The organism is Chryseobacterium sp. 27AL (assembly GCF_057815395.1).
In genome coordinates this window covers 1-115,343 of record NZ_JBYRIW010000010.1, presented here as the reverse complement: position 1 = coordinate 115,343, position 115,343 = coordinate 1, and the positions used below count along the sequence as shown (strand labels likewise).

The 115,343-nt window shown below is 35.6% G+C and carries 97 protein-coding genes, 1 tRNA gene and 1 pseudogene (1 of these 99 running past the window's edge); 31 read left to right on the top strand and 68 right to left on the bottom strand.

Features of this window, described 5'->3' with window-relative positions; translation table 11 throughout:
• Nucleotides 1-418: the end of an alpha-ketoacid dehydrogenase subunit alpha/beta gene (locus AC3WV0_RS14020; RefSeq protein WP_488846723.1), read on the top strand. The gene continues 1,655 nt to the left of window position 1, outside the view; the window shows 418 of its 2,073 coding nt (coding positions 1,656-2,073); its start codon lies off the left edge, out of view; it ends in the stop codon at nucleotides 416-418.
• Nucleotides 419-514: 96 nt separating this feature from the next.
• Complete coding sequence (locus AC3WV0_RS14015) at nucleotides 515-1,546, top strand: bestrophin family protein (RefSeq protein WP_488846722.1); 1,032 nt, start codon at nucleotides 515-517, stop codon at nucleotides 1,544-1,546.
• 28 nt (nucleotides 1,547-1,574) lie between these two features.
• Here the strand turns inward: AC3WV0_RS14015 and AC3WV0_RS14010 are convergent, their stop codons facing one another.
• Nucleotides 1,575-2,033, bottom strand: coding sequence for an Lrp/AsnC family transcriptional regulator (locus tag AC3WV0_RS14010; protein WP_488846721.1), 459 nt, complete (start codon nucleotides 2,031-2,033; stop codon nucleotides 1,575-1,577).
• A gap of 150 nt (nucleotides 2,034-2,183) precedes the next feature.
• On the opposite strand from AC3WV0_RS14010, the gene AC3WV0_RS14005 reads away from it, so the two are divergent.
• Nucleotides 2,184-3,410 (top strand): aminotransferase class I/II-fold pyridoxal phosphate-dependent enzyme, encoded by a 1,227-nt coding sequence (locus AC3WV0_RS14005; protein WP_488846720.1) that lies wholly within the window; start codon nucleotides 2,184-2,186, stop codon nucleotides 3,408-3,410.
• A gap of 43 nt (nucleotides 3,411-3,453) precedes the next feature.
• On the opposite strand, the gene AC3WV0_RS14000 is transcribed toward AC3WV0_RS14005, so the two are convergent.
• Nucleotides 3,454-4,458, bottom strand: a complete 1,005-nt coding sequence (locus AC3WV0_RS14000; protein ID WP_488846719.1) for a glycosyltransferase family 2 protein — start codon at nucleotides 4,456-4,458, stop codon at nucleotides 3,454-3,456.
• Nucleotides 4,459-5,012: 554 nt separating this feature from the next.
• The gene (locus AC3WV0_RS13995) at nucleotides 5,013-5,447 is read right to left on the bottom strand and encodes a cold shock domain-containing protein (RefSeq protein ID WP_089999403.1); all 435 of its coding nucleotides are present in this window, start codon (nucleotides 5,445-5,447) and stop codon (nucleotides 5,013-5,015) included.
• A gap of 488 nt (nucleotides 5,448-5,935) precedes the next feature.
• Here AC3WV0_RS13995 and AC3WV0_RS13990 point away from each other — a divergent pair.
• The 3 genes and pseudogenes from AC3WV0_RS13990 to AC3WV0_RS13980 form a co-directional block, all read left to right on the top strand.
• A pseudogene (locus AC3WV0_RS13990) lies at nucleotides 5,936-7,172 on the top strand (ATP-binding protein); the annotation flags it as partial.
• On the top strand, nucleotides 7,146-8,153 hold the full coding sequence (locus AC3WV0_RS13985; protein ID WP_488846728.1) for an ATP-dependent nuclease: 1,008 nt from the start codon (nucleotides 7,146-7,148) through the stop codon (nucleotides 8,151-8,153). The pseudogene AC3WV0_RS13990 and the gene AC3WV0_RS13985, both read left to right, overlap by 27 nt.
• Nucleotides 8,135-10,267 (top strand): UvrD-helicase domain-containing protein, encoded by a 2,133-nt coding sequence (locus AC3WV0_RS13980; RefSeq protein ID WP_488846718.1) that lies wholly within the window; start codon nucleotides 8,135-8,137, stop codon nucleotides 10,265-10,267. Before AC3WV0_RS13985 ends, AC3WV0_RS13980 begins: the two co-directional genes overlap by 19 nt.
• Before the next feature lie 301 nt (nucleotides 10,268-10,568).
• On the opposite strand, the gene AC3WV0_RS13975 is transcribed toward AC3WV0_RS13980, so the two are convergent.
• The 13 genes from AC3WV0_RS13975 to rpsO all read right to left on the bottom strand — a co-directional run bounded on the left by AC3WV0_RS13975 (nucleotide 10,569) and on the right by rpsO (nucleotide 25,217).
• The gene (locus tag AC3WV0_RS13975) at nucleotides 10,569-11,126 is read right to left on the bottom strand and encodes a hypothetical protein (RefSeq protein WP_488846717.1); all 558 of its coding nucleotides are present in this window, start codon (nucleotides 11,124-11,126) and stop codon (nucleotides 10,569-10,571) included.
• Between the two features lie 241 nt (nucleotides 11,127-11,367).
• On the bottom strand, nucleotides 11,368-12,204 hold the full coding sequence (locus AC3WV0_RS13970; RefSeq protein ID WP_488846716.1) for a DUF3828 domain-containing protein: 837 nt from the start codon (nucleotides 12,202-12,204) through the stop codon (nucleotides 11,368-11,370).
• An 11-nt stretch (nucleotides 12,205-12,215) separates the two neighbouring features.
• Complete coding sequence (locus AC3WV0_RS13965; protein WP_488846715.1) at nucleotides 12,216-13,778, bottom strand: glycoside hydrolase family 24 protein; 1,563 nt, start codon at nucleotides 13,776-13,778, stop codon at nucleotides 12,216-12,218.
• A gap of 64 nt (nucleotides 13,779-13,842) precedes the next feature.
• Entirely contained in the window at nucleotides 13,843-14,334 is a 492-nt protein-coding gene (locus AC3WV0_RS13960) for a hypothetical protein (protein ID WP_488846714.1), read from the bottom strand.
• A gap of 2 nt (nucleotides 14,335-14,336) precedes the next feature.
• On the bottom strand, nucleotides 14,337-15,605 hold the full coding sequence (locus AC3WV0_RS13955; protein ID WP_488846713.1) for an N-acetylmuramidase domain-containing protein: 1,269 nt from the start codon (nucleotides 15,603-15,605) through the stop codon (nucleotides 14,337-14,339).
• 41 nt (nucleotides 15,606-15,646) lie between these two features.
• The gene (locus AC3WV0_RS13950) at nucleotides 15,647-15,904 is read right to left on the bottom strand and encodes a hypothetical protein (RefSeq protein ID WP_488846712.1); all 258 of its coding nucleotides are present in this window, start codon (nucleotides 15,902-15,904) and stop codon (nucleotides 15,647-15,649) included.
• Between the two features lie 128 nt (nucleotides 15,905-16,032).
• Nucleotides 16,033-16,896 (bottom strand): hypothetical protein, encoded by an 864-nt coding sequence (locus AC3WV0_RS13945; RefSeq protein WP_488846711.1) that lies wholly within the window; start codon nucleotides 16,894-16,896, stop codon nucleotides 16,033-16,035.
• Nucleotides 16,897-16,985: 89 nt separating this feature from the next.
• Nucleotides 16,986-17,933 carry a YqhG/Tai3 family protein gene (locus AC3WV0_RS13940; protein ID WP_488846710.1) on the bottom strand — a complete coding sequence of 316 codons (948 nt, stop codon included), beginning with the start codon at nucleotides 17,931-17,933 and terminating at the stop codon, nucleotides 16,986-16,988.
• Nucleotides 17,924-19,762: a glycoside hydrolase family 24 protein gene (locus AC3WV0_RS13935; protein WP_488846709.1), complete on the bottom strand. Its 1,839-nt coding sequence runs from the start codon at nucleotides 19,760-19,762 to the stop codon at nucleotides 17,924-17,926. The genes AC3WV0_RS13940 and AC3WV0_RS13935 overlap by 10 nt, the downstream gene beginning before the upstream one ends.
• A gap of 8 nt (nucleotides 19,763-19,770) precedes the next feature.
• Nucleotides 19,771-20,574 carry a PAAR-like protein gene (locus AC3WV0_RS13930; protein ID WP_488846708.1) on the bottom strand — a complete coding sequence of 268 codons (804 nt, stop codon included), beginning with the start codon at nucleotides 20,572-20,574 and terminating at the stop codon, nucleotides 19,771-19,773.
• Between the two features lie 20 nt (nucleotides 20,575-20,594).
• Nucleotides 20,595-21,653 carry a LysM peptidoglycan-binding domain-containing protein gene (locus tag AC3WV0_RS13925; protein WP_488846707.1) on the bottom strand — a complete coding sequence of 353 codons (1,059 nt, stop codon included), beginning with the start codon at nucleotides 21,651-21,653 and terminating at the stop codon, nucleotides 20,595-20,597.
• A gap of 813 nt (nucleotides 21,654-22,466) precedes the next feature.
• Nucleotides 22,467-24,698, bottom strand: coding sequence for a polyribonucleotide nucleotidyltransferase (locus AC3WV0_RS13920; RefSeq protein ID WP_488846706.1), 2,232 nt, complete (start codon nucleotides 24,696-24,698; stop codon nucleotides 22,467-22,469).
• A gap of 249 nt (nucleotides 24,699-24,947) precedes the next feature.
• Nucleotides 24,948-25,217, bottom strand: a complete 270-nt coding sequence (gene rpsO, locus AC3WV0_RS13915) for a 30S ribosomal protein S15 (protein ID WP_089999419.1) — start codon at nucleotides 25,215-25,217, stop codon at nucleotides 24,948-24,950.
• A gap of 170 nt (nucleotides 25,218-25,387) precedes the next feature.
• Between rpsO and AC3WV0_RS13910 the strand changes: the two genes are divergently transcribed.
• The 5 genes from AC3WV0_RS13910 to AC3WV0_RS13890 all read left to right on the top strand — a co-directional run bounded on the left by AC3WV0_RS13910 (nucleotide 25,388) and on the right by AC3WV0_RS13890 (nucleotide 28,769).
• Nucleotides 25,388-25,942 carry a pyruvate decarboxylase gene (locus AC3WV0_RS13910; protein WP_488846705.1) on the top strand — a complete coding sequence of 185 codons (555 nt, stop codon included), beginning with the start codon at nucleotides 25,388-25,390 and terminating at the stop codon, nucleotides 25,940-25,942.
• A gap of 291 nt (nucleotides 25,943-26,233) precedes the next feature.
• Nucleotides 26,234-26,377, top strand: coding sequence for a bacteriocin-like protein (locus tag AC3WV0_RS13905; protein ID WP_488846704.1), 144 nt, complete (start codon nucleotides 26,234-26,236; stop codon nucleotides 26,375-26,377).
• Between the two features lie 32 nt (nucleotides 26,378-26,409).
• Nucleotides 26,410-26,553 (top strand): bacteriocin-like protein, encoded by a 144-nt coding sequence (locus tag AC3WV0_RS13900; RefSeq protein ID WP_488846703.1) that lies wholly within the window; start codon nucleotides 26,410-26,412, stop codon nucleotides 26,551-26,553.
• A gap of 139 nt (nucleotides 26,554-26,692) precedes the next feature.
• Nucleotides 26,693-28,015, top strand: a complete 1,323-nt coding sequence (mgtE, locus tag AC3WV0_RS13895; RefSeq protein WP_089999421.1) for a magnesium transporter — start codon at nucleotides 26,693-26,695, stop codon at nucleotides 28,013-28,015.
• Between the two features lie 25 nt (nucleotides 28,016-28,040).
• On the top strand, nucleotides 28,041-28,769 hold the full coding sequence (locus AC3WV0_RS13890; RefSeq protein ID WP_488846702.1) for an ABC transporter substrate-binding protein: 729 nt from the start codon (nucleotides 28,041-28,043) through the stop codon (nucleotides 28,767-28,769).
• A gap of 357 nt (nucleotides 28,770-29,126) precedes the next feature.
• Here AC3WV0_RS13890 and AC3WV0_RS13885 read toward each other — a convergent pair whose 3' ends face one another.
• Nucleotides 29,127-29,576 (bottom strand): GAF domain-containing protein, encoded by a 450-nt coding sequence (locus tag AC3WV0_RS13885; protein WP_312903037.1) that lies wholly within the window; start codon nucleotides 29,574-29,576, stop codon nucleotides 29,127-29,129.
• A 12-nt stretch (nucleotides 29,577-29,588) separates the two neighbouring features.
• The gene (locus tag AC3WV0_RS13880; RefSeq protein WP_488846701.1) at nucleotides 29,589-31,016 is read right to left on the bottom strand and encodes a TonB-dependent receptor; all 1,428 of its coding nucleotides are present in this window, start codon (nucleotides 31,014-31,016) and stop codon (nucleotides 29,589-29,591) included.
• 53 nt (nucleotides 31,017-31,069) lie between these two features.
• Between AC3WV0_RS13880 and AC3WV0_RS13875 the strand changes: the two genes are divergently transcribed.
• Nucleotides 31,070-31,837 carry an MBL fold metallo-hydrolase gene (locus tag AC3WV0_RS13875; protein WP_488846700.1) on the top strand — a complete coding sequence of 256 codons (768 nt, stop codon included), beginning with the start codon at nucleotides 31,070-31,072 and terminating at the stop codon, nucleotides 31,835-31,837.
• Between the two features lie 76 nt (nucleotides 31,838-31,913).
• Nucleotides 31,914-31,993: transfer RNA gene (locus AC3WV0_RS13870), tRNA-Leu, on the top strand.
• Nucleotides 31,994-32,100: 107 nt separating this feature from the next.
• Here the strand turns inward: AC3WV0_RS13870 and AC3WV0_RS13865 are convergent.
• The 15 genes from AC3WV0_RS13865 to AC3WV0_RS13795 form a co-directional block, all read right to left on the bottom strand.
• Nucleotides 32,101-32,385 (bottom strand): transposase, encoded by a 285-nt coding sequence (locus AC3WV0_RS13865; protein ID WP_488846699.1) that lies wholly within the window; start codon nucleotides 32,383-32,385, stop codon nucleotides 32,101-32,103.
• Nucleotides 32,386-32,536: 151 nt separating this feature from the next.
• On the bottom strand, nucleotides 32,537-38,953 hold the full coding sequence (locus AC3WV0_RS13860) for a hypothetical protein (RefSeq protein ID WP_488846698.1): 6,417 nt from the start codon (nucleotides 38,951-38,953) through the stop codon (nucleotides 32,537-32,539).
• Nucleotides 38,954-38,957: 4 nt separating this feature from the next.
• The gene (locus tag AC3WV0_RS13855; RefSeq protein WP_488846697.1) at nucleotides 38,958-45,542 is read right to left on the bottom strand and encodes a hypothetical protein; all 6,585 of its coding nucleotides are present in this window, start codon (nucleotides 45,540-45,542) and stop codon (nucleotides 38,958-38,960) included.
• A gap of 45 nt (nucleotides 45,543-45,587) precedes the next feature.
• Nucleotides 45,588-46,238 (bottom strand): hypothetical protein, encoded by a 651-nt coding sequence (locus AC3WV0_RS13850; protein WP_488846696.1) that lies wholly within the window; start codon nucleotides 46,236-46,238, stop codon nucleotides 45,588-45,590.
• A 5-nt stretch (nucleotides 46,239-46,243) separates the two neighbouring features.
• Nucleotides 46,244-46,894, bottom strand: coding sequence for a hypothetical protein (locus tag AC3WV0_RS13845; RefSeq protein WP_488846695.1), 651 nt, complete (start codon nucleotides 46,892-46,894; stop codon nucleotides 46,244-46,246).
• 7 nt (nucleotides 46,895-46,901) lie between these two features.
• Nucleotides 46,902-50,327 carry a hypothetical protein gene (locus tag AC3WV0_RS13840; protein WP_488846694.1) on the bottom strand — a complete coding sequence of 1,142 codons (3,426 nt, stop codon included), beginning with the start codon at nucleotides 50,325-50,327 and terminating at the stop codon, nucleotides 46,902-46,904.
• On the bottom strand, nucleotides 50,327-52,531 hold the full coding sequence (locus AC3WV0_RS13835; RefSeq protein WP_488846693.1) for a hypothetical protein: 2,205 nt from the start codon (nucleotides 52,529-52,531) through the stop codon (nucleotides 50,327-50,329). The genes AC3WV0_RS13840 and AC3WV0_RS13835 overlap by 1 nt, the downstream gene beginning before the upstream one ends.
• A gap of 82 nt (nucleotides 52,532-52,613) precedes the next feature.
• Nucleotides 52,614-53,222 (bottom strand): hypothetical protein, encoded by a 609-nt coding sequence (locus AC3WV0_RS13830; protein WP_488846692.1) that lies wholly within the window; start codon nucleotides 53,220-53,222, stop codon nucleotides 52,614-52,616.
• Entirely contained in the window at nucleotides 53,116-53,403 is a 288-nt protein-coding gene (locus tag AC3WV0_RS13825; RefSeq protein WP_488846691.1) for a hypothetical protein, read from the bottom strand. The genes AC3WV0_RS13830 and AC3WV0_RS13825 overlap by 107 nt, the downstream gene beginning before the upstream one ends.
• Nucleotides 53,404-53,602: 199 nt before the next feature.
• Nucleotides 53,603-54,292, bottom strand: a complete 690-nt coding sequence (locus tag AC3WV0_RS13820) for a response regulator (protein WP_488846690.1) — start codon at nucleotides 54,290-54,292, stop codon at nucleotides 53,603-53,605.
• On the bottom strand, nucleotides 54,282-55,046 hold the full coding sequence (locus AC3WV0_RS13815; protein WP_488846689.1) for a sensor histidine kinase: 765 nt from the start codon (nucleotides 55,044-55,046) through the stop codon (nucleotides 54,282-54,284). The genes AC3WV0_RS13820 and AC3WV0_RS13815 overlap by 11 nt, the downstream gene beginning before the upstream one ends.
• 622 nt (nucleotides 55,047-55,668) lie before the next feature.
• Entirely contained in the window at nucleotides 55,669-55,983 is a 315-nt protein-coding gene (locus tag AC3WV0_RS13810) for a hypothetical protein (RefSeq protein WP_488846688.1), read from the bottom strand.
• 298 nt (nucleotides 55,984-56,281) lie between these two features.
• A complete protein-coding gene (locus AC3WV0_RS13805; RefSeq protein WP_488846687.1) occupies nucleotides 56,282-57,103 on the bottom strand; it encodes a phosphatase PAP2 family protein in 822 nt (273 codons plus the stop codon).
• Between the two features lie 340 nt (nucleotides 57,104-57,443).
• On the bottom strand, nucleotides 57,444-57,971 hold the full coding sequence (locus AC3WV0_RS13800; protein WP_488846686.1) for a hypothetical protein: 528 nt from the start codon (nucleotides 57,969-57,971) through the stop codon (nucleotides 57,444-57,446).
• A 25-nt stretch (nucleotides 57,972-57,996) separates the two neighbouring features.
• Nucleotides 57,997-59,097, bottom strand: a complete 1,101-nt coding sequence (locus AC3WV0_RS13795) for a zinc-dependent alcohol dehydrogenase (RefSeq protein WP_488846685.1) — start codon at nucleotides 59,095-59,097, stop codon at nucleotides 57,997-57,999.
• Between the two features lie 559 nt (nucleotides 59,098-59,656).
• On the opposite strand from AC3WV0_RS13795, the gene AC3WV0_RS13790 reads away from it, so the two are divergent.
• From AC3WV0_RS13790 to AC3WV0_RS13780, 3 genes are read left to right on the top strand one after another with little or no spacing between them, the layout of a single operon-like run.
• A complete protein-coding gene (locus tag AC3WV0_RS13790) occupies nucleotides 59,657-60,757 on the top strand; it encodes a glycosyltransferase family 1 protein (RefSeq protein ID WP_488846684.1) in 1,101 nt (366 codons plus the stop codon).
• Nucleotides 60,750-61,856 (top strand): UDP-galactopyranose mutase, encoded by a 1,107-nt coding sequence (gene glf, locus AC3WV0_RS13785; RefSeq protein WP_488846683.1) that lies wholly within the window; start codon nucleotides 60,750-60,752, stop codon nucleotides 61,854-61,856. The genes AC3WV0_RS13790 and glf overlap by 8 nt, the downstream gene beginning before the upstream one ends.
• Nucleotides 61,840-63,033 carry a hypothetical protein gene (locus tag AC3WV0_RS13780; protein WP_488846682.1) on the top strand — a complete coding sequence of 398 codons (1,194 nt, stop codon included), beginning with the start codon at nucleotides 61,840-61,842 and terminating at the stop codon, nucleotides 63,031-63,033. The genes glf and AC3WV0_RS13780 overlap by 17 nt, the downstream gene beginning before the upstream one ends.
• 67 nt (nucleotides 63,034-63,100) lie before the next feature.
• On the opposite strand, the gene AC3WV0_RS13775 is transcribed toward AC3WV0_RS13780, so the two are convergent.
• The 6 genes from AC3WV0_RS13775 to AC3WV0_RS13750 all read right to left on the bottom strand — a co-directional run bounded on the left by AC3WV0_RS13775 (nucleotide 63,101) and on the right by AC3WV0_RS13750 (nucleotide 69,552).
• A complete protein-coding gene (locus AC3WV0_RS13775) occupies nucleotides 63,101-64,015 on the bottom strand; it encodes a helix-turn-helix domain-containing protein (RefSeq protein WP_488846681.1) in 915 nt (304 codons plus the stop codon).
• A 17-nt stretch (nucleotides 64,016-64,032) separates the two neighbouring features.
• Nucleotides 64,033-64,770: an SDR family oxidoreductase gene (locus AC3WV0_RS13770; protein WP_488846680.1), complete on the bottom strand. Its 738-nt coding sequence runs from the start codon at nucleotides 64,768-64,770 to the stop codon at nucleotides 64,033-64,035.
• A 10-nt stretch (nucleotides 64,771-64,780) separates the two neighbouring features.
• Nucleotides 64,781-65,758, bottom strand: a complete 978-nt coding sequence (locus AC3WV0_RS13765) for an aldo/keto reductase (protein ID WP_488846679.1) — start codon at nucleotides 65,756-65,758, stop codon at nucleotides 64,781-64,783.
• A 345-nt stretch (nucleotides 65,759-66,103) separates the two neighbouring features.
• Entirely contained in the window at nucleotides 66,104-67,516 is a 1,413-nt protein-coding gene (locus AC3WV0_RS13760; protein ID WP_488846678.1) for an MBL fold metallo-hydrolase, read from the bottom strand.
• Between the two features lie 261 nt (nucleotides 67,517-67,777).
• Nucleotides 67,778-68,335, bottom strand: coding sequence for a GNAT family N-acetyltransferase (locus tag AC3WV0_RS13755; RefSeq protein ID WP_488846677.1), 558 nt, complete (start codon nucleotides 68,333-68,335; stop codon nucleotides 67,778-67,780).
• 350 nt (nucleotides 68,336-68,685) lie between these two features.
• The gene (locus AC3WV0_RS13750; protein ID WP_488846676.1) at nucleotides 68,686-69,552 is read right to left on the bottom strand and encodes a T9SS type A sorting domain-containing protein; all 867 of its coding nucleotides are present in this window, start codon (nucleotides 69,550-69,552) and stop codon (nucleotides 68,686-68,688) included.
• Nucleotides 69,553-69,999: 447 nt separating this feature from the next.
• On the opposite strand from AC3WV0_RS13750, the gene AC3WV0_RS13745 reads away from it, so the two are divergent.
• Complete coding sequence (locus tag AC3WV0_RS13745; RefSeq protein ID WP_488846675.1) at nucleotides 70,000-70,611, top strand: DNA alkylation repair protein; 612 nt, start codon at nucleotides 70,000-70,002, stop codon at nucleotides 70,609-70,611.
• 427 nt (nucleotides 70,612-71,038) lie between these two features.
• On the opposite strand, the gene AC3WV0_RS13740 is transcribed toward AC3WV0_RS13745, so the two are convergent.
• The 4 genes from AC3WV0_RS13740 to AC3WV0_RS13725 all read right to left on the bottom strand — a co-directional run bounded on the left by AC3WV0_RS13740 (nucleotide 71,039) and on the right by AC3WV0_RS13725 (nucleotide 73,207).
• Entirely contained in the window at nucleotides 71,039-71,734 is a 696-nt protein-coding gene (locus tag AC3WV0_RS13740) for a VIT1/CCC1 transporter family protein (protein WP_488846674.1), read from the bottom strand.
• 2 nt (nucleotides 71,735-71,736) lie between these two features.
• On the bottom strand, nucleotides 71,737-72,504 hold the full coding sequence (locus AC3WV0_RS13735; protein ID WP_488846673.1) for a phosphatase PAP2 family protein: 768 nt from the start codon (nucleotides 72,502-72,504) through the stop codon (nucleotides 71,737-71,739).
• Nucleotides 72,505-72,704: 200 nt separating this feature from the next.
• Nucleotides 72,705-72,908, bottom strand: coding sequence for a hypothetical protein (locus AC3WV0_RS13730; protein WP_488846672.1), 204 nt, complete (start codon nucleotides 72,906-72,908; stop codon nucleotides 72,705-72,707).
• 59 nt (nucleotides 72,909-72,967) lie between these two features.
• On the bottom strand, nucleotides 72,968-73,207 hold the full coding sequence (locus AC3WV0_RS13725; protein WP_488846671.1) for a hypothetical protein: 240 nt from the start codon (nucleotides 73,205-73,207) through the stop codon (nucleotides 72,968-72,970).
• A 161-nt stretch (nucleotides 73,208-73,368) separates the two neighbouring features.
• On the opposite strand from AC3WV0_RS13725, the gene AC3WV0_RS13720 reads away from it, so the two are divergent.
• The 4 genes from AC3WV0_RS13720 to AC3WV0_RS13705 all read left to right on the top strand — a co-directional run bounded on the left by AC3WV0_RS13720 (nucleotide 73,369) and on the right by AC3WV0_RS13705 (nucleotide 76,248).
• Nucleotides 73,369-73,668, top strand: a complete 300-nt coding sequence (locus tag AC3WV0_RS13720; RefSeq protein WP_488846670.1) for a helix-turn-helix domain-containing protein — start codon at nucleotides 73,369-73,371, stop codon at nucleotides 73,666-73,668.
• A gap of 336 nt (nucleotides 73,669-74,004) precedes the next feature.
• Nucleotides 74,005-75,066, top strand: coding sequence for a 3-oxoacyl-ACP synthase III family protein (locus AC3WV0_RS13715; protein ID WP_488846669.1), 1,062 nt, complete (start codon nucleotides 74,005-74,007; stop codon nucleotides 75,064-75,066).
• A 244-nt stretch (nucleotides 75,067-75,310) separates the two neighbouring features.
• Nucleotides 75,311-75,505 carry a cold-shock protein gene (locus AC3WV0_RS13710; protein ID WP_029295183.1) on the top strand — a complete coding sequence of 65 codons (195 nt, stop codon included), beginning with the start codon at nucleotides 75,311-75,313 and terminating at the stop codon, nucleotides 75,503-75,505.
• Between the two features lie 275 nt (nucleotides 75,506-75,780).
• Nucleotides 75,781-76,248: a hypothetical protein gene (locus AC3WV0_RS13705; protein WP_488846668.1), complete on the top strand. Its 468-nt coding sequence runs from the start codon at nucleotides 75,781-75,783 to the stop codon at nucleotides 76,246-76,248.
• A gap of 17 nt (nucleotides 76,249-76,265) precedes the next feature.
• Here the strand turns inward: AC3WV0_RS13705 and AC3WV0_RS13700 are convergent, their stop codons facing one another.
• The 4 genes from AC3WV0_RS13700 to queG all read right to left on the bottom strand — a co-directional run bounded on the left by AC3WV0_RS13700 (nucleotide 76,266) and on the right by queG (nucleotide 80,116).
• Nucleotides 76,266-77,561 (bottom strand): cryptochrome/photolyase family protein, encoded by a 1,296-nt coding sequence (locus tag AC3WV0_RS13700; RefSeq protein WP_488846727.1) that lies wholly within the window; start codon nucleotides 77,559-77,561, stop codon nucleotides 76,266-76,268.
• 15 nt (nucleotides 77,562-77,576) lie between these two features.
• Nucleotides 77,577-78,041 carry an SRPBCC family protein gene (locus AC3WV0_RS13695; protein ID WP_488846667.1) on the bottom strand — a complete coding sequence of 155 codons (465 nt, stop codon included), beginning with the start codon at nucleotides 78,039-78,041 and terminating at the stop codon, nucleotides 77,577-77,579.
• A 115-nt stretch (nucleotides 78,042-78,156) separates the two neighbouring features.
• Nucleotides 78,157-78,825 carry a TIGR02117 family protein gene (locus AC3WV0_RS13690; protein WP_488846666.1) on the bottom strand — a complete coding sequence of 223 codons (669 nt, stop codon included), beginning with the start codon at nucleotides 78,823-78,825 and terminating at the stop codon, nucleotides 78,157-78,159.
• 340 nt (nucleotides 78,826-79,165) lie between these two features.
• Nucleotides 79,166-80,116: a tRNA epoxyqueuosine(34) reductase QueG gene (gene queG / locus AC3WV0_RS13685; protein WP_488846665.1), complete on the bottom strand. Its 951-nt coding sequence runs from the start codon at nucleotides 80,114-80,116 to the stop codon at nucleotides 79,166-79,168.
• Nucleotides 80,117-80,199: 83 nt separating this feature from the next.
• On the opposite strand from queG, the gene AC3WV0_RS13680 reads away from it, so the two are divergent.
• From AC3WV0_RS13680 to AC3WV0_RS13670, 3 genes are all read left to right on the top strand, one after another.
• Nucleotides 80,200-81,414, top strand: coding sequence for an outer membrane beta-barrel protein (locus tag AC3WV0_RS13680; protein ID WP_488846664.1), 1,215 nt, complete (start codon nucleotides 80,200-80,202; stop codon nucleotides 81,412-81,414).
• A gap of 63 nt (nucleotides 81,415-81,477) precedes the next feature.
• Nucleotides 81,478-81,777, top strand: a complete 300-nt coding sequence (locus AC3WV0_RS13675) for a rhodanese-like domain-containing protein (RefSeq protein ID WP_488846663.1) — start codon at nucleotides 81,478-81,480, stop codon at nucleotides 81,775-81,777.
• A gap of 30 nt (nucleotides 81,778-81,807) precedes the next feature.
• Nucleotides 81,808-82,431: an HD domain-containing protein gene (locus tag AC3WV0_RS13670; protein ID WP_488846662.1), complete on the top strand. Its 624-nt coding sequence runs from the start codon at nucleotides 81,808-81,810 to the stop codon at nucleotides 82,429-82,431.
• An 85-nt stretch (nucleotides 82,432-82,516) separates the two neighbouring features.
• On the opposite strand, the gene AC3WV0_RS13665 is transcribed toward AC3WV0_RS13670, so the two are convergent.
• The 14 genes from AC3WV0_RS13665 to AC3WV0_RS13600 all read right to left on the bottom strand — a co-directional run bounded on the left by AC3WV0_RS13665 (nucleotide 82,517) and on the right by AC3WV0_RS13600 (nucleotide 100,927).
• A complete protein-coding gene (locus tag AC3WV0_RS13665; protein WP_488846661.1) occupies nucleotides 82,517-83,302 on the bottom strand; it encodes an alpha/beta fold hydrolase in 786 nt (261 codons plus the stop codon).
• A 14-nt stretch (nucleotides 83,303-83,316) separates the two neighbouring features.
• A complete protein-coding gene (locus AC3WV0_RS13660) occupies nucleotides 83,317-84,306 on the bottom strand; it encodes an NAD(P)H-dependent flavin oxidoreductase (protein WP_488846660.1) in 990 nt (329 codons plus the stop codon).
• An 81-nt stretch (nucleotides 84,307-84,387) separates the two neighbouring features.
• The gene (locus AC3WV0_RS13655; protein WP_488846659.1) at nucleotides 84,388-85,758 is read right to left on the bottom strand and encodes a peptidylprolyl isomerase; all 1,371 of its coding nucleotides are present in this window, start codon (nucleotides 85,756-85,758) and stop codon (nucleotides 84,388-84,390) included.
• 88 nt (nucleotides 85,759-85,846) lie between these two features.
• The gene (locus AC3WV0_RS13650) at nucleotides 85,847-86,770 is read right to left on the bottom strand and encodes a PfkB family carbohydrate kinase (RefSeq protein WP_488846658.1); all 924 of its coding nucleotides are present in this window, start codon (nucleotides 86,768-86,770) and stop codon (nucleotides 85,847-85,849) included.
• Nucleotides 86,771-86,797: 27 nt separating this feature from the next.
• Nucleotides 86,798-87,355 (bottom strand): gliding motility lipoprotein GldD, encoded by a 558-nt coding sequence (gene gldD / locus AC3WV0_RS13645; RefSeq protein WP_488846657.1) that lies wholly within the window; start codon nucleotides 87,353-87,355, stop codon nucleotides 86,798-86,800.
• A gap of 288 nt (nucleotides 87,356-87,643) precedes the next feature.
• Nucleotides 87,644-88,687 carry an A/G-specific adenine glycosylase gene (gene mutY / locus AC3WV0_RS13640; RefSeq protein ID WP_488846656.1) on the bottom strand — a complete coding sequence of 348 codons (1,044 nt, stop codon included), beginning with the start codon at nucleotides 88,685-88,687 and terminating at the stop codon, nucleotides 87,644-87,646.
• A gap of 32 nt (nucleotides 88,688-88,719) precedes the next feature.
• Nucleotides 88,720-89,166, bottom strand: coding sequence for a hypothetical protein (locus AC3WV0_RS13635; RefSeq protein ID WP_488846655.1), 447 nt, complete (start codon nucleotides 89,164-89,166; stop codon nucleotides 88,720-88,722).
• A 67-nt stretch (nucleotides 89,167-89,233) separates the two neighbouring features.
• Complete coding sequence (locus tag AC3WV0_RS13630; RefSeq protein ID WP_089999478.1) at nucleotides 89,234-90,598, bottom strand: DUF5458 family protein; 1,365 nt, start codon at nucleotides 90,596-90,598, stop codon at nucleotides 89,234-89,236.
• Between the two features lie 21 nt (nucleotides 90,599-90,619).
• Nucleotides 90,620-91,168 (bottom strand): hypothetical protein, encoded by a 549-nt coding sequence (locus AC3WV0_RS13625; protein ID WP_488846654.1) that lies wholly within the window; start codon nucleotides 91,166-91,168, stop codon nucleotides 90,620-90,622.
• 156 nt (nucleotides 91,169-91,324) lie between these two features.
• Nucleotides 91,325-93,421, bottom strand: coding sequence for a M13 family metallopeptidase (locus tag AC3WV0_RS13620; protein WP_488846653.1), 2,097 nt, complete (start codon nucleotides 93,419-93,421; stop codon nucleotides 91,325-91,327).
• A gap of 253 nt (nucleotides 93,422-93,674) precedes the next feature.
• The gene (locus tag AC3WV0_RS13615; RefSeq protein WP_488846652.1) at nucleotides 93,675-95,702 is read right to left on the bottom strand and encodes a M13 family metallopeptidase; all 2,028 of its coding nucleotides are present in this window, start codon (nucleotides 95,700-95,702) and stop codon (nucleotides 93,675-93,677) included.
• 496 nt (nucleotides 95,703-96,198) lie between these two features.
• A complete protein-coding gene (locus AC3WV0_RS13610; protein ID WP_488846651.1) occupies nucleotides 96,199-98,889 on the bottom strand; it encodes a trifunctional glycoside hydrolase family 18/polysaccharide deacetylase/glycosyltransferase family 2 protein in 2,691 nt (896 codons plus the stop codon).
• A complete protein-coding gene (locus AC3WV0_RS13605; protein WP_488846650.1) occupies nucleotides 98,846-99,586 on the bottom strand; it encodes a glycoside hydrolase family 18 protein in 741 nt (246 codons plus the stop codon). Before AC3WV0_RS13605 ends, AC3WV0_RS13610 begins: the two co-directional genes overlap by 44 nt.
• Nucleotides 99,587-99,676: 90 nt before the next feature.
• Nucleotides 99,677-100,927 carry a CinA family nicotinamide mononucleotide deamidase-related protein gene (locus AC3WV0_RS13600; RefSeq protein WP_488846649.1) on the bottom strand — a complete coding sequence of 417 codons (1,251 nt, stop codon included), beginning with the start codon at nucleotides 100,925-100,927 and terminating at the stop codon, nucleotides 99,677-99,679.
• A 112-nt stretch (nucleotides 100,928-101,039) separates the two neighbouring features.
• Here AC3WV0_RS13600 and AC3WV0_RS13595 point away from each other — a divergent pair, with 112 nt between their 5' ends.
• Nucleotides 101,040-101,516 (top strand): DUF7832 domain-containing protein, encoded by a 477-nt coding sequence (locus tag AC3WV0_RS13595; RefSeq protein ID WP_488846648.1) that lies wholly within the window; start codon nucleotides 101,040-101,042, stop codon nucleotides 101,514-101,516.
• Nucleotides 101,517-101,608: 92 nt separating this feature from the next.
• Here the strand turns inward: AC3WV0_RS13595 and AC3WV0_RS13590 are convergent, their stop codons facing one another.
• Nucleotides 101,609-102,148 carry a lipocalin family protein gene (locus tag AC3WV0_RS13590; protein ID WP_488846647.1) on the bottom strand — a complete coding sequence of 180 codons (540 nt, stop codon included), beginning with the start codon at nucleotides 102,146-102,148 and terminating at the stop codon, nucleotides 101,609-101,611.
• Between the two features lie 194 nt (nucleotides 102,149-102,342).
• Here AC3WV0_RS13590 and AC3WV0_RS13585 point away from each other — a divergent pair, with 194 nt between their 5' ends.
• Nucleotides 102,343-102,723: a SpoIIAA family protein gene (locus AC3WV0_RS13585; RefSeq protein ID WP_029296622.1), complete on the top strand. Its 381-nt coding sequence runs from the start codon at nucleotides 102,343-102,345 to the stop codon at nucleotides 102,721-102,723.
• Nucleotides 102,724-102,780: 57 nt separating this feature from the next.
• Here AC3WV0_RS13585 and AC3WV0_RS13580 read toward each other — a convergent pair whose 3' ends face one another.
• Both AC3WV0_RS13580 and lipA read right to left on the bottom strand, forming a co-directional pair.
• Complete coding sequence (locus AC3WV0_RS13580) at nucleotides 102,781-103,977, bottom strand: MFS transporter (protein WP_488846646.1); 1,197 nt, start codon at nucleotides 103,975-103,977, stop codon at nucleotides 102,781-102,783.
• A 214-nt stretch (nucleotides 103,978-104,191) separates the two neighbouring features.
• Nucleotides 104,192-105,058, bottom strand: a complete 867-nt coding sequence (gene lipA / locus AC3WV0_RS13575; protein ID WP_089857254.1) for a lipoyl synthase — start codon at nucleotides 105,056-105,058, stop codon at nucleotides 104,192-104,194.
• A 108-nt stretch (nucleotides 105,059-105,166) separates the two neighbouring features.
• Here lipA and AC3WV0_RS13570 point away from each other — a divergent pair, with 108 nt between their 5' ends.
• On the top strand, nucleotides 105,167-105,799 hold the full coding sequence (locus AC3WV0_RS13570) for a hypothetical protein (RefSeq protein WP_488846645.1): 633 nt from the start codon (nucleotides 105,167-105,169) through the stop codon (nucleotides 105,797-105,799).
• 12 nt (nucleotides 105,800-105,811) lie between these two features.
• Here AC3WV0_RS13570 and AC3WV0_RS13565 read toward each other — a convergent pair whose 3' ends face one another.
• Nucleotides 105,812-106,372 carry an RNA polymerase sigma factor gene (locus AC3WV0_RS13565; RefSeq protein WP_089999487.1) on the bottom strand — a complete coding sequence of 187 codons (561 nt, stop codon included), beginning with the start codon at nucleotides 106,370-106,372 and terminating at the stop codon, nucleotides 105,812-105,814.
• A 311-nt stretch (nucleotides 106,373-106,683) separates the two neighbouring features.
• On the opposite strand from AC3WV0_RS13565, the gene tyrS reads away from it, so the two are divergent.
• Nucleotides 106,684-107,979, top strand: a complete 1,296-nt coding sequence (gene tyrS, locus AC3WV0_RS13560) for a tyrosine--tRNA ligase (protein ID WP_488846644.1) — start codon at nucleotides 106,684-106,686, stop codon at nucleotides 107,977-107,979.
• A gap of 130 nt (nucleotides 107,980-108,109) precedes the next feature.
• Here tyrS and AC3WV0_RS13555 read toward each other — a convergent pair whose 3' ends face one another.
• Nucleotides 108,110-108,562, bottom strand: coding sequence for a hypothetical protein (locus tag AC3WV0_RS13555; RefSeq protein ID WP_488846643.1), 453 nt, complete (start codon nucleotides 108,560-108,562; stop codon nucleotides 108,110-108,112).
• Between the two features lie 235 nt (nucleotides 108,563-108,797).
• Between AC3WV0_RS13555 and AC3WV0_RS13550 the strand changes: the two genes are divergently transcribed.
• The 3 genes from AC3WV0_RS13550 (at nucleotide 108,798) to AC3WV0_RS13540 (ending at nucleotide 111,400) form a co-directional block, all read left to right on the top strand.
• Complete coding sequence (locus AC3WV0_RS13550; RefSeq protein ID WP_488846642.1) at nucleotides 108,798-109,436, top strand: alpha/beta hydrolase; 639 nt, start codon at nucleotides 108,798-108,800, stop codon at nucleotides 109,434-109,436.
• A 112-nt stretch (nucleotides 109,437-109,548) separates the two neighbouring features.
• Entirely contained in the window at nucleotides 109,549-110,874 is a 1,326-nt protein-coding gene (locus AC3WV0_RS13545) for a PDZ domain-containing protein (protein ID WP_488846641.1), read from the top strand.
• 1 nt (nucleotide 110,875) lies between these two features.
• On the top strand, nucleotides 110,876-111,400 hold the full coding sequence (locus tag AC3WV0_RS13540) for a hypothetical protein (RefSeq protein WP_488846640.1): 525 nt from the start codon (nucleotides 110,876-110,878) through the stop codon (nucleotides 111,398-111,400).
• Nucleotides 111,401-111,612: 212 nt separating this feature from the next.
• Here the strand turns inward: AC3WV0_RS13540 and AC3WV0_RS13535 are convergent, their stop codons facing one another.
• Both AC3WV0_RS13535 and bglX read right to left on the bottom strand, forming a co-directional pair.
• Entirely contained in the window at nucleotides 111,613-112,650 is a 1,038-nt protein-coding gene (locus AC3WV0_RS13535; protein WP_488846639.1) for a L,D-transpeptidase, read from the bottom strand.
• 154 nt (nucleotides 112,651-112,804) lie between these two features.
• On the bottom strand, nucleotides 112,805-115,078 hold the full coding sequence (gene bglX / locus AC3WV0_RS13530; protein WP_488846638.1) for a beta-glucosidase BglX: 2,274 nt from the start codon (nucleotides 115,076-115,078) through the stop codon (nucleotides 112,805-112,807).
• Between the last annotated feature and the right edge of the window lie 265 nt (nucleotides 115,079-115,343).

The window sequence follows — 115,343 nt, the reverse complement described above, 5'->3', positions numbered from 1 at the left end:
AAAAGGGAAAGTAATCATTGAAGCAGAAAAAGATGAAACAGAAAAAGGCAGGACTTTACTAGTGGTAACCTACGGAATGGGCGTTTACTGGGCAAAAGAAGCTGTGAAAAACTTTAACGGAAGAGTGGAAGTTATCGATTTAAGAACTCTAATTCCTCTAGATGAAGAACTTGTTTTCGAAAGAGTAAAAGCGCACGGAAGATGTATCGTTCTCACCGAAGAACAATTAACCAATTCATTTGCAGAAGCTTTTGCGCACAGAATTTCCAGAAACTGCTTTAAATACCTTGACGCACCGGTTGAAACGATGGGTTCTTTAGATACGCCCGCCGTACCTATCAACCTCGCTTTAGAGAAGGCCATGCTGCCCAATGCTGAAAAGCTGAGCGAAAAGATTAACAAAATGCTAAAATATTAATCAGAAAATGAATTCAACCTCTAAATTCTTTTTAGAGGTTTTTTTGTACGCTTTTTGTTACTTTGAATAAAAATTTCATAAAAAGCATACAAACCTATGATCACTACAAAATACGTCAATTACAAACAGATACTCAATTTATCCGGATTTCATGTTATTCTGATTTCTATTTGGTGTACGTTGATTGCTGTTCTTTTTCACTTCTTTAATTGGCATTGGATGATCATTCCATGGGTTCCGGTAGCACTTATCGGTACTGCAGAAGCTTTTTTGGTTGGTTTTAAAAACAATCAGGCCTACGACAGGTTGTGGGAAGCAAGAAAAATCTGGGGCGGAATCGTTAATTCCAGCCGCATGCTCGGCTCAATGGTATATGCTTTTGATGTTGAGAATGAACAGATAGGAAAATTTGAACTCGAAGATCGGAAAAGAAAGATCGTTTGCAGGCATATCGCATGGCTGTATGCGTTCCGGGATCAGCTTCTGATTCCGACAGAATGGGAACATATAAAAGTAGAAGAAGAGCTCCCCAAGAAAACAGACCATAAACGCAACCGGCTGATCAAAGCAGGATTTCCTGATTATACCAGGACTCCCCTCTTTTTAAACAAATATTTATCCGAAGAAGAAGCGGAACAAAAATCACATTACAAAAATTTCGCAACCTACCTTATTGCTCAGCAGTCAAAAGATGTCAATGAATTGAAGAATATAGGTGCCATTTCAGAATTCAACCAGATGCAGCTTCAGGAATGCCTGAATGAATTTTATACCCTGCAGGGACAGGCCGAAAGAATCAAAAAATTCCCCTTGCCGAGACAGTTTGCCAGTACAGCCTTTGTATTTAATGTTATTTTCATCATGCTGCTTCCGTTAGGTTTAGTAAGTGAATTTGCGCAGCTGGGCGACTGGGGAATCTGGGCTTCTATCCCATTTTGTATCATGATCGGCTGGATGTATATTATTATGGAGCTGGTGGGCGACTATTCTGAAAATCCTTTTGAAGGATTAATGTTTGATATCCCGATGCTTTCTATATGCAGAACAATTGAAATTGATCTCCTGCAAATGACCGGAGAAACCGAATTGCCGGATCCGATTGCCTCTAAAAATGGTGTTCTGGTTTAAAAAGAATAAGGACGGCTATTGTTAAAATTTATAAAACAATAGCCGTTGTATTTTTAACCTCAGAAATCATGAAAGAACTGTGGGTGCTGGCAATATGCTTTAGCGTAGTAAGTTTCGTCAACATGAAATTACGGTAATCTTCCATATCCCTGACTGCAATTTTTAAAATATAATCATAGTCCCCGCTTACATGAAAGCACTCCGTAACCTCATGCAAATTCATGATTTCCTTTTCAAACTGTAGCACATAATCCTTTTTATGCTGCGTCAATTTAACGTGGCACAGCACAATAAAATTCCTGTCGATTTTGTGCCGGTCGAGTATGGCTACATACTTTGAGATTACACCTGTATTCTCCAATTTTCTAATACGCTCATAAACAGCCGTTACGGACAATCCGAGTTTGTAGGACAGTTCTTTGGTGGTCTGCTTGGAATCTTCCTGCAAAAAAAGCAGCAGTTTTTTATCAATATCATCTAAAGCCATAGATAAATTTTTGTTAAAAATTTACATTTACCAAATATAATAAACTTTATTTCTATTAAATCAAATAATCATAGATTTATATTCCGTTAATTCAATTTTATGTTGTAAAAAACCTGGAATAAGTTCATTTTAGCAAAAAACTAAAAGGATATGAAAGATTTTAACGCCGCAAACGAAATTCAGGATTTACAGTACTTTGGTGAGTTCGGAGGAGTAAATCCATCCATCTCAGACAGTTCCACCTATACCTTCCTTTCTGCCAAAACGATGTTTGATACATTTGAAGGAAATGCAGACGGATGCTATCTGTACTCAAGACATTCATCACCGATGAATCTGTACCTTTCACAGGCTCTCGCCAAAATGGAAAATACGGAAGCGGCCAATGTGACGGCTTCAGGGATGGGAGCGATCACTTCAGTGCTTCTCCAGACCTGTAAAAGCGGGGATCATATTATTTCCAGCAGAACAATTTACGGCGGAACCTATGCCTTTATGAAAAATTTTCTGCCTCCCTTTAATATTGAAACAACCTTCGTCGACATCAATAATTTTGAGTCTGTCGAAAATTCTATACAGCCCAACACAAAGATTATATATTGCGAAAGTGTGAGCAACCCTCTTCTGGAAGTTGCCGACCTGAGAAAGTTGTCGGAAATCTGTAAAAAGTATAACTTAAAACTGATTGTTGATAATACTTTCTCACCACTTTCCATCTCACCTGCACTGCTGGGAGCGGATATTGTGATCCATTCCCTTACAAAATTTATCAATGGAAGCAGTGATACGGTAGGCGGCGTTTATTGTGGAACGCAAGAATTTATCAACGATACCAAGAACGTGAATACCGGCGCATGTATGCTTTTAGGCCCGACGATGGACAGCCTTCGCTCGGCAAGCATCCTAAAAAACCTCAGAACGCTTCACATCAGAATGAAACAGCACAGCCACAACGCGATGTATCTGGCTGAAAGATTTGAAAATGACGGACTAAAAGTTTCTTATCCCGGACTGAAATCCCATAGAAACCACGAACTGATGAAAAGTATGATGCACACGGAATACGGTTTTGGAGGATTACTGACACTGGATGCAGGAACTACTGAAAAAGCCAATGAATTAATGGAGTTAATGCAAAAAGAAAACCTGGGTTATCTTGCGGTAAGCCTTGGATTTTATAAAACCTTATTCTCTTGTTCAGGAAGCTCTACCTCTTCTGAAATCCCTGAAGAAGAACGGGCTGAAATGGGAATCTCCGACGGGTTGATACGATTTTCCATCGGCCTCGATCATGACATTGAAAGAACATACGAAAAGATGAGAGAATGCATGCTAAAAACAGGCGTTCTCAACCATGAAACCATCTCCATATCTTAATTATTATCTTAAAAGCTGTTGTTCATCCGACAGCTTTTTTTTATCACATTTTATGAAAATGTTTCGGAAAAGCATCTTCAGGCTTCATTTTGAAAATATTCAGCAACACCCAGGATTTTAAAAAGCCATATCCGTAAGAAAACATCTGGATATAAGTTGAAATCAAGGCCATTCCGGCAATGCTGATATTTTTAGTCACCCACAACGCATGGAAAAGCACCATAAAAGTATACAATCCGTAAAAAGCAAGAATGATCCCTTTTCCCATCATGAAATATTCAAGGAAGCCCATGATGTAACCTAATAAAAATAAAGTAGGAAAAGCGAAGGAGATCTTTACATAATTAGGGTGCCTTTGGTTCAGAATAGGACGTGCACAGCCAAACTGATACACCTGTTTGGAAAACTTTCCGAAGTCTACCCTTCTCTTGTGATAAACAGCAATATTGTCAAAAAAAGCTGTTGTAAAACCATTTTCCCAAAGCGTCATCGAAAGATCCGGATCCTCCCCGATTCTCATTTCCGAAAAGCCTCCAACCTTTTCAAATACTTCTTTCTTTACGCCCATATTAAAACTTCTCGGCTGAAATTTTGATACCGCTTTTTTACTGCCGCGGATTCCGCCAGTCGTAAAAACGGAGGTCATGGAATATGAAATTGCTTTCTGCATCAGGTTGAAACCTTTATGAGCCTTATCCGCACCACCGAAAGCATCACAGGGAATTTCAAGAATATCTTTTTTGATATTTTCGATATAATCTTTTTCTACGATAACATCACTGTCTACAAAAACCAGCCATTCATTTCCTGCTCTCCTGGATCCAAAATTTCGGGATAATCCCGGCCCGGAATTTTCTTTTCTGAAATATCTGATATTCAGAAAACTTTCAAAATTTTCGATTGTCGGACGCAGATCTACAAGCGAACCATCATCCACAATAATAATTTCAAAGTCTTTATCCGACTGTGAAGTAAGAGAATTCAGGAGCTCAAAAAGCTCATCTTTACGGTTGAAAATAGCAACGACAATGGAAATGGTAGGCTTCAAATCTGAAAATTTTTCAAAAATACTTATTCACGGAAGAATGCGCAAAGCATTTATGATAATTTATAAATTGAAAATTGATTTTGTTGATAGCATAACAGCTATGTAATTATTTTTACAAGAATATCCCGGATTTAAAATAAATCCACAAGATCACTGATATAAAAAACGATACTACCGACAAACTGAAAAACAACCATTGAAAAACACTTTTAAAATAGTACTTCTCAAGAACATGCAGAATGAAAAATATAATCAAGGAAACAGCCAGCCCCAAAACCGATCCAATAACAGCCGACTGCATGTAATTCTCTGAAACAAGTGGATTTCTAAATACCAGAAAGAAAAAAACTGCTGAAAAAAGATACAATATTAGACTTATCTTTTCCCTGACATATTTTGTTTTCCTTTTCTTATTTCTTGTAAATCTCGTTGTCCCTGAATTAAGCAGATTGCTACCAATATCTAATAAATCAAAAAAGTCGAAATTCATAGGTTGAATTTCGACAAATTTAAAAATTTATTCGGTACATCGGAAACTGTTGTCTCCGACACTTTTATTTAACGAGCTGAATATCTACTGCTGAAAAACCTTTTGGAGATTTCTCTTTTTCGTAAGATACTTTGTTTCCTTTTTTTACAGGTTCTGCGCAGTTATTACTGTGAAAGAAAATATTTTCCTTCGATTTGTCTTCCGTAATAAATCCGTACCCTTTTTCACTGAAAAAAGTAATGATTCCTGTTTTTCTGATTTCTTCCGCTTCGATGGGAGCTGCTCCCAAACGGATATCATCCACGTTGATCTCTGCTTTTTCCGCATGATCCGGTGGAGTTGAAGTCAATTGACCGTTGGCATCTACATACATCAACATCTCGTCAAGACTTTTACCTTTGTTGTTGCTCGTTTTACGCTCTTCACGCTTAAGAGCTTTTTCCTTTTGTTTTTGAATTTTCTTTTTGAAATTTTCTTTTTTAGAAAAAGAATCCGCCATATATTATTATAAAATTTAGTTGTTACTGAAATAAAAACTTTCCGCTATACGAAAAGAAATAAAAAGTTTTGAATAAGATCTCTGATTATGCCTCAATAAAGAGCTTAAAATGAAATAGTATTAAAATCTGTCAGCTGTAAAAGCAAAAAAACTGCTTGGAAATAGAAATTCTAACTTGTTACAGAGAAAGGTAATTACCTCTTATTAGGTACAAAGATACGAAAAAATGCCTAAACTTCCTAGTAATTAATTGGATCTCAATTTGTTTTTGTTGTAAATCTTTGTTTAGAGTACACCTACGCTTAGAAACGGTCACATCTCACCAAACTCAAAAATCTAATGAATTTTACACTCCCTGCCATTCCGAGGAACGAAGGAATCTCTTGTAAAATAGAATCAAGTGTACGGTTTTCCGTAATTTCATTTTATTAGTTAAAAATATATTTGATAAGTTAAAATTTTGATAAATTAGAAAAAAATTAACAACCATGAAGATAGAGTCTATTTATATAAAAAATTTTAGGCTACTCAAAGATTTTAAAATAGATCTGGAACAGTCTCTTTCCTTAGTTCTAGGTAAAAATAATACTGGAAAAACTTCACTTTTAACTTGTCTAGATAAATTCATCAACAATTCAGATAAGAAGAAAATTGTTTCTGAAGATTTTAATCTTGATTACAAAAAAGAAATTGAAGAATTAATTTCTACAACTATTGAACTTAATGAAGAAGATTATAATAAAGCTATTCACGGTATAAAATTAAGACTTGTAATTTCTTATGAAGAAGGAGAAAATACATGTAACATTTCAGATTTGATGATGGATTTGGAGCCTGATCAAAATAAAATTGTTTTAGGCTTCGAGTATTACTTAAACTATGACCAATATAAAGAGTTACGAAAAGAGTATAGATCTTTTATTCTCGCTGAAAATAAAAAAGTAAAAGAATGTGAAGAAAGAGAAAAGGATAAACCTGAAGAAGAAAGAAAAAAATATATTCCAAAAAACTTTGATTATTTTTTTTAAACTAAATGTAGAAAAATTTTTTAAACATAGATGGAAAAGCATTAATTATGATTATGAACATTCAGTAATTGATGAAAGTAATTTTAATGATTTAGAAGATTTTAAAGCTAAAAGTAATTTAAGCAATATCATCAATTTTAAATACATAAGCGCTAAGAGAAATGTAGCTAATAGAGAAAATGAGAAAACATTATCTACGCAAACATCTGAAATATATGAGCGAAGCGAAAAAAATGATGAGGATGAAAAGAAAATCGAAGAATTTAAATCTGTAATTGAAGATACTGACGAAATTTTAGGAAATGTTTATGAAGCTTTATTTAGTGATATTACTGAAAAAGTAAGTTTATTTGGAGGAGTAAGAAAAGATGAGTCTATAATAAAAGTAATTTCCACTTTACAACGAAAAGAATTATTAAAAGGAAATACAACTGTTATATATAAACACAGTAATGATTCTGAATTCCCTGAACATTATAATGGTTTGGGTTATATGAATCTTATAAGTATGATTTTTGAGATTGAAATTCTAATAAGTGAATTTAAAAAAGGAAAAGATGAAATTCCAGCTGATATTAATTTACTTTTTATTGAAGAACCAGAAGCTCATACTCATCCACAAATGCAATATGTTTTTATCAAAAACATTACTGAACTTTTAAAGAATGGGATTGTTCTTCAAAAGGATGCAAGTGGAAAGATTATAAAAAACCAACCTTTCCAGTATATCATTAGTACACATTCATCTCATATAGTTGCTAATTGTCAAGAATTTAATTGTATAAAATATTTAAAAAAAGAATCTATTAATGACATTAAAGCAAAAAATATAAAAGATTTAGAAAAAGAATATAATGATGCAGGAGAAGAAAAAAATTATCGTTTTTTAAAACAATATTTAACACTCAATAGAGCAGAATTATTTTTTGCTGATAAAGCTATTTTTATTGAAGGCGATACAGAAAGAATTCTATTACCTGCAATGATGAAAAAATTAGACTTAGAAGTTGAATTAGATATAAATGAACTTCCTTTATTATCGCAAAACATATCTGTTATAGAGGTTGGTAATTATGCAAATATCTTCGAAAAACTAATAAGCTTTGTTGGATTAAAATCTTTAATAATTACAGATTTAGATTCTGTAAAAAAAGATTTTATACGGAATAGCGACGGAACTATTAAAAAAACAAAAAAAGATAAAGAAAGAAAATCTGATTTTAGCTGTAGAGTTTCTGAAGCAGAAAAAACAAGTAATCCTACTTTGCTTTTCTTTTATCCTTCAGATGCAATTTCTTTTCGAAATATTTTGCTAAAAAGTTTTGAAGAAAAAAGATTTTCAAAAAATTCAGTATGGCGAGAACAAGTTGATGGATATTTACAAATTATTACGCAGACAGAAGAAGAAGGATATTGTGCCAGAAGTTTTGAAGATAGTTTTTTTCATTTAGCACAAAACAAAACTTTCATAAAAGATAATAGAAGTAAATTCATAGGTCTTAAAAATCTTAAATATTTTTACGACAATTCAAGAGACGCATACTTTTTAGCAGAAAAATGCGTAGATAGCAAAGGCTCTTTTGCAATTGATATATTGAGATGTACCAACGAAACATATTCTAATTGGCAAATTCCAGCCTACATTAAAGAAGGATTATTATGGTTAAGGAAAGACTAGATATAAAAGATCAGCCAGAAGTATTATCAATTTTTGAACACATTGATAATGGTCACAATTTTCTATTAAGTGGTGGTGCAGGAAGTGGTAAGACGTATTCTTTAGTCTCTGTAATCAGGCAAGTCATTAAAGAAAATCCTAACATTAAAATTGCCTGTATGACATATACAAATGCTGCAGTAAAAGAAATTGAGGATCGTGTAAACCATAAAAATCTAAAAGTATCTACAATTCACGATTTTCTCTGGGATAACATTAAAAACTTTCAATCAGAATTAAGGTCAACTTTAATACAATTAGCAAAAGACGATACTATTACTAATATTGTTATAGATAATCCTGAGGAAACTTTATCTGAAAACATTGAAATTCAATATAAAGAATATATAAGATTGAGAGAAGGGATTATCTCTCACGATGAAGTATTAACTATTTCTGAACATATGTTTGCAAATTATCCTAAATTATGTGATATTTTAAAGGATAAGTTCAAATTCATATTTATTGATGAATATCAGGATACAAATGAACAAGTAATTAGAATATTTTTAGACCATTTACAAATATCTAAAAGAGTATCTATCATAGGTTTATTTGGAGATGCAATGCAATCTATCTATGATGATGGAATTGGTACTATAAATTCTTATTTAGAAGAAGGTAGCGTAAAAGAGGTTATTAAAAGTCAAAACAGAAGAAATCCAAAAAAGATTTATGAACTCGCTAATAAGCTTCGCACTGATGGGATTACACAGGAACATTCTTCTGATTTAAATGCTCCAAACATTTTACCAAATGGAAATGTAAAAGATGGTAACATTTTATTTTTATACTCTGTAGATAGAGATATTGAAAAAATAAAATATTACTTAAAAAACCTTAATCAAGGTTGGGACTTTGATAATTCCAAAACAACTAAAGAATTAAATCTTACACATAATTTAATTTCTGCACAAGCTGGATTTTCAACGCTAATGGAGATTTATGATGAAGATCCCGTTATTAATCTAAAAAAAGACTTAGTTGAGAAAATTAAAATTGATAATTTAAACATTGAGGACGAGAAAACATTTGATGAAGTAGTTGATGAATTAGCATTACAATCTCGATCATACTTATTAGACGAAATAAAATTAGATGTATTAGCCAAAAAAGAATTTGACGAAATAAAAAATTTGCCTAAAGAAAATTTTTCAGATTTAGAATTTGAAAGCGAATTATTGATTGAACTAAAAGAAAAAACATTAAAGCAGAAAAAGATACCTAAAAAAAATCTATATAAATACAATACCATTGACGAATTTGTGGGAGAATTGAATTTTATAACTAGTGTTTTAAAGAAAGATAAAATACTATCGAATGAAACTCATAGATTATTCTATGAGAAAATTAAGGATAAATCTTTCAATGAAATAAGAAAAATTTATATTGATAAAGAAAATCTTATTGATGACAAAAGAGAATTAGATGATCAGGACTCAAAAAAAGGATCGAAGAGAGATAATTTTATTAAGCATTTGTTCAAAATTCAAAATGTATTAAGATTTTATTCTGATAAAAACTTCCCTGAGTTTTTTAGGGTGATGAAGAGAAATGGAATTACGATCAAAACAATTAATGATAAACGAGTTCTTAAAAATAATATTGAACAATTACTAACTAATCAAAATACAACTATAGGACAGGTAATAGATAAGGCAGACGAATTGGGAATTGTAAAAAAAGATGATAAAATAGATGAGTTTATTCATTCGTCAGAATACATCTACGACAGACTAAAAGAAGTTTCATATCAAGAGTTTATTAAACTATATGATTATTTAGAGGGCTTAACTCCTTTTTCTACTCAGCACAAAACTAAGGGAAATGAATTTGATAATGTCTTGGTAATATTAGATAATGGGAATTGGACAAAATATAATTTCAATTATTTATTTACCAATAGAATAGATAGAGCAAGTGTCTTTGAAAGAACTCAAAAATTATTCTATGTTTGTTGTACTCGTTCAAAAGAAAACTTAGCAGTTTTTTTTCAAAATCCTTCATCTCAGGTTCTTGAAACTGCAAAAAATTGGTTTGATGAAGTTGTTAATCTCGATCAATATACTCTATAACGTAGATTTACAATCGGCTTTATAAAAAAACTAAAACCCTCGCCCATTGGCCAATGTTTCCCCATTCCCTCATTTAACATAAAATAATGATTATCAATTATTCACTATAAAAAGACCCATCAATCAAAATAAATTTTATATTTGTCCGACTAATTAAAAACGCAAATGCCTATGTCTACAACATTTCCATCGGAAAGCAATCCGAATCCGACAAAAACAACAAAAAACAGCAAGCGAAGTAGGTCACGCCAGAAATGTCGCCAACCTGCATAAACTCATTCAGCAGGTTTCCGTGTATCCATTATACGATCCGCCAGTTCCTGAACTCAGCGTCGACAGTCTTCAGACCCTTTACAACACGGCCACTGCGAAATTGAACGAGGTCGAAGAAAAACGCATTGCCAACAAAAATGCCATCACCCTGCGCCAGACAGCATTTGAAAACCTCAAAACGACCTGTGAAAGTATCACCCTTTTTATCATCCACATAATGCAGCTCCACTTTTCCTATTTTGGGAATAGTTGAAGATTTAGGATTGATGATTAGGCCCCCACCTTCCGGCTTATGAAGATATGCTTCAAGACGGTAGGTATTTTGGATTGAAATTTCGCCAAATGTAAAAGTTCCATCTCCGATTTTTTTAATATTTGTTGAAGTAAACTTACCGTTGCTTCTCTTTTTGAAAAGCTCCCAGGTTACCCTTTCAGGATTTCTATCTGCATATGGAGTGTCCTCGTACCAGCCTGCAACGTGATAGGTATTTTTCTCTCCGACAACAGGAGTTGGGTTTCCCGAGATCATTGAAACGCCATGCTTACCCTTGTTTGCAAGCTGTCTTTTCACCTCTGCTTCACGCATTTTTTTCTCTTCTGCTAGTTCCTTTTGATATTAAGGTGATTAAAATTTGTTAATCCACTAACAAAAGATTTTTATTTCGAAAGAATTGAGTCAATATCCAATTGTACTATTGAAACATCTTGGAAGAATCTGCACTTTTTAGCGTTTTCCTTAAGACTAATCAAAAATTAAAATTTAAAACAGCTTCATTATTCCTCTCCTATTTTGTAAGACGTGATTTTGCTCTGCGTAGCTTATTTTTCTATAATTTCGTCTTATTTAATTTTATTTTATTTTTACTTGAAATTAGATTGTCTATGTATGTATTTTCTAATGTATAAATTTCATTTTCTTTATTTATTTTAAGGAGATTATTGTCCTCCATATTAAATATTATACTATTAACACTCTGTTCCTTAAATTTTAATCTAAAAGATTTTTCTTCCACATAACTTGAAATATTAAAAACTGCTGAATCTTTACTAATATTTATAGTAACCGTTGCCCATCCTCTTGGATCAGCTGATTCATCTTTTAATCTCAAAAAACTTCCTTCATAACTTCCATACCATTGGTTTTCTTTGGGATTGGTTTTTGTTGTTATATTTTTATTAAAATTCAAATAATCATCATTTAAAATGCTACTAATTAACAAATTACCATCTTTGTTTTTAGATAATAAAAGATCAATATCAGTTCTTTTTTCGCCTTTTTCTCCAAATAAATAAAAACTAACTCTATATTCATCTTTATTTTTTAAAGGTTGAATTTTCAGTGTTTTTTTAATGACATCTCCTGAATAATCCTGTGCTTTTATAAAAGGATCATAGTCTAAAACGAGATTATCATTGTCTCTAAGACTATCAATTATTTTAATAATTCTTTCAGAAACATATAATTTCATCTTATTTTTGTCCTGTATATTATTATCATTACCATAAAAATTGAGATAAAAATTTTTGATAATACTCATTGCTTTTGTATTGTCATTTTCTACATTTGTGGTAGAAGTATTTAAATTTTTATGAATAGTTACAGGCGTTTTTTTGCAGCTTATCATTATAAGCAAACCAAAAATTAATACGGTTATTTTTTTCATTTTTTTATTAGTTATTCCCATCTATATATTGCATATTTCTTTTCAATAGAATATTGTGTTGCTACCCAAAATGACTTTTGTGTAAAATCAGATATCCATTGCTCTCCATTGTACATCGCAATATGTCCATAAGGGTGACCATTTACAGCTCCAAAAGCTGCAATATCTCCTCTCTTTAATTGAATAGAGTTAATATCTGTACTTATTTTTTTAAATCCTTTTGATACAAGTGTATTTTTATCATAATATTCTTTAGCATGACCTGATATTCCACTAATTCCACCTGCATTAATAGCTTGTCGAACATATAATGCACATTTACCAATTGATTTAGATAAAGCATTAGCATTTATATGGTTTACAGCTTTATCAATGTCATAACCAGCTTTATTTATTTTATCTTTTAAATTAATTTTCTGTTTGCAACAATTATATCCAAATTCTTCTAAAAATCCGTCTTTAAGATATAATGGACTTTTATTGTTTAATTCTTCCTTATAAAATTGATTATAGTGTTCTAAAATAGTTTTCATAGGTGTTACTGGTTGTGGATTCCCATTAAATAGATAGCGACTATTATCACCTTTTTCAGGTAAACTGGCCCAAATTCTACTTGCACAGTTTCTTATTGCTTTTTCTAAATTATCATTTATAATTAAATCAATAAGATTTGAACAACCTGGATGATATTTAAGTAAAACAATTGCAAATCTGTCTTGATTCTCTTTACTAAAGGAAGTTATCTTATATTTTTTTCTTTGCAAAACAAAGTTTTCATCTTCCCATGTATATTTCATGGTTTGATATGCACCCGCTGCGGTAGAACCTCCATAATTCTTTTTAGGATGATCACTTAAATCGGTTATTACGTTTCCTCCAAATGCTGTTGTATAACCTCTATCGAAATTATGTTTTATATATATAATGTTTCCTTCTTTATCTTTTGATTTAATTAATTCTCCAGTTCCCTCACCTACACGTAACATTCTTAAAAACGCCCTAACCTTAGCCTCACACTCACAAACCCCATTTTTATCATTCTGTTTCACCGTCGGTGGAGCCTTCACCTCCACAGCACTCCTCCCAGACTTCTCCATAGCATCAACACCCACCTGCTTTTTATATTTCCCTTTTATAACAACTTCCTCAATCAATATTTCTTTACCGTAAATCTTATTGGGATCTATACTGCTGCTTACAGTTTGGGTAAAAATATAGTCAGGATTTTTTACCTCAGCATTTTTACTTACAGATTTATCTTGGGCGGTTTCTGCCACTACATAATATTCATGGATCTTGTCTTGGCTTCCATCCATGACTGCATTGGCAATTTTGGAAAATTCAACAGGCAGTTTAAACTCATGCCATAAAAATCCGTCCTTATTTAGATTTCGTGTAATGCTGGCTACCTTATTTTTCTCATTCTTGGTACTATGTCCGGGCCCGTTAACATCATCTTCATACAAGCTAAGCTTTATTTTTTCTCCCGGCATATTTTGGGTGTAAACCTTTACCTTAATGCTTTGTCCGTATTTGAGGACAGTATTTTCTTTGATAGGAGTATCATCACGCATAAACAATTCTACATTTTAAATTCTCTAATATCAATTAATTCAATACTGCTTGTTCCAACAATATTTAATTTATTTTTGTTGATTTACATTTTTTCTTATCATTATTAATTTTTCTATATCTTGTCTTTTCTGAAACCTTTTCATTAATAATTTCCTCACACTCTAATTTTTCAGTATATTCTTTTTTGTCAATTGTGGTACGAATAATTTTTTCGAGAATAATAGGATAAGTTTTTGATAGATAAATGTCTTCATACTGATTTGCATTATCTCCAATCTCAATGTTTATAACAATATTTTTTTTATCATATAAAACTTGTGCATAACTACTTTCACTTATTAACTGATTTTTAATCGGTTGAAAAAAATTGACAATCACCTTTTTTGGACGACTTAGTATTTCTAAATCATAATCTTTATTAATATTAATAGCTATTGTATCTAGCTTTTTCATACTATTTATTTCACAAAGACTCTCCTCGTGAGAAACTTTAAAACTTTCTTTTTTACAATTTGTAAATAGAAATATTATTGTTAAAAAAATTATATTTTTCATGCTTATAATTTATTATATTCATTTTTCATTTTTGTATGATAATGATTTTTTGCATAATCTTCACCATTGTACAACTCTGCAACTTTATTCCAGTTTTTATCTTTCATAGCTTTTATTATTGATGCTCCAGTAACATCTTTTAAAAAAACTTTAAAATATGCAAAGTGTTGTACCTCACATCTATTCATTGCTTCCTCTAATTCATTGGGAGAACTATATAAATAACTATAATATTTTCCCATAACCTGAAATTTTCCCCAAGAACAACTTTTTATTGCAGCATCATTATTTATTTTTTTGGCTTTACTAAGTTTCTCAAACTGTTCTGTTTCAGAACCATATTTAGCATTTGGATCTTTATAAGTTCCAACATTATGAACAAGATCTGGAGAAGCTTTCTTCAATTTTTCTAATTCGTCTTCAGATTTTATCTTTGTTAAGAAACGATACATATAATGTCTCTCATAAAGTATTTTAGCCCTTTGTTCTCCTTTATAATTAATAAATGACCTTCTTCCACCAGACTCTATAATTGCAACTGTTTTAAATACTTTAGCTTCTACTCCAATATCTTTTGCTAGGTTTTGATAATGTTCATCCGTAACTGAACTACCTTTTCCATTGCATGGCATTTTAGCTATGCCTTGTAAAAAGCAATAGCAATTCTTTGAATTTTTATTAATTTCCTGTTTTTGAGACGACTGAGCTGCTACCCCAACCATACTTCTCCCATGATTTCTATTCACCGTAATCTCCTTATCCTTCTGCGCTTTTCCCTTTACTTCCGCCCAATCATGGAGAAGATAGCCATCTGCATGATGGATCAGAAGATTCTTTTCCTCTCTTTTGGATGGAGGTTTTTGTTCTGCTGGTGAGCCTTGTGCTTTTGGATGGAATTTCTTCTTTTCCGGAGCTTTGTATAACGGATTGTGGACATTCACATTCTCAGAATCATGAATCTTTCCTTTGTAATACTCTACTGTTACATAAAACTCAAATTCTTTTGTGTCGGCTTCACCTTTCATGGCTTTTTGCATCAAACCTTTTGTTAGAGCAAATTCTGCGACGGCCAATCCGTTATGACCCACTTTTGCTGTTGTTGTTTCTATAGCCTGGTTGCCGGCGCTGTGTCCGCCTCCTTTTGCATCATCCTCCCAAAGCGTAAAAACCAGATACTTTCCGCGCATCCCCGTTGTATGCGCTTTTGCCCGAAGCTTGTCATAGAAACTGAAAGTATCACCCTTTTTATCATCCACATAATGCAGCTCCACTTTTCATATTTTGGGAATAGTTGAAGATTTAGGATTGATGTTCAGGCCCCCACCTTCCGGCTTATGAAGATATGCCTCAAGACGGTAGGTATTTGGATTGAAATTTCGCCAAATGTAAAAGTTCCATCTCCGATTTTTTTAATATTTGTTGAAGTAAACTTACCGTTGCTTCTCTTTTTGAAAAGCTCCCAGGTTACCTTTTCAGGATTTCTATCTGCATATGGAGTGTCCCCGTACCAGCCTGCAACGTGATAGGTATTTTTCTCTCCGATAACAGGAGTTGGGTTTCCCGCGACCATTGAAATGCCATGCTTACCCCTGTTTGCAAGCCGTCTTTTCGCCTCTGCTTCGCGTGTTTTTTTCTCTTCTGCTAATTCCTTTTGATATTAAGGTGATTAAAATTTGTTAATCCACTAACAAAAGATTTTTATTTCGAAAGAATTGAGTCAATATCCAATTGTTCTAGTGAAACATTTTCATTAATTTCTTTATTATGCCATTCCTCATCTCCTGTATTTGCACTTGTTCCTAAGCTAGCCACAAACAATTTTTTTATTAAAAAAATATTTTTATTATAAAAAACAGGAATAACTATTTTTCTAAAGGGTTTTCGATATTGATCAATATACTTTAAAATAAGGTTAAATGTTTGATTGTATTTCGTATTTGTGTCTATATCAATAAAATCGCAATCAAAACTTTTGGTTAACAAAGATGTATTTTTCGATTCTGATCCTAAAATAATTTGTATAGTATTGTTTTTAACAATTATCAAATCTTCAAATTTATCTTTATTAAGATTAATATTATAATTTTTAGTTTCAGAATTTAGATTTTCTGATATTAAGTTTTGATCAATATCTACCATTTCTTCCTTTGGTTGAAGAAAATATTTTTTACAAGCAGGAGAATCACAACCTAATAAAATATTGTTCTTCCCATCAAATAAGGAAATATATGAACCTCCATTTATTGACAAATTATAATTTTTACCTTTATATCGATATCCTTTTAGCTCGATATTGCAGGGAGTTAATGGATAAGAAAAATGCAGATCATTTTCTGTAATTTCTGACGATAATTTTATTATTTCATCAATATCTTTTTGACTTAAAGACCAATTTCCTTCTTTTTCTGTAATTTTTTTTCCTGTTGAATAATCCCCTACACATTTTGCAAGATAAAATTTATCTTCGAATTTTTGTTTGGATTTTATATTTTCATCTTTATCCTGCCCTTTACAAGAAATAAAAATACATATTGTTGATAGTAAGAAAAATATATTTTTCATAAGTATTGCTTAAATAAATACTTTACATTTTAAACAAAAATTCCGAGATTATGTATGCAAAAAGTCTTATCATTTTAATTACCAACAAGCTAATTATTGCATTTATTTAAAATTATTTCTTGTTTTGGATTTTTGTTATTTAAAAATGGATTTTCCAAAAGCTCTCTCTGATTGGTTTTTACATTATAAAATCCATACCATTTAAATACAATTTGTTTATTACTTATTACTTTAATTTCTGCTATTTTTTCTCTTGAAGAGTACTCTTCCCAATTAAGATCGGCATTTTTTCCGGAAACACCTGTAATGAAATCATATTTTATTTCATATATATTATTAAGTTTTTCGGATGAAGTAGATATTGATACCCAGTGTTTTTTTTGAGTATAAAAGCTTAATTGACCTTCATCATCTGCGATATAATATGAGGGCAAAGCATCATCACATGAATTGTAACGGTAATAGCCATTTATAACAGTCTCAGTACTATCATAATTTGTAGATAGACTATCTACATTAAAATTATTATAAGTTTCGTTATAATTTAAAATACTGGGTATGTCATTAACTTTTATATCTGTTATTTTAATAGTATTATCTATTTTTTTTAATGTTATATAAATGTAATTTTTAGAATTATCAAAACTATTACTTATAGAAATTTCAAACTTATTATTATCTTCAACAGATTTTGAAATGCTTAAATTTTTTCTCCAATCTGATTCTACATCTTGTGCATTTATTACAGGGTCATAATCTAGATTTAAATGCTTGATTTTATTATATAAATCAATTGTCATGTATTTTTTCCTTAATTGATCAAGTTTTGTTTCAACATCTTTATCACTTTTTTCCATTTCTGAAAAATAAGATGTATAAAATTTTTTTAATTCCTGTAATGCATTATCATCAATTTTTATTCTTTCTATTTTTTTCTCAGAGGAACTAGTCGTTTGACTACATGCTTGAAATGAAAAAAAAGCTACTAAAAGCAGAATTATTTTTTTATTTATCATTTTTAATTTTTTTATTTCCATCTAAAAATATTATATCTAGGGGGATTTTTTCTATATCCTGGTCCAGGCCACATATCTATTTGTTTAAAATCAGAAACCCATTGGCTTCCATTATACATACAAATATGACCATGTGGATGATTTGCTATACTTTGTATTACACTAATATCACCTTTTTTTGGTGTATAATTCTCAGTACTAATTTGTGTAAAGCCTAATTTTGGTAAAAATACATCATAATTTTTTGCTGAAATTGGCCTTCCATTTGTTGATAATCCTCCTGCCTCAATTGCAATTCTTACATATTTAGCACATGCGGAAATTGATTTAGGCTCTACATTAGAATTAATTTTTGCTACTGCTTTATCAATATCATATTTCTTCTTTGTTATTTGTTTACTATCATTATTTTCTTCACAGCAGTTATATCCAAAGTATTTTTTTAAAAAACCTGGTTTAATGTGTAATTTAGCAATACTTCCTTCCTGGCCAGTTAATTCTTCGTTTAAAAACTTATTATATAATTTTTTTACAGTCTCTATACTTTCTTCTCTTTGTCCATATCCTGCACCGGGTAAACTGGCCCATTCTTTAGCACATTTATTAATTGCTCCTTCAAGGTCATTGTTTTTAATATCATTAAAAGCTCTTTTCTTTTTAATTAGTAGATAAGCACAATAAATGTCTTGGCTTTCTGGTGAAAAATCTTCAACTTTATTATCACTTCTCCATTGTGAAAAATTTTCACTGTCCCAATTAGTTCGTGTTATTTGATAAGCTCCTGCTGCTGTTGAATTATGTTCTTTTATGTATATTTTTGGATGTGATTTAAAATTAGAAAATTTAGATCCTCCAACAATACGAGAATATCCTCCTTCGTCAATTGTTCCTTCTCCTTTTCTAATCATCCTCATAAACGCCCTAACCTTAGCCTCACACTCACAAACCTCATTTTTATCATCCTGTTTCACCGCCTGTGGAGCCTTCACCTCCACAGTACTCCTCCCAGACTTCTCCATAGCATCAACCCCCACCTGCTTTTTATATTTCCCTTTTATAACAACTTCTTCAATCAGTATTTCTTTACCGTAAATCTTATTGGGATCTATAGTGCTGCTTACAGTTTGGGTAAAAATATAATCAGGATTTTTTACCTCAGCATTTTTACTTACAGATTTATGTTGGGCGGTTTCTGCCACTACATAATATTCATGGATCTTGTCGTGGCTTCCATCCATCACGGCATTGGCTATTTTGGAAAATTCAACTGGCAGTTTAAACTCATGCCATAAGAATCCGTCCTTATTTAGATTTCGTGTAATGCTGGCTACCTTATTTTTCTCATTCTTGGTACTATGTCCGGAGCCGTTAACATCATCTTCATACAAGCTAAGCTTTATTTTTTCTCCCGGCATATTTTGGGTATAAACCTTTACCTTAATGCTTTGCCCATATTTGAGGACAGTATCTTCTTTGATAGGAGTATCGTCGCGCATAAACAATTCTACACGATCAATTTTCTTGTTTCTTCCCGGGAGTACTTTTACTTTCAATCCGGGAGGAGCGGACTTTTCAGGTTCGTACAGATAAGCTTCTATTAAGATTTCTTTACCTACAAGCTTTTGATTGTTAATGGTTAAAGGTATTTTATAACCTTTCTTAGGTGGCGTTCCCGGTTTCTGACGTAGCTCACGGAAGCTTCCTTTATCGCGTACATATATTTTCCAATTGGTAATACCTATCTTTTCTGTATCATTAATATCATAAAATCTACTTACTTCATAATAAACAGTTTCTCCCAGATGTATTTCTTCCGGACCTTTGATTTTTGAGATTCCTTTTTTTGCCATAATCTATTTTATTCAAAATCAATTGTATTATCATTTTCCATCTCATCAATAAAACTCCTCAAATCAACCAACGAATTGATATAGCTGTGGAAATTCCTGTCCGCATTCTTGAAGTTCTGTTTGGTCAGCTCTTCCCGCTGGCCGTGATCCATTACTTTTATTTTTCCGCCGATGGTGCATTGGAGCTCTGAGATTTCGGTAATAAGAGCGTTGTCCATAACTTTTACATTCTGGTAGAACTTCTGCCATTTATCTGCAGGAGAAAAAGTACAGGGCTTTCCGTTTTGAAGCGAACAATTTCCAAACGGTACTGCAGGAGGGTTGAATTGCACATCATTTTGGGTCACGGCAAGATAATCGTCGGAAGAACCATCGTCATTGATATAATGCTTCTTGTGGCTACTAACCTTAAATTGTGGAAACTTAGCCCCTTTGTCGCAGATGGCTTTCCCTTTCTGGATTACAAAAAGTTTTCCGTCGTGTTCACTCGCCGCTTTCTCTTTAGGTTCATTTTTATTTTCTTTTTCATGCTGATCTTCATTAGATTCTTTTTTGTTATTTCCGGAAATTTCCTTTGCATTTAATTTATCAGCATTTTTCGCTCTCTTACTTTCCATTTCACCGTTAATTTTCTCTACTTCATGGACATCAGGGATGGTAAGGATCATTCCTTCACGGATGTCATTTCCGATACCTTTCTCTATAGGACCATTAAAATTGTGAAATGTTTTCAGCGTATAGGGATCAGGTAATCCTATATCCCGGGCGATAGACGATAAAGTCTCGCCCTTTTTTACTTTATATTCTTTCATTTGTGTGTATTTGTGTCGAATTAATGTTTCAAACGTATCTGTATTTCTTTAAATTCCTTTGTGTGATAATCTAATGATTCTACTTTTATTTCGGCCTTTTGCAGTATTTTTTGGCTTTTATACAGATGGTATTTAGCCGTAATGGTAGATTCAGGCAATTCACATTCATCATTCTGCTCCTCTTTACTTTTTATATTCCCGAAGATTTCGTGCAGACTGCGGTTATCAATAGATTGAGATTCCTGCTTTATGGTGATCAGCTTATCATTGATGTCGATTTCATACACATTTTCGTGCAGTAATTCATCAAATAAGAAATGAGCTGAATTCTCAGATTTCCCTTCAGCATATATTTTAAAATAAACCGAAAAATAAAACTGAAGAAAAATTTCCTTCCTAAGACAAGAGGTCAGAGTATCCCTATCTTCTATAACAGTATTTATTTCATCAATATATCTTAGAGACAGAGCATCTTCATAAAGATTGTAAAGGTTCTCTTTTAAGGTTTTCCATTTATTATAAATCTCTTTGTAGTTATGAACATACGACAACAAACCATTTTTATTAATCCCTACCTCTACATAAGAAAACACAGATGCACATTTCAAGGCCAGATTATATACCTTTAATTCGGGGCTTTCACCATTTAATAAAAGCTTTTCTTTTTTGTATTTAAAAATATAATTAGAGTCATGCTTATCCAGATATTGTAATAAAACTTCAAATTGTACGTGATCTGTTCTATTTTCAAAAACATCTCTTATTTCAACGATATAAGTGTGATCAATAGATTGAAAATCAGGCAATAAATTTCCGTTTTCAATCTGATGGTGATTTTTTATATTATTTTCTTCACTATTTAAATTTCTTTTTCCTAAAATAGTGCGGATATCATTTTCATCAGGGATAAAAATTTCCTGTCCGGCAAAAAGAGTATTGCCCAGATGGTTGCTGTCTTTAGGTACATGCTGATAGTGGAAATATTTCAATAGCTCTATATCCGGAATCTGATACTGTTCAGCAATCTGTTCCAAAGTTTCTCCTTTTTTTGCAATATGGGATTTCAGATAAAGTCTCATACTGTAAAAATTGTTTTGGAAGTCAGCCTTGAAATTAATGCTGAAAGAATAAAAGTATCCCGAAAAGGAAAGTTTTGTGAAAGCATATTTTCCATGCGTTTGTGTTTATGTTTGGTCAAAAATATAAAAATTAATTTAAATTTTTTGCCGCAAACATAAAATCCGGTAAATTCAAGGGTATCAATGTTTTTTTGAATGTAAATAAAAACATAACTAAATATTTGCTTACGCATACATTTAAGCAGAGATAAAAAGACGTTTGATGAGGTTTGAATTAGAAAAATCTTTTAATTCCCAAAAGGGTAATAATTAATACACCAACTCAGAATTGCAATCCGAAACATCTTGGTCTTTACAGAGCGCAGGATCGATAACATCTTATATTCCTCCGAGATAAAGTTACATTCCTGCAATGTAACTTTACTTTTTTATGATATGGTTTTACTTTCTTGTAATGTGGTTTCACTTTCTTGCGATCCGGTTTCACTTTTTTGCCATCTGGTTTTACTTTTTTGCTTCATTGTTTCACTTTTTTGCCTTATTGTTTTACATTGGCACGATATAAAGTTACATTTTAGCAATACGGTAGAATATTCTTGCATGATAAACTCATATTCCTGCGTCCTAAAATGTAAAGACAGTAATAGACATTCAAATGCTAAAGCAATTCTTCCGGAGATTCTTCATTCCATCGCATTTCATTCAGCATGACACACCAGATAGCGCAGATTTACAATCCTTGCTTCTATACAATGCTAAACAAAAAACCACCGGAAATCCGGTGGTTTCAAATATCATAGATAAATACTAATCTTATGCTTCAGTTGAAGGATTGTTGTCCTCAGCAGGCTTTTCACCCTGTGGTTTTTGCCCTTCAGGTCTGTTTGGTCTTCCCTCACCTTCCTGTCTTGGTTTCCCTTCCGGCTTCGGAGGTCTTGGCAACAACACTTTTCTTGAAAGCTTCATTTTCTTACGGTCATCATATCCCATAAATTTCACTTCCACTTCATCTCCTTCTTTATAAGGTACTTTATCAAGACGCTTCCACTCGATCTCCGAGATGTGAAGAAGTCCTTCCGTACCTTTTGCAATCGCTACGAAAGCTCCGAAATCCATGATCTTCACCACCTTTCCGTTGTACACCTGTCCTACAACCGGTACAAAAGTGATTTCGTTGATTTTTGCCACCGCCGCATTGATCTTCTCTCTGTCGGTACCCGCAATTTCGATACGTCCGATCTCACCGATTTCTTCAATGGCAATAACTGTATCCGTATCTTTCTGCATCTGCTGAATGATTTTTCCACCAGGCCCGATTACCGCACCGATGAAGTCTTTCGGAATCTCCATTACGACCATTTTCGGAGCGTGTGGTTTTACATCAGCTCTTGGCTCAGCAATTGTTTCCGTGATTTTATTTAAGATATGTAATCTTCCTTCTTTAGCCTGCATTAAAGCTTTTTCCATGATATCCATAGAAAGTCCCTGGATCTTGATGTCCATCTGACAAGCAGTGATACCATCGGCAGTTCCCGTTACTTTAAAGTCCATATCCCCAAGGTGATCTTCATCTCCCAAAATATCAGAAAGTACGGTAAATTTACCTGATTTTGTATCAGTGATCAATCCCATGGCGATACCGGAAACAGGTTTTGTAATCTGTACCCCAGCATCCATTAATGCTAAAGTTCCCGCACAAACCGTGGCCATAGAAGACGAACCATTTGATTCAAGGATATCGGAAACGATTCTAATCGTATATGGATTTTCTTCAGGAATTACGGCCTGTAAAGCTCTCTGAGCTAAGTTTCCGTGTCCTACTTCTCTTCTTGAAGTTCCTCTCAAAGGTCTTGCTTCACCCGTAGAGAACGGAGGGAAGTTATAATGTAAAAAGAATTTTTCGTCATGTTGCGCGATAACGCTGTCGACCATGTTAGCATCTTTTACAGAACCCAACGTTACAGCCGTTAATGACTGCGTTTCACCTCTTGTAAAGATCGCAGAACCGTGGGCTCCCGGAAGATAATCGATCTCAGACCAGATCGGACGGATTGTTTTCGGATCACGGCCGTCAAGACGGATGTTATCTTCTAAGATCATCTGACGCATCGCTTCTTTTTCTACGTCATGATAATATACTTTTGCGAAAGGAGTTACTCTTTCAAGCTCCTCAGCATTATCTACATACTGAGCAAGGAACTCATCAAGAACAGCCTTGAATTTTTCTCCTCTTTCTTCTTTTGCAGATGGCGTTTTTGCTACTTCATATACTTTATCATAGCATTCTTTCCATACTTTTTCACGGATCGCTTCGTCGTGAACTTCATGCAAATATTCTCTTTTCGGGAAAGCTTTACCTACTTTTTCAGCTAATCTTTCCTGACCTTCAATTTGTTTTTTGATTTCAGCATGTGCGAAGATGATAGCTTCCAGCATTTCCTGCTCAGAAATCTCTTTCATCTCTCCTTCTACCATTACAATAGAATCTTTGGTAGCACCCACCATGATATCAAGCTCAGAATCTTTTAGCTGCTCATAACTTGGGTTAATAGCCAGCTGACCGTCAAATCTTACCACTCTTACTTCAGACATTGGTCCGTTGAAAGGAATATCGGTAATGGCAATTGCTGCAGAAGCGGCCAAACCTGCCAAATCATCAGGAATTGTCTTCCCGTCATAAGAGATCAATGAAATCATCACCTGAACTTCTGCGTGAAAATCTTCAGGGAAAAGCGGACGCAATACTCTGTCCACCAATCTCATTGTTAAAATTTCCTGATCAGAAGGCCTAGCTTCTCTACGGAAAAAGTTTCCGGGAATTCTTCCTCCTGCATAAAATTTTTCTCTGTAATCTACCGTTAATGGTAAAAAATCCACTCCTGGATTTGCTTCCTTATTGGCTACAACCGTTGCTAAAAGCATTGTTCCGCCACATTTTACAACTACGGATCCATCGGCCTGTTTTGCCAGCTTACCCGTTTCAATAATAATTTCTCTGCCGTCTGCAAGAGTAATCGTTTCTGTAAACGCTTGAGGTATACTCATAAAAATTGTCTTCTTGTACTCCGTATTGAGTACGATTAATATTTAAACTCTTTAAATTTTCGATGCAAATTTAATGTAATTATTTGGATATAACACTTTGTCGGCCTAAAATCCCTACTAAAATCAAGGCAAATTTATGTTTTTAGTAACGCAGCTTCTCTTGTACTTTAATGTGGTAATCTTAAAAACGATAAATGAGGTAAATAAAAAAGCAACTCCTTTCGAAGTTGCTTTTGAAAATCTTGTAGATTATTTTCTTAAACCTAGTTCAGCAATAATTGCTCTATATCTTTCGATATCTTTGTTTTTAAGATAATCCAGTAATCTTTTTCTTTTACCTACCAGTTTTACCAAAGATCTTTCAGTGTTGTAATCTTTGTGATTGCTCTTTAAGTGAGCAGATAAATGGTTGATTCTGAAAGTGAAAAGAGCTACTTGTCCTTCAGCACTTCCTGTGTCTTGTGCAGATTTTCCATGTTTTGCGAAAATTTCCTGCTTTTTTTCTGTATTTAAGTACATTCCAATATTATTTAAATGATTATTATGTAACGGCTGCAAAATTACGATTTATTTTGGATTCTGCAAACATTATTGATTTCGTAAATTGAAATTGATAGAAAAAAATGTTAAATATTTCTTAAAAAAATTATGCTATCCCATTAAAAGGCAGTAATTTTGCATAGGAATTAATGATGAGAAAATCTACTACTTTCGCCATATTCGCTATTCTTATTTTATCGGGCTTTTCTTTACTTAAAGCGCAGAAGAGTTATGACGCTAAAATAAAAAAAGTGTTGTACTTCAATCCACAGGTTGAGCCTGATATTGAAGAGATAAAAGAGCCTACCAATACCGCTTTTTTCAGTGCTGTTTCAGATAATTTAAGTGAAAGAAAAAACAAAATGCTGAAAACGGAAACCCAGATTTCTTTTGACAGTATCGACAAAAAGACAATTGCGGATTATTGTATTAATAATGATGCAGATTTTGCCATCGTGCCCAAAGTAAAATATTTCAAAGTTGGAATCGGAAAATATGTTTTTTCCAACCAGGTAATAGTAAGCATGAAACTTTTTGATGCTTCCGGAAATCTCATTACAGAAACCGATTATGATACGTATAAGAAAAACATGCGACTTCTGGGATCTACGGTAAATTCAGTGAAGATCGGTACAAACGGCGCCATTAAAGGAATTCTCAAGCAATTGCGAAAAATAAAACCTTCTGACGAAACCGGTTTTTAAATTTATTCTTCAATAAGCTTGCCGACAGAAACATCTCTTTATCAAGATATTATGCACACCATTGATTTTCATAAATTTATATTCATTCTAAAGTGAATAATTTAAAAAAAATTATTATTTTAGTTATAACAATTCATTCAAACTTATCTCAATTCAAATTCTTCTTACACTCGCATCATTGTGAGTGTTTTGTGTTTATTAATTTTCTACCTCTAAAAAAAATATCATCATAACGTGAATAATCCAAATATTTTGATTATCTTTATAATGAACACAATAAAACTTAATCATATGAAAAATTTAAAGAAACTTGACCGCAACAGTCAGAAATCAATCAATGGCGGTTCGCTGCAAAAATGTCAATATCATTTTGAATGTCCGGGAGGATCCTGTTGTCAGAATGTCTGTGTGTATTACAATTGTCCGGAAGTGTAAATTTAAACAATAATCACCATAATCCATTTACTATGAAAAATTTAAAAAAATTATCGAGGAAACAGCAAGAAATAATCAATGGAGGAGCCGTTACCAAATGTACGACCCATTCCGACTGTGTTATAGGATGGTGCTGCAACAGAACGTGCGCTCCGTATGCCTGTATAGAAGATTAAGCGTAAAACAAATTTTATTAGAGCATCTGTTTACAGGTGCTTTTTTTATTGATACCAGTTTAATTAATTCTTAAATTTATAGCAGCCATGGCTTGTTTTAAAAATTTGAACTATTTTTGCATAACCAAAATCTGAACGTTTGAATTCTAAAGACGAACTTATCTTTAATCCTGCCGATATTGCCGAAACTCTGAGCGAACTTCACGCTGACGAGAGGCTTTTGGCATTCCTGAAAGTTCCGAAAGAATACAAAGCAGAGGTTTTCTCACATCTAGACCCTGATTTCCAGGAAGAAACCATCCGAAGCATCGGAAGCGACGAAGTATCCGAAATTCTTAATGCGATGACGCCCGACGACAGAACGGCTCTGTTTGAAGATTTTCCGGATGAACTGATTAAATATTCTATTAACCATCTGAATCCTCAGGAAAGGAGGATTGCATTGAAATTATTAGGCTACGATTCTGATTCTATTGCACGTCTGATGACGCCTTATTACATCCAGATCCGGAAAGAATGGACAATCAAAAGATGCCTTCAGCAAATCAAAAAAGTCGGAAGCAAGGTAGAAACCATGAATTACCTGTATGTCGTGGATGAAAGAAACCGGTTGATCGACGATATTGCTCTTGGAAGCCTTCTTCTTGCGGAGGAAGACACTTTGGTTTCCGAAATCACTGATAATCATTTTGTTGCTATTACAACTACCACTTCAAAGGAAGACGCTGTTCAATATTTCGAAAAATATGACAGGGCCGCACTTCCAATTGTTACAGAATCCGGTGTGCTGGTAGGAATTGTAACGATTGATGACATTCTGGATCAAATTGAGCAACAAAACACTGAAGACATCCAGAAATTCGGGGGTCTTGAAGCATTGGACGTTCCGTATACCCAAACTTCGCTGATTGAAATGGTGAAAAAGAGAGGAATGTGGCTGATCATTCTTTTTTTCTCTGAAATGCTGACTGCTTCTGCGATGGGATATTTTGAAGATGAAATTCAAAAAGCGGTGGTATTGGCGCTGTTTGTTCCTTTAATCATATCCAGTGGCGGGAATTCCGGTTCGCAGGCTGCCACATTGATTATCAGGGCGATGGCACTCCAGGAAATCGGACTGAAAGACTGGTGGTACGTGATGCGAAAAGAGATATTCACCGGATTATTTCTTGGAGGAATTTTGGGAATTATCGGTTTCTTAAGAATTATGATCTGGCATCAGGCAGGTTTCTTTAATTATGGAATATACTGGCCGTTTGTTGGTTTAAGTGTCGGTGTTTCTTTAGTGATGATTGTTCTTTGGGGAACTCTTTCAGGTTCTATGGTTCCGTTTATTTTAAAGAAATTAAAACTTGACCCCGCTACCTCTTCTGCTCCTTTCGTGGCAACATTGGTTGATGTCACAGGACTTATCATTTATTTTTCAGTGGCCGGGCTTTTCTTAACCGGTAAACTTTTGTAATTTAGGCAATCACTAAAATATCAGAATGAAAGTTGTTTCTCTTGTCCCCTCAATTACTGAGGCTTTATTTGATTTAGGTTTAACGGAAAATAATGTGGTGGGAAGGACAAAATTCTGTATCCATCCTGCAGAAAAAGTGAAAAATGTAACGGCTATTGGCGGAACGAAAAATATTAATATTGATAAAATAAAAGCTTTACAACCCGATCTTATTCTGGCCAACAAGGAAGAAAATGTGAAAGAACAGGTTGAAGCTTTAATGACTGATTTTAAAGTAATGGTGACCAATGTCGAGACTATTGAAGATAATTATTATTTGCTTAAAAATTTAGGGCAAATTTTCAACAAACAGGATAAAGCGCAAATGTTCAATCTTAAAATTTATGATGTTTTACAACAAACCAAAATTAATAAGAAGATAAAAGCAGCTTACCTCATCTGGAAAAATCCTTATATGACCATAGGATCTGATACTTTCATCCATAGAATACTGGAAGAAATAGGTTTTGAAAATATTTTTAAAGGTAAGAAACGTTATCCTGCAATTGAAATTGAAGATCTTAATGATGCAGAAGTTATCATGCTTTCATCTGAACCGTTTCCTTTTAAAGAAAAGCATATTGAAGAACTAAAAGCTTTTTATCCTGATAAAAAAATCATGATTGTAGATGGGGAAGCTTTTTCATGGTACGGAACACATATCGCAAAATGCAGCGACTATTTTAAAGAACTAATTCATGTAGTTACCAAATAAAGGCCTGAAATTTAACCCACAAAATCACAAAAGATAGTTGTTGATTATTGAAGTAAGGTATTTTATTTTAATAAGCGCACAAAGTCAGTATGACCAATCTTTGAATACTTCCAAATTAGTGAAACTCCATACCAATACCTAGCCCGGATAGCAACGGTTACCCCACAGCAGACGTAGGCTTTGCGGCTGGGCGAGGAGTAAAAGTGGATAGCCGGAACAGCTTCTTACGAATACAACAAACTGATAAACAATACCATAAGATCTAAATATCGGTTTTAATGACCTTAGTACCGGAGAAATAAGACAAAAAAACTCCGGCTAAAAAACCGGAGCCGCATTCTTATTGAAATAGTGTTATTATAAAATTTTGGAGACTTCGTTGCAAAGCCATTCCAGCAATTCACGGTCTTCATCCGTAAAAGGATTGATCGTGTGAGAATCGATATCAATTTGTCCTATATTTTTTCCGTCTTTGAAGATAGGAACAACAATTTCTGCTTTTGTATCAATGGAGCAGCTCAGATAGTTGCTTTCTTCATGTACATCAGGAACTACAAATGTTTCGTTAGAAACGGCAACCTGCCCGCAAATTCCTTTTCCATAAGGGATAATCGTGTGATCCGTGGGAGCTCCAACATAAGGCCCCAATTTCAGTTCGTCTTTATCTCCATTTTTGAAGTAAAAACCGGTCCAGTTGAAATATGATATTTCCTGATCTAAAAGATGGCAAACTTTTTCAAGTTTCTCTTCGGTATTATGTTTTGGACTTTCTAATATTGATGAAAGTCTTTTTTTTAATTCTGACATTTTATATTGTTTTTAAGAGAATTGTTTTAACGAAAGTTCTTCTTTATAGCCGAACATTCCGCGTTCTTTAATCATTTCCGCGACGCCTTCAGGAAGCTGAGTTTCCCAGCCTTTGATGTTGCATCCGATCTTTTTCAAAATATCTCTTGAATAAATTTCCAGGAACTCCGGATTGTAGTTGGTAATGTCTACAATACGTTCGTTGTGCTTGAAATATTTATACAATTCTTTCAGGTTTTCTTCTACTTTTAATGTGGAAGAATCCAGCAGTTCATGGGTTTCAGGGTCTTTATACGGATACAGATATACCCTCATTCCGTTTCGGAAAAACTTACCAAAAGCTTCCAAAATTCCTCCGGAAAGATTTCTGTAATATTTTTCATCAAACACCATCAGGAGATTATTAACACCCATGGCCACTCCGATATTTCCGTTTGTATACGATGCAAAGTAATCAATAAGTCTATAATATTCTGAATAATTTGAAATAATAACAGTATAGCCCAATTTTCCTAATACATCAACCCTGTCTAGGAAATCTCTCTCATCGATATCTCCGTCTGCACGAAGATTCGAAATGGTGATCTCAATCAGAACCTCGGTTTCGTCAGGTGTACATAGGGCATCTTTAAGAAACATGTCAAGACCGTTTTTCAACATATCAATATTTACCTTCGTTACGGGCCTGAAGCTTCCTCTTACCGCAAAAATATTTTTTTTGTATAAAATATCTGCGGGAAGCATATTGTTTCCTTCTGAATTAAAAATTACAGCATCTGTCATTCCGTTTTTCACTAACTGAAGTGACATCAACCTGTTATCTACGTATGAGAAGGCCGGTCCGCTAAAATCAATCATGTCAATTTCAAGATTGTCTTTAGCAACATCATCGTATAAAGATTCAATTAAATTCCGCGGATTATCATAATAATGAAATGCCCCGAAAATAAGATTTACTCCAAGATTTCCTAAAGTTTCCTGCTGTAACGTGGCATCATTTTCTTTAAATTTTACATGAATAACAATTTCATTGTAATCTTCATTCTCCTTCACCTGAAAACGGATTCCTACCCAACCGTGACCTTTAACTGTCTTGTCAAAATTAATGGTTGTAACGGTATTTGCGTAAGAAAAAAACTTTCTGTTCGGGTTGTTTTCTCTGGAAATTCGCTCTTCAATTAAAGCTACTTCATAGCGAAGCATTTTTCGAAGTCTGTTTTGGGTAACGTATCTGTTTTTTACCTCTTTTCCATAGATCGCATCACTAAAATCCTTGTCGTAAGCAGACATAGCCTTAGCGATTGTACCGGAAGCTCCCCCTGCTCTAAAAAAGTGTCGAACAGTCTCCTGCCCTGCTCCAATTTCCGCGAAAGTACCATAAATAGTAGGATCTAGATTAATTGTTAATGCTTTTTGTTTAGGAGTTAGTTTCTGATACATTAGGACATTAAATTTTTCGTAAATTTACCAAAATTAAAACAACCTCAAAAGAAATGAAGTTGAAATTTTTAGGAACGGGAACTTCCCAGGGTGTACCCGTTATTGGATGCACCTGCGAGGTATGTACTTCAGAAAATCCCAAAGACAGTCGTCTCAGATCTTCTGTAATGGTGACCACCGATGAAAGTAAAAAAATACTGATCGACTGCGGTCCCGACTTCAGACAGCAAATGCTTGACAATAAAGAAAATACGGTTGACATCGCATTGCTTACCCACGAACACAACGACCATGTGATCGGTCTTGACGATATGCGTCCTCTGATTTTCAAAAGTGGAAATGATATGCCTCTTTACTGCTATTCGAGAGTGGGAAATGAGGTAAAGAAACGTTTTCCTTATGCCTTTACAGATGAGAGATATCCCGGAGCGCCTGCTTTTGAACTTCATGAAATTAAAAATAAGCCTTTTACTGTTTTAGATACTGAAATTACGCCTATTGAAGTAATCCATTTTAAAATTTCTGTGTTTGGATATAAGTTTAAAAATCTTGCTTACATTACCGATGCCGGCTTTATTTCAGATACGGAAAAGGAAAAACTTAAGAATCTGGATGTATTAATTTTGAATTGTATCAGAAAATTTGATCCGCATCCGGCTCATTTTATTCTTTCTGATGTCATTAAATTATTCGAAGAGCTAAAACCAAAGAAATTATTTTTAACACACATCAGTCATCATCTGGGGTTGCATGATGTTGAAGATAAATTACTTCCACCCGGTATGCATCTTGCCTACGATGGACTGGAAATAAATTTTTAATTTTTTCCTTAAAATATTTTTTGGGATTCATAAAAAGTTTCTATATTTGCACACCGATTCAAAGCACGGAACACTAGCCCAGGTGGCGGAATTGGTAGACGCGCTGGTCTCAAACACCAGTTCTTAGGAGTACCGGTTCGATCCCGGTCCTGGGTACAAGACCGGAAAGAGGTGATAATTCACTTTCTTTCCGGTTTTTTTTCGTTACTAACTCATTGTTTATCTGATTCGTAATTATGTTGGATCAGTTTCAAAAGTTGGGACTATGCAAAAAGTTTGGATAATCTGAACAGAAAAAACGATTTATCTTTTACCCCTCGCAGTTGTAATCTGAAGTTTTTGATTTTAGCATTAAAGGATTCGGCAGCAGCATTGGTGCTTCGGTTTTTAAAATAATTGAGGATGTCGTTGTAATGATGCGTAATTGTGTTTTTGAGGATAGAAAACGATTTAAAACCCGACTCTTCCACATCATTGAACCAATGAACCAGCTTCAACATGGCAACAGATTTAGGAATATTTTCTAAAACTCTTTCTTGATCCGTCATTTTTCTTTCACCATGAAGAAGCCATAATTTGTTTAGATTTAAAAAAATAAAAAAGATATATAAAATAATTTCATAGGTATTGCTTTCGATTCATTTTTTTACTACATTTGTCTCATAGGATTGCCTCGCCCTCGGGTGAGGTTGTCTTTTTTTATAAGGTTAGTATTTCCTCTCTGGTATAATGTGATATTACATTATTGATGACCAATCCTATTTTTTTCATTCCTTTATCATTTCCTGCCAATAAAGCCTGTTTAAATACTTCAATATTTTTAGAAATAAAAACAGCATCGTTTCCAAGATTGATGATACATTCTCTTGCTCCGGTCTTTCTGGCTTTTTTTACAGAATTCTTTAAGAAGTGATGTGAACTTCCAGGAATACTTCCATCCCACATTCTCGTATAGGAATAGTAACATCCGAACCCTTTAGTTCTTAAGTTATAAACATGAGGATTCTTCTTTATATCGGTATTGATTTCAGGAAGAACAAGATACTCATCCTGCATTTGTTTCCAAAAGCTCAAAGCTTCAGGATTATTCATATTAAATGCTCCGGTATTATCTTGATGACCACCTGTCGTATTGTAAAAAGTAAAAGGAGGCATCAATAGATTTTCATCCTTCGTCAGGTCTGAAGTGCCAAAATATGGTTTGTAACGGGCAAGATTGATATCGTCCTCAATAATATAAAGCAAATCATTCCCTATGGTAAAGATATTTTCCTGAATGCTCATCATTCCTGCCGTATTTTCTGTAATCACTTTGAAATGATGATAAATTGGATTTCCATCAGAATCCTGAACAGATAGATCTCCTGAACCCCAATTGGTATCAGCCAGACTTAATGATATCAGAGCATCATTGGTCTGAACATCAGCGATCTCTGTCCAGTTTCCCTGACTATTCATCTTATACAAATGATATTTTCCCTTATAGGCTTGTTTATCCCAATAAAATTTCACATCAGACAGTAAATGTTGGCTATTTTGGGGAAAAGCTGTATATGTTAATACGGGTGAGTTAGGAAGTACATTTTCGGTAATAGTGGTGACCATCAGTTTTGAAACTTCGGAAGGTGCGTAATCCGTTACAATAACAGGAGCTTGTCCATTATATTGCGGCTCCGCATATTCAATTTCTGCCTCTACTGTCACCCTGTAATACAAGGGATCACTGAAAGGAACTTCCGGCAGATCCGAAAAATCATCTAAAACGGTCCATAATTCATCTCCAATGATTCCTGCCTCCTCAAGATTTACTTCTTTAACCAATGTCATCGAACGAACTGATACCGCATCTGCCATATTCAATGCCCTATACAATTTTGCCTTTTTGATGTTATGGACACTATCATAGGAATTGATCTTCACATCCATTCCGGAAGAGATTCCTAAAACAGCATTTTCAAGTTTTGGAATAACACTTCTGATCTCAGGTGTTTTCACCGGATAGGAATTGACAAGTCTTACTGGTCCTACCGCAGGACTCAGCTCACTTTGTTCCATTTGGGAATTGGATTCCTTTACTGCGTAGAAATATACACTCTTAGAATTCCCGTCTAGGGTAAAGTCTACAAATAGTGTTTGATGCGGGTTGGTTCCCAAAACCTTTGCCATCGGTGCCATATCGAAGTCGGGAGAAGACGGATTCAAAAGTGTTCCGTTCCGATCTCTTATTACTTGCGTTTTTGGAATTGGCTTATAGTCTCCTGATTTGATATATTGATAAATAATTGGTATTTCAGTCAAAGGGACGTAGGTGTTCTGGACAGTTTGTTTTACAAAATCATAAAATTTCAATTCGCCATACCTTCCTTGAGAATCAACTGGAATCACAACCTTATCAAAATTATTAACATCCTGGATAGAAATATGTGGGACATTTACATTAAAGTAAATATTATGTTCATCAATAAAACGGTTAATATTTTCAAACAGGGCAAGGTTATTAGGAATCGGTAAACGGTATCCATTATATTCCTTAAACAGATGAGTAACAGCATCAATCGTTACATTCGCCAGGTCAAGCAAGCGGTCGTTGATGAATTCATCACTATTATTGTTTCTTATGTCCTCTACAGAATTTGCTTCTACATCTTCCCCGTATTTGGTTTGCTTGTAAAGCGAGCTTAGCAGAATATCATCATTCGTTCTTAAGAAATTTACACTGAAAGGCTTGTGCTCGTATTGGGTTGTAAAAGCATATGTAGAACGTCCGAAGTAATCAGGTCTGGTAGCATACAATGCTCCAATTGGTTGCTGAGGAGCTTGAGGAATCTGAATTTTCCTTGAAAACATCAGAGTCGGAGTAGAAATTTTAGATCTGTTATTACTCGTAATATCATTATCTAAACTTCTTAATCCGAAAATGGTATATTTCTCCAAAACATTTTCATCCTGCGAATAAATATTCTGTACATCTAAACGGCAAGGAGCATTATGATAGAGATATACTCTGTAACCAGGATAGAAGTTTACAAATGGCTCATAGATCGGTGTTATGGATGAATCAAATAGCTCGTCACTTTCATAACTTTCATCAAATGCATAAATGGTTAAATCCCCAGTTCCAATCGTATTCTGGTCAATTCTCAATACTTTTAAAATTTTTCTTTCCTCCGATGGCTTATCTTGTCGTGGAATTCGGATTGTTCCCTGATACCACTGCACGCTCACCTGTCCGGGAAGTGAATTATATTGAGGATGATTTTGTAAGGTATATCCAGGAAAAGTGATCTTATAAACTCCCTGAAAAACAGGTGTGATATTATCTGTAAATTCTACAATCTGAGCTTGTTTATATATTCCCCTGAACCTTCTGTAGTAGACATTTGTTGTGATATCAGGATCCTGACCTGAATAAGATACTACTTCTTCGGTATGCTCCGACCAGTCCGCAGCTCCGATTTTCACTTTTAACGGATGAGGATTTACATTTCCCCAAGTTGTTTCATTCTGCATATTTTCAACCACCATAAAAGATTGTCCGGCTGAAGGTGTAACAAAATTAGCAGGATCAAAAGGAATATTTCCACCTTGACCAAATGCATCAGCAACCTGTTTCTTTAAAATATGAATTATAGGAAGGTCAGGATTTGACCCCTGAATGATGTTTTGAATAATAAATTCGTCCGTTCCTACGGTAAGAACTCCACCTATATAATTAGGAATATCTGCTGATCCAATAGAGGGCGATAACACCTGTGAAGAATTTGGTGTATTTGGATCCCCTGTGCTGAATAAAGTTAGATTCCCTGTCTGGATCACAGATACCAAAGGGTTACCCGGCAGATCAGAAATACTTGAAATGGTTCCGAATATCTGTTTTGGAACTTGCGGACGGTAGAATAATTCCACTTCATCAGCAAACATTACCGGATTAGCGATCGTTTGATTGAAATCATTGACCTCCTGCCCATTGACTGATCTAAGATAGGAGATCATATCCTGAGAGGTGTCATAATCGAACGTAAGACGGATAAATGTCTTGTCCTGGATCGCTGTATTCGCAGTAATTATTTCAAGGATATCCTGTTCGTTCTGTGAAGTGAACAGTAAAGGATTTTCTTTTTGTATGAGAGTAGCATTAATATTTGATGGGGGTAATAGAATATTGGCCGGTCTTATTTCCGTTGTAACACCCCAGGTCTTGTACGAGGATCTTGATCTTGAAAACCAGTTAACCCCGTATGAACCATAGATATGGGTGGCCGTTTCCGTTTCCTTATGCACAAAGGCAGGTTGTCCTACATCTGGCAACGCAATCGAAACCGTTTCGTTGTGCGCAATGTTACCTAAAGAGTCCACATTCTGATATTGGATATCATTCGGTAATTCCGGAGATATCCATTGTGTCTCGCCCTCCCGTTTGTACTCTATACCCACAAATACCGGATAGGTAAATTTCGACATATCAAAGTTTTGGTTTGAAAAAAAGAACGGACTATCTTCTGGTTCATCAGGAGTCAATTCTTTCGCGAACAAGCTCAAAAATCTGGCCGTACCATCATGTGTGTATCCCTCATCATCCGTTATATTCTGCGTGTTTCCGGTACTTGGGTCAGAAGATATGATTCCCGGGACGGGTTCCAACAGGTCGACAGGAAGAGTAATTCGTTGGTCATTTAAAGATGTTGGCAAAGAGAGTGATAAATGTACTACGGTCTGTGCACCGTTTCCATCTTTTAAGTCTGCATCAGTAGTATACTGCGCAGCATAGACAAACTGAGTCCCATTATAAACTTCCGCAGAAAAATCCAAATGACCTAATCCAAGCATACGGGCAACGTGATAATCCAGGGAAGCCATCTGAAGGATGCTGAGATGTGAGATCTCCAGATTATTTTCATCATCAATAACTTCATTATTGTCATTCTCCAAATGGTATACCTCAATCGCAAGAGGATTGTTGGGATCATTGCTTCGTCCTATGTACTCTTTTACCGAATGTTTGATCTGATTTCTTTCGTCTTCCAGATTTCCATTCCATTTGGTAATATAATTTTTAATGTTTACAAATTCGCCATCATTATATCTTGGCCATACTGCGTGTATAGGATGATTATCGGGATCAGGATCCAGCCATTTCCTGATTTGATCGTCATCAAGAGATAAACTGTATTTTCCAATCTCCTGCCATCCGCCTGATCTGTTAGCAGAAAGAATAAAGTCATTATAGAATTCAAAGTCTATTGCTGTGATATAAGTTCCTGATGAGGAAAACCGGATGCTTCTTCCGTTTTCGGAAAATATTTTTTGCGATAGTCCATTTACGTCAAGATTTTGTCTATAAGTAGTATTTTTCGGAAGGTTGATCTGATTGGTTTCTACCGAGAGTATCTCGGTTTTAAATGTACCTGTGGAGCCGGTAGCATACATTCTCGTAGCGAAGAACAGATGTTCTTTTATTTCTATTTCAATCAGATGATTACCATATTGTTGAATAAACCCTGTCGGATTACCCAATGGATCTATCGAACTTCTGATTTGCTGGTATCGGGTCTGGTTCCTGAAATAAACATAGAATTTCTTATTATTTACCTGATACAGCCAGATCCCCATATTATCCACCGTTGCATTAGGCGGAACGGAAAAATCTAATCTGGTCGATACAGGGTTGTAAGGAACTCTGAATATTTTTACAAAATCATCCGCGCGGTTAAACCCTTCCGGAGCTCCGGAATAATGGTCTCCTTTTGGTAGATGCTCTGCAACAGCTCCTTTGAGCATCCATCTTAAATGAATCCCTGCCGAACTGTCCTGGCCTGTTGAACCGGCTGCCTGAAGATAAAGACAGGCAGATTGTTCCACCCCTTCTAAAATGGTTCCTTCAGATTTGCAAAGCTCGCTGACTTCCGGAGTTTCTACAGAATTTTCGTAAGAGATCTCTTTCTCCCTTGCTTCAACTTCCTGAGGCTTTCCTGTACGAAAATCCTCGGTATAACTTTGGCTAATAGTAAATTTATCTCGCTCTAATTCTTTTGTTACGCAGGTATTGGCATCTCTATCCATATAAATAGATAAACCGCTTCCTCCATCAGCAAAGGAACTTGCATACAACGAGGCCGTAAGGAAACCTGAAGATTCCAAAAACGACAACATATTAAAGGATGTACCTTCTAGATCTTCCGCAATTTGTTTTTTCCAAATAATATTTAAAGACAGATCTGTTTTATAAATGATATCCTCAATTGCAAAATAGAGATGGTCATTTGAAAGACAAAATGCATTTAAATCATTTCCCGTTATGATATAATTGGATGCCGATGCTGCGACGTTTTCCGCAACTTCCTGATTTTTATTTAAAAGTACTACACCGATTAAACCATCTCCATTTTCTACTTTTGCAGCCAATATACGATCATCATTCATCTCTATCCTAAAGATATTACGGAGATCTTCCCGCGCATTTAGGAAATAGATGTTCAGAACTGAAAAATCCCAACTGTACAATTCCGCAATTGCAGCTCTTCCCTCATAATTTCCGGCAAGATACAAAGTGTCTTTCTTAACCTGTAGATCATTCGCATTAATTATTTTGGATAGAGACACTTTTTGATGTAACTGACACGAACTGTCAAACCGTGATAAGGTTTGGAAAGTGATTCCGGAAGATTCATCGTATTCCAGACTAAGGACAAAAAAATAAGTATCGTTCTCCTTTGTGTTTGCAATTTTATGAATATGATATCCAACGTTCAAATGACTAAATGCCCTTGCTCTGTTAATATCACCATCACTATTGATTGTCAGGAGATTCAATGTACTGTTATCGGTACTTTTAGCCGTAATGATATATTGACCATAGAAAGCCGCTTTAACATCCGATTCCTTCGCAGGTATTGCCCCTACCTGGATCATTTCCAATTCTATTTCACCAAACGACATTTCGGAATGAAAAAATTCTTTTGACCACACCATTTTTCCATTGGTATCCGTTTTAGTGACATTGAAACGATCTCTTATTCTGCCCCCCGGGGAACCAATAGAATAAATATATGATTCACTATTCTCTACAAATTCTTTTGAGAATGACAGCGTGCGATTATATTGATTTACGAATGACATAGTCTTAGTTTATTTTAATGTTTTCTACGGTTATCGTCGAAGAGTTTATATATTCTGTCCCATTCCATGTTTTATAGATAAATTGGAAGTCAAGTTCTACATCATCGATCCATTTATTGTTATTCATAATAATTGCTTTGGCAAAATCTTTTGAATAAAGAAAATGGAAGTTTTGATTTACGGTAGCCGTACCATCTTGAAGCACTTCGATCATTCCCGGTTTAATACCGTTTCGGTTGACCTCACTCAATGGAATTTTCGGATGGTTGAACGGTTCAGGATTTCTGATCAGTAAAGCCACTACTTTTCCGGTATTGACGTCAATAATCTTATTAAATTCTGTGGTAACAGCATCTTGCAAAGGAGAGAACCCGAATAAACCTTCCATAATTCTATCAAACGGATGCTGATACTGCAATGCAATCTGCTCGCTTAGCGAATTACTTTGTCCTTTGATGGTATCAAATGCAGCCTGTATCTTATTCTGATCGATAGCTTTTTCCAATGGATAAACCGCCTGCTTGATCTGATCTTCACCATTTTCGTTCTTATAAGAGATAAAACAGCTTTTTACCTGCTCTTCAAATTTGCTGTACCGTGAAGTTTGAAATACAAATTTGTGTACTTCTTTAGCGTATTTTGCCTTCTCCTCTTCGTTAATATTTTGAATATCAAAAGCATTTTTCCCCCAATAGAAATTAAGTACCTGAACAGTATATAGCTTTTGTGGTTTCAGTTTTTTTGGAGTAATAATCCGATAGCTTGATTTAGGTTTTATAAGCTCTATATCTCCTATACAGGTATTATTTAAAAGCATATTAAAATACTGGTTATAAACCGGAGGTACAGGTGGATTATCATCCTCTTCCCAAGATTCTATAGTTTGAGGAATTTCTATGTCTTCCACAACCGTATCCAGCCTTGGCGGATTGATAATTTCCGTTCCCTCAACCGGATCCTTTATTATGATTTTCATCGTTCCACCAAGCTCAGGAAATAGTGTCATACCATTAGTATCTTTAATGGCCTTCCATCCTTCAAGTAGCTTTGAAACAAAGGTTTTGTTAAAATATAGTCTGATCTCAGTAGTTTCATCATTATAAAACAATGGTTTTGCATTGGCCACATTTCCGTCCGCATTAGGATAAGACCTTTCATAATCAATATAGTTTCTCAAATTGGTATGAGGATACAGATCTGGATGTGGTGTTTGAGTATCATCAATAATATTCCAGTTCTGATCGCGTATAACTCCTATGGTATCTTCAAGGATATTGCTTGAATTTTCAATAGGAATATCTCCATATGTTGACTGATGATCCAGATGGAAGAATCCCAATGGTCCTGCTGTACGGAATCCATAAGCATATTCATAATTACCCTGACCTTGACCATTATCAACTTCATCTTTTAATTTAAATTTTACATAGTATTTCGTATCCGGCCTCCAAATTGGCTGAACAGATTGAGTAATACTGGCTACTGTGCCCTGGACGTCTGAAGTAATTGCTCCTTGTCCCGGTATGTTAATATTGTAAGTATAATTATCTACAGTTAGCCATTGGATTTCATGGAAAAGTGTGATACATTTCTTATCTGGCTTACAATTCCCTAAATCTTTAATAATTGCAACCAATTCATCACATGCTTGATTATAGCTTACCTCATTGAGTGAATACAACATCCATCCTCCTTGGAGTATTGATTGAATATAAGTAATTTGCCTATCAAGTATTGAATTTAAATAGCTGTAGCTTGGATTCTGTTTTATAAAATCAAAGTATGCGCTCAAGAGAGGAGACTCGCTTATCGGAGGTTTGTCCGCGAAATGTCCATGGTTCTGATAAGAAAGATAATCGGCCAGATCACATAGCATCTGATCTTCGCAAGGACGAACAATTTTCAGCCAATTTAAAATTTGTTCATACTTAGATTTTAGTATTTCAAAGCGATCTATTATCCCATTATAATCATTTGGATATCCAGATATAAATCGTTCTAAATTTCTAAGATATCTTGCATATTGCTCCATATTAAGCACAAATAAAGATGAGTCAATACCGCTTCCGCTTAATATTTCAAGAACTACTCTAAAGACTTCCAGATTATTTTTTATAAATTCCGCATAGACTTCCTTCAATGTCTCAGGATCAGGCTGGTCACCACGATACGGATACATTTGATTAAAATTATTGTTATAATAGCTTATCAGATCAGGATAAATTCGACATGCGATCTCGTAGTACTCGTTCACTACGCCCTCACATCCAATCGATTGCAATTTTTGAAGCTGTCTGGATAAATTATTGTACAATTCTGGGTTACTTGGCTGTACATTATCAATATTTCCACCATGTTCCAAAGCAATTTGATAGCCTTCATCCATTAATATAGCCATTTGCTCCATAATTTTATTAATAGCTTGAACATCCGGCGTATCCGGTGTTATGACAACTCGTGTAATTCCTTGCTGAACGTCTGTTGTCTGGTACCAAACAGCATCCTGATCTGTGAGTTCGTCTTTAGTTCTGTAAACTTCCAGAAGATTGTTATACTGTGGATCATAAATCGGACTGTCCGGATCTTTTGCGTAAAATGCAATCGTTAAGCCTGTGCTGTAGGTGCTTAACTTTAGCTTAATATCCAAGGATGGAGCAGGAAGCATAATGATCAGTGGTGTCCTATTTGGAAATTCCAAAGACTGATTGAAACCGAAGACATTAGGCTCATCTGAAACTACTGCCGAATCCCCTTGCATGGTAACACTTCCATCAGCATTCACGATATACTGCACATCCCCCTGCAATTGATAGGAGGCTCCTTTACTGTGGAAGAAGTTAGAGGTCGATGCGTAATATACCGTACCCAGTGGTTTGTCCAAGAAATCGGAAATGGAATGTTCTATGGTCTGCCCTTGACAGAAAAGTGTTGAAGGCATTATGCCATATTGTTCAGGGATGAACCAACCCGGCTGCCCTTGCTCCGTATAAGAGAACGGCGTTGTTGCTAATAAACGGATTGCATTATACTGGTCATCCTTTTTCTGCCATTGTCCGACTTTAAGACCAACAAAAGTATTGGCATCTTCCGGATATAAAGCGACATATGGATTATAGTCTTTCCATTGTCCGGTCAGCTCGCTATAGGCTTTGATTTCGATACTTTCCACAGAATACTGGTGTTTCACCTGTCTTAGTTCCAAACCTTTCATTACTTTTTCAGGTGGAATCAGGTCTGTGTACAATCCTGCAGGATTGCTGTACCCCCCAATTATGTTGGCAGTCGCGGTATTAGGCAATAATCCTTTGGTGGTTTTGATATCAATATAAGTATCCAGTGGAACAACTTTAGTTATTAAATCCGGATTAATTGAATTTGGATTGGTAAATCTTACCAGATCAAAGGTCTCATTGGTTAGCATACTGACCCCTTTCACAAGACCATCTTCCTGTCCAGAAATTTCGGTGAATGGATTAACCGGAGTTCTGTCTACCTGTTTGTTGAACTCCCATTTCAGTTCTATCTGCGCTTTGAACTTGATCTTGAAGAACAGTACTTTTATTTTAAATTCTACCGTAAAGCGTCCATAGATCAGGAATGGTTTCGGAGATTCTACTGCCAGTAAAATTGTTACTGCAATATAGATCCTGAATATTTTTACGTTAATGTCAATCGCCAATCCAGCCTCAATATAAGCGCCCATTTGTGGTTTCTGGAAACTGATTCTTCCACCTAATTCGAGATATGCCAATACAAAGATTTTAACCGGACCAAATTTTCTGTCAAACCTGAATTCCCCTCTTGCTCCTGCTTTTATTCCTTTTCCGGAAATCATCAGATATGATTTCAAGGTGAAAAGCTCCATCAGTAGTTTTGCGGTAATAGGCTGTTGCTCTGTTCCGAAATTGATGTACCAAGCAGAAGGATTATTAAAGAAGAAGCCAGCCTGAATCTCCGCATAGAGCTTAATAATATCCCCGGAACTCTCAGGGAACTTATAATCTGCTCCGAAACCAAATTCCAGGGAATTATCACCGAAAATGAAGAATGCGAAGAACGGCGGATCATCAGAAAAGCTTACACGTTTGGAAAGAAGTTTCATACGTGCATCAACCATTACCATTGAAGGCAATGACAGTAGCAGCATCGCATTGGCGGAAATAATATTTCCCATTGCCATTGTGTCACCAATGATAGCACCTACTCCCAATGAGAAAGGAAAGCCATAATCCTCTGTCTGGTCGGGACGACTGAATTTTTTGACATTGACTCCTCTTGTTGGAGCGGTATAATATTGATACCATGTGTTGGTCTCGTTCATACCAATGGCTTTTTTCTCAGCTACGTAACGATAACCTAAAAGTCCCCGGAAACCATACAGCGAAACTGGTCCCAATGCGATGGGGTTTGGTAATTCTATAGCGGCATCAATAAGAAATGCAGGATATTTTGGAGCCAATCGCATATCCACTTTTCCATTGATCCTAGGTTTCTTTATTTTAAGGTCTACACCTCCCTGATATTCCTGTAGTGGATCACCAGGTTCAGGAATAGTTAGCCAACCTTTGATGGCAACACTTGGATCACCGGAATTGGCTGGAATAACCATATCGATATGAATGGTCTGGATATGAAGATAGGAGTCATGTGGTTTGTCAGGTCCGTCATCTATGGTGTAATAGTACTTAATACCATCTCCACGGGCATCGATACCCGCAACACCAATACTTACCCCGCCATCAAAACCGAAGTAGTTGTATTTCCTGATCTTTCCTTTATATTCTCTTTCGTGGGAACCAAAGTGAATGGCTGTCACGGAAAGCTCTGTGGGACCTATTTTTAATTTTACAGGCTTAGGAAGTGTGAGGTTCCCTCCGTTTACGCGGAAGTCTATACGCCCATCACTATAAATACGAAGAGCAGAAATACTGATGGTTTGTCCTTCCAGCAGATCGCCGAGGAAGTCTAAGAACTCTATTTCAGCAGTTGCTCCAATGAATAGGTCGTCTCCTTCTTTACCCAATTCTATTGAATTAAGATGTAATTTAAATACATTTAAAAAAGTTATGGTTGGATTAAAAGGTGGAACCGCGGATGCAGTTAAAAGAAAATCTCCATTTCCTTCCAAATGTCCTACCACATCTAAAACAGCCTGATCACCGTCTGCATCTTTAAATGTTGGAATTTCAAGACGCGCTCTGATATTGGAGGATACAATATCGCCTTGTGAAAATGTTATATCAAATGAATTAAATCCTAATTTCCATGCTTTGGCTTCATCTTTTCCTAAATTTATCCAAAAGAAATCACTTTCTCCCGGAGGATTTCCTGTGTTAATTGCCTCTAAGGCTATAGTTCCAGAAATGCCTCCAGTACCAATTAACAGTCTTTTACCAGAAATTTTTAATGTTTGAGAAGCATTAGGATCCTTAGAAAACCATTTTTTTGGAAGAATGATATCCGTCTGTTCCGTGTAGACTCCCATAAACTCAAGAGGTCGCCCGTCTGCGTTTGCCTCTGGAAAATTAGTTTTTGTACTGAGATCAATCTTCAGATTATGAATATTAACAATTAATCCTGTATTTCCTATTTGTACTGGAGTAATTGTATTGATAACAATATCCATGTTATATCCAAAACCTTGTGTCGTATCTGCATAAAAAAGCGCTTCAGCAAAAGTGAAGAGAGCTTTTGGTTCTTGCTCAATCGCCGGAGCACTGGGATTTGTAACTGGTATTGGTTCGTATGAAACATCTGTATTATTAATTATAGTCCCTTCCGGATAAACTGGCACCAACATATTACGAGGAAATTCTATCCCGGCAATTAAAGTAAGTGTGGCTCTGAACTTTGGAACTATTATATCTTTAATAAAATCATCTATGTTTTGTGGTACAAAACTTTGATAATAGCTTTTAATATTGGTAAATGTTTCATTGAGATCATTTGTGACCAAATAAGTTCCGCAGGCAATTATAGAACTATAATTATTCCCACTGATTGCATAAATTTGAGTAACAATTTCGCTTAACTTAGTATCGTCTTCTGGTGCAGGAATATTACTTCCTAAATAATCATTGATGTCAGAAACAAATTGTTGTAATGGAGTTACCGTATCGTTATCTGGTACTACAAATAAATTAATAAACTGAGCAAGCGCCTGCTCTTCAGTGATATTTAAAACACGAAGTGCTGTTTCGAAAAAAGCTTCTGGGGTAAAGGAAAAACTTCCCAAATCAAATGCACGAAGATATGCCAGTATTTTCCATTGATAATCAATTGTGATAGGAAAAGAAGAAATAGAAGAGTCTCCTCCTGTAAGGTCGGGATTAAGCACTAAATAAATACCTGTGCCGGGAAGCTCTATGTCTAATCTGTCGGATGACACAATAGACAAACTATAAGAAGCGGCATCACCTCTTGGGCTTTTACTATATTGCAGGTCTTTATAATGTATCTTATCAAATAGCCATAAGATACCATCCTTTACAAAGCCTAAAATTTCAGGAATATCATCCTGACTCATAACAGAAGATAATGAAGGATAATATCTTCTGGTTACTGGTGGTTGAGATGTTCCGTTTGGCATAGTCAGAGTTTTTATTATTACTTAATTCACTTTATTGTTGTAGGATTACAATGTATCCAAATAGTTTTTCAATGCCTGATTAAAATTTGCCATTTCTGTCAAATTATGTTGGTTATATAATGATATCTCGTTCTGCAAAAAAGTAGCATACGGAATGTTCAAGATTTTCATTATTATTGCCATTCTTGATGATGCAGGGTCATTATAAAAATCTATTTGGTCATCGTCGCTCAAGCTCTCTCCATAATTATATAAGCTTTGTAGTGTTGCATTTTGATTGACGAAATTAATAGCAGCATTCATTAATTGATTTAAGTAAGGATATGCCTCGTTGAATGAGGCAGTATCTGAAACAGGATTGTCTAATAGAAAATAATGACCACTTTGCCCAATTACAGTATCTCTATAGCTTTTATAAAAAGTTTTAGAATTTAAACTATGACCAAAATCCAAATTAGGAACTGTTTGCCAGACCTGATGAAATATTTGCTCTACTTGTTTAAAACAAATACCAACACTAATTCCATTAAAAGTTACATCAAAAGGATAATCTTCTTTCAGTCCAAAAAAGATAGTAATTTCTTTTGTAGAATCATTTTTTATATAATTACCACTACTATCCAAAGTAAATCCACCTGGAGTAAGGTTTGATAAATTAGATAATAAATTCTCCTTATTGTATGTTATATCGCTCATAATCATCATAATGTGTCCAGATAATTTTTTAATGCCTGAAAGAAAGCGGCTTCTTCTACATCTGATTGTTGATTATAATGATTTACCACATCTGTTGCATAACTTAAATAATTACTATTATTTAACAATTTCAAAATAATCATTTTTCTTGCAGGTAATGGTTGATTATAAAATTTTGCCTGCTCTTGTATGGTCATAGTTTCAGCGTAAGTAAATAAACTTTGTAATGTAGAATGTTGATTTACAAAGTTTAGAGCTGCGTTCATTAATTGATTCAAATATGGAAAGGCTTCGTTAAATGATGCAGTATCGGAAACAGGATTGTCCAATAGAAAATAATGACCACTTTGACCTATAACATTGTCCCTAAAACTTGTTTTAAATGTAGCTGATGATAAATCGTGACCAAAGTCTAAATTGGGGAAATTTTGCCATATTTGATGAAATATCTGTTCAACTTCTGGAAAAGACATTCCCACTCCAATAGCACTAAATGTTGCATCAAAAGGAAAATCCTCACGAATGCTGAAGTAAATGTCAATTCGTTTGTTATTTTCAACCTTAAAAAAATGACCTTCACTGTCCAAACTATAACCAGTTGGCTTTAGTAAATTTAAATGAACTAGTAAATCTTCTTTATTGTATGTTGTACTCATATTATTTCTACGGTGTTAATTTTATAATATCATTGATAGCATTACCTGTGGCATTATCATATAACTTTAAGAATGTTGGACTTCCATTAAATTTTAATCGCTTACTTTTATTTGTTAACTCAAATGCATTGTCGTAGGCTGAAAGCAACTTTTTATTTCTTACGACATATCCTTGAGCAGCACTTTGCAAAGCTTCCAACTGTCTTGCACTTAAGTTTGTAGTACTCTGTAATTTAGTTTCTAATACAATTATATCCTCAATAATCTCCTTACCAAATTGGTCTGTTCCGTATTTAACAAATAATTGGTCTGCTACGAAGAAATTTTCAGTATTGCCTATTTTTAGCTGTACGCTAGAAAACATTTGATATTCATCCAAATTCTTTCCGGTAAGCGTTAAAATCTTTGAACGCACAAGAGTATGTACGGGCGATCCAATTTTAGATAAGCCGGTGGTACATAATGTCTCAAACTTTTTACCTATGCCAAAAATATGCTTAGCAAATATACTTTTTCTCCAGTCTAGCCAGCGAGCATTGGTATTATCCCTTGCGGCATAGGCAAAAGCAGGATTTTCCAGCATTGGTTTCATAACATTATTAATGTCGCTTGGGCTTTGCTTAATGCGTGCCCTTACGCCCGGACCACGGTCTGAGTGTCTCATCTCGTGTAGTACGTTATCTATCATATCATCCGCCATATTATCAAACTGTCGCAGCACAGGAACATTGTTTGCAAACTCACCAAGAGTATCGCCGCTCATTTTCGTCCACGCCTTTATAAAACCTGGACCACCGGGAAGCGGAGACAAGGCTCCGTGTTGTTTTAAAAATTTTTCTCGTAATATTCTGTCCAGCCCTGCAACAGCTTCTTTAAGACTACTATTGCTGTAATAAGCAATATATCTCGGTGCCATTACCGCATCTGCCAGTAAATCTACATTAGTAATCTCATCTGTTATCTCAAGATTTCGGAACTGTTTCCAGTTATCCACCGCAGCTCCATTATTTGCCGTAAGTTTTGCCCAAAAAGCATTATCACGCTGCACCATCCCAAAATCGTTGAAAAAGTTGATTTTTTCTGCATCATTAGATAATCGGTTGACAATATTTGCGCTGTCTGGTATCTGATTCATCATATGAACGTAGTCATCCAAGACATTTACATCAGCCAGTTTATTAATGTCAGTTTTTAATCTGAGATATTGGTCGAGATCCCATTCTGCAGGATAACCCAAATCCTTAAGCTGTTTAGCTTTCTTTCGGATCATTTTGCTTGCAACCAAATCCATCCCGAGCGATCCCATCTGCATCCAAAAAAGAATATTGTCAATGGCTTTGCAACGCTGATATGCCACATTTGGATCTTCCGGAATTTGACCTTCAGGATTATTATCATTGATTTGACCTGTTACCGCTTGTTGATATATCTGACAGCCATTGGTGTAATATTGTAAAAAAATCTGAGTAAAAGAGGCAGATAATTCTACTGCACCGGCAACTCCCTGCAGTGCATAGTAACCGGACCTTACAGCAAAAACAGCCTCCTCTCCAACTAATGTCCCTCTGATAACTTTTCCTATCTTGCTTAAATGTCTTAAATGTCGAAGTTTACTTAGATTTCCAATACCTGTAAAAGTAAGAGCAATATCAAACGCCAGACCGATACCTGTCCAAAGATCTTCTTTATCTCCTTTGTCATCAATATATTTCAAAAAGAATAGCGGCAAGAGAGCCGTAGTTTCACCATTTGGTGAAGCATCTAAACCAATCATTGGGATTTTTATAGCAACATTATCTTCCTTATATTCATTGAGAGTTATTGCCTGATAAATATTATAGCTCCCTACAGTTACCCAAGACCTTCTTACACCAGATTGAAATTCTTTAGTTGTTGGTACTACCTCTATCTTCTCTTCCTGAGCATCGATATTTTGATTATTGAATATGAAATTCATATTATCCATATAAAAACCAAAAAAGAGCTCGGATTCGTATTTTATTGTAACGGGTTTATTGTTGTAGGTATTTGCTAGAGCTTCAGTGTTAGTGTCGGAATTTATTGGGTTGTATTCAGATACAAACCATAAGATATACATAGTCATCATAAAATCCTTTCGATTGTCTGAACCGAAAAGCAATATCTTATCATCAATTCTTCTGTATAGTGCTTCAAAAAGCGTAACATTGTTGTTGCTCCATTTTACCGACTCAGACAAAAGAAGTCCCAAAAACTCGTCTGCTTCTTGAAAAGTTATCGATTTTATAATCGTCAAAGCAATCAGCTCATCTTTATTATACAAAGCATTATTGACCAGCATTTTTAATATATCTATCCTAAAATGAACAGGTATGATTCCTATCGCGGAAGAAGGTAGGATACCAATAAGATATTTAATCCTTCTATTACTTCTTTCTACTAATGTTCCTGTATCGTCAGGAAATATCTGTGCAGACGTTCTGAAATAGACGTTGATGTAGAAATTAACTAATGCATTGTAATATTGATTTATTACACTTTCATAGTCCGAAGAATAAGTAGTAGGTAAGATTGGATCAATATCAAATTTTGTCTTGTCGGAATGAATATAAAAATATCCCCAATTCAATAAGATTTCTCCCACAATCTGATCACAAAGTGGTAAATTATTATAAGGGACACTGTTATTATTGTATTTTTTTTCATCAAATGCATTATAAATAGCTTGAAATGTATTGATTGCGATTTTCTCAATATGTTCTTTACATCTAACTATTCTCCAACAAATAAAAATATTGGCGATACACAAAGTATCCTTTTGTTCATCAGAAACGCCCCAACCTGAAATATGCTCTCCAAAATTTTTCACATAAAATCTTTCTGAGGCTTCACTCGACCGGTCTATTTTGATTTCATCGACTTTCGAATACTCGGGACTAGACAAATTATTATTTACAGGAGGATAATCACTTGGTGAATTATACCTTAGTGGTTGATTAATATCCGGGTCATTTTTTATCTTAAATTCATACTTTTTATTATAGTAGTATTCGTTGTAAGGCTTTTTGGGAAATAGTACATTTACTGTCAGTAAATCACCTTCATTACCTAATTTAAATCCCCATTTACTATTTTCTTCAAATAAATTAATTGGAAAATAATGTTTAAACCCCATTCCGATTTCTGTTCCTGATAAAAGCTGGTCTAATTGTAATGCTCCATTTTTATATTTATAAAAGGAATTAACCTGATAATATCCCGGTCTACAATTTTTTTTGTCTTCTTCTTTAAAATCAGATTTTCCAAAGTACGAAAATGATAAAGTTTTCGTGTCTATAACCAAATCAAATTCCCATAACATACCTGTATTGAAATAAGAATCATTAATTACCGAATACGATTCTGTAGATTTTTTTACCGGTAAACCATTATAAGTTAAAATAACATTTTCCATTATAAATCAGGCATTTCAAAGTTAGTATCTGGAATTGGTTCCAATGATTTTACATATTGGCTGTATGCTGCTGAAAAATAAACAAACTCATCAATCGTATAAACTGCTAGCTCTTGTATTGGAGCAAATATTTTCAAGTCGCCATCTGAATTTTCAGCAGTAATCATCAAAACGTATTTCTTAAAATTTATATTTTCAGGAGAAGAATATTGATCTTGTTCTGATTGCAGTAAATTTTTAAAAAAGATCTTACTATTTGATAAAGATTGCTGCAACATCAGATTTTTAAGACTTAAATATTCATCCTTTGAAATTCCTAAGATCTTTTTTGATGGTTTTGTCAGATCATTTGTATTTATTAGAAGCCCTTGGACTGCAAAATCGTTATCTGTAAAAGATTGCGAAAATAAATAATAGGGAGGTTCTGGCCGAAAGAAATTGTTTGTAATTTCTGGTTGATAGTTTATAGTTCCAGAGGAAACACTATCTATATTGGTACTTGTACTCTCAAAATTATTCCCTGTTTCTTGACGAATATAATCTAATAATGTTTCAAAAGTTACTCTTTCAAAATAATTTTGCCCATCAATATCTATTGCATCAAAAACTCTGCGTATTTTCACTAATCCAATGTCTTTAGTTTTTAGACTATTAGGGAAGTTTATAATTTGATTTAAATATTCCGTCACTATTGGCAATTCTAATCCAGAGCGGCTAACATTAAATGATTTTGCCGTCAACAATCCAAAATTATCATCAATATCTTTTACGAAATGAAATTGTTCACTGTCATTTTCTTTTATTATCAATTGGTTTCCTTCATAATTAATTTGTACTATCGACGACACAGTACTGCCACTTACTATAGGAAATTGAAGAGCAATAGGTTTAGTATATCTTATAATTTCTTGAATTTGATCTTTTTCAGAAAGCACAGGTTCCAGTATGTTTTGATTCCTAACGAAATTATCTTCATGATCTGAAATAAGCGAGCCTGTTTCAACATATATACAAGTTTCTTCTGATCCATCTGTCAAAAGTTCAAGATATAATTTATCGGAGATATTAGTTACTTTATGAATAGGCCAAGCATATGTATCAAAGGTTTTTTCAGTAAGATTTAGGATATCATTACCTATTTTTAGATTATTTGAATCAATTTCAGAAATCACATAATTGCCATAAAAATTATATGACCTTAATCGCTCGCTTTGTATGTAAAGATAAACAGTATTTTTTGTGTAAAAATTCTGTATTTGGCTATAAATCCCTTCAATAGATGTGATTGGAGATGATGAACTACCCACATATAACTTGCCATCCCCCCCTGCATGTAATCCATAAAATGAAGCTACATCAATAAACTGAGTGCATGTTTCTCTAATCAGTTTATTCTGAAAATCCGAATTAGAGGCTTGGGTTGTAAGTTTATGATTTGACGAACGAGCAAATTCTAAATTAAATTGAAAAGGGTTGGAGTCGTTCTCTATGTAAAAATCACCTTTATTTAATACAATATCTAATCCAATTTCGCCAGTAGCAGTTCCCAATTGCAGTCCTCTTGGTATTAAAGGAAGCTCGAACGCGAATTTTGGAATTTCATTTTCTGTATTGGTATCATATTCAGTAATCTTATAAAAATATTTATCTATCAGGTCAGAAAGTTGTTGAGAGCCACCAGGTGCTGGAAAGCCTATAAATTCCTCCAAAAAAACTGGTTGATTTGACGGATCGCTACTATAGAATTTATTAAACTCTTTCCAGATATACTTTACAAAATCACTTCCCGAGCTTTCGCTACCACTAATTTTTAACCTGTTAACCCCTTGTACAACAACATCACTAAAAAAATCGCTCTTATTGAGTCCTCTATATACAAAATACTTTATAGCTAACCCATTGATTGGTTGCTTAAAAGGTTTTAAAATAATATTGACCTTGTCATTATTTCCTATTTGTGGTTGAACGAATATTTGTCCTTGGCAAATTGCAAAGACCCTTTTTATTCCCGAAAATGTCACTTTAGATGTAGTAGTAAAATCTAAATTAGACATTGATGCAAAACTATTTGCTTCGACCTGTGAAAATAAATTATCTTCTAGAAAAAAATGAGAAATCATTTGAAGAGAAGCTCTTACATTTTTTCCTTCATTTGAAGTTGTTAATTTTTGATATTGGGGACTATTTTCGACTTGAGGAGGCATAAAAATACTATTTGTTACGGTTAAAAATTATTCAAAAACACCTTATTAACCAAGTTTTACATCAATCACAGTAAATAACTTATTAATAATATTCTTCAGAAGAAACATAATCAAAATACAAATCATCTTTATATTCTCCTGCAGCGGTGGCTGGAGTTACAAAATCAAATGCCTTTAATCCTTTTTCTTTAAATATTGGCGGTACAAAAATACTTGTGCGAATTCCTTTTACTTTAAAAAGCGGCGTAAGTCCGGCTTGCGCGATAACCTTCGTATCCATTCCTTTATAAGAAGTATAACCTAAATCTAAATTTGCATCAGCTATATCTAATTTTGGCAAATTGATATTAGCATTGGCTTTCAATTCTATTTTTGCATTTTTTGCATTGGAAATAAGTATGGTCGCGGTTTCAGCTTCTACAAGCTCCGTAATTACCACCCACTTCTTATTCCATTTACCGTCTTTATAAAGTTTCAAAACTTCTTCGCCAATTTTTATGGTGTTCTTTATAAGATTGGTTCTGGTTTTATTCGCCTTAAAAAGAATAGAATTTTGCCCAGAGAACTCAACAATGAATCCTGCATCAAGGTTTCCCAAACTGCTTCCTGGCGGAGTAACAGTTCCTGAAAGCTTGGTAGTAACCGATACGGATCCTTTTTGAAGAATATTCAAGATCTTCAGGAGTTTCATCTTCTCTGATTTCAAACTGGATATTAAAGTCATCAAAACCAGCAACTCTGGAAAAAACATTGTCGTGTATCACACCAATGTCTCCTAATTTCAACGGCGTTCCTGGTAACCATGTTGCCATGTAGCCGAACTTACGGTTCATTTCGTCTGTGTACTGTTCTTGTGGTCCTTTTGCACTCATATTAATAGCTTTTATGGTTAATTAGCAGATAAATCAATTATAGAAAATTGTTTCGTCTCAAAGAATCTGAGAAACGTGGCGTGCATCACAGGCAATGGAACTCTCTGCTAACTTTTAAAATAAAAAAACAGATCATCAGGACCTGCATCAAAGTTCAAATTTAATTTCCAGAAAAACAATACGTATTTCTACCTGATTTTCAGTCTTCAGAATATTTCATTTCCTTAGAAATCATATTGAGGTCCAGAGCTAAAAGAATAATGCCTAGAAAAGTTTTACAGCCTGTTTTTTTGATCAGGTTATTTTTGTGACCTTCTACTGTACGATAACTGATATTCAATTTATCAGCTATTTCTTTACTTTTAAGTTCCATAGCAGACCAATAAATTATTTCCAGTTCACGTTTGGAAAAATCCAGTTTTATCTCGCTTTTATCAGAAGAAGAAGAAGAAGAAGACGCCAAGTCATTCATTAGTCTTTGGATACAGTTTTTTAACCTGCCTTCGAAATAGAAGCCTCCCTGTTTTATTTCCCTGATGGCGCGCAATAATTCATCAGGATCAGAAGCTTTTGTAAAATAACCATGAACCCCATTTATAAGAGCTTGTTTCAAATAATGCTCGCCTGATAAATGTGATAAAATAATAACATTGATATGCGGATAACTTTTCTGAAGTAATTGAAGGCATTGCAGACCATCCATATTGGGCATTTGGATATCCAGTAATATAATATCTATCTGACATTGATAGGAATTGAGTTTTTCTAACAATTCGGAGCCATCTCCAGCATCCAAAACTACCCTGATATCTGAAGTATCGTGGATAAGTCTTACCAGACTCCTTCTAAATATAAGATGATCATCTGCAATTGCAATATTAATCTCCATTTTTTATAAATATTATAAAATGATTACCAGTATCTACATCCACTTGATGCAAATTACCGTGTAGATTCTCTATTCGGGTTAGAATATTTTTTAGACCATATCCCGAGGAATACTGTATTTCATTATAAAAATCGTACTTCTGACCATCATCTATATACGTCATTATATTATAGTTCTTGGCCGAACTAAGGGTTATTTTAATATTTTTCGATTTTCCGTGCCTACAACTATTGGTAACAAATTCCCGTAAAATCAGCAAAGCTTCATATGATGCCTGCTGAGAAAGCTCAACAAATCCCAAATTATGAACTGTATAAATAAATTCATTACGGCCACTTCTCCTGCGAAGATAATCTTCCAGGGAAGGGACAAAACCAGATCTAACCAATATAGGCGGCATAAGGTTATACGTGATTCGTTTGATTTTTTCTTGAGTACCTTTCAATTCATCTGCCGCCTCATTAATAATCGCTAAAACTTCAGGGTCGTTGATCCTGTTTTTTAATAAGCTAAAATAAATATTGATGGATGATAAATTTCCCGAAACGGTATCATGTAGATCGGCTGCGATTCTTGCTCTCTCTTCCTGCTCTCTGCTAAGAATCGCTCTTACCCTAAGAAAAGCTTCACTTTTCTTTAGTTTGAACATCCTGTTTTGATAAAATAATGCTAACAGAATTACTCCAATGGCTAGTAGAACCATTGTCGCTGTACCCAGCCAAAAAAATAACTTTATCTGCGAGGAGTTTTCCAAACACCAATTATTAGTAAAATTCTTAAAATTAATGTAGCAATAATATTCAGTAGCCAATAATCCATAAACTTTTCAGCATCAATGTTCAGAATAATATCGCTAAGTAAAAATAAGAAAAATGTTGTGGCGTGGTATATAAAGAGAGCAGAAATATAATAAAAATAAGGATTATTCCATAAGCTTGGAATTTCCATTTTCCTAAAAACATCTCTAAACCACAAAAAAGTCATCATAAAAATGAATGTTGTAATTGCTCCGGAAAATATTGCCTGTACATTTAAAAAATGATGAATGCTTTTATTGACAAATAAAATGTTAGGAATAATTAATATTGTAAATAGGATGATCAGCACTAAGAAGAATATCTTGTATTTCGGAAAATTAAGTTTGTAAAAGAAATAAAATATAAGAAGGAATTCGAGTATATCGTAAAGAGTGAACCAAATCGTAACGTCTTTTCTGAGGATGATGGAAAAAATGATCTCGTAAAGAGAACTGACTGCTGTTAAATACAAAAAGAGCTTTATAGGCCCAATTTTGTCTCTTTTATTTTTTAATAAAAGTAACTGAATGACAGGAACGATTCCCAGGAATAAAGTGATATATAATAATATAATCATATTTACATTAGTCCACCAATGCCTCCGCTACATATTGGAGGACAAGGTACTAATTTTTCAAGTATAATATCTTCGGTCATATCATCACCGTTCGAATTAACTCCGATCAAAACTTTGTTCGATTGAGAATCTTCATTATTAAATCCATTATAGATACGGATTCCCATACAGTCAGAATTTTCTAATATTTTCATTAACTGGTCTCTTCCTACGTAAAAAGCTTTTTTCTCGTTAGGATAAAGTTTTTGAAAAGAATGCGTATAGTTTCTAGCTTCTTCCAGCGTAATAACTTCTCCTGATGTTTTGTTGATTTCCATGGTGTACTTTATTTGTAAAATTATGTCATTTAAATATTTAAATCAATAGGTATTTCTACTTGGTTTTATTAATAATTGATCAGATATATACATTTAATACCGAAATAAAGCTGTCGAGTTCCTAGTTATGTCTCTCTTTTTTTCTAAAAGGCAAGATCCGCTTTTGAAATCAATTTGAAAAAATGGACGTCCAAAAGTACATCAATTACTAAATCTTTCAGAAACCGCCCACATTTTATAGTTATATAAAGGTATAACTAAATATCTATTTATATATGATAATATTTCTGTTCGCAATTCAATTAGCCTTCTTATATCTTTGTCTTGCGGTTATGATAAATAAAGATATAATACCCGTTCTTTGGTGATAGTAGCCAGTCATAATTGTGACTAATCCAGGTATAAAAAGTAATAATCCTTCAGTTGCTATGTATTTGTGAAACATTAAAGCCGATATAGTGAAGAGCCACCCTGCCAGGAAATAGTAATTTGCCAAATGAAAATTCCGGTATTTGGGATCATTCTTGCGGTAAGGGACAATGATAAAGCTGACATGGGCAAGAATGGCTCCGGTTACAATATCAATGACATGATGCTGGTAGGTGGTCAATGTTGAAATTCCCAAAAGAATCAGCCAGATCAGTAAGAATGTCCGCCACTTTGTGATATCTTTAAACACCGACCAGAAAATAAAGGCAAATGCAATATGCAGGGATGGCGATTGGTTGAACGGCGAATCAAAAGTATTTAAAAAAGAGAAAGGAAGTTTGAGGATACTGTTGGACACTTCCGGTTTTGCCAATGAAAATCGTAAAGGAATCATGATAAAAAATATTCCCGCAATGATAATTACAAAAAGCATCCTCCATGTTAATGTTTTTAATTGATTCTTGTTTTTACATAAGAAAAATACGATACAGAAAAAAAGCCCGCTTGCCATATACGGAATGATCGACAGAGGCACGAATGGAATTGATCTTTCGAAGTCAAAGGTAAACGATGGCACACTCTCTAAGGAGCTTGCATACCAGGTGCACAAATTGTAAACAGTCATGAATACAACTGTACATACGGTTAATGCAAATGCCTGTTGCCGGATTTTCAGCTGCTTTTCAGTCATTGATTCTTAACATAATTATAGTAGGGATAATGACATAGAATAGCGTACCAAACGCGCAGCGGATAAAATAATCTGGTTAAAAAACAATCGAAAAACAAAGCAACTAATAACATTTTATACATCCTAACTAACAACTTAGTTAAAATTTATTGCCCAGCGCCTTTCCAGATGACAATATGACAATATATTTTCTCTAAGATTATTTGTCCTGATCTTTGACCTATAAATGATAAATAATAATTCCAGATATAGTGAAGAGATTCAGAAATAATACAAACGTATAGACATACCTGTCCATGAAATAATAAAAAGGTCGGAATTTCTTCCGACCATGAATAGATTAATCGTTATTTTTCTTCCTCGAGTTTACCAAGGCTACAGCAACGCCTGTTACCGCCACTGCTGCTGCAATCTTCAGAAGAAAATTCTTTCTATTGTACCTCCACTCCGCTCCCCAGCCGCGTTCGGCAAAAATGTTCGGCAAATGACCATTTTTTAAGTCATCAACAATCCCCTCCAATGCACCTACACGGTCTGCCAGCACAAGAGGAAGCCATCTCCCGTAGCTCGATTCACTGTATTTAAAGGCAAATTTCCTGATTTCTCCGTTGAGACCTTTCGGTGGCGATGCAGTTCCGAAAGCAGCAGTTAAATTGGGCCGCTCTACGGATTTTAAAATTTCAACATTTTCAGGTTGCTGTTCCGGCCTTTCCCAGGAATAGCCCTCATGTTCTGCATTGTTACGTTTCTTCATGGGATAAACGGGATCATTTTCAGGATCAGCATCTATTCCCCAGCCTTTTATATGGGTGTAATCCGCCTGTTCACTTTTTTTAAAGTCTGAAGGCTTTGTTTCGTCTGTAAGCATATCGTAATATTTTTGGTTAACTTTTTTAAGCATTTGGTGGAATAAGGACGGTCTTTATACATCCGTCGAGCTTCCGCGAGAATATATGATAGGCATCAGCTACCTCTTCCAGCGGCACCCGGTGAGTGATGATTTGTTTCGGATCAAGAATTCCGTTTTTTACATGTTCAATGAGCTTAGGCAGGTGGCGTTTCACGGCAGCCTGGTTAGCCCGAATTGTAATTCCTTTATTAACTACATTTCCTATAGGTACTAAAGCATCTGTAGGGCCGTAAACACCTACAATAGAAACAATTCCACCTTTCTTCACAGAATTAATGGCCCAATGAAGCGCTGTGGTAGAACCACCTTGTAAAAGCAGTTTTGTTCCCATAACCGTATTCATTAAATTTCCCTTCGCCTCGCAGCCTACAGCATCTATGCAGACATCTGCACCGAGAGAATCAGTTTGTGTTTTTACAAAGACCACCGGGTCGCCAATGCTATTAAAATTATAAGCTTCACATTGTGCATATTTTGCTACAAAATCAAGTCTGTATTCCAGCTCATCGATGACGATTACTCTTCCTGCTCCAAAAAGCCATGCACTCTTGGCCGCCATAATACCGATAGGTCCCGCACCAAAAACCACTACTGTATCCCCTTTTTGAATACCTGCCATTTCTGCTGCCTGATAGCCTGTAGGCACCACATCGGTAAGCAGCACCGCATCATCGGGATCCATCCAGTCGGGAATGACAGTCGGGCCTACATCTGCATAAGGTACACGGGCATATTCTGCCTGCCCGCCCTGATAACCACCCGCCGTGTGTGAGTAACCAAAAATACCGCCTACCGCCGTGGCCATGGGATTAGATTCGTGACAATTGCCATAAAGTTCCTGCTTACAAAAGGCACATTTACCACAGGAAATATTAAACGGTACCATAACCTTATCGCCCACTTTCAGTTTTTGTACAGAAGAGCCTATTTCAACGACTTCTCCAATAAACTCATGTCCAAAGGTACTGCCTGTACGTGTATCGGGAACAAGACCATGGTAAAGATGCAGATCAGATCCGCAGATGCAGGATCTTAATACCCGCACAATGGCATCTTCAGGATGTTCTATTTGCGGCTCGGGCATGTTGCGATCGGCACGCACGCGAAAAGGTCCGCGAAAATTCATTGCTAACATATATATATATATTTTGTTGGTGATGAGATATGTAAAGCAAAACAGAGACCGCCTTAAGGGCCTTGGCCATAATTTATGATTTTTATTCACCTATGTGGTACATAAAATTTTAAAGGCTTATAAGCATAACAAGCCTCTCAGATTAGAAAGTTTGCCGGAAAGATTATGCTAAAGTAATATTCAACCTCTCTCTTAGAGTGATTCTACAGCATGTTACGGCCCAAATTATATATGTTTGAGAGAATCTAATAAGAAAATCAAAAATTATAAATATGTTTTATATAAGAATAAGTACAATTTTTTGATCGATTGTTATTTTGTCAATAATTAATGGTTTCATTTCAATTGTCACGTATCTATTGGCTTATGACCTGAGTCATAGGTGTGATATTTTTCAAAGACTACATTTACATTTCACAATGGCTCTTTAATTTGATCAAATCACATTTTCTATTAGCAGAGCTCAAAAAAAATTCCCTTCCTATAATTAAATAACAAACTTAAGCATATGCAAAACATTTTATGTTTCAGCCATCTCCATTGGGATTTCGTTTACCAGCGCCCCCAGCATCTATTAACAAGATTTGCCAAAAAAGATCAGGTCTTCTATTTTGAGGAACCCCGAAGAAGTGATTCTGACTTCTATGAAATTGATGTACAGGACGGTATTTTTATCGTTAAAATATTCATCAACGATCAGGAAGTTAATCGCAAACAAAGACTGGAAAAATTAGTAAACAAATTTTTGACAGATCAAAATATCAACATTTATTCCTGCTGGTACTATACACCGATGGCTTTAGAATACACTTCACATCTTACGCCTCAGGTAATCATTTATGATTCCATGGATGAGCTTTCTGCGTTTCGTTTTGCACCGCCGCAATTGCTGGAATTGGAAGAGCAATTGTTCAAAAAAGCCGATGTCGTTTTTACAGGCGGTCATACCCTTTATCAGGCAAAAAAGAATCGTCACCATAATATCCATCCTTTTCCAAGCAGTATCGATAAACATCATTTCAAAGCTGCACGATATTACACTAAAGACCCTCAAGACCAGAAGCACATTCCAAGTCCAAGGTTTGGTTTTTTTGGCGTTATTGATGAGAGATTCGATATTGAATTGTTACGAGAGGTTTCAGCAAAAAAGCAGGACTGGCAGTTTGTGATTATTGGTCCTGTAGTGAAAATTGATGCCAATGAACTTCCGGGAGCAGGAAATATTCATTATCTCGGTTCTAAGAAATATGACGAGCTTCCGAAATACATCAGCCAATGGGATATTGCAATGGTCATGTTTGCCATCAATGAGTCCACGGAATTTATTAGTCCTACAAAAACGCCGGAATATCTTGCAGCAGGACTTCCTGTGATTTCTACACCTATCAAAGATGTGGTAAGACCTTATGGCGAGGAAAATCTGGTTTATATCGCCAAAGACGCTGAAAGTTTTATTAAGTACGGAGAAGAAGAACTTGCAAAAACATCCCGTAAGGACTGGATGAAAAAAGTCGACAATTTCCTTGCGAATGAATCCTGGGACAACACGTTTGAAAAGATGAATCTATTGATTAATAACGTTAAAAAAAACAACGGCATCTATGTATGATTTTTTAATTACAGGCTGCGGTTTTGCCGGAGCTGTCCTGGCAGAAAGATTGGCTAATGAAGGAAAAAAGATTCTGATTGTTGATAAACGAGATCACATCGCCGGAAATGCTTATGACTACTATAATAATGAAGGAATATTAATTCACAAATACGGGCCGCATATTTTCCACACCAACTCGGAAGAAGTTTTTAAATATTTAAGTAAATTCACAGAATGGCGCCCCTATGAACACCGGGTCTTAGGAAGTGTCGACGGACAATTGGTACCGATTCCGATCAATCTGACCACAATCAATAAATTATACGGAAAAAATCTGACGTCTGATGAAGTAGTAGACTTCTTAGCCTCAAAAGCAGAACTCCGTAAACCCGTTCTGACTTCTGAAGATGTCGTTCTAAATGTTGTCGGAAAAGAACTTTATGAGAAATTTTTCCGTGGTTACACTAAAAAACAATGGGACCTGGATCCATCAGAACTGGATGCTTCGGTAACTGCAAGAGTTCCGACGAGAACGAACAGCGACGACCGCTATTTTACTGATTCTCTGCAGGCAATGCCGAAAAATGGCTATACTGAAATGTTTCAGAAAATGCTTTCTCATGAGAACATTCACATTATGCTGAATACAAACTACAAAGACATTGTGGATATTATCCCTCATAAAAAGCTGATCTACACAGGACCCATTGACGGTTATTTCGATTATCGGTTTGGAAAATTGCCTTACCGTTCCATTGATTTTAAATTTGAAACGCTGGACCAGGAAAATTATCAGCAAACCGGCACGATCAATTACCCGACCTCCAATCTTTATACAAGAATCACGGAATTCAAACATCTGACCGGGCAAAAACATCATAAAACGGCAATTGTTTACGAGTATCCAACGGCAGAAGGTGACCCTTATTATCCTATTCCGAGAAAAGAAAACCAGGAAGTGTATAACCAATACAAAAAATTGGCTGACGAAACTCCTGATGTTTATTTCACAGGCCGCCTGGGAACTTACAAATATTACAATATGGATCAGGTGGTAGCGCAGTCATTGGCGCTATTCCGAAAGATCATCAAAGAAGAAAATGCAGCACAACAATAATTATCTCAAGTTCGAAAATCCTTTTCAATCATTTCTGATGGCTGGTTTTGAATGTGCAGATCATCAGAATGCTTTTGGTGAACGTATTGATCTTGTTGAACTGACAGGCCACGACCGTTTCATTAATGAAGATTATCAAAGATTAACAGAAATCGGAATCACAACAGTTCGTGAAGGAATTCGCTGGAGTTTTGTTGAAAAAATACCATTCAACTACGATTGGGCACAGGTTGAAGAGATCATTCTCAATGCAAAAAACTGTGGTATCCAAGTTATTTGGGACATCTGCCATTTTGGATTCCCGGATGATCTTACGCCTTTACATCCCATGTTTGCAAGAAGGTTCTCCCATTTGTGCAGGGCTTTTGTTATTAAATATCGAAGCCTGGTTCCTGATGGCGAATTGATCATCACGCCCATCAATGAGGTCAGTTTTTTATCCTGGCTTGGTGGTGATGCCAGGGGGACCAGTCCGTACTGTGTTAACCAAGGCTGGGAAGTAAAATATATGTTGATGAAAGCCTATATCGAAGGAATCGAAATGATGAAAGAAGTAGATCCTACAGTCAAAATCATGACAACGGAGCCTTTGATCAATATTACTTCACAAGATCCGACAGATCCAATTTCAGTACTGGAAGCAAACGAAAAACATCGGGAACAATTTCAGGTTCTGGAGATCCTGACAGGGAAAATGTGTCCGGAACTGAGAGGAAAACCGGAATATCTCGATATTATTGGTGTTAATTTCTATTTCAATAATCAATGGACATTTCCTGATCATCAGTTTATACCATGGAATGGAACACCCGCGAATCCATATTGGCGCAACCTTCATTCTTTGATCGAGGAAGTCTTTACCAGCTACGGAAGGCCAGTTGTGCTATCGGAGACCAGCATTCCTGAAGATGACAGATACCATTGGCTAAAGATGATCATGGAAGAATGCCTGACAATTCTTAAAAGTGGTTTGCCATTGTACGGCTGCTGCATCTACCCTATTATCGACCGCCCGGACTGGGATTTTCCACATTATTGGCACCACAGCGGGCTTTGGGACATTACCGATACCACCACCTTAGAGAGAGAAGTTCATCAAGAAAGTCTTTCGGTTTTGAAGGAATTTCAGAATAACATCAAAATGATAAATTCTAAAGTCTGTATGATGCCCGAATAAAGTATACTTTTTTGGGGATAATGTGCGTTGCTTATTTTTAAGATGAATATTAAACATCATTTGACAATCAACCAAACGACTGCCTGAACTCCACCGGCGAAACACTGGTCTTGGTCTTGAAAAGTTTACTGAATGACTGAGAATGTTCAAAGCCCAGCTCATAAGCAATTTCTGAAATTGAAAGATTCGTTGTTGATAATTTTTCTTTGGCTTTCTCAATGATGGCATTTTGAATGTACTGTTGTGTATTGAGTCCCGTCAATGAACGCAACATATCACTCAGATAACGCTGCGAAAGCTGTAATTCAGTACTGATATATTTCACGGACGGCAAGCCGTTTTTCAAACTGTTCCCCTCCTCAAAATAGTCATTTAAAAGCTTGTCCAGAGAAGTGATAATATCATGATTGATTGCTTTTCTGGTAATAAACTGCCTGTTGTAAAAACGATTGCTGTAATTTAACAACAATTCTAACTGTGATACCAGAACATCCTGACTAAAACTGTCGATATTGCTGTTCAGCTCATCAGCTATAGAAGCAAATAAACCGGCTATTATTTCTTTTTCTTTTGCAGACAGAAACAAAGCTTCCGAAACATCATAAGAGAAAAAGCCATACTGTTGTATGGTTTTTCCTAATGGATAATTGCGGATGAAATCAGGATGGAAATACAACGCAATTCCTTCATAACTTCCCATATCTTCTGGTGGGGAAACGATCTGTTTCGGCTTTAAAAACGCCAGGCCGCCTTCTTCAAAATCGTAAAAGCCTTGTCCGTATTTTATTTGTCCTTTAAATATTGTTTTAAAGGAAACTTTATAAAAATCAAGACTTACTTTTTGACCTTTTGGAAATGTTTCCATTGGTACATTTTGGTAATCGACCAGCGCGACCAGCGGATGCAATGGCGCAGGAAGTTCCAATAGCCGCATCAGTTGTGATATACTTTTGATGTTATGAATTTCAGATGGTGTTTGCATTTCTTTTACGAATGTAGTTAATTTTGTTTTGACGGACGAATCACAATGTCACCAACTTCAACGTCGTCTGGCTGACTAACTGCATAAATCACCGCATTTGCAATGGCGATAGGATCAATGGCCATTTGCTCCATTCCTTGCTGGATGGCGGCCTTCATTTCTTCGTTCCTGATGTTGATTGCAAAGTCTGTATTCACGTAGCCCGGCGATATTCCTGTAATACGGATCTTCCCGTCCGATTCCTGACGAAACGCTTCTCCTATAGTGCGAATGGCATTTTTTGTTCCTGCATAAACGCCCATCATGGGAGTAATCTTTATACCCGCCGTTGAAATAATATTGACGATATGCCCCGCTTGCTGTTGTTTGAAGACCGGAATTGCAGCCGCCATTCCATATAAAACGCCTTTGAGATTAATATCGATCATTTCTTCCCATCCTTCGATATCTAAATCGTCGATACGATTTAACTGACTAATGCCGGCATTATTTATCATTACATCGAGTTTTCCGTATTGCTCGACGGCTTTAGTAACGAGTTGAACCAGATCAGCTTTATTCTTTACGTCGATTGTGGTAAAAGAGGCTTCACCGCCTTTACTTTTTATTTCTTCTACCAGTTGTTGCAATCGTTCTGTGCGTCTTGCACCCAGCATAACCTTTGCGCCATTTTTTGCGAGTTCTATAGCGATGGCCTTACCCATTCCGCTGCTTGCCCCGGTAATGGCAATTACCTTTCCTTTAATATTTTGCATTTTTAATTTTTTATCGGTCTATCTGCTTTTCTAAAAATTCAGGGTAACGGTCACCCTTCAATGTGATTCCACTGACTGTTTTGTCGATTTTTGCCAGTTCATCGGCTGTTAATATTACATCTGTGCTGGCAATGTTCTCTTCCAGACGATGTAATTTTGTCGTTCCCGGAATGGGTGCTATCCAAGGTTTTTGTGCCAGAAGCCAAGCCAACGCTAACTGTCCGGTTGTAATACCTTTTGCTTTGGCAATTTCGGAAAGCGCATCCACTAAAACCAGATTGACCTTTATGTTTTCTTCACTGAAACGGGGAAGAATATTTCTTCGGTCGATATCCTTCAGTTTTTTGTTTATGACACCTATAAGGAAGCCTTTGCCTAAGGGGCTGAACGGAACGAAACCAATTCCTAATTCCTCTAAAGTGGGAATAATCTCATCTTCCGGTTCACGCCAGAATAATGAATATTCGCTTTGCAATGCGGATACCGGCTGAACTGAATGTGCTCTTCGAATCGTCTTAGCGCTGGCTTCGGACAATCCGAAATATTTTACCTTACCCTCTTGTATCAAGTCTTTTACAGTTCCTGCCACCTCTTCTATCGGAATACTGGGATCTACCCTGTGCTGATACAACAGATCGATGTAATCTGTTTTCAGTCTTTTCAAAGACGCTTCGGTAACTGCTCTTATTGTTTCAGGCCTGCTGTCCAGTCCTACTGCCGGCCTGGCATCTTTACAGCCAAATTTAGTGGCAATCACCACGTCTTTTCTAAAAGGCTCTAATGCTTCACCAACAAGTTCTTCGTTGGTATACGGTCCATAAGCTTCTGCTGTATCGAAAAATGTAACACCCATTCCAACAGCACTGTGTAATAGAGATATGGCTTCTTTTTTTTCAAGTCCTTTTCCATCCAAAAAATTTAATCCCATACAGCCAAAGCCCAATTCTGAAACTTCTAATCCGCTGGTTCCTAATTTTCTCTTTTGCATAATTGTTTTTAATTATTTCTAAAATTGACTTCATTTTCATTGACAAATTTCCTGCTTGTTGTTTGGTAAAAAGTAGTTCAATTGGTAATTGTTGTAGTCAGATTTTCAAGCATTTTTGCAGATTGAATCTTAAGTGCCGGATGATTTAAAAAGTATAAAGCTGCTTTCATGCCTCCTCATTTTCACCGTTTTCGGACGGGGTACCCTTTTACAACTGTAGTAATACAAAACTCCCAAGTTTGACATTGAGTTGAATTGTAATTATCATGAGAAAGAGGCTGCCCATACTTTTGGACAGCCTCTTCATTTGAGTTTATAAACTATATCTATAAAAAGCCTCAGCTTTTATAGCAATGTAGTCGGTGCTGAATAAGCAGTTCTTGGGAGATCACTTTTCTTTATTTCTGTAAAACCTCCTGTAACATCAGCAAAATTTTCAAATCCTTTCTGTTTTAGAATAGATGCGGCAATCATACTTCTGTAGCCACCGGCACAATATATGACAAATGGTTGGTCCCTTGGGAAAGAATCAAAATGAAAACTTATTTTATTTAAAGGAACATTAACAGCTTCTGCAACATGCTCAGATTCGAATTCACTATTTTTTCTTACATCAATAATGATGAGTTCTTCATCATAGATATCTTTCAACCTTTCAACTGGGATTCTCTCTACAGTTTCAGTTTTTCTCCCTGAGTTCTTCCAGGCGTCAAAACCACCTTTAAGACAACCTATCGTATTGTCGTATCCCACTCTTGATAATCTTACTATACTTTCTTCCTCTCTGCCCGGATCAGTTACCAAAATTATTTTTTGATTAATATCGCTGATCATTTCTCCGACCCAATTAGCAAAACTCCCGTCCAACCCAACGTTGAGGCTGCCCGGGATAAAACCCTTTGCAAATACAGCCGCATCTCGGGTATCCAAAATTAATACATCAGCATCATCGGTCATCTTTAGAAACTCATCAACAGTAATTGGTTTTTTTCCCTGAATGAGTATAGAATCAAGATGATTATAGCCGTTGATATTAAGCAAAACATTTTTTGGAAAATATCCGGGTGGGTCGGTTAAGCCGGCAAGTAATTCTGAAACAAATTCATCCTCGGTCATATCTTTTCTTAATGCATAATTAGTTTCTTTCTGATGGCCCAGCGTATCGGTTGTTTCTTTGCTCATCATCTTACCACAGGCACTTCCAGCTCCATGATTTGGATAAACGATCAGATTATCATCAAGAGGCATTATTTTTTCTCTTAAAGAATGAAATAACAACCTGGCTAATTTATCCTGTGTAAGCTGACTGTTAACATGCTGCGCAAGATCCGGCCGGCCGACATCACCTATAAATAAAGTATCTCCGGTGATGATGGAATTCTGGTTGCCATTTTCGTCAAATATCAGGTACGTTGTACTCTCCATGGTATGCCCAGGGGTATGAATTACTTTTACCATGCATTTGCCCACGTAGAAAACATCTCCGTCATTCGCTACTATCGCATCATAAGAAGGTTTCGCTGTCGGTCCGAAAACAATATCAGCTTCGGTTTTAGCTTTCAGCTCAAGATGTCCGCTTACAAAATCAGCATGAAAGTGTGTCTCAAAAATGTATTTTATTTTGGCTTGTCCGGCTTCTGCTTTTAAAATGTAGGAATCCACATCGCGTAAGGGATCAAAAACAGCAACTTCTCCATTGCTTTCCAAAAAATAAGCTGCATGAGAAAGACACCCAGTATAAATTTGCTCGATCTTCATTTTTTAATTTTTAATAAAATTATACACTTCCTAGAAAAACAGGCATGATAACCGTCATTAAAATGCAATTTATAAAATACTTTTATCCATAATGACTGCTGTGTGAAGATGGATATTGAAAGAAATTGTTTCCTTAAAAAGCGAAAACATGCTGTAACGAATATAGACGTTAATGAGCAAATAACAGGTTTACTGGTTTATATAGAGAAAACTGCTTTAGAAAAACAGCCGTTCCATTATTATGTAAAAATTCTCAATAGATCAAAGTAGTTTTTTATAAAATAATACCTCAAATCCTAAATATTTAGTAGCATACCAGGAAAAGCCTCTCTTTTCAAAAAAAGGAATATTTACCAACGTTGATGTTTCCAGGCATATTGCTTCCTTAAATGTTTTGTAGTATTCAGTCAGATCATTTAAAAGTACAGACCCCTTTCCTTCATGCTGCATTTCCGGAGATACTCCTAAAAAGCATAAATGAATATAATCCAGACCCTTAGGATGAGTTTCCTTTATAATATTTTCTTTTTTTAATAATTTTTTCACCACTATTGATCCGAAAGTCTGAAATTTTATATCAATCCAGATTGATCTTAAATTAAAGCTTTTCTTTTTCGGGTCAATCAAAATTGCACAGGCACTTTGATCTTTTTTGATCCAAACATCACCAAAAAGAAAACCTTTTGCAATGGAATAATGAAATAATTTAGGAAGTGATTTTTTGCTTTTTAAAACATAGTTTACAGATTGATCTTCTTTAAAAGACTCTGTCAATATCTCTATTAATCTAGGGATGTCATTCTTGGTTGCTTTTCTCATTTTATTTTACAAAAGACTATTTAACAGTATATTATAAAACTCTTAGTGTTTTTTATTGTTAGGAGTAAATTCACCTGGCCGAATTTACAAAATAATTCTGATCTTTAGTTTAATAAATTACACAGCAAAAGTATTCAAAAAAATTAAACATCTCATTTCAGATTTGTTAACATTTATTAACTATTTAAAAAGTTATGGAGCCAAAATAATACAAGACCTATGGATACAGCTTTATATTAGAAAAACAAAATTAAAGATAGAATTAGACAACACTAAATCAGCAAGTTTAAATTAATAAAAAAAGCTGCCTCAAATTGAGACAGCTGAATTAAATAATTATTTATTAACTATTAATCTTTTAATATCTTTTGAGAAACAGGCTGATTATTAACTGTTCCGGTAACAATGTAATTTCCTTTTTGCAGATCGGCAACATTGAATGTCTCATTGTTTCCTCCCTTAAAAGTTTTAATTAATTGTCCTGATAAACTGTAAACCTTAACGTCTTTTACGTCAGCATCAAAAATAATTTCATCGTCCTTTACGAAACTATTTTTAATGAAACCTGCTCTTTTGGAAGCTCCTGAAATATCACTTACTGCCAACACTCCTGAAGAAGATTGCGGAGTTGGCAAAGTTACAGTGAAATCTACATTATTGTTATTGGTGTCCGCATTATTCGTTCTGGTAATTGAATTCAAAATGGTTGGCGATGGAGCGGGGCCGGCACCTTCATATTGATTAGCGGATCCGTATCCTACGAAGTCCAGTACATTTGCTGAGGTAGGGCTGGTAACCTGCGTTGCGTTACTTGCCAGTGCCACTTTTCCCGAAGTAAGTGAAAGGCCTACACCGACTCCTACAGCTGGTGAACCATCAAAATTCAGTACCACACTTACAATAAGATTTGGATTGAGTAAGTTGATAAGTCCTCCTAACCCACTGGAACCCTGCTGAATTAAGTACGTGTCGCCGGGGGCCAATGTAATGGAAGGAATGGGATAATACTGATCTAAACCTCCAGTTGCGGAACCAAACTGAAGCGTTGCACCGTTAAGGGTCTGTGCCGTTGTACCGATGTTTCTTAGCTCAACGAAATCATTCGTAATCGCTGCGCCAAGTAAACCACCTCCGGTGTAAATTTCATTAATCACAATTTGCGCATGGGATAATGCAGCCATCGAGACAAGCCCGATAAAAGTAAATACTTTTTTCATAATTCAATATTTGTTGATTTAATTCTAAAAATACAAATTTAATACCAAACCGATAAAATTCACTCCTTTAACCCCATGATTGGCAGATAACTATGAATATTTCACACAAAAAAGATATTATTACCCATCAGTAGAACTGTCGGATCACATTATGTCATTAATAAATTTATTATCATATGTAGGTAGTCGATACGCCAAAAATAGCCCTATCAATAAATATGTATTTATGCGTCTGGTCATTTTTTATTCTTTTGACAGAAAAAATTTGATATATTATAATTAAAATACTGAAAAAATAAAAGGAAATCATGTCAACCTGTGTTCTTAGATATCTTGATCTGACAGATTAAATCATTCAGTAATATTAAAGATTGTGACAATTCAATAACTTTATAACTTAAATAACGTATAACATAATCTGTATAGATTAAAGAGTATAATTAAACCATGACAAACATAAAATCAATAATTGACCATATCATTCAGATAGAACATGGCTTTAAGCACATTATAGAAGCCGGTGATCAAATCCTGAATGATAAAAATGAGAATCATTTTGAGCAGGCTTTGGATTTTCTGAAGCAAAATGATTACCAGGTAAAAATGCTGGGCACTTACATTCTCGGACAGCTTTCTACAAACCATCCTGAGGCTCTGAAAATTCTAGAAAATGAAGTATCGCTGGAACCAAACTGGCGTGTACAGGAAATGCTTGCCAAGGCGTTTGATCATTATTGCAGCGTCATAGGCTATGAGCAAAGCTTACCCAAAATAAAAAATTGGCTGTCTAGCCCTAATCCGAATGTTAAAAGAGCAGTTATTGAAGGACTCCGAATCTGGACAGGAAGAGCTTATTTTAAAGATCATCCTGAAGTGGCTGTTGATCTTATTGCTAAATACAGATCAGAAGACAGTGAATATGTAAGAAAATCGGTAGGCAATTCTCTTCGTGATATCAGCAAAAAAAATCCTGATTTGATAGATAAAGAAGTATCAACATGGAATCTTCAGGATAAAAATACCCTGTTTACCTACAAACTTATCAAAGAAAAAAAATAATTCTCACGATTCAATTAAAATCCGCTTAAGCTTTTATATAACAACAAAAGATTCAAAAAACGAGTTCAATTATTTAAAGTTGATGACTAAAAATGAAAAAGGTCACAATAGCTTAAAAAACCTTCGATTTCATTCTTTTGAGAACTTTGAATGTATTCCATAGCCATGACTGAAAATAATCACTTCAGGATTCCGGATCCGGGATTATCTAATGCCACAGTAATTTTCTGTTTCTGGTCTGGTCTTAAAAAGTGACTGTGCCGGCTTTAACATTATATGCCTTGCCGCCATCTGTTTTCTTATGAAGATTGTAACTCATAAGACCTACAATAATTAGCATAAAGAAAATATATTTTTCATCCAATTAAATTCATTTATATAGTTGGAGGTTCGCTGATGTCCATTTATTCAATTATTTCTTATTCTTTTAAGAAACACTGACTCCAAAAATATGCCCTATCAATGCAGTTATACCCATCGCGACGGTTCCCCAGAAACATATTCTCATAACTGCAATTCCGGTTTTTGAACCACCGGTCCTGGCCGAAATAGCTCCCAAAATCATCAGAAAAACGATTGAAAAACCATATTGAAAATAGACCATCTGTTTGATTGGCGCCAAAAGCGAAACCATAAACGGCAACAAAGCCCCCAGCGCAAATGAACCGAATGAAGCAATCGCAGCCTGCAACGGTTTTGCCTGAGTAATTTCATTGATTCCCAATTCGTCGTGCGCATGAGCAGCCAAAGCATCATGTTCGGTAAGTTCAGTAGCTACGCGTAAAGCCGTTTCTTTACTGACACCGCGTTTTTCATAAATTTTGGCAAGTTCCTGAAGTTCTATTTCGGGCATTTCTTCCAGCTCACGCTTTTCCCTAAGAAGATCAGCTTTTTCAGTATCTTCCTGAGAGCTCACGGAAACATATTCTCCGGCAGCCATGGACATTGCACCGGCAATCATTCCGGCAAGGGCGGCAAGGACGATCGTATTCCTGTCCGGTGAAGCGGCGGCAACCCCTATAACGATACTTGTGGTGGAAAGCAATCCGTCATTAGCTCCTAAAACCGCTGCCCGAAGCCAGCCTACTCTATTTACATAATGTTTTTCTAACTGATGATGCATAATTAAAAGTTTAAAACCATTCCGGCTCCAAAATTTTTAGAATCTAAAACAGGATAGATCATTGTAAAACTTTTGGAATCTTTTTTATTAAAAAATGTATTAATCCAGGGAAAAAGCCAATAAGCCAATTCTGTACTTAAAATTCCGAATCCGGCACCTGCAACCACATCCCCCACCCAATGTTTATCATTCAGGGTACGGTAAACTCCTGTGAATAAAGCAATAGGATATCCTGAAAGCGAAAGCCAGAAATTTTCATCTTTATATTCTCTGAAAAGAAAATGAGCTGATGAAAAAGCCGCCGCTGTATGCCCCGAAGGAAACGAAAGGTTATTAGAACCGTCCGGACGTTCTTCTTTCACCAAATGTTTCAACGGAAGCACAAATGCCGCTGAAATCAGTTGCGAAGTTCCGTAGATAATGGTCCTTTCCTTGAAATTATGTTTACCCTTTATCCCTACAAGATTATAGCCATACACCATAGCAGCAGGAAGATACTGCGTATAATTATCGAGTTTAATATGTTTCGGCTGATGCTCACCAATTTCATATTTTGTAGATCTGTTCAGATCTTTCAGAGCGTCAGAAGTAAGACTTATCACCCCATATCCAATCAAAACCGTTGGAACGATGAGCTTTTTATAACTGGGTCTGTAACTACGATCCTGGTATTCAAGCTTTTCAAAATACATGGAAGAATCTGCTCTGGTCTGCCCATTCATAGAATAAGAAAAGATCAAAGCGGCTATAAATGGGATTAATACTTTCATGGATTATTATCTGAACCTTAAATTTAAGGAAATAATATCAGATTTCACACCCACAGATTTTATAAATATCTACATTGATTTCCAGCATATTAAGTCGCTCTACCCAATAATCTATTTTTCGGACCGGTCCAGCTTCCGCCACCGCAGAATGACAAGTAAATTTAGAACCCCGCAACATCTACGGGATTCATTAACTGTTCTTATTCCGATTTTTCTAAGATTGATTTTTTTACCGGCTGCAATTGTGGGATTGAGAGTGTGCTGAGATATGTAATGGTTGTTCTGTTACCATTTTCATCTACTTTTACAATGATAGATTTGCAGCATGGGGAAGCCTTGAAGTGATTTTTGTAGCGTGTTCCACATTTAAAGCATTCGGTGATTACCGTTTTATTTTTTTCCATAGTTATTGTGTTAATTTCTTTACCTTAAAGATAAAGTTATCAATTTTTTTGAAATAATATTAGCAAAATTGTTTTTCGATCTGCAGCTTATTAAATATTGATAATTTGTAAAGTGCATCCAGAACGTTATCATCTTTTAATTTTCTGTTTTTTACCTTTCGTATATATACAGCATCTTTTGGCTCTTCTTGTAGAAGTATATTTACTGAAGTTGTGTAACGCGCCGGTAACCATTGCTCTATAAAATCAAGTTTTTCATCAGATTTTCTCTGCTGATTGGGATATTTTGATTTGCCCATACAAATGAATAAATTTTTGTTAAACCTTTTTTCGTAATTTTGTGTTGTCTCAACAGACAATTTTAAGAACAAATATACGATTTTATATTTATAAACAATACTATATTGAGAATTTATCAATTTATTATTGCTAATTATTTAACACAAAGAAGCTACTCAATATGAAAATTTACGAGAAGATCCGTGAGTACAGCAAGCAAAAAGGCGAAACGATGAGAGAAATCGCAACCAAGTATGGTGTGACGCCACAGTCTATTCAACTTTATTTTTCGGGGAAAAATGCAATGCCCCTGACTTTTTTGGTATGGTACGTAGAACACCATCCGGACATAGATCTTTATGCGCTTTTCAGTAAAGATCATGATCATATTGTTGCCGAGCCAAGAGCCGAATACCATAAGAAATACAGAAAGCAGCATGTTATCGACAGTATTGTCAAAATTCTTGAGGATGAGCTGTAAACGATCAATAATATGTAAAAGGTATCTATGAATGTTAAATTTTAACAAATTAGATTCATTTATAGCTGTTTTTATTTTAAATCAACTACCTTTATACTGATATAGAATTAAAAATATAATTTTTTTTAATTGATTTATTACTATTTGTATTCTATTGTCTTAATGATCCCATCATATATATCATAGGATTTTTGATGGGATTCAATACGATTGAGCGATATAATGTCGCAGAACGTGTTTTATAAACTTTACGGCCATGGTCATGAGGTTTATTGACGAAGGCTGAACATTTGTTCGGCTGATTTCATTTTATTTAAGGATTAGAATTATTTTAGTATGACAAGCAAAATCATAGGTGTAGGAAACTATATACCTTCAGAAACCATTAACAATTTATTTTTCGATAACCATGTATTCCTGAATGAAGAGGGAAATCTTTTACAAGACAGTAATGCGTCCATTACAAAAAAACTACAAAAAATTACAGGTATCGAAGAGAGAAGATATGCCAACAGCTCGCAGGTAGCCTCTGATCTGGGTTTCATAGCAGCGCAGTCTGCAATCGAAGACTCTGGGATAGATCCTGAAACGCTGGATTATATTATATTTGCCCACAATTTCGGTGATGTGCGATTTGGGACCATCCAGTCAGATACGGTTCCGAGCCTGGCTTCAAGGGTAAAACATTCATTAAAAATAAAAAATAATTTCTGCGTTGCATATGATGTGCTTTTCGGATGTCCGGGATGGATTGAGGGAGTGATTCAGGCTCATGCCTTTATCAGATCCGGAATAGCAAAAAGATGCCTGGTGATCGGTGCCGAAACACTTTCGCGGGTAGTTGATATCCACGACAGAGACAGCATGATCTATGCAGACGGAGCCGGAGCCGTAATTGTTGAGACCAATGAAACCGATGATTCAGGAATAAAATCCCATTTATCAGCTTCTTATACACTTAACGAAAAAGATTTTCTGTATTTCGGAAAATCATACAACAATGAAAGCTGCCCCGATACCAAATATATTAAAATGGACGGAAGAAAAATCTATGAATTTGCGCTTTCCAATGTTCCTGACGCTATGAAAAAATGCTTCGACAGCAGTGGATATCCCATCAATGATCTGAGTAAAATAATCATCCACCAGGCCAATGAGAAAATGGATGAGGCCATTGTAGAACGTTTCTATCAGCTGTACGAAAAAGATGTTCCTTCCGGTATAATGCCTATGGTAATCAGCAAATTGGGAAACAGCAGTGTAGCAACCATACCTTCTTTGCTCACCATGATCCTGAAAGATGAGCTGGAATCTCACACGATAAAAAAAGATGATATTATTCTCTTTGCGTCGGTAGGAGCAGGCATGAACATCAATGCACTCGTTTATAAATTTTAGAGCAAGCTATAAAGAGATCGGTTTAAAAGATACAAATATATTTTTGATAATCAACTACTTAAAATATATTTAATCTGTTTATTTTGTTCTATCTTTGCAATACAAAACAGGCCACTGCCTTGTTATTCTGTAGATTTTACATCTTATTTTCTTTCAGTTTACCTTTCCAGATGCCATTTTAGTTGAACAACAAGTCTTTGCACAAGGCATTAGACTTAACAATAATTTTTTTAACAATATTACAATGCAAGAAGGCACCGTAAAATTTTTTAATGAAGCAAAAGGCTTCGGTTTTATCTCTCCAACAGACGGAAGCAGAGATATTTTTGTACATTCTTCAGGATTAATTTCAAGATCTATCCAGGAAAATGACAAAGTAGTTTTTGAAGTACAGCAGGGCCAGAAAGGCTTAAATGCTGTGAATGTAAAATTGGCATAATACCAAGTCTTCAGGTATCAAAAGTAAGAATATCAATATTTTACTACGTATCTGAAAAGACATTATTGAATTGATATTTATCTTATTTATATATGTCATCAGCCTCTCGCAGAAAATGTGGGAGGTTTGTTTTTTTATAATCATGAGCATGATTAGCATTAAATTTGTTTCATTGTTTTTAACAATTTATTTATCTTCGTTTCCAATTAAATAATTTGATTTTGCCTGTAGAAACAGTATATATGCCAGTCAGCTCCTCTCACAAATTAATTCCTATGACCGATTTCGTCATAGAATATTATTCACATGAAGGATATGCAGATCTTCAGACCTTAAAGCTGATGAATAATTATGCGAATTTCCTGAAAAAGCCTCTGACACTGGGGATGTTTGTACCGGTTGATACGAAAGGAAATATTCTTAAGGAACCCAGAAACTATACCTCCTGGAAATCTCTTGAGCACAACAAGAAAGGCTATGATACCAAAGTCGACAGCAACCCATTTGAAGAATATAAAATATACCAAAAAGCTGAAAAAAAATGTCTTTTTGAAGGGTTTAAAATTGCCTATAACGGATATTCAGTGGTAAGAATAACAGCAATCTATAATGATTCGATAGAGCTTTCATTCAATAAAAATGAAAAAGCTTTTCAAAATTTCAGAGATGTAGAATCCCTGACGCATTTTCCGGACATCTACCTGAATGCTAATGCTTTAAAAAAATTAGGACTAAGAAAATAATTTTAAACTTACTAAAATTATCCGTTTTTAACTGCTTTTCCATACACTTCGAGCGCTCTTTTCCAGGCAAAAACATGCTCTACAATCTGATCAGCATTTATTTCTTCTTCGGTAAGCCATTTTTTGATGTATTTCTGGTCAGCATCAAACTTTTTAGCCTGTTCGGAAGGATTAAAAACCCTGAAATAAGGTGCTGCATCACATCCGCAGCCTGCTGCCCATTGCCAGTTACCGTTGTTGGATGAAAGTTCATAGTCCAGAAGCTTTTCTGCAAAGTAAGCTTCACCCCACCTCCAGTCGATGAGCAGGTGTTTGGTGAGAAAACTTGCTACGACCATTCTCACCCTGTTGTGCATAAATCCGGTTTGGTTCAGTTGTCGCATTCCGGCATCAACAATGGGATAGCCTGTTTTTCCTTTGCACCAGAGATCAAACTCTTTTTCATTATTTCTCCATTCTATATTTTCATATTTTTCTTTAAATGAATGATGCACTACTTTCGGAAAATGATAAAGAATCTGCATAAAGAACTCACGCCAGATTAACTCATTCAGCCAGGTTTCATTATGTTCAACAGCAAACTGTACACATTTACGAACCGAGATTGTTCCGAATCGTAGGGCAACACCCAAATGGGTTGTGTGATCCATTCCCGGAAAATCTCTGTATTGACCATAATCATCAATGATTGATTTGTTAAGAACAGGCTGTTTAAATTCAACTTCCGTTTTTTTAAAGCCGATATCATCAAGTTCAGGAAATTCTGGTGCCTGATATGGTAAGAAATTCGAAAAATCTGCTTTATAGTTTTCAATACTGTTTTTTTTCAGAAGCGCTTTCCATTGTTTCGAATAAGGTGTATAAACGGTATAGGGTGTTCCGTCTTTTTTTAGAACTTCGTCCTTTTCAAAAATCAGCTGATCTTTAAAGCTTTTAAAATCAATATCATTTTTTTTAAGATAAGCTTCCACCTCCTGATCACGTTTTATCGCATCAGGCTCGTAATCGGAATTACAGAATACGGTATCAATATCGAATTCGTTGATTAATTTTTTGAATGCATCCAAAGGTTTTTCATGAAAAACTTTAATTCCTGAGGTATACTTTTTTAGTTCCTGATGAATTTCTTTCAACGCCTGGTGGAAATAATCTATTCTTTTATCCGATTTGTTTTCAAGTTTTCCTAAAATCTCTTTATCGAAAATAAAAACAGGCAGCACTTTAAAATCTCCATTTAAGGCATGGTAAAGACCACAATTATCCTGCAATCGCATATCTCTCCGGAACCAAAAAATATTTATTTTGTTTTTAATGACAGACATGAAAAATCAGTTGTGTTGATTAAAAAGTTTTTCCAATACATTAAACCGATAATCGAAAATATGCTGGAGCTTATTTTTAACAAAAATTTTATGAGCAATTTCTCCTAAAAGACCAAAAGGAAGTTCATAATCGACAGTATCTTTCATCAGTACACCGTTTTCATTTTCTATAAATTCATGGTGATGATGCCAGAGTTTGTAAGGTCCTTTTTTTTGAAAATCAGTAAAGCTCTTTCTGAAACTGACCTGAATAATCTCGGTTTTCCATTTCAATTTAATTCCAAAAAGTGGAGAAACAAAATAGTCGATGATCATGCCTTCATAGATTTCATCATTCTCAAACTTTGTCAGGACAATGAATTTCATATTTTCCGGAGTAATCTTGGAGAGATTTTTAGCAGAAGAAAAAAATTTCCACGCAGTGTCTATATCACAATTCAGCTGTTGCTCGCGAAAGAGTTTGTGTTTCATTATTTTTTCACATTGAAATACAATAAAGATACCACATTTGTGTTTTTTTTGATGCACTAATATAAAAATTATTTTACAAAAATATTTCTGTTAAATATAAAAATAATTTAATGTATTATTTATAATGCAGAAATATTCCGTAATCAGTAGGGGTCCACAGGGCCGCTTTTTGTCCGGCAACTTTTAAAGCATTATTAGCCCAGGTATTGCAGGTATCAAGAAAACTGTATCTTCCTTTTGCATCGTAGAATGCGTCATTATTTCCATAGACCGCATTGGTAGGAATAAGAATAAAATTTCCGTTGTGATCTCTGTCAAATTTATTTTCTACAAATTCTACCAGTTTTTTATATTGACTTCTGCTGATCATAATCATTTTACAGTCATCGCCTTCTTTCATTGTTTCATAATAGGTACAGTGCATCGCAGATTCACTTAGCCAGAAAGCAGCTTTAAAGGCTGTGGAAAATTTGAGATCGGCCCAGGTAGGAGTATCAAGATAAAAGCCTTTATCACCCCACCCGATTCCTATATAATTATAATCTGTTTTTTTTGATTTTGTATTGGCAAACGGAACTGTAGCACTCCAGTCGTAAAGATTGTTTTTTACAGGCATTACAATATCTGTATGCACTCCGTTGGTGTAAATATAAATGGGAATTTCTTTCTTTTGGCCATCATCTTTCGCCGAAATTTCAATAAACGGCAGAAGATATCCTAAAGCAACATAAAGTGCGATAATTCCAACAACAATGCCTAAAGCTTTAAGAATAATAAATAACATTTTTTTGACAGCCATCTTTTAAATATAATGAATAAAATTTAATAATAATTTTCTTAAAAGTATTTGTTTTAAACGAATTTTTCTTTAAATTTAAATACAAAATTGTTCACAAATATGCAGAAAAACACTAAATCAAACAAAAGATTTAAAATCAGAGTAAAAGTTGCTCCAAAAAGAATACAGAAAAAACGTTGATTTTCGGTGAGAAATATTCTCCTGAAAATCTTTTTTTTGAAGTAACCCGATACCTGTAAAATCTTACCTCTTTAAATAAATTTAAGGAATGGTCGTTTATCCTTTTGATTTTGGAACCTAAAAATTCCAGACAGGAAATTATCCCCTAAAAATTCAACTTGTTTGATGACTTGCCTAGAAATTCTATATTTCGTTTAAGACCTGCAAATTTTGTCCTTTTAACGGGAGATTTCCTAAATATTTCCGAAAACAGCTCCTGAGTAAGTTCTTTCCATTCGCCTTTTTTAAAGTTTTTTAATGCCTGGTTGGGTGAAAACTTTTTTTGATGTGTCGGCGCTGAAAACCTGTTCCACGGACAAACATCCTGACAGACATCACATCCGAACATCCAGTCATCCATTTTATCCTTAAAATAATCGGGAATATCATTTTTAAGCTCAATAGTAGCATAAGAAATACACTTGCTTCCGTCGATCAGCTTTTCAGAAACAATAGCATCTGTAGGACAGGCATCTATACATTTCCTGCATGTCCCGCAATGATCGGTTGTTTCGTGATCGGGAATCAGTTCAAGATCGCAGATGATCTCGGCCAGAAAATAAAATGAGCCGTTATGCTTAGTAATAAGATTTGCATTTTTACCTACCCAACCAATTCCGGATTTACGGGCCCAGCTTCTTTCCAGAACCGGTGCAGAATCAACAAAAACCCGAAAACCAAACGCTCCGATATCTTCCTGAAGCCCTGCAACCATCTCTCTGAGAATATCTTTGATTACTTCATGGTAATCTTCGGCATAGGCATATTTTGAGATTTTAAAATTATCCAATGTAGAAATTTTCTCTTCGGGAAAGTAATTATAGGAAAGGGAAATCACTGATTTTGAACCTTCTACCAATAACCTCGGATCCAGTCTTTTATCGAAATGATTTTCCATATATTTCATTTCGCCATGAAAATTATTCTTCAGCCATTCTTCCAGTGGTCTTGCATCTTCTTCCAGAAAATCAGCTTTGGAAATACCACAGCTCTGAAAGCCAAAACTTTTTGCCCTGGCCTTGATCAACTGCGAATATTTTTCTGCGTTCGAATTCATTATTTACCTTGCAAAACTAAGATTATTTTATAAATTTGCGGCTTTAATAATTAATATCTCATAAAGAGAAATTTATAATAACCATGAATAAAATAATTTTATTAGCCTGTATTTCCTCAGTTAGCCTATTCAATGCGCAAATCAAATTCGAAAAAGGATATTTTATTAATAACTCGGGTAAAAAGAGTGAAGTTTTAATTAAAAATCTTGACTGGAAGAATAACCCTACAGAATTTGAATATAAAACCGATGGATCGACGGATATTAAAAGACAAAACATCGCAAACATTCAGGAATTCGGAATCGGTAATGAAAGCAAATATGTCAGAAAAAAAGTGATGATCGATAATTCATCCGAACAGTTATCCGATATGTCCTATGAAAGAAAACCCCAGTTTGAAGAGCGTACAGTATTTCTTAAATACATCATCGACGGAAAGGCTGATCTTTTATATTATGAAAATTCAGAAATCCAAAAGTTTTTTTTCAACATTAACAACTCTGAACCAAAGCAGTTAATCCACAAATCCTATTATATTAACACTAACCAAATTGCGTATAATGAAGATTATAAAAAGCAGCTTGCCGAAATTTTAAATTGCGGAGTTGAAAACAAAAAAATTGATGCGGCAAAATACGAGACAAAAGACCTTGCTAACTTATTTATAAGCTATAACGCTTGTAGCGATGGTAATACTGCAATAAACTATAATCAACCGGCAGAAAAGGCTGATCTTTTCAATTTAAATATCAGACCTGGAATTAATTTTTCTTCATTTGAAGTTAATAATTCAACTTATTTAGCCAATGAGACAACTAAATTTGACCGCGAGGCATCTTTCAGAATAGGAATTGAAGCTGAGTTTATATTACCATTCAATAAAAATAAATGGGCTTTGTTTGTTGAACCAACTTATCAATACTATAAGACTGAAAAAGAATCGATTGTATATGCTGGTCAGTATTTTGAAACAAAATCGACAAGAGAGGTGGATTATAAATCCATAGAAGTTCCGTTTGGAGTGAGATATTATTTCTTTCTGAATAACAAATCAAAGATTTTTTTAAACGCAGCTTACGTGATAGATCTTGAGCTTAATTCTAAACTTAAAATGGATTTTGCAGAAATCAAGATTGACTCCGGCAGTAATCTTGCATTTGGTGCCGGATATAAATATAATGACAGATTTTTGGTCGAATTGCGCGCAACAACGCAAAGAAATCTTCTACAAAATTATCTTTATATGACTTCAAAATATCAGACCATTTCCCTTATTTTAGGGTACACATTATTCTAAACGTGTAGTTAATTATCATTAATTTTACGTATTTTCGTTTAGTATTTAATAAATCAAATCATTATGTCTTTATCAGAAGTTTTAAAATCAGGAAATTATGAATTAATCGACGTTCGCGAGCCTATGGAGCTTGAGATGGACGGAAATATAGAAGGAGCTAAAAATATTCCTCTGGGCGAAGTAGAAGAAAGACAAGATGAGATTTTGTCTATTGAAAAACCGGTAATTATTTTCTGCAGAAGTGGAAACAGAAGCGGAAAAGCTTTGGAATACCTAAACACTCAAGGCCTGAAAGAAGGCTATAACGGCGGTGGCTGGGCTGAACTTAAACAAGCTATAGAAGCAAATCAGGGAACTTTTTAAAGTTCCTTTTTTTATTTAAAAAATCGTAAAATGGATCTTCAAGAAAGATTTTCAAGAAATTGTATTCAAATCTCAGATAATATTAAGCTTATTAATGATCTATGGCTTGAGATAGAGAAGAAATATTCCGAAAAAGGAAGACACTATCACAACTTTGAACATCTGCAAAATATGTTTATTGAACTGAGTCAGGTAACGCCTACAATAACAGATCTTACAGCAATTACATTTTCTGTATTTTATCATGATGTGATTTATAATGTTTCTTCAAAAACTAATGAAGAAAAAAGCGCTGAGTTTGCCAGAAAACATCTTCGAAAATTGTGTACAGACACCGATCTTGCTGAAAAAGTTTCACAACAGATCATTGCTACAAAACTTCATATATCTGAGGACAGTGACACCAATTATCTTTTGGATGCAGATCTTTCGGTCTTGGGACAGAAATCTGAAAAATACATAGAATACACTCAAAAAATCAGAAAAGAATACTCAATATATCCCGATTTACTATATAAACCCGGAAGAAAAAAAGTATTACATCATTTTCTGGAATCTGAAAGTATCTTTAAAACGAATTATTTTAGAGAAAAATATGAAGATCAGGCCAGAAAAAATATACTGTTAGAAATTGAATCTTTAAATTTTGGCTAAAGCCAACTTGTATATTAAAATTAAAGTGGGCTAAAGCCCGCTCCTATTGATATTGCTGATTTAATTTTTTTATTAAAATAGTAATTTAAATTTTACGGCTATTCACTATTTGACCTAAGAATTCAATTGATTTTGCTAAAACCAGTTCCGGAACCTCTTTATGAGGAGTATGCCCGACACCTTTAATAATAAACTTTTCAGCAGCTCCGCCTACTTGGGAAATCGTTTTCTCGACCTGCATCAATGTTCCGTATTCATCATTTTCACCCTGAATAAATAACAGCGGTGAATTGATATCTTTCAAAAGGCATTCTATATTCCAGCTTCGAAATCGATCACTTAACCAAATCTCTGTCCATGCCTTAATGATCATTTCCACCTTGTCACCGTGATATTTCGCCAACCGTTCAGGAAGATTTGTCGTCTGATAAGTATGCAATGCGTCTGCAACACCTTTTACGGTAATATCTTCCACGAAAATGTGGCCGGCTTCACAGATAACTGCTTTTATTTTTTCGGGATATTTTGCGGCAGCAATTAAAGCGATTGTCCCTCCATCACTGTGACCAAAAAGAATAATCTCCTGTATATCTAATTGATCCAGTAAGGCGTTCAGAACATCTGCTTCGGTTTCCATATAATCGATTTTACGTTCATGAGTAAACATAGGAAAAGATTTTCCATAACCTAAACGATCATATATCAACGTATTACATTGGGTTTCCTTTGACAGTTTATCCGGGAAGTCTCTCCAAAGCTGAGAACTGCCTAAAGAATCATGTAAAAAAACAACAGTCGGCCTGTTTTCAAATAAATTTTTGTACTCAACATAAAGCTTTTTCCCTTTTACATCGATAATCCCTACTTCCATTATCTTTAAATTCCTTATAAAACCGGGGTATCCGTATTTCTGAATTCTTCCAGCAAATTTTTAAACACAGTTTCTGCAGGAAGTATCTCATCAATTAAAGCGGAAACCTGGCCTATTTCAAGCTCACCTTCATCCAAATCACCCTCAAACATTCCTTTTTTTGCTCTTGCGCGGCCTAAAGAAGCAATCAGGGATTCTTTATTTCTACCTGTATTATAGATTTCTTCGAGTTCATTAAAAAACTTATTTTTAACCATCCTTACCGGCGCAAGTTCTTTCAGGGTAAGATGAGTATCACCTTCCTGAAGTTCGGTTATTTTTTTCTTCCAGTTTTCATGAGCACTTGCTTCTGTCGTTGCGGCAAACCGGGAGCCAATCTGTACACCGTCTGCCCCGAGGATCATGGCTGCTTTTATTTGTGATCCCAAAGCAATTCCTCCTGCTGCAATCAGCGGTTTTGTAATGTGTTTTTTGACATTCGGAATCAGACAGAATGTTGTCGTTTCATCTCTTCCGTTGTGACCGCCAGCCTCAAAGCCTTCTGCAACGATAGCGTCAACTCCTGCATCTTCGCATTTCATGGCAAATTTTGTAGAGGAAACGACGTGAGCCACTTTTATTCCTTCTTTTTGAAGAGTTTCGGTATAAGCTTTAGGACTTCCGGCAGATGTGAAAACAATCTTCACCTCTTCTTCCAAAATAATATTGATAATTTCTTCTAAATTGGGATAAAGGAGTGCTACATTTACGCCAAAAGGCTTATCAGTAGCTTTCTTACACTTCTGAATGTTTTCACGCAAAATGTCAGGATACATACTTGCGGAACCAATCAATCCCAATCCTCCACAATTTGAAACTGCCGAAGCCAGTCTCCATCCGGAATGCCAGATCATGCCCGCCTGGATGATGGGATATTGAATATTAAAAAGTTGTGTAATTCTATTTTGACTTTGCTGCATATCGTGAAGTTTTTTAGCCGAACTAAAATCTATAAAATTGCTCATGCTGTAAAAATAATAAAAACTAATGTTAACGGCAGTTTTAAGCATAAAAAAACCTCCAGAAATTCTGAAGGTTTAGTATATCTACTTTTTGATTGAATCTTTTTTCCAGCTTCCTTTAAAAGCACAGCTGTCATATCGGCCGTCTATCGAAATGAATGTCGTCGGTAATTTTGAATTAACAAACTTTTCCACCATTTCATTTCTTCTTTTGTTAAGTGCCATTTGCTTGATTCTGTCATAGTCAGTTTCCAGCGTAATCTGGTGCGCAGGAATCACATCTTCCATTTTGATGATCTTTACTACTTTTCTGTCTCTTTCATCTTTATCATCAAAAGCATTCGTGATATCTCCTTTATTAAGACCTGCTAACTCATAACTGATTGTTCCTGGAACACTTTCTCTTTCTATTTTATTAGAGCCATCAGCACCGGGAATAACACCGGCATTGAATTTTGTTCTTTTATCATCAGAAAATCTGAACGCGGCATCTTTAAAAGTCATTTTACCATCCATAATCAAACCTCTGATGCTGTCTAATTTTGTTTTTGCGGTTTTAATTTCTTCATCAGTAGGTGTTGCCATTAAAAGAATATGTCTTGCATCATATATCTTTCCTGATTTTTTTACCAGCTGTATGATATGATAACCGAATTCGGATTCTATCGGGTCTGAAATTTCTCCTTCTTGAAGGTTAAGGGCAGCAGCTTCGAAAGGTTTTACCATCTGACCTTTAGAGATATTTTTCATTAAACCACCGTTTGCCGCAGAACCCGGATCTTCTGAATAGATCCTTGCCTGGCTTTCAAAAGTTTCTCCTCCCTGAATATCCTGCTTTATTTTCTTCAATCTGTTAATCAGTTCATCTTTATGAGCTTCAGTAAGCTTAGGATACATCATAATCTGCGATAATGAAACCTCATCTTTAATTTCCGGAAGCTGAGTTTTGTACGTATTGTAGAAATCAGTTACCTCATTAGGCGTAACGTCAGCTTTTTCCGTAATTCTCTGGTATTTTGCCTGTCCGTAATATTGATCCGTATCGATTTTCTCGATCGCATTTTTCATTTCATATCCGTTTCTGAACTTGTAGGCAGCCAGCATTGTTTTCTCATCCGGAAACTGGGACAATAACTGCTGATATTTTGAATTCGCCTGTTCTTTAATTGCCGCAGAACGGTTTTCAATTAAGGTATCTTTTCTTGCTTCGTATACCAGGAGTTTGTTGTTTAGAAAACTCTCTAAAAACTCACATTTATCGATATTAGAAGCTCCCTGCTGTTTTGCATAGTTCATCTGCTCATTCACGTCAGATTCCAAAACAATTTCATCACCGATTACAGCAGCAATACCATCCACTAAATCTCCTTGTTTCAGCTGAGCATTCATCATATTTGTACCCAACAACATGATGAAAATTCCAAAAAGAAAAGTGATCTTAAGTTTATTTATCATTTTACTATTTTAAACAAGTTGCAAATTTAGAATTCTTAATGAATTACACTAAATTTTTTATTATAAATATTTCTTAAAAAAGAAGTATTTACTGTAGTTCCACGTCAAATGTTGTTAATTCTTTAAATTGTTTTAATCTTGCGAACATATCAGATTCATTTACCTCCTCAATTCTTTCTGTCCCGAATTTTTCAACTGTGAAAGAAGCCATTGCAGAAGCTACTATTAAAGCAGATTTCATGGTTTCAAAATCAGTTTTTCCTTTTTTAGCAAGATAAGCTGCAAAACCTCCCGCAAAAGTATCTCCGGCTCCGGTTGGATCGAAAACCTCCTCCAGCGGCAGTGCAGGGATCGCAAATACTTTACCGTCGTGGAAAAGTAAAGCTCCGTGTTCACCTTTTTTGATAATGACATATTTAGGACCCATCTCGTGAATTTTTTTAGCTGCTTTCACCAAAGAATATTCTCCGGAAAGCTGTCTTGCCTCTTCATCATTGATGGTGATAACATCCGTTTTTGCGATCATGTCCATTAAAATATCCCAGGCGGTATTCATCCAGAAATTCATTGTATCAAGAATAACCAATTTCGGACGATTATGCATTTTTTCAAGAACTGATAGCTGTACTCCCGGATGAAGATTTCCCAATAATAAAATCTCCGCATCCTGCATAGAATCAGGAATTTTCGGATCAAAGTTTTCCAGAACATTTACTTCCGTTGCCAATGTATCTCTGGTATTCAGGTCGTTATGGTATTTACCGGCCCAGAAAAAAGTTTTGCCTTCTTTTACAATTTCAATCCCTTCGATGTTTACACCTCTATTGGTAAACATATCCAGATATTCCTGGGGGAAATCGCCTCCCACAACGGAAACGATTCCTGATTTTACACCCAAAATAGATGAAGTAATCCCGATATATGTTGCTGCACCTCCCAAAATTTTATCTGTTTTACCAAATGGGGTTTCAATTGCATCGAATGCAACACTTCCTACAACTAAAAGTTTCATATTATTATCAAAGTATGTTAAACGTAATTAATTTTTCCATTCAAATGTGTCTAGCAGATGTTTCATATCATTTTTGATATAATCTACTGCAGGAGCCAAAGAGTCAGGTTTTGGCCTTGTGTTAAAATATAAGTAAGCAGTTACAAAATGTTTTGTACTGTCTGTAATGTAAAACTGAAGATTTGAAGCACTTTGACCTTTAAGCTCATAAAAATTACCATACACCTTCTTTTCCGGGTATTCGAATGATTTGGTGTCAATAGCACTTGCTTTTATCGTATGTTCGTAAACCATTTTTTCCGCTTCCTGGATGTGTGCCGCAAAATCGTTTTTTATCGGGTAATAAGTTACGAATACTTTCGCTTTCATTTTCGGATAATTCAGGTAATACCAGCAGGGCCTTTTAGCATCCGCTATTTTGGCAAAATCTGAATATTCAAAAGTATAGGCACAGTTATTTTCAAACTTCTGGTATTTCGGCGCAGGATATTCCAGGCGAAGCTCTCCATAAGGCTTTGGAACAGGATCTTTGCCACAAGACACCAAAAGCAAAGCTGCAAAAATAAAAATGGCGTTTTTAAACATTTTGCAAAAATACAAATTCCATTTAGATTTGAGAATACAAATTTCAGGATTTCAATAGGTTTTGGATTTGAAATTGAATTTTATTGGGATGGCTTTATTTTAACGCAAAGATCGCAAAGATTTTTTGACCATTACCCGCTTTTAAGTTCGCAAAGGCGTTTCACTCAGCAAAAGATATCAAAATTTATAATTTTGGGTGAATAGCACATTTTGTCATTCTGTAGAAATCCAGACTATTGATTTTTCATTTTTTGAGATTGCTTCGTCGCTTCGCTGCTCGCAATGACATCACAGAATTCTGTATGCCGCATCATAATTTTGGATATAATTTTCCAAAGGTTTTGGAAATGATCTTTCGTGAGAACCTTCAACATTGGTTATGATGTAATTATTCTCAGCGATAAAACTTTGCCAGATTTCTTCAGAATCTACTTCAACATTGTAAATTTCTATACTTAAATTTTTGTGTGTCAGTTTATGGCTTACTGTTTTTACGCCTACGATGAATGGTACCAGTTTATCGGAAATTTCAGGTACAAATTCGAACAGTTTTTTCCAGATGAAGTCGTCTTTTCTCTGCTGAATCAGGAATTGTCCGTTTCTGTGGACAAAATAATATTTTAATTCGAGATCTTTTGCTTTTGTTTTTTTGGCTTTAACGGGGAATTCAGCTACTTTGTTCATTGAAAAAGCAAGACAATCATTATTTAGCGGACATTCTCCACACAAAGGATTTTTTGGTTTACAAATTTCAGATCCCAGATCCATCATGGCCTGATTAAAATCACCGACATTATCCGGTAAAATTAAATGTGCAAGCTCAGAAAAATAATTGAAAGCTCTTGAGTTTGAAATATCAAAATCATCTGCAAAAATCCGACTGAGAACACGGTAAAAATTTCCGTCCACCGCAGGAATTTTACCATTGAAACAAATACTGGAAACCGCAGCAGCAGTATATTTCCCGACTCCTTTTAATTTTAAAATTTCTTCATATTCATGGGGGAAAATTCCATGATAGTCGTTCATAATCTGCTGTGCCGCCTTATGAACATTTATAGCCCTTGAATAATATCCCAATCCTTTCCAGTACAGTAAAACTTCATTTTCATCAGCTTCAGCCAGTGTTTTAACGTCCGGAAACCTTGCAATAAAATTATTGTAGTGATTCAATCCCTGATTGATCCTTGTCTGCTGAAAAACGATCTCACATATCCATATTTTATACGGATCTTTTGTCTGGCGGAAAGGAAGATCTCTGGCGTTTGTCCTGTACCAGGTTAGAAGTTTATTGCCAATAGGTTTTAAATCTGAATTTTTAATATTTTCCAAAAGTTCTTCTTCATTAATGCTGCAAAGATAATTTAATTTTCCCTTTTTACCGGGTAAACGGGGGCGGCTTTAAGCCATTGATATTTCAGGTGTTTGTCTTTTGCAATAAAGCGGTAGCCTTCAAGTTTTTTAAGGTAAGCATACATCGAAGATTTAAGTTCCAATCTTTGATTTGATAAAATCTGTATAGGAAAAGTAACGATTGAGTCTATTGTTGTTTTAAGCACCTCACCTGATTGAATTTTATAGATGAAAACTGCCCGTCCGCGACCTGTAGAACTGTCTGTCAGTTTAATATCTGATGTTGAAATTACGAGATTACTGGCATCAAAGCATTCCTGTTCACTCATAATATAAGCTTTACCTTCCTGTCTTTCATCCGCAAAAAGATCTATTGTATGCTCCTGCTGAATCTTTTTTTCTTCACAGCTGAACACAAGAAGAATTAATGGCAAAAAATAAAGTAATCTGCCTTTCATAAGAAATATTTTAAGGATTTGATAGAAAAAAACCGATGTATTTTCATCGGTTTTTAAGATATATTTTTTATTCCTGAGCGTATTCAGCATCCCATTCGTTTCCGTCATCACCTTTGTGCCCGTCAAGCTTTATTACAAAACTTTTTGTTGGGAAATAAGGTGTCAGGCGGATGTCAAGCCACACTCTGTCTTTATTTACTCTGTCCTGTTCGAAACGAACAATTTTAAATTTCTCGATCAGTTTGTCCGGACCTTTAATATTATCCAGAAACTGAACAATCTGTCTTCTTAAATCATCTTCATTTTTGGCATTCCAGTTTTCGAAAGCCCTTCTGTTCAGGAAGTCTAATAAAACTTTAGTAACATAGTCGAATACACGAACAACAGAATACGTCTGCAAACCGATATTATCGCCGGTGAATAGTGTTTTTGCAGAAAATGCCATGATCTTTCCGTATTCATTGACCATAGGAACAAGTCCCATTTTTTCAAGCTGTGAAATCTCGCTTTTCTTTAATTCGAATTTTACGGCGTCTACTTCATTGATGTTTCCATGCTTTTTACCTGCTGCCACCTGAGACATCAGCGTTTTATGGATTTTTCCTGCCAGTGAAGTTGATGGCGGAAGTTCGACGTTTTCTTCCTCCCCTACTTCTTCAGCTTTTCCGCGGCCTACCAGCCAGTTGCATGTCATGATCACATTACTTCTGTGCAGTTCTCCACCCGTAAGATTCGCAGAGTGAAAAAGATCGACCACATCATCCGGCTTGTCGAGATTGGCAAAATCGGTAACCATCATCACTTTGTTTTCGTTACAGATTTTCGCCCATTTTTCGATCACTTTATTCGATCCTAAATATCCCGGAATTGCTAAGATAGAATAGTTATCTCTAAGATCCAGGCGATCGTAATAATTCTTGAATTCTTCTGCGATGGCATCGATAAACAAAGGATTATCAAGATCGGAAACCTGATCCAGGCTTGCATTGACAATGCTTACATTGTCAACTTTATCAAGCTCGGTATTTTTATAAAACTGGGCCACCGTTCTATAGTTTGTTTCAAGCATGCGAACGGCGTCAAGTGTATTTTTAAGATTTGATTTCAGGCTCTGTTCTGCTGCCTGTGCCTTCGATTTGCATGTTTCTGCCATTTTATCGGCAGAATCATTGCCTTCCAGAAGATTTACCCAAAGGTTTATTTTTTGAAGAAGCTCTTTTCGTTCCTCTTCTTTATTGCTATCATTAAGGAAGATTTCTTTCCTTGCTTTTCTTGTGGGGTTCATATTGGCAATACCATCCACAACGGATTCTACAAAACCAAAACCTCCGATTTTATTGAGCTCGGCAAGCGGATTAGCCTTCGGCTGACCTGCGTGTTGCTGCTGTTGTCCCTGTTGTTGGTTTTCAGCTGCCTGTAATTTACTATCCATGATTAATGTAAAGTCTTTAGATTATTTTTCAAGTTCTTGTGCCACGTCCTTCAATACTTCGATAAATGCAGCTCTGGTCTGATCATTTTCGAGCATATTCCGCAAAATTTTGTTGGTTTTCAGCTGACGTACGATTTTGTTGTACTGTTCCTGCTCCATGCTGAGCTGCTGAAGGTACGCTGATTTCTGGGTAAGATTTTTCGGGGTGAAGTCCGCAAGATTTTGAAAACGGAATTCTTCTTCTACTACATTGCCGTCTTCCGTTTCGTGCTGCACGTGTACAGAAGGCTGGAAATGTTTGAAGACGTCATCCACAGTCTTTAGACCTGTTACAATTTCAGGAACATAAGATTCATCTGTAGTAAGCTGGCTCACGATGAGTGACTTGTTTTCCTGTATGTTCTGAATAGCTTCATTAGCATCCACTTTCACTTCGTTTCCGCCAACGCCATAATTAAACATTGCCATATTATTGTTATTTTGAGATTTTCTATTTTGGTGTGAATCGTATTTATCAGCATCAAATAACTGACCAATCCAATGTTTAAATTTAAAAAAAAACTGTAACATACAAAATTTTGTTAAGATTTTTCTTGAAATATTTAATTTAAATACTAAATATTAATCAAAAATCAACATTTTACGATAATACTAAGCTAGGAAAAATTAAATAAAAAACGCACCATTTCTGATGCGTTTTTCGTTTTCTAACAATTTTTGGCTTGTTTACCAAATTTTTATCCTGTCTTCAGGTGCCTTGTACATTTTGTCGCCTGGCTTGATATCAAAAGCTTTAATAAATGCATCCTGATTTACCAGCGGACCATACGCCCTGAATATTCCAGGAGAATGCGGGTCGGTCTTCACCTGGTTGGTCATATACTGATCCGTAGATTTTGTTCTCCATACGGTTGCCCAGCTCATGAAGAATCTCTGATCCTGTGTAAAGCCACTGATCAATCCCGGATTTCCGTGATCTTTAAGATACATCTGAAGCGCATCATAAGCAACTGCTACTCCACCTAAATCTCCGATGTTTTCACCGCTGGTAAATTTACCGTTGACAAAGCTGCCTTTCACCGGCTCATAAGCGCTGTACTGGGCCGCCAGTTGAGCGACCTTTGTATCGAAATTCTTACGGTCTTCATCGGTCCACCAGTTATTCAGGTTTCCGTCACCATCGAATCTGGAACCACTATCGTCGAATCCGTGAGAGATTTCATGCCCGATCACTGCTCCGATTCCACCAAAATTAACAGCGGCATCTGCTTTCGGATTGTAGAATGGCGGCTGAAGGATGGCTGCAGGGAATACGATCTCATTGTTCGAACCACTGTAATAAGCATTTACCGTTTGGGGAGTCATGCCCCATTCTGTTTTGTCGACCGGTTTTCCTACTTTATCGAGGTTTCTCTGATACTGCCATGCAGAAACATTCTGAAGATTGGAATATAATGTAGCACCTGCTTTAGGAGATTCTACCTTTAATTGAGTATAATCTTTCCATTTATCCGGATAGGCGATCTTTACCGTGAATTTGGATAGCTTTTCCTGGGCCTTTACTTTCGTTGCAGGCGACATCCAGTCCATATCGTTGATGTGCTGCTTAAATGATTTTAAGATATAATCAATATACGTTTCCATCTGCGCTTTGGCTTCCGGAGTGAAATATTTTTCTACATACAGCTTACCGAAGGCTTCTCCAAGAACACCGTTGACCAGAGAAAGACCTCTTTTGTTCATCGGACGCTGCTCTTTTTGCCCCTGAAGATATTTAGAATAGAAATCAAATCTGATCTGTTCCAGCTTTTCATCCAGATTGCTGGCATTACCATTAATTAAGTGATATTTAAGATAATCTTTTACCAACGGAAGATTTTTCTGGGTAAGGAAAGAATCCATATTCTGATAATATTTCAGTTCACCGATAATCACTCTGTCGGTATTAACTCCCGCTTCCTTAAGGTATTTCTGAAGATTTATATTTTTAACCAATCCTGATAATTCAGAAACATTTTTGGGGTTGTATCTTAAATTAGCATCCCTGTTTTGCTCTAGCGTTAATAAATAATTAGCAAGCTGCTTTTCAAAATCAACTACATTTTTTGCTGCTGCTTCAGAGTTTTTGTATCCCAGAACACCGAATAATTTTCCTACGTAAGATTGGTATTCTGCCAAGGTTTTGGTATTGGCTTCGTTTACTTTCTGATAATAATCTCTTCCTAAACCAAGATCCGGACCGCCAAGATACACCGCATTCATTTTAGAATTCTTCATATCTGCTCCTACTCTCCAGCCATAGAACGAGTTGTCACCTAACTTTGTAGCTTCCAGTAAATATTTCTGAAGATCGTTCAGGTTTTTAATGGCGTCGATCTTAGCCAGATCTCCTTTTATTGGTGTCAACCCTTCTGCATTTCTTTTATCCGTATCCATAAATGAAGCATAAAGGTTCTGGATTTTCTGCCCCTCGGAACCTTCCGAATAAGATTCAGATAAAATTTTATTTAAAATATCCAGAGAAGCGTCATCTACATTTTCCCTCAATGCATTAAAGGATCCCCAGCTCGCTTTATCTGAAGGAATCTGTGTGGTTTTCACCCAATTTCCGTTCACATAGCTAAAAAAATCGTCCTGCGGGCGTACAGATTTATCCATGTAAGACAAATTGATCCCTTCTTCTTTTACCTCTTCTTTCGCAGGTTCTGCTGCAACTTCTTTTACAGCTTCAGGTTTTTGTGTGTCTGCAGTTTTTGCCGTACCACATGAATTTAAAAATACAAGCCCGGAGAAAGCCAGTATCCCGATATTTAACTTTTTCATTAAAAATATTTTTTGATTTTACACAAACTTATCAAATATACAAATTTTAGTGATAAATGTTTATGGTTTAGAATTTAGAGATTGAGGTTAAGGTTAAGATTGAGGTTGAGGTTGAAGTAGTGAGATTTAACAATGTGGCTTGTATGAGTAATCTTTAAATCAGATTGATTATTTTCTGATTTATAATTTTTCATTTATCAATAACAAAAAAACCGCTCATTGCTGAACGGTTTTGGTATTTTTTCGGTAATGATTACCAAATTTTAATTCTTTCTGCTGGAGCTTTATACAATTTATCTCCCGGCTTCACGTCGAATGCTTTGTAGAAGGCATCAACATTGATGATAGGCCCAAAACTTCTGAAATATCCGGGAGAGTGCGGATCTGTTTTTACCTGGTTTACCATATATTTTTCACTGGATAATGTTCTCCAAACGGTTGCCCAGCTCAGGAAGAATCTCTGATCCTGTGTATATCCGCTGATCAATCCAGGGTTTCCTTTGTCTTTAAGATACATTTGAAGAGCATCATAAGCGATGTTTACCCCACCTAAGTCGGCGATATTTTCACCGTTTGTAAAGGTTCCGTTTACGAAAGTTCCTTTTACAGGCTCGTATTTATCATATTGAGCAGCAAGCGCTTTAGTCGCTTTTTCAAAGTTTGCTTTGTCTTCCGGAGTCCACCAGTCTACCAAGTTTCCGTCTGCATCGAACTGTGCGCCGGAATCATCAAATCCGTGGCTCATTTCGTGACCGATAACAGCACCGATTCCTCCGAAGTTTACGGCTGCATCTGCCTGAGGATTGAAGAAAGGCGGCTGAAGAATCGCGGCAGGGAATACAATCTCGTTGTTTACCGGGTTGTAATAAGCGTTTACCGTTTGTGGAGTCATTCCCCATTCAGATTTATCAACCGGTTTTCCGATTTTTGCTAAATCCTTATTGTACTGCCATTCGGTGATATTCTGAAGGTTTGAGTAAAGATTTCCACCTTTAGATTCAGGAACGATGGTTAATTTAGAATAATCTTTCCATTTGTCAGGATAAGCAACTTTTACAGTGAATTTGTTCAGCTTCTGCATTGCTTTTTCCTTTGTTGTAGAAGACATCCACGCTAAATTATTGATATGTACCGCGAAGCTTTTCTTTAAATAGTCGATGAGTTCAACCATCTGCGCTTTTGCTTCTGCAGGGAAATATTTCTCTACATACAGTTTTCCGAAAGCTTCACCCAACGTTCCGTTGATCAGCTCATATCCTCTTTTGTTTAATGCTCTCTGTTCCTGCTGACCTCTTAGATATTTACCATAGAAAGCAAATCTCATGTCACCCAGTTTTTCGCTTAAGTAAGAGGCACTTCCGTTGATCATGTGGAATTTAAGATAATCCTTGATCACAGGAAGATTCTGTGCATTGATGAATTTGTCTAAATTTTTATAATATCCCAATTCACCGATGATCACTTTATCTGTATTTACCCCTACTTTATTAAGATAAGAAGGAAGGTCTACATTTTTTACAAGCGTCTTAAGCTCAGCCATTGTTTCAGGGTTGTACTGAAGCGTATTATCGCGACTCTGCTCGTTTGTAAGATATGTTTTAGCGATACTTTTTTCGTAATCAACAATACCTTTCGCTGCTGCGTCGGCATTTTTGTATCCTAATTCTTTCAGCATGGAAGCCACATATTTTGTGTATTCGTTAAGAGCTTCCGTATTTTTTTCGTTTACTTTCTGGTAGTAATCTCTTCCTAAACCTAATGATGCATTTCCTAAATAAACCGCGTTCATTTTAGAGTCTTTCAGGTCTGCATCTACACCCCATCCGTAAAAGGTATTTTCACCTTCTTTTGTTACGGAAATCAGGTAATTCTGAAGATCGTTAACGTTTTTGATGGCATCGATCTTATTCAGGTTTGCCTGGATTGGTTTAATTCCGTCTGCATTTCTCTTCTGAATATTCATGTAAGTTGCATACAGATCCTGAATTTTTTTACCTTCTGTTCCATCTGCGAATTTATCTTTCAGCAAAGAGTTCAGGATAGTCATTGAATTGTTATCTGTATCTTCAGCCAATTTGTTGAAGCTTCCCCAAGTTGGTTTATCAGAAGGAATTTTAGCGGTTTTCATCCACGTTCCGCTCACATAGTTGTAAAAGTCATCCTGCGGACGTACTGATTTATCCATCAGGCTAAGATCCAGACCTTTGTCAGAAGTCTGTGCGTTCACATTCTGTGAACAAATCCCTGCTAGTAAAAGCAAAGAAAGCGTAAGTTTTTTCATTATAATTACAATTTATACAATAAGTGTAACTTTTTTTTAATTCGTTACTTTTTAGTGAAGACAAATTTAATTAAATATTAAGATCTGTCTACATTTATTTTTTTAACTTGATTCATGCTTGTTTATGAACATTTTTAACATTAAATCTGTTTAAACCAATTCAGAATTAACCACAAAAAATCACAAAAGATGAGTTCAAATTTTATTTAAAGATGATGGTTATAAATGAAAAAGATCACGATAGCTTTAAAAAATCTTCGATTTTTTCTTTTGAGAACTCTGAATATCTAATTATTGCTTTATTATTATCTTTTGAAACTTTTGTGGTTAAATAAAAGTTTAATAAACACCTTTATTAAATTCACTTTAAAACATATCGAGAATTTTTTATAAAACATCAGTTCTCGATACAAAATTCTTTCAGAATTTCACTCGAACCGATGTTACCTTTCTTTTAATCTCTGAATAATTGTATCATAATTTATTATTCCGGATTCTAAGACGCTGCAAATTCTTTCACATTTCCTGTACGTTTAAGGAATCCCCATGATTGCATTTCTCCCTTTAAAGCCCGTCTCAGACTTCTGAACAAAACAATATACATCAGCCATCTGTAGCCGAACCGCTGCGGAATAATATACAGAAGATTAACCATTTTCTCTCTCTGCATGACAAAAGCAATTAAAGCCAGTAAAGCGTCGACCAGAAGAAAGATTAAATAATAACCTAATATTTTACCTCCGTTTCCTGATAATATTCCGAAAAACATAATAAGATCGGCTAGCGGTGAGAAAAATGGAATGATATACTGAAACAGTAAAATATTCGGCATTGCCCACAATCCGAGGCCTTTGTATTTCGGATTGAGGAAAGTATGTTTCTGTTTCCAGAACATCTGCATAATCCCGTACGTCCATCTGAACCGCTGTTTTAAAAACTGCTTTACACTTTCCGGAGCTTCCGTTACGGCAACTGCACGGTTTTCATTGGCAACGGTATATCCTTTTTTCAGAATCTTAACCGTAATATCGCAATCTTCCGCCAACGTATCGGACGAGTAGCCTCCAACCTCAACAACCGCAGATTTCTTAAACGCACCAATAGCTCCCGGGATCACCGTAATGGCATTGATATTAGCATAAGCAAGACGATCAAAATTCTGGCTGGTTGTGTATTCTATGGATTGCCATTTCGTCAGCCAGTTGACTTTATTTCCTACTTTTACATTTCCGGCCACCGCGGCAATTTTCTCATCGGGATCTGAATTTAAAAATCGGGCAATTAAATATTTTACCGCATCTTTTTCCAGTTTGGTGTCTGCATCTATACAGACCACATATTCTGCATCAGACTGAGCAATACCGTAGTTCAGAGCGGTTGCTTTTCCACCGTTTGTTTTAGTGAAAATTTTAAGTTTCGGGTGACCGGAAAATTCCGCCTTTGCCTTTTCGTACGTTAAATCTTTACTGCCATCATCAACCAGAATGATATCAAAATCCGGATAGGTCTGCCTTAATAAATTGTGCAGGGAAGAAACAATATTCACTTCTTCATTATATGCCGGAACAATGATCGAGACTTTGGGATACGATTCCAGCACAAGAAAATCTCCTAACTTTTTCTCTTTTTTTCTTTCCTTAAATGCCCAGTAGAGCATAATAATTAATCGTATCAACCCTAACCCGATAAAAATGGTAAAAAGTGCCACAAGGAAATGACTTATTCCGTAGATGATGGTTGCCAAAATTAAATTAAGCTGCATCACGTAGTATGACCTTGTTTTAGGAACAGCGGGCATCAATTCCGCTTTATTTTTATGTAAAATTGTCGAAAGATTGGTAAAATGATAGCCTTCTTTCTGTAATGTAGGAATTAAAATTTTTAAAGCTTTTACGGTTTCTTCACGAGTGTCACCGCCTGCATCATGAAGAAGGATAATATTACCTTTTCTCTGTTGTAAACCTGTCAGAACACGTTTTACAATTTCATCAGCTTTTATTCCGGGTTGCCAGTCTTCCGGGTCGATATTTTCACCAATATCCAGATAATTCTGCTGTCTTGCCAACGCTACGGGAACGATTTCCTCAGAAGTTGTCGGTTCAGAATCGGCATTATAAGGAGCCCTGAAAAGAATAGTGCTGTGTCCCGTAATGCATTCGATCAGCAATCTTGTCAGCTTCATCTCAAGCAAAGCCCGCTCGGGACTAACTTTTGCTACATTTTCGTGGGTAAAAGTATGGTTTCCTATTTCATGACCTTCCCGATAAATTCTTTTAACCAAAGGAAGATTTTTCTCCGCATTAAGCCCGACCAGAAAGAAAGCTGCGGGAACATGATATTTTGAAAGAACATCCAACACTTGAGGAGTGTAGGTTTCATCAGGTCCGTCATCAAAAGTCAGGACAAGCTCTTTCTGCGGTGCTTCCCCATATTTTTTTACTTCATAAGAACTTGGGTAGGTGATATAGTTTTCATCTGTGATGATTTTTTCTTTAGGATCAATTTCTATGTCAATTTTACCGTCATGAGGCGTATTCAAAACATCTAAAACTTCACCATCACCGATATAATCAACCATGGTCTGCCCTTTTACATTTTCCAGAGATTTTAAATTTAATTTTGATAATCCTGCAAATGTCAGATCTTTATCATAGAAATTCCAGATCCGGCTGTCTTCGCTTCCCAGTCTCCAGAGCGCTGTTCCTGCCAGAGGATATTCTGAGGAAAAACGCATCGTATTGAAAATGGACGCCGCATCGTTGAAGAACACAGTATGTGTATTATTTTTGGAATCTTTATAAGAATAATTTAAATTAAAAGTATTGTCATCAAAATTAATATTTGCCTTACTGGCACTTGCTTTTGTGAGAGCCTGCATATACGTCACAGAACCATTGTCATTTTGATCCGTACTCCAGTCGTAGCCGTATGCACCCAGTCCTAAAATAATTTTATTTGGAGATGTTTTCGTCAACATTTTTCCTGTCTGCGCTTCAATCCATTTCTGAGAAGAAACCGGCCCGGCATCACTTTCATCAGAGTATTCGTCATAGGCCATCAGTATGAAATAATCTACGTAAGGATCTAATTGTTTGATATTATAGTCGTCATTATCGGTCGTGATATCCATGGATACCAACAAATTATTCTGTCTGAAAGTTCCCGAAAGTTCTTTCATAAAAGTCATCAGAATCGAGATTTATATTTTCAAAGTCAATATTAATTCCTCTGAAATTAAGTTTCTGACATTGCTGCTTTAATTTCTGAATAAGCTGAACCCTTTTCTGCGGATCTTTTAAAACTTTTCCTAACCCTTCAGAATGAAATTCCTGCTCAAAATTATTACTCAGAATCGGCATAGCAGCAACTCCTGTTCTTTTAATGAGTTTATAACCTTCAGGATCGACATTTGTTTTTAGTTCTCCTGTTTTAGGATCAAGAAAAAACCACTCTGGGAAAACCAGATTGATATGTTTGATATTTCTTTTCAGGGACATCAAAGATTGAGGATCCCATGCCACATAAAATGCAGAACGGATTCCTCCGGGAAACTGTTCCCAGTTGCGGTTTTGATTTTTAAGTCTGTCGGCTCTTGCTTTTTCAATTTTAGCAAGATTGGTATGCATGGTTTTTTCAGAAATAAAACTTCGGAAGCCTTTATATTCTTTAGAAATTCTATTCTCCTGAAGATAAGGTTTGCTTGCAGTAATGACCGCTTTATAATCTTCTTTAAAAGGAATTTTCGGATTCTTATCCAATTTCATCATTAAGCCTAAGGCCAGAATCAGTAAGATGCCTATAAAAATGAAAATACGACTCCCCCACTGTACGTTTCTCCAGCGTTTTTTGCTGTCGGTCTGAAAAATCTGTTTTGAGTTTTCCACAATTTTGATATTTCCTCATCGACGTCAAAAACTGTGAAAAACCACTTCAGAATTAATTAAAAAAAAATTAAAAAATCAACTGATTATGAATTAATTACTTACCAAAATTCCTATAAGATCCTGGATCACTTTTTGTGACACAAAATACATGAAATCCAGCCTTTCCAGATGTGGCATATACAATTTGGAAGTGACTTCTTGGTCATGGATTCTGATCGTGTAAAAAACGGTGCCTACTTCTTTTCCATCCTCTCCTTTTCCCGGGCCTGCAACTCCTGTAGTGGATAATGAAATGTCTGTATCAAATAATTTTTGACAGCCTTCCGCCATTTCGGCCGCCACCTGTTCGCTGACTACTGTAAATTGTTCTACTGTCTCTTTTTTAACTTTTAAAATTTCAGTCTTTTTTTCTGTCGCATAGGCAATGATTCCGCCAAGAAAATACTTTGAGCTGCCGGAATTTGAGGTGATCATTTTTGCAAGCTCTCCTCCCGTACAGCTTTCTGCCGTGGAAATGGTCATCTTCCGTTCATTCAGAATTTCAGCCAGTATCTTTTCAATTTTATCTTCTGAAGTTGCGATAACATGATCTTTTATTAAAGGCAACAATTTTTGGATTTCTTCTTCCAATTGCTGTTGGAGCAGCGATTCATTTTCTCCTGTTGCGGTCAGTCGCAATTTTACACGAGTCCCGACCGGAAGATAAGACAGCGCTATATTTTGAGGCAATGCCAGTTCCCAATTTTCGATGGTGTCTGCCAAGATACTTTCGGGAATTCCCACAACGGAAACGATTCTTGTGGAAATATAATTGAGGTTAAATTTTTCCTGCAGATACGGAACAATCTGATCTTTGATCAGGGGTTTTACCTCGTAAGGAACTCCGGGAAGGCTGAATAACAGTTTTCCGTCCTGCTCCATCATCATGCAGGGCGCCGTTCCGTAATGATTCTGAAAAACTTTTGATTTTGTAGGAACGAAAGCCTGCTCGCGGTTTCTTTCGAGGATTTCCAGCCGGCCGCGTCTTTCCATATAAGCTTTTAAATGATTGAAAGTTGTCTCGTCCAGAGCAATTTCATCATTGAAAAATTCAGCGATCGCTTTCTTGGTTTTATCATCTCTTGTAGGTCCCAAGCCTCCTGTAGTGATGATTAAATCGCCAATCTTAAATGCAGATTCAATGGCAGCCTTGATGGTTTCAATTTCATCTGAAATGGTAATGATCTGTGAAACCTGTATTCCAATATTTTTAAGTTCAGTTGCGATGAAATTAGAGTTGGTATCCACCGTATTTCCGGAAAGGATTTCGTCACCAATCGTAATCAGAACAGCATTTTTCATATGTAGGTCGAAAAAAATTCACCACAAATGACGGAAAATTCTCTATGACCGGCAATATAAATTGATTTTTTCTATTTTTGGCAGAAATTGTTTATAACTATAATTAAGAATTATGTCTACATATGATGATGCATCATGGCATTATGGAGGTGATTTTCCCGAAGAACTTCCTGAGAAAAACGGGGCAACCCATACAGGAATGTTTCTTGTTTGGTGTATTGAAAATAACCTGATCTCTGATGAATTGAAAGATGATACAACAGAAGAAATACAAAAACTGAAGCGACGTGAACTGACTGGTGCTGAATTTATTATGGATTCGATGGATGGAAAATTTTCCGAATATGATCTGAATGCAATGGGAAATGCCTTTGCGCAGGATTATTATAAGGATGAAACAGATTTTGGAAACAGATTCAGTTCATTTGCTGACGATTATGTAAATCTTTTTGATACAAAAGCAGAGGAAAATGATTATGAATATGAAACCTTCTATCATATTGAAGACACATATGAAAATTATGATCTGATGAAGCAGATCATAGATTACCGTTTTGAGGAATGGAAAGAGTATAAGAATTTGAATTAAATTCATTTGGTTTGTCATTCTGCCGAAAGAAAAATCTCCACAATTAAAGATTCTTTAGCTCAGAATGACAAACTTTTGTGAATAGTTAGAAATTAATTATGTCTTACCCAGATCAATTCATCTGTATTATAGCCTACTTTTTTGGCTTTTTCCAGAAATCTTTGTCGTATACTTTCCGGAATGTCTTTGGTACGGGAAAGAATCCAGAGGTATTTCAGGTTGTTTCCCATAACCAAAGCATACTGATAGTTTTCATCAATATCGACCACGTTGTATCCTGCCCAAATCGGTTTAAAGAAAGAGACTTTTAACCGTGCTTCTGTTTCTTTATTTACAAATCTGGCTTCGCCGATCGACTCTTTCCATTCTTTTTTCACATAATCATAACCTTTATTATCGACTTTTATGCTTCCGTTCGGGTTTTTAGAATATGTAGCTGTTACGTTATCCATGTTTTTTTCAAATTTATAGTCGAAACGGGCTATTTCATACCATTTTCCAAGATATCTGTCAGCATTGAAATTTTGAACAGCAGTGGCTCCTTTCGGAATTCCCACCGAACATGAATTTAAAATAATGAGACCTAAAACTCCCAAAGAAACCGGGATTACAATTTTTTGCAAAGCTTTCATAATATAATCTTTTGTGTGGTATGTTAAACTTCAAAAATAGTGCCTTAGAGTTAGAAATATTAACCTTAAAAAGAATTCAAATTAATAAATGTACCACAAGTTACAAACATTTAAATCTTTTGTTAACTGAATATTAATTATGGTTTACTTTTTGTTATCAACCTAAAATCTAAACCACAATAAAATATTACAATATGATAACGATTATTCCAGAAGCTCCGGAAAATGTTGCGGCTTTCAATGCAACGGGAGAAGTAACCAAAGAAGATTTTGAAAACCTGGTAATTCCGAGGGTAAAACAGAAGGTAGATCAGTTTAATGAGCTGAATTATCTGCTATACCTGGACACTGATCTGGATAATTTTACCATGGGAGCCTGGCTGCAGGATGCGCTTTTAGGATTAAAAAACTTAACAAAGTGGAACAGAACCGCTATTGTTACGGACAAAGAGGGTGTACAGAATTTCACTGATATTTTCAGTGTACTCATGCCGGGGGAATTTAAGTCTTTCCCTAAAGGAAACCTTTACAATGCACTTTACTGGTGCAAAAACGGCAATGAAGTCGAAGCGTAATTTATGCTTATTATAAAAACAAAACGGACCGTCTTTTAAGGATGGTCCATTTTTATTTTATTTTTCGCAGGAAACACATTCAGTCAATGTTTCATTGTTTGTTCTTGAGGCATACAAATATCGGTATCGTATACTGATAATTAGGCCTATGACCGTCATTAAAACGCCAACAAGGGAAGGATAATTGTAACTATATCCTTTCTCCAAAGGAATTCCTCCAAGAAAAGCGCCCATCGCATTGGCAATATTGAATGCTGCCTGCATAAAAGCAGCAGCCATCATCTCGCTTTTTGGTGCAGCTTTCATCATCATGATGTTAATCGGTGCTGATACAGACATCGACAATGCGCCGCAAATAAAGGTAAGGGTAAGCGAAACATTACGATATTCTGACAGAAAAAAGACTCCGGCCAAAGAAAGCATCATTAAAAATAACAATAATGAACATGTCTTCTCAGGGCTCAGACGATCAGATAAATATCCTCCGACAAGATTTCCTACTACCATTCCGGCTCCTGCCAAAATCATCACATAAGCCATATAACTTTCTTCTATTCCTGAAACAATGGTCATAAGCGGTGTAATATAGCTGAACCATGTAAATAACCCGCCGAAGCCTATAGCTGTTATCATCAGGACCAGCCAGGCCTGTCTTTTCTGTAAAAATTTGATTTCTTCTTTAAAATGAGTCTCCTGATTTGACCTCAGGTCAGGAAGCCATAATTTAATAAACAGAAGAGCAAGCAGTCCGATCACCGAAACAATGGCAAAATACCATCTCCAGTGAAAAGTATGACCAATATAAGTTACCAGTGGAACCATGGCAAGATTGGCAATGGTAAGCCCCGTGAACATGAGTGAAATATTAAAAGCTTCTCTACCTTTTGTTGCCATTCTGGCCGCAACTACAGTTCCTACCCCGAAAAATGCACCGTGAGGAAGACCAGAGAGAAAACGGATGATCATCATCGATGTATAATTTGGGGCCAATGCTGACAAAGCATTAAATAAAGTAAAAATGATCATCAGAGCCATCAATACTTTTTTTGGAGGAAATTTTACGGAATATCCGATAAGAACCGGTGCACCCACTACAACACCAAAAGCATAGGCAGAGATCAGATGACCGGCCTCAGGAATACTGATCTGTAAAGTTTTTGCCATATCGGGGAGCAATCCCATAATGGTAAATTCCGTAGTTCCTATTCCCAGGCCACCAATTGCCAGGGGAATAATTTTTTTATCTATTTTCATTATCTTCTTTAAAAGTGCAAAATTCGGCAGAAATAATCATTTTAACTTTAATCAAAATGACACAAATTTCCACTATATTAACCTGACAAGTTAAATTTAAACTAAATATTAATCAAAAAAGAACATAAAATTAAGTTTTGGAAGAGGATTATTATACAATTCCAATTACTTTTTATGTGTTAAAAAATCGCTCCGTGAGTGAAGCGATTTGTATTTAGTGAATATGTTTTTCTGCGTGATAAGAGCTCCGTACCAACGGCGAACTCTCAACATGCCTGAAACCTAAACTTCTCGCAAAATCTCCAAGTTCATCAAACTCTTCGGGAGTGATAAATCTTTTTACAGGAAGATGTTTTTTTGTCGGCTGCAGGTATTGCCCTAATGTGATAACGTCTACATTTGCATTCCTGATATCTTCAATAGTCTGGAAAACTTCATCTTTTGTTTCACCCAATCCCAGCATCACTCCGGTTTTGGTTCTTCTTTGTCCTGCTTCTTTTAAATATCTCAGTACTTCAAGACTGCGCTCGTATTTTGCCTGGATTCGAACTTCTCTTGTCAAACGTTTTACAGTTTCCATATTGTGGGAAATCACTTCAGGGGCCACATCAACCAATCTGTCGATATGCTTTGTAATTCCCTGAAAATCCGGAATGAGTGTTTCCATTGTTGTTCCCGGAGAGATTCTTCTTACCGCATTTACTGTTTCTGCCCAGAGAATGGAACCCATGTCTTTCAAATCATCACGGTCTACGGAAGTTAAAACGGCATGCTTTATTTTCATTAATTTTATCGAGCGTGCTACTTTTTCCGGTTCGTCCCAGTTTACATCAAGCGGCTTTCCGGTTTTAACTCCACAAAATCCGCAGCTTCGGGTACAGATATTTCCTAGAATCATGAAGGTTGCCGTTCCTTCTCCCCAGCATTCACCCATATTCGGGCAGCTTCCGCTCTGGCAGATTGTATTTAATTTATATTTATCAACCAAAGTTCGCAGTTCTCTGTAATTCTTGCCGGTAGGAAGTTTTACACGGATCCATTTTGGTTTCTGAACAGTTGTATTTTGAATTAAATCCTCCATGTACATCTCAAATTGAGGGTCAAAGTTAGTGAATTTTTTATCGAAACAATCAAAGACAGAGATTGATGAAACATATAATTTTGTAATTTTAAATTCAAATACCAATTCATGAAAATTACATTCTGTTTCTTATTCGGATTTATAAATCTATTTTGTTTTGCACAGGAAGAATTTAAACCGGCAGGTGCAACTGTTATTGAAACTGTTGACGGAGATCTTGACGGAGATACTGTTCCAGAAAAAGTAATCATTTATAATACGAAAGATACTACTGATTATGGAAACATCCGCGAAATACAAATTTTAAAGAAAGTGAATAATAAATGGACGATCCTCGAGAAGTCAAGAAATGCGATCCTGAAAAGCAATGATGGTGGAATGATGGGCGATCCTTACCAGTCAACCGAGATAAGAAATGGAATTCTGATGATTACACAGGCGGGAGGAAGCAGCTGGAAATGGGGCTATACGGATAAATACAGATTTCAGAACGGTCGTTTTGAACTTATCGGCTACTCATCCAGCAGCGGAAAACCTGAAGAATATTGGACTGATGTAGATTTTAATTTGTCTACAGGACAATTAACTTTTGAAAAAGAAGTTGAAAATACGAAAGAATACGGACCATCGAAAAAAGAAAGTCTGATAAAAAAAGGAATAAAACTTGATCTTCAAAACAGAAATCAAAAAAAAAGAATTGAAATTCTTCTCCCGAAAACGAAGGAGAAAGTTTACTTATAAAAATGAATACTATTAATTATCTTCAAATTCATTATTTTTAAGAAGTTCGGCCAATACCTTTTTGGCCCTCATGACGCGCACTTTTGTATTGGCTACGGAAATTCCGAGTTCTTCAGCAATTTCTTTAATACTTTTTTCCTCAAAAAACCGCAATCTGATAATATCCTGATAATTGACATCCAAAGATTCTATGGTTTTAATGATCTTTTTCTGCTCTTCCTCAGAAATCATGAGCTCCTCAGGAGATTTGGCATATTGATTTTTTACTTCTTCAAGATTTTCTGTAGGATCCTGATTTTCGCGGCTTTTTCTTCTCCAGAAATCAATAATGGTATTCTGAGCAATGGTAAGCACCCAAGTCTTAAACTGAAAATGAGGATCATACATATCCAGCTTTGATAAGACCTTTGAGAAAACATTCACCGTGATTTCGTCGGCATCATTTTCATCATGAACTTTTTTCATCACAAAAGAAAAAACATCAACCCAAAAGATGTTGATGAGCTTTGTCTGAGCTTTCTGGTCTTTTTCCTTTGCTTTACCGATCAGCTGGAATAATTGTTCGTCGTTCATTATAAACAAATATAATTGTTTTCAGCTGAAAATACAAAGCAGGATATCAAATGAATTTTTTCTGTAAAGTTGATATTGCCGACTAAAGTTTAGCCCTGATCGAAGCATTTGTCTGAGCTCATTTTTTTTGATTTCGGCGCGGCAGCTTCGCTGCCGCGCCGAAATCAAAAAAAATAGCGAGTGCGGAGAGCAGGAAATAGCTTCTAAAAAAGAAATTAAACGTTTAGATAATTATAAATGACAGATTCTTCCCTTCGCCTTATTTCCCTGAAATGATTATCTTTGCACATTAAATTTTAAAGTTAAAAATAATGAACTCTTTTATTGAAGAATTGAAATGGCGCGGTCTTTTTGCAGACATGATGCCCGGAACGGATGAACAACTGAATAAGGAAATGACAACGGCCTATATCGGTTTTGATCCTACCGCAGATTCTTTACATATTGGAAGTCTTATTCAGATAAAAATTCTCGCTCATTTTCAGCAGCACGGTCATAAGCCGATTGCTCTGGTAGGTGGTGCTACGGGAATGATTGGAGATCCTTCCGGAAAATCTGCAGAGAGAAATCTTCTGGACGAAGAAACACTTCTTCATTATGTTGACTGTTTAAAAAAGCAGCTGTCGAGATTCCTTAATTTTTCAGGGAATGAGCCTAATAAAGCTGAACTGGTAAACAATTATGACTGGATGAAAAATATCTCTTTTCTTGATTTCGCAAAAAATGTAGGAAAGAATATTACGGTAAACTATATGATGGCAAAAGATTCCGTGAAAAAGAGGTTTTCAGGAGAATCCGGAGCGGAAGGAATGAGCTTTACTGAATTTACCTACCAGCTGATCCAGGGATATGACTTCCTGCATTTGTACCAGAACAACAATGTAAAACTTCAGATGGGAGGTTCTGACCAGTGGGGAAATATTACAACAGGTACGGAATTGATCCGCAGAAAAGCGCAGGGCGAAGCATTCGCATTAACCGTTCCTCTGATTACAAAAGCTGACGGTTCAAAATTCGGAAAGTCTGAGAGCGGAGAAAATTACTGGCTCGATAAAAAGAAAACATCACCTTATAAATTTTACCAGTTCTGGCTGAATGCTACGGATGATGATGCTGAAAGATTTATTAAATTTTACACTTTCCTTGGAAAAGAAGAAATTGAATCTCTGATTGAAGAACATAAAACCGCTCCAAACGAAAGAAAGCTTCAAAAAAAGCTGGCTGAAGAAGTAACGGTTTGGGTTCACGGAAGAGAAGAGTATGAAAAAGCTCTTAAAGCCTCAGAAATTCTTTTCGGGCGTTCAACTGCTGAAGATATGGTAAGTCTGGATGAAGCCACTTTCCTTGAGCTGTTTGATGGCGTTCCACAAAAGGAAATCGCAAAATCTGATGCCTTAGGAATAAATATCATCGATCTCCTTTCTGAAAAAACAGGTTTTTTAAAATCAAAGAGTGAGGCGTCAAGAGAAATCAAAGGCAATGCAATTTCGGTTAACAAGCAAAAGGTTAATGAAACTTTTACAGCCCATGAAACTGATCTTATTGACGGTAAATTCTTATTACTGCAAAAAGGAAAGAAGAATTACTTTATTGTAAAAGCAATTTAATTTCTTTCTTACATTATAATAAATTTTCGGCGCGGAATTTTCAATTCCGCGCCGAAAATTTTTCATTTACTACCTCAACAAATAAAAAAAGACCGCAAAAGCGATCTCTTTATGTATTGTAAAATTAATCTTATAATTCTAAGAAGCTATAATAAGTAGAAGTACTTTTTTCTCCTGATCCAATTACTTTACTTGTTTTGGCAAGTTCTCCGTCGACGTAGATATTTACGATCAATTCTGAATCTGAATATGGAAGAACTGCATTTGCAGCGATACTTAACTGAGACTGACTGGAACTTACAAACAGGTCTCCTGATGACCAGGTTAATCCTGTTGGGTTGAAAGTTGTCTCAGGACTTGTTCCTATCTGGGTAACAACAGCTTTAAAATTTACTGTAGGAGGCGTTGCTGGCGGAGGAGTTGGACCTTTTACATTTATTTTTGCTTCCAACTGAATAATGTGATCCGTGAACTCATCTTCATCATCGTCTTTACAAGAGTTAAGAACAGAAATTACCGAAAACAACACGGCGAATAAAAAAGAAAGCTTAAGTAAACTTTTTGATTTGTAAAATTGCTTCATTTTTCCAAATAGATTTTTAATGTTTCAAATATAGGTTTTTTATCAATATAAAAATATCTTTTATGAAAATTTTCCAACAAAGATTTCCAAAAAATATCAATTTAATAAATAATATTTCCTTTTTCTATCTGATATGGGAAACTATATATTTCTGAAGCAGACAGTTTGTCATCGTATTGAGCATGGCTTCATTTTTATAGTATTAAATCATCATCATTATAATTATCTTTGCCTCATGAATTTAGACTACATTGTAAGAGAGCCGGAAAATATCACTCCACAAACAACAATTCTTTTTATGCTTCACGGCTATGGAAGCAATGAGCAGGATCTTTTCAGCTTCAGGGAAACACTTCCTGATGACTGGATTATCGTAAGCTTCAGAGCCCCAAGAGAGACACAGTTTGAGGGATTTTCCTGGTACGATATAGACTTTAACAATCCTGATCGTTTTGTGGATGTAGAACAGGCAACAGAATCACTAAACAGTGTTTTGCAAAGCATTCTCAGCATCGTCAATCATTATGGAATTACAGAAGGTAAAACCCATCTTTGCGGCTTTAGCCAGGGTGGAATTCTGTGCTATGCCCTGGCATTGAAATACCCCGAAATGTTTAATTTAGTCGCCTGTCTGAGCAGTTATCCTGAGGAAAAATTATTGCAAGACATTGTTAAAGACAAGAAAAAGCTTGAAAAACTGCGTTTCTTCGTTTCCCATGGTACAGATGATGCAGTAATTCCTTTAGATTGGGGAAGAAAAGCGGCTGATCTGTTATATGATCTTGGCTGTTATTTCACTTTCAGGGAGTATATGAGCGGGCACGGTGTAAACCAGAAAAACTATATGGATCTTATGGATTTCTTTTCCAAATAAAAACAATACTGAATTTAAAATTTCGCATTGATTATTCAAAAACAATACAAGCATTCTTAAAATTAAGGATGCTTTTTTATTTGCATTGAGATAAAATGAGTAAATTCAGTACATGAAACTGAATTACTTTTTATGGATTTTTTTCTTTGGTATTTTCATTAATGCCCAAAATTCATTTGAAGTTAAAGACGCGAAGAAAACAGTGATTCCCTTTAAATTAATCAATAACTTACTCTTTATTCCTGTTAACATTAACGGTGCCGATCTTACCTTTTTACTGGATACAGGCGTTGCAGAAACCTCTATATTTAGCCTGGAAAACCAGGAAATAAAACTTATCAATGTTGAAAAAATAAAATTTTCAGGATTAGGAGGAGACAGAAGTATTGACGGATTCCGGTCTGATAACAACATCGGAAAAATAGGAAAAAACTATGTCAATGACTCGATGACGATCTTTATTATCACAGATCAGGATTTTAATATTTCATCACACGTCGGGATTCCTGTTAACGGAATAATCGGCTATCATTTCTTTAAAGATCATCCTGTTGTAATCGATTATTCCTCAAAAAAGATAACCATTTATAACGACGAAAATTTATTCAGAAAAAAGGTTAAGAATTTCAGTGAGATCGATATCAGTATCGAAAAGAATAAACCTTATGTCATCGCTGATGTAGAAATGACGAATGAAAGGAAAAGTTCCAAACTTCTTATTGATCTCGGAAACAGCGATCCGATCTGGCTTTTCCCAAAATTGATAAAAGATTTCGTTTACAACCGTCCTAATATCGATGACTTTCTCGGAAGAGGCTTTAATGGTGATATTTACGGAAAGAGAAGCAGAATCCATAATTTTTATTTAGGAGAATTCAAATTTGAAAAGCCTCTTACGGCAATGCCTGATGAATATTCTATTCAGCATGTAAATTTGGTTGAAAACAGAAAAGGTTCTTTAGGCGGGGATATTATGAGACGTTTTACGGTTGCTTTTGATTATGCCGGGCAAAAGTTATATTTAAAGAAAAACCGAAATTTTAACGATCCGTTTCATTTTAACATGAGCGGTCTTGATTTCCGACAGGATGGTATGGAATGGACAAAAGACATTGTAAATCTCCCAACAAAGAACCGCGGTAATCTGTCAGGTGGTACTGAGGTACTTACCAGCAGCATGCAATATAATTTTATTTTAAAACCTATTTTTTCCATTGCCGGTGTGCGTAAAGATTCGCCCGGAGCAAAAGCCGGATTACAGAAAGATGACCGCCTCATAAGCATTAATGGCAGGAAAACTGCTGATATGACCTTACAGAAAATAATGGAACTCATGAAATCTGAAGAAGGAAAGACCATAGAAATGCTGATTGAAAGAAAAAATAAGCAGATGTCTCTACGCTTTACTTTGGAAGATCCTATACCTTATCAAGAATAATATGAATACGGAAGAAACCACACTAGACAAAATAAGAACAAGGCCACGGTTCAGGATGTTTACTCATCTCAGCAAAGAAGAGTATGCGGAAAACCTTAAGAAATATCTGGCAGAGCATGCCGATGAATTTTCCGGAAATATCAACAAAGAAGTGGCAACGATCTGTGTAAAGACCAACGACGAAGGCTACTGGAAACCCAGACTTTCCCTACGCGTAGAGATTGAAGATGATGAAACCTCCATAAGAGGAATTTTTGGTCCGAGTTCGGCGGTATGGACATTCTTTATGTTTCTTTATTTTTCCTTTTCTATCCTCTGGATGGTGTTTTTCTCCATGTATTATGTAGAAAAGCAGATTAACAGCCAGGAATTTCCGTGGGCGCTCAATGCTTCTTTCGCCATGCTGTTGTGTATCGCGATTACATATGCCGCAGCGAGGTTCGGGCAGCATAAAGCTAAGGATGAAATGCTGAAACTTCGAAAATTTGCAGAAGAGTCTACTTTACAATTTGAAAAGATAAATTAATAGTAAATCTGAAAATCAGAAGCAATTTGAAAGACTTATAAAAACAATGTTGCAGCATCTGTAAAAAAGCTGCGCAGGTTTTAGGTGAAAGGTGCTTAGGTTTTGATCAAAAGGTGCGCAGGTTTTGGATAAAACCTGCGCACCTTTTTTGTACTTCAACACATCAACTCCTGATGCTGAAAATATTTGAATAAAAATTAACCGGAATTTAATTAAGGTTCAACTGTTTTTGTGGTTTGTGGCATCTGCTCGATTTCAGCTTTCGCCGCCCTGATGGAATCCACTACCCTTTCTCTGTTGTCCTGTTCTTTCAGGATTTTCTGGATATTCGGTTCAATCATTTTTGTCATTTCATCCACAGAAACATTATTGGAATTCGGGTCATTAAGTAACCTCCTCCAAGGCTTGCGTTTTCCCCAAGGATAATCTCCGTATACCAGCACAGGCGTTCCTTTTGCTTTTGTTGTGGCCCCTCCCGGATTCAGAACCCATGTATCAGCATAGCCATACAGCCATTTGGCATCATTCATCAGCAGTCGTAAACATGAATGCGATGCCGGATATCCCGGAAGATCATACTGATGCCATCCGATTCCATCGAGGTTAAAAATATTGAAATTATAAGGTAACTTCCATTCGCTGCTTACCGTAGAAATGGCGAGCTTTTTCTTCCAGTTTGCAAACGTAAGTCCGGTCTTTGTTTTGGCCGATTTTTTACCCATGCTTGTCGGGCCCCATTTAACCAAAGTTCCATTTGAATAAACCCCATATGCCTGAATAGGATAAGAGAATACCACAAACTTTTTAACAGGACTCAACACATCCAGCTGCATCGGAAATGGTGAATATTCCATTAACGTAGTATCTATTTTGGCGGGCACAACCAATGTATCTGCATTCCATTTATTTTTTGAATCAAGCCGGTTCAATGCCAGAATTGCATACCGTTCTTTCTCCGTAAATTTTTTGTTAAATGAGGCAAACAGAGAATCTCTGACTTTTTTATCTTTAGGGAAAATATATGCATTATAGAATCCATATTCCTGAACGGCAGGCGGTAATGACTCTTTTTGTACAACAGAATCCTTCTTTGCCGTCAGAGAATCTTTTTTCTCAGATTCTTCCGTGACAGATGAAGCCGTGTCGCTGATTTTGTCATTGATTTTTTCCAGTTCCTTTTTACAGGAAACAAGCGTTAATGCGATAAATAATGTGTAGAGAAATGATTTTTTTACAGATATGTTTTTCATAAATAAAATTACCGGAATAGTTTTGCTATTCAGTACAAATATCAGACCTAAATCCGAATAATAAAAATCAACACATAAAATACCGTAAAAAACCGGGGATGCTTATAAAGCTGTGAATAATTAGGTATTTATGCATCAACCAGAAGTTTAGAATCTATTTACGCCACATGATTGTTTTGGATTTTAAATGCTGAGAATCCGTTCCGACCATTATTTCAAATTCGCCTTCTTCCCAATCGAAAACAAGCTCTTCATTGTAAAACTTCAGCAGTTCAGGGGTAATATTAAAAACTACATTTTTTGTTTCCCCTTTTTTCAAAAAGACCTTTTCAAAACCTTTCAGTTCTTTTACAGGCCGGGTAATACTTGCCACCTTATCTCGGATATAAAGCTGCACCACCTCTTCTCCGTCATAACTTCCGGTATTGGTAACATCAATGCTCACTTTCAAAATTTCATTTCCTTTAAGTTGATTTTTAGAAAGCTGCATGTCTCCATATGCAAAGCTGGTATAGCTCAATCCGAATCCAAAAGGAAATAAGGGATCATTGCTTTCATCAAGATAATTTGACTTATATTTCTCAAACCGACCGTCATTAAATTCCAATGGTCGCCCGGTATTCTTATGATTATAATAAATGGGAATCTGCCCAGCAGAACGTGGGAAAGTCATTGGAAGCTTTCCTGAAGGACTTACACTTCCGAACAGCACATCGGCAATAGCATGCCCAGCCTCAATCCCCGGAAACCAAACATTGATTATGGAATCCGGAATATCGATCATCTGTGACAGATCCAAAGGCCTTCCCGTAAACAATACAACAACGATCGGTTTATTTAATTTTTTCATTTCCCTGAGCAGTAACAACTGATTTTCAGGAAAACGGATGTCTGTTTTGCTGGAAGATTCACCTGTCATTTCTGAAGCTTCTCCCAATACCAGAACAATTTTATCAGCCATTTTTGCTTTTCCCAAAGCTTCCTTTAAAAGAATTTCTGCTGATATTCTGGGCTGCTCTTTTGTGAATTCTATAAATGAATTCTTTTCAAGATTTCGATCTTCAGTAATATTACATCCTCTTGCATACGAAAAATTCTTTTTCTCCGAAAGTTCTTCCAAAGCATTTTTCAACGTAACTGATTCTTTATAATCTACCACAACAGACCATGTTCCCGGCATATTGGCTTTATCATCGAGCAATGGTCCGATGAAAGCAATTTTTTCTGTTTTCTTCAAAGGTAAAGCCTGATTCTTATTTTTCATCAGTACAAAGGTCTGGGCAGCAATTTCTCTGGCTGCTTTTCTGTTTTCGGGAGTAAGAATATCCGTTTTTAATCTTTTTTCATCTAAATAACGGTAAGGATCATCAAATAATCCTAAATTATATTTCATTTCCAAAACCCTCTGGCAGGCTTTGTCTATATCTTCTTCTGAAACTAAATTTTCCCGGACCGACTTTTTTAATGTTTTAAGATAATCTTCACCGACCATATCCATATCGGTTCCGGCTTTTAAAGCTCTGGCTGCAACTTTTTGCTCATCTCCCAGTCCATGTGCCTTAAGTTCTTTAATCGCAGTAAAATCAGTCACGACAAATCCTTTAAATCCCCATTCTTTTCTAAGCACATCTGTGAGCAGCCATTTGTTAGCTGTCGCCGGCACTCCATTGATATCATTGAATGAAGTCATTACTGTAGCAGCACCCGCGTCTATTGCCGCTTTGTAGGGAGGAAAATATTCATTGTACATACGGTTTGGACTCATATCTACGGAATTATAATCTCTTCCAGCCTCTGCCGCGCCATACAGGGCAAAATGTTTAAGGCAGGCCATAATGGTATAGTTCCTCGACAAATCATCACCCTGATAGCCCTTCACAAAAGCCTCAGTGATCCTGGAAGCAAGAAAAGGATCTTCACCCGCACCTTCGGCCACTCTTCCCCACCGCGGATCCCGGCTGATATCTGCCATGGGAGAATATGTCCAGTTAATACCATCTGCAGAAGCCTCTTTTGCTGCAATATAAGCTGCTTTCTGAACTAGCGCAGGTTCCCAGGATGCTGATAACGCTAAAGGAATGGGAAATCCGGTTTTGTATCCGTGAATCACATCCAGCCCAAAAATGAGCGGAATTTTAAGCCTTGATTCATTTACTGCAATTTCCTGTGTTTTCTTTATACGGCTTAATGTAGTCATGTTGAGAACAGCACCCAACTTACCATCTTTAATATATTGTTCTGCATCAGCACTTACTGCCGCACCGGTTTTCACGTCTCCCGGCGGAGAAATGAGATTAAGCTGACCTATTTTCTCTTCCAAGGTCATTTGGCTCATCAGATTTTTAATGAAAAGATCCCGTTTTGAATTGCTCTGAGCTGTGATTAAAACAGCAGTTAAGGAGAACAGTAGAATTTTTATTTTTTTCATTATTTAATGTTTAAATATGATCTACAACTTCTATAAAATTTCTGAGATAAGCAATAGGAGATAAGTATTTTTGGTAAAATTTAAAGTTGTGTTACAATAAACCTTAATGGAAATTATAATTATAATACAAGTTTTTGTGGATCAACACCAAAAGTTGGGGAGAAAACTAAAAAAGGATAATTTTGTATTATGTCTAATGAACAAGAATTACTAAAGTTTTTACTACCGGAATACTTGGTTGAATATTTTGAGATTTCCAAATTTG

Coding starts and splice junctions, on each gene's coding strand:
- AC3WV0_RS14015 (WP_488846722.1), top strand. CDS start 515: ATGATCACTACAAAATACGTCAATTACAAACAGATACTCAATTTATCC.
- AC3WV0_RS14010 (WP_488846721.1), bottom strand. CDS start 2,033: ATGGCTTTAGATGATATTGATAAAAAACTGCTGCTTTTTTTGCAGGAA.
- AC3WV0_RS14005 (WP_488846720.1), top strand. CDS start 2,184: ATGAAAGATTTTAACGCCGCAAACGAAATTCAGGATTTACAGTACTTT.
- AC3WV0_RS13995 (WP_089999403.1), bottom strand. CDS start 5,447: ATGGCGGATTCTTTTTCTAAAAAAGAAAATTTCAAAAAGAAAATTCAA.
- AC3WV0_RS13980 (WP_488846718.1), top strand. CDS start 8,135: ATGGTTAAGGAAAGACTAGATATAAAAGATCAGCCAGAAGTATTATCA.
- AC3WV0_RS13975 (WP_488846717.1), bottom strand. CDS start 11,126: ATGCGTGAAGCAGAGGTGAAAAGACAGCTTGCAAACAAGGGTAAGCAT.
- AC3WV0_RS13970 (WP_488846716.1), bottom strand. CDS start 12,204: ATGAAAAAAATAACCGTATTAATTTTTGGTTTGCTTATAATGATAAGC.
- AC3WV0_RS13965 (WP_488846715.1), bottom strand. CDS start 13,778: ATGCGTGATGATACTCCTATCAAAGAAAATACTGTCCTCAAATACGGA.
- AC3WV0_RS13960 (WP_488846714.1), bottom strand. CDS start 14,334: ATGAAAAATATAATTTTTTTAACAATAATATTTCTATTTACAAATTGT.
- AC3WV0_RS13950 (WP_488846712.1), bottom strand. CDS start 15,904: ATGGTCGCGGGAAACCCAACTCCTGTTATCGGAGAGAAAAATACCTAT.
- AC3WV0_RS13945 (WP_488846711.1), bottom strand. CDS start 16,896: ATGAAAAATATATTTTTCTTACTATCAACAATATGTATTTTTATTTCT.
- AC3WV0_RS13940 (WP_488846710.1), bottom strand. CDS start 17,933: ATGGAAATAAAAAAATTAAAAATGATAAATAAAAAAATAATTCTGCTT.
- AC3WV0_RS13935 (WP_488846709.1), bottom strand. CDS start 19,762: ATGGCAAAAAAAGGAATCTCAAAAATCAAAGGTCCGGAAGAAATACAT.
- AC3WV0_RS13930 (WP_488846708.1), bottom strand. CDS start 20,574: ATGAAAGAATATAAAGTAAAAAAGGGCGAGACTTTATCGTCTATCGCC.
- AC3WV0_RS13925 (WP_488846707.1), bottom strand. CDS start 21,653: ATGAGACTTTATCTGAAATCCCATATTGCAAAAAAAGGAGAAACTTTG.
- AC3WV0_RS13920 (WP_488846706.1), bottom strand. CDS start 24,698: ATGAGTATACCTCAAGCGTTTACAGAAACGATTACTCTTGCAGACGGC.
- rpsO (WP_089999419.1), bottom strand. CDS start 25,217: ATGTACTTAAATACAGAAAAAAAGCAGGAAATTTTCGCAAAACATGGA.
- AC3WV0_RS13910 (WP_488846705.1), top strand. CDS start 25,388: ATGATGAGAAAATCTACTACTTTCGCCATATTCGCTATTCTTATTTTA.
- AC3WV0_RS13905 (WP_488846704.1), top strand. CDS start 26,234: ATGAAAAATTTAAAGAAACTTGACCGCAACAGTCAGAAATCAATCAAT.
- AC3WV0_RS13900 (WP_488846703.1), top strand. CDS start 26,410: ATGAAAAATTTAAAAAAATTATCGAGGAAACAGCAAGAAATAATCAAT.
- AC3WV0_RS13890 (WP_488846702.1), top strand. CDS start 28,041: ATGAAAGTTGTTTCTCTTGTCCCCTCAATTACTGAGGCTTTATTTGAT.
- AC3WV0_RS13885 (WP_312903037.1), bottom strand. CDS start 29,576: ATGTCAGAATTAAAAAAAAGACTTTCATCAATATTAGAAAGTCCAAAA.
- AC3WV0_RS13880 (WP_488846701.1), bottom strand. CDS start 31,016: ATGTATCAGAAACTAACTCCTAAACAAAAAGCATTAACAATTAATCTA.
- AC3WV0_RS13875 (WP_488846700.1), top strand. CDS start 31,070: ATGAAGTTGAAATTTTTAGGAACGGGAACTTCCCAGGGTGTACCCGTT.
- AC3WV0_RS13865 (WP_488846699.1), bottom strand. CDS start 32,385: ATGACGGATCAAGAAAGAGTTTTAGAAAATATTCCTAAATCTGTTGCC.
- AC3WV0_RS13860 (WP_488846698.1), bottom strand. CDS start 38,953: ATGTCATTCGTAAATCAATATAATCGCACGCTGTCATTCTCAAAAGAA.
- AC3WV0_RS13855 (WP_488846697.1), bottom strand. CDS start 45,542: ATGCCAAACGGAACATCTCAACCACCAGTAACCAGAAGATATTATCCT.
- AC3WV0_RS13850 (WP_488846696.1), bottom strand. CDS start 46,238: ATGAGCGATATAACATACAATAAGGAGAATTTATTATCTAATTTATCA.
- AC3WV0_RS13845 (WP_488846695.1), bottom strand. CDS start 46,894: ATGAGTACAACATACAATAAAGAAGATTTACTAGTTCATTTAAATTTA.
- AC3WV0_RS13840 (WP_488846694.1), bottom strand. CDS start 50,327: ATGGAAAATGTTATTTTAACTTATAATGGTTTACCGGTAAAAAAATCT.
- AC3WV0_RS13835 (WP_488846693.1), bottom strand. CDS start 52,531: ATGCCTCCTCAAGTCGAAAATAGTCCCCAATATCAAAAATTAACAACT.
- AC3WV0_RS13830 (WP_488846692.1), bottom strand. CDS start 53,222: ATGAAACTCCTGAAGATCTTGAATATTCTTCAAAAAGGATCCGTATCG.
- AC3WV0_RS13825 (WP_488846691.1), bottom strand. CDS start 53,403: ATGAGTGCAAAAGGACCACAAGAACAGTACACAGACGAAATGAACCGT.
- AC3WV0_RS13820 (WP_488846690.1), bottom strand. CDS start 54,292: ATGGAGATTAATATTGCAATTGCAGATGATCATCTTATATTTAGAAGG.
- AC3WV0_RS13810 (WP_488846688.1), bottom strand. CDS start 55,983: ATGGAAATCAACAAAACATCAGGAGAAGTTATTACGCTGGAAGAAGCT.
- AC3WV0_RS13805 (WP_488846687.1), bottom strand. CDS start 57,103: ATGACTGAAAAGCAGCTGAAAATCCGGCAACAGGCATTTGCATTAACC.
- AC3WV0_RS13800 (WP_488846686.1), bottom strand. CDS start 57,971: ATGCTTACAGACGAAACAAAGCCTTCAGACTTTAAAAAAAGTGAACAG.
- AC3WV0_RS13795 (WP_488846685.1), bottom strand. CDS start 59,097: ATGCCCGAGCCGCAAATAGAACATCCTGAAGATGCCATTGTGCGGGTA.
- AC3WV0_RS13790 (WP_488846684.1), top strand. CDS start 59,657: ATGCAAAACATTTTATGTTTCAGCCATCTCCATTGGGATTTCGTTTAC.
- glf (WP_488846683.1), top strand. CDS start 60,750: ATGTATGATTTTTTAATTACAGGCTGCGGTTTTGCCGGAGCTGTCCTG.
- AC3WV0_RS13780 (WP_488846682.1), top strand. CDS start 61,840: ATGCAGCACAACAATAATTATCTCAAGTTCGAAAATCCTTTTCAATCA.
- AC3WV0_RS13775 (WP_488846681.1), bottom strand. CDS start 64,015: ATGCAAACACCATCTGAAATTCATAACATCAAAAGTATATCACAACTG.
- AC3WV0_RS13770 (WP_488846680.1), bottom strand. CDS start 64,770: ATGCAAAATATTAAAGGAAAGGTAATTGCCATTACCGGGGCAAGCAGC.
- AC3WV0_RS13765 (WP_488846679.1), bottom strand. CDS start 65,758: ATGCAAAAGAGAAAATTAGGAACCAGCGGATTAGAAGTTTCAGAATTG.
- AC3WV0_RS13760 (WP_488846678.1), bottom strand. CDS start 67,516: ATGAAGATCGAGCAAATTTATACTGGGTGTCTTTCTCATGCAGCTTAT.
- AC3WV0_RS13755 (WP_488846677.1), bottom strand. CDS start 68,335: ATGAGAAAAGCAACCAAGAATGACATCCCTAGATTAATAGAGATATTG.
- AC3WV0_RS13750 (WP_488846676.1), bottom strand. CDS start 69,552: ATGAAAAAAGTATTTACTTTTATCGGGCTTGTCTCGATGGCTGCATTA.
- AC3WV0_RS13745 (WP_488846675.1), top strand. CDS start 70,000: ATGACAAACATAAAATCAATAATTGACCATATCATTCAGATAGAACAT.
- AC3WV0_RS13740 (WP_488846674.1), bottom strand. CDS start 71,734: ATGCATCATCAGTTAGAAAAACATTATGTAAATAGAGTAGGCTGGCTT.
- AC3WV0_RS13735 (WP_488846673.1), bottom strand. CDS start 72,504: ATGAAAGTATTAATCCCATTTATAGCCGCTTTGATCTTTTCTTATTCT.
- AC3WV0_RS13730 (WP_488846672.1), bottom strand. CDS start 72,908: ATGGAAAAAAATAAAACGGTAATCACCGAATGCTTTAAATGTGGAACA.
- AC3WV0_RS13725 (WP_488846671.1), bottom strand. CDS start 73,207: ATGGGCAAATCAAAATATCCCAATCAGCAGAGAAAATCTGATGAAAAA.
- AC3WV0_RS13720 (WP_488846670.1), top strand. CDS start 73,369: ATGAAAATTTACGAGAAGATCCGTGAGTACAGCAAGCAAAAAGGCGAA.
- AC3WV0_RS13715 (WP_488846669.1), top strand. CDS start 74,005: ATGACAAGCAAAATCATAGGTGTAGGAAACTATATACCTTCAGAAACC.
- AC3WV0_RS13710 (WP_029295183.1), top strand. CDS start 75,311: ATGCAAGAAGGCACCGTAAAATTTTTTAATGAAGCAAAAGGCTTCGGT.
- AC3WV0_RS13705 (WP_488846668.1), top strand. CDS start 75,781: ATGACCGATTTCGTCATAGAATATTATTCACATGAAGGATATGCAGAT.
- AC3WV0_RS13695 (WP_488846667.1), bottom strand. CDS start 78,041: ATGAAACACAAACTCTTTCGCGAGCAACAGCTGAATTGTGATATAGAC.
- AC3WV0_RS13690 (WP_488846666.1), bottom strand. CDS start 78,825: ATGTTATTTATTATTCTTAAAGCTTTAGGCATTGTTGTTGGAATTATC.
- queG (WP_488846665.1), bottom strand. CDS start 80,116: ATGAATTCGAACGCAGAAAAATATTCGCAGTTGATCAAGGCCAGGGCA.
- AC3WV0_RS13680 (WP_488846664.1), top strand. CDS start 80,200: ATGAATAAAATAATTTTATTAGCCTGTATTTCCTCAGTTAGCCTATTC.
- AC3WV0_RS13675 (WP_488846663.1), top strand. CDS start 81,478: ATGTCTTTATCAGAAGTTTTAAAATCAGGAAATTATGAATTAATCGAC.
- AC3WV0_RS13670 (WP_488846662.1), top strand. CDS start 81,808: ATGGATCTTCAAGAAAGATTTTCAAGAAATTGTATTCAAATCTCAGAT.
- AC3WV0_RS13665 (WP_488846661.1), bottom strand. CDS start 83,302: ATGGAAGTAGGGATTATCGATGTAAAAGGGAAAAAGCTTTATGTTGAG.
- AC3WV0_RS13660 (WP_488846660.1), bottom strand. CDS start 84,306: ATGAGCAATTTTATAGATTTTAGTTCGGCTAAAAAACTTCACGATATG.
- AC3WV0_RS13655 (WP_488846659.1), bottom strand. CDS start 85,758: ATGATAAATAAACTTAAGATCACTTTTCTTTTTGGAATTTTCATCATG.
- AC3WV0_RS13650 (WP_488846658.1), bottom strand. CDS start 86,770: ATGAAACTTTTAGTTGTAGGAAGTGTTGCATTCGATGCAATTGAAACC.
- gldD (WP_488846657.1), bottom strand. CDS start 87,355: ATGTTTAAAAACGCCATTTTTATTTTTGCAGCTTTGCTTTTGGTGTCT.
- AC3WV0_RS13635 (WP_488846655.1), bottom strand. CDS start 89,166: ATGAAAGGCAGATTACTTTATTTTTTGCCATTAATTCTTCTTGTGTTC.
- AC3WV0_RS13630 (WP_089999478.1), bottom strand. CDS start 90,598: ATGGATAGTAAATTACAGGCAGCTGAAAACCAACAACAGGGACAACAG.
- AC3WV0_RS13625 (WP_488846654.1), bottom strand. CDS start 91,168: ATGTTACAGTTTTTTTTTAAATTTAAACATTGGATTGGTCAGTTATTT.
- AC3WV0_RS13620 (WP_488846653.1), bottom strand. CDS start 93,421: ATGAAAAAGTTAAATATCGGGATACTGGCTTTCTCCGGGCTTGTATTT.
- AC3WV0_RS13615 (WP_488846652.1), bottom strand. CDS start 95,702: ATGAAAAAACTTACGCTTTCTTTGCTTTTACTAGCAGGGATTTGTTCA.
- AC3WV0_RS13610 (WP_488846651.1), bottom strand. CDS start 98,889: ATGACTTTTATGAAAGAACTTTCGGGAACTTTCAGACAGAATAATTTG.
- AC3WV0_RS13600 (WP_488846649.1), bottom strand. CDS start 100,927: ATGAAAAATGCTGTTCTGATTACGATTGGTGACGAAATCCTTTCCGGA.
- AC3WV0_RS13595 (WP_488846648.1), top strand. CDS start 101,040: ATGTCTACATATGATGATGCATCATGGCATTATGGAGGTGATTTTCCC.
- AC3WV0_RS13590 (WP_488846647.1), bottom strand. CDS start 102,148: ATGAAAGCTTTGCAAAAAATTGTAATCCCGGTTTCTTTGGGAGTTTTA.
- AC3WV0_RS13585 (WP_029296622.1), top strand. CDS start 102,343: ATGATAACGATTATTCCAGAAGCTCCGGAAAATGTTGCGGCTTTCAAT.
- AC3WV0_RS13580 (WP_488846646.1), bottom strand. CDS start 103,977: ATGAAAATAGATAAAAAAATTATTCCCCTGGCAATTGGTGGCCTGGGA.
- lipA (WP_089857254.1), bottom strand. CDS start 105,058: ATGGAGGATTTAATTCAAAATACAACTGTTCAGAAACCAAAATGGATC.
- AC3WV0_RS13570 (WP_488846645.1), top strand. CDS start 105,167: ATGAAAATTACATTCTGTTTCTTATTCGGATTTATAAATCTATTTTGT.
- AC3WV0_RS13565 (WP_089999487.1), bottom strand. CDS start 106,372: ATGAACGACGAACAATTATTCCAGCTGATCGGTAAAGCAAAGGAAAAA.
- tyrS (WP_488846644.1), top strand. CDS start 106,684: ATGAACTCTTTTATTGAAGAATTGAAATGGCGCGGTCTTTTTGCAGAC.
- AC3WV0_RS13555 (WP_488846643.1), bottom strand. CDS start 108,562: ATGAAGCAATTTTACAAATCAAAAAGTTTACTTAAGCTTTCTTTTTTA.
- AC3WV0_RS13550 (WP_488846642.1), top strand. CDS start 108,798: ATGAATTTAGACTACATTGTAAGAGAGCCGGAAAATATCACTCCACAA.
- AC3WV0_RS13545 (WP_488846641.1), top strand. CDS start 109,549: ATGAAACTGAATTACTTTTTATGGATTTTTTTCTTTGGTATTTTCATT.
- AC3WV0_RS13540 (WP_488846640.1), top strand. CDS start 110,876: ATGAATACGGAAGAAACCACACTAGACAAAATAAGAACAAGGCCACGG.
- AC3WV0_RS13535 (WP_488846639.1), bottom strand. CDS start 112,650: ATGAAAAACATATCTGTAAAAAAATCATTTCTCTACACATTATTTATC.
- bglX (WP_488846638.1), bottom strand. CDS start 115,078: ATGAAAAAAATAAAAATTCTACTGTTCTCCTTAACTGCTGTTTTAATC.